The organism is Pseudomonas sp. MF6755 (genome assembly GCF_016405635.1).
In the GTDB taxonomy this organism is placed as follows: Bacteria; Pseudomonadota; Gammaproteobacteria; order Pseudomonadales; family Pseudomonadaceae; genus Aquipseudomonas; species Aquipseudomonas haemolytica.
The window spans coordinates 1-112915 of sequence record NZ_JAEKDA010000004.1 but is presented as its reverse complement, the minus strand read 5'-3'; the positions used below and the strand labels follow the sequence as shown (position 1 = coordinate 112915).

102 protein-coding genes (1 of these 102 cut by a window edge) are annotated in these 112915 nt (G+C 61.5%); 43 read left to right on the top strand and 59 right to left on the bottom strand.

What is annotated here, in order from left to right:
* From JFT66_RS06155 to JFT66_RS06145, 3 genes are all read left to right on the top strand, one after another.
* Positions 1 to 3276, top strand: the 3' portion of a protein-coding gene (locus JFT66_RS06155) for a transglutaminase family protein (protein ID WP_198858980.1). Its footprint begins 15 nt before the window's first position; the window shows 3276 of its 3291 coding nt (coding positions 16-3291); its start codon lies off the left edge, out of view; the stop codon is at positions 3274 to 3276.
* 172 nt (positions 3277 to 3448) lie between these two features.
* Positions 3449 to 5935 carry a circularly permuted type 2 ATP-grasp protein gene (locus JFT66_RS06150; protein ID WP_034117459.1) on the top strand — a complete coding sequence of 829 codons (2487 nt, stop codon included), beginning with the start codon at positions 3449 to 3451 and terminating at the stop codon, positions 5933 to 5935.
* Entirely contained in the window at positions 5935 to 6825 is an 891-nt protein-coding gene (locus JFT66_RS06145) for a transglutaminase family protein (RefSeq protein WP_153838745.1), read from the top strand. The genes JFT66_RS06150 and JFT66_RS06145 overlap by 1 nt, the downstream gene beginning before the upstream one ends.
* Before the next feature lie 46 nt (positions 6826 to 6871).
* On the opposite strand, the gene JFT66_RS06140 is transcribed toward JFT66_RS06145, so the two are convergent.
* Positions 6872 to 7054, bottom strand: coding sequence for a hypothetical protein (locus JFT66_RS06140; RefSeq protein ID WP_034117461.1), 183 nt, complete (start codon positions 7052 to 7054; stop codon positions 6872 to 6874).
* Positions 7055 to 7387: 333 nt separating this feature from the next.
* Between JFT66_RS06140 and azu the strand changes: the two genes are divergently transcribed.
* On the top strand, positions 7388 to 7834 hold the full coding sequence (gene azu, locus JFT66_RS06135) for an azurin (RefSeq protein ID WP_034117462.1): 447 nt from the start codon (positions 7388 to 7390) through the stop codon (positions 7832 to 7834).
* Positions 7835 to 7970: 136 nt separating this feature from the next.
* Here azu and nadE read toward each other — a convergent pair whose 3' ends face one another.
* The 3 genes from nadE to JFT66_RS06120 all read right to left on the bottom strand — a co-directional run bounded on the left by nadE (position 7971) and on the right by JFT66_RS06120 (position 11113).
* Positions 7971 to 8798 (bottom strand): ammonia-dependent NAD(+) synthetase, encoded by an 828-nt coding sequence (gene nadE / locus JFT66_RS06130; protein ID WP_198858979.1) that lies wholly within the window; start codon positions 8796 to 8798, stop codon positions 7971 to 7973.
* 3 nt (positions 8799 to 8801) lie between these two features.
* A complete protein-coding gene (gene pncB / locus JFT66_RS06125) occupies positions 8802 to 10016 on the bottom strand; it encodes a nicotinate phosphoribosyltransferase (RefSeq protein WP_003188094.1) in 1215 nt (404 codons plus the stop codon).
* Positions 10017 to 10222: 206 nt separating this feature from the next.
* Complete coding sequence (locus JFT66_RS06120) at positions 10223 to 11113, bottom strand: LysR family transcriptional regulator (RefSeq protein WP_198858978.1); 891 nt, start codon at positions 11111 to 11113, stop codon at positions 10223 to 10225.
* A 155-nt stretch (positions 11114 to 11268) separates the two neighbouring features.
* On the opposite strand from JFT66_RS06120, the gene amaB reads away from it, so the two are divergent.
* The 9 genes from amaB (at position 11269) to JFT66_RS06075 (ending at position 22296) form a co-directional block, all read left to right on the top strand.
* Positions 11269 to 12759, top strand: a complete 1491-nt coding sequence (amaB, locus tag JFT66_RS06115; RefSeq protein ID WP_198858977.1) for an L-piperidine-6-carboxylate dehydrogenase — start codon at positions 11269 to 11271, stop codon at positions 12757 to 12759.
* 175 nt (positions 12760 to 12934) lie between these two features.
* Positions 12935 to 14218: an L-pipecolate oxidase gene (amaA, locus tag JFT66_RS06110; protein ID WP_198858976.1), complete on the top strand. Its 1284-nt coding sequence runs from the start codon at positions 12935 to 12937 to the stop codon at positions 14216 to 14218.
* A 374-nt stretch (positions 14219 to 14592) separates the two neighbouring features.
* A complete protein-coding gene (locus JFT66_RS06105) occupies positions 14593 to 15729 on the top strand; it encodes a branched-chain amino acid ABC transporter substrate-binding protein (protein ID WP_153871523.1) in 1137 nt (378 codons plus the stop codon).
* A gap of 201 nt (positions 15730 to 15930) precedes the next feature.
* A complete protein-coding gene (locus JFT66_RS06100; protein ID WP_003236186.1) occupies positions 15931 to 16845 on the top strand; it encodes an ABC transporter permease subunit in 915 nt (304 codons plus the stop codon).
* Between the two features lie 2 nt (positions 16846 to 16847).
* Positions 16848 to 18125 carry a high-affinity branched-chain amino acid ABC transporter permease LivM gene (livM, locus tag JFT66_RS06095; RefSeq protein ID WP_153871522.1) on the top strand — a complete coding sequence of 426 codons (1278 nt, stop codon included), beginning with the start codon at positions 16848 to 16850 and terminating at the stop codon, positions 18123 to 18125.
* Positions 18122 to 18997, top strand: coding sequence for an ABC transporter ATP-binding protein (locus tag JFT66_RS06090; protein WP_034117469.1), 876 nt, complete (start codon positions 18122 to 18124; stop codon positions 18995 to 18997). The genes livM and JFT66_RS06090 overlap by 4 nt, the downstream gene beginning before the upstream one ends.
* Entirely contained in the window at positions 18994 to 19710 is a 717-nt protein-coding gene (locus JFT66_RS06085; RefSeq protein WP_005784287.1) for an ABC transporter ATP-binding protein, read from the top strand. The genes JFT66_RS06090 and JFT66_RS06085 overlap by 4 nt, the downstream gene beginning before the upstream one ends.
* 779 nt (positions 19711 to 20489) lie before the next feature.
* Positions 20490 to 21254, top strand: coding sequence for an SDR family oxidoreductase (locus tag JFT66_RS06080; protein ID WP_034117471.1), 765 nt, complete (start codon positions 20490 to 20492; stop codon positions 21252 to 21254).
* A 136-nt stretch (positions 21255 to 21390) separates the two neighbouring features.
* Positions 21391 to 22296: a cation diffusion facilitator family transporter gene (locus JFT66_RS06075; RefSeq protein WP_034117472.1), complete on the top strand. Its 906-nt coding sequence runs from the start codon at positions 21391 to 21393 to the stop codon at positions 22294 to 22296.
* 119 nt (positions 22297 to 22415) lie between these two features.
* Here the strand turns inward: JFT66_RS06075 and JFT66_RS06070 are convergent, their stop codons facing one another.
* The 5 genes from JFT66_RS06070 to ureE form a co-directional block, all read right to left on the bottom strand.
* Positions 22416 to 23525 (bottom strand): AGE family epimerase/isomerase, encoded by a 1110-nt coding sequence (locus JFT66_RS06070; RefSeq protein WP_153838750.1) that lies wholly within the window; start codon positions 23523 to 23525, stop codon positions 22416 to 22418.
* 127 nt (positions 23526 to 23652) lie between these two features.
* Positions 23653 to 24225 (bottom strand): HupE/UreJ family protein, encoded by a 573-nt coding sequence (locus tag JFT66_RS06065; RefSeq protein WP_198858975.1) that lies wholly within the window; start codon positions 24223 to 24225, stop codon positions 23653 to 23655.
* Between the two features lie 22 nt (positions 24226 to 24247).
* Positions 24248 to 24862, bottom strand: a complete 615-nt coding sequence (ureG, locus tag JFT66_RS06060) for an urease accessory protein UreG (RefSeq protein ID WP_198858974.1) — start codon at positions 24860 to 24862, stop codon at positions 24248 to 24250.
* A gap of 24 nt (positions 24863 to 24886) precedes the next feature.
* A complete protein-coding gene (locus tag JFT66_RS06055) occupies positions 24887 to 25561 on the bottom strand; it encodes an urease accessory protein UreF (RefSeq protein WP_198858973.1) in 675 nt (224 codons plus the stop codon).
* Positions 25558 to 26058 carry an urease accessory protein UreE gene (ureE, locus tag JFT66_RS06050; RefSeq protein WP_034117476.1) on the bottom strand — a complete coding sequence of 167 codons (501 nt, stop codon included), beginning with the start codon at positions 26056 to 26058 and terminating at the stop codon, positions 25558 to 25560. The genes JFT66_RS06055 and ureE overlap by 4 nt, the downstream gene beginning before the upstream one ends.
* Before the next feature lie 340 nt (positions 26059 to 26398).
* Between ureE and JFT66_RS06045 the strand changes: the two genes are divergently transcribed.
* Complete coding sequence (locus JFT66_RS06045; RefSeq protein WP_034117477.1) at positions 26399 to 26905, top strand: C40 family peptidase; 507 nt, start codon at positions 26399 to 26401, stop codon at positions 26903 to 26905.
* A gap of 5 nt (positions 26906 to 26910) precedes the next feature.
* Here JFT66_RS06045 and JFT66_RS06040 read toward each other — a convergent pair whose 3' ends face one another.
* Both JFT66_RS06040 and JFT66_RS06035 read right to left on the bottom strand, forming a co-directional pair.
* Positions 26911 to 27543 (bottom strand): TetR family transcriptional regulator, encoded by a 633-nt coding sequence (locus JFT66_RS06040; protein ID WP_005784300.1) that lies wholly within the window; start codon positions 27541 to 27543, stop codon positions 26911 to 26913.
* Between the two features lie 151 nt (positions 27544 to 27694).
* Positions 27695 to 28015 (bottom strand): hypothetical protein, encoded by a 321-nt coding sequence (locus JFT66_RS06035; RefSeq protein ID WP_034117478.1) that lies wholly within the window; start codon positions 28013 to 28015, stop codon positions 27695 to 27697.
* A 357-nt stretch (positions 28016 to 28372) separates the two neighbouring features.
* Here JFT66_RS06035 and JFT66_RS06030 point away from each other — a divergent pair, with 357 nt between their 5' ends.
* Positions 28373 to 30439, top strand: a complete 2067-nt coding sequence (locus JFT66_RS06030; RefSeq protein WP_034117479.1) for an AsmA family protein — start codon at positions 28373 to 28375, stop codon at positions 30437 to 30439.
* 76 nt (positions 30440 to 30515) lie between these two features.
* Here the strand turns inward: JFT66_RS06030 and JFT66_RS06025 are convergent, their stop codons facing one another.
* Positions 30516 to 31046, bottom strand: coding sequence for a ferritin-like domain-containing protein (locus JFT66_RS06025; protein ID WP_034117480.1), 531 nt, complete (start codon positions 31044 to 31046; stop codon positions 30516 to 30518).
* Between the two features lie 176 nt (positions 31047 to 31222).
* On the opposite strand from JFT66_RS06025, the gene JFT66_RS06020 reads away from it, so the two are divergent.
* Entirely contained in the window at positions 31223 to 32113 is an 891-nt protein-coding gene (locus JFT66_RS06020; RefSeq protein ID WP_034117481.1) for an esterase/lipase family protein, read from the top strand.
* 113 nt (positions 32114 to 32226) lie between these two features.
* Here JFT66_RS06020 and JFT66_RS06015 read toward each other — a convergent pair whose 3' ends face one another.
* On the bottom strand, positions 32227 to 33114 hold the full coding sequence (locus tag JFT66_RS06015) for a DMT family transporter (protein WP_198858972.1): 888 nt from the start codon (positions 33112 to 33114) through the stop codon (positions 32227 to 32229).
* Between the two features lie 97 nt (positions 33115 to 33211).
* Here JFT66_RS06015 and JFT66_RS06010 point away from each other — a divergent pair, with 97 nt between their 5' ends.
* The 6 genes from JFT66_RS06010 to JFT66_RS05985 all read left to right on the top strand — a co-directional run bounded on the left by JFT66_RS06010 (position 33212) and on the right by JFT66_RS05985 (position 38218).
* Positions 33212 to 34000, top strand: coding sequence for an AraC family transcriptional regulator (locus JFT66_RS06010; RefSeq protein WP_198858971.1), 789 nt, complete (start codon positions 33212 to 33214; stop codon positions 33998 to 34000).
* A 71-nt stretch (positions 34001 to 34071) separates the two neighbouring features.
* Complete coding sequence (locus JFT66_RS06005) at positions 34072 to 34371, top strand: PsiF family protein (RefSeq protein WP_198858970.1); 300 nt, start codon at positions 34072 to 34074, stop codon at positions 34369 to 34371.
* A 209-nt stretch (positions 34372 to 34580) separates the two neighbouring features.
* Complete coding sequence (locus JFT66_RS06000; protein ID WP_034117484.1) at positions 34581 to 35594, top strand: AI-2E family transporter; 1014 nt, start codon at positions 34581 to 34583, stop codon at positions 35592 to 35594.
* 146 nt (positions 35595 to 35740) lie between these two features.
* Positions 35741 to 36931 (top strand): NAD(P)/FAD-dependent oxidoreductase, encoded by a 1191-nt coding sequence (locus JFT66_RS05995; protein WP_198858969.1) that lies wholly within the window; start codon positions 35741 to 35743, stop codon positions 36929 to 36931.
* A gap of 26 nt (positions 36932 to 36957) precedes the next feature.
* Positions 36958 to 37314, top strand: coding sequence for a DUF1641 domain-containing protein (locus JFT66_RS05990; protein ID WP_034117486.1), 357 nt, complete (start codon positions 36958 to 36960; stop codon positions 37312 to 37314).
* 79 nt (positions 37315 to 37393) lie between these two features.
* On the top strand, positions 37394 to 38218 hold the full coding sequence (locus JFT66_RS05985) for a methyltransferase domain-containing protein (protein ID WP_153838754.1): 825 nt from the start codon (positions 37394 to 37396) through the stop codon (positions 38216 to 38218).
* 97 nt (positions 38219 to 38315) lie between these two features.
* On the opposite strand, the gene JFT66_RS05980 is transcribed toward JFT66_RS05985, so the two are convergent.
* Complete coding sequence (locus tag JFT66_RS05980) at positions 38316 to 39584, bottom strand: Hsp70 family protein (protein WP_034117488.1); 1269 nt, start codon at positions 39582 to 39584, stop codon at positions 38316 to 38318.
* A gap of 239 nt (positions 39585 to 39823) precedes the next feature.
* Here JFT66_RS05980 and JFT66_RS05975 point away from each other — a divergent pair, with 239 nt between their 5' ends.
* Positions 39824 to 40762, top strand: coding sequence for a DnaJ C-terminal domain-containing protein (locus JFT66_RS05975; protein WP_034117489.1), 939 nt, complete (start codon positions 39824 to 39826; stop codon positions 40760 to 40762).
* Between the two features lie 55 nt (positions 40763 to 40817).
* Here the strand turns inward: JFT66_RS05975 and ureC are convergent, their stop codons facing one another.
* The 20 genes from ureC to cbiE all read right to left on the bottom strand — a co-directional run bounded on the left by ureC (position 40818) and on the right by cbiE (position 58989).
* Positions 40818 to 42518 (bottom strand): urease subunit alpha, encoded by a 1701-nt coding sequence (gene ureC, locus JFT66_RS05970; RefSeq protein WP_034117490.1) that lies wholly within the window; start codon positions 42516 to 42518, stop codon positions 40818 to 40820.
* Between the two features lie 119 nt (positions 42519 to 42637).
* Positions 42638 to 42943, bottom strand: coding sequence for an urease subunit beta (locus JFT66_RS05965; RefSeq protein ID WP_034117491.1), 306 nt, complete (start codon positions 42941 to 42943; stop codon positions 42638 to 42640).
* On the bottom strand, positions 42940 to 43473 hold the full coding sequence (locus JFT66_RS05960; RefSeq protein ID WP_153838756.1) for a GNAT family N-acetyltransferase: 534 nt from the start codon (positions 43471 to 43473) through the stop codon (positions 42940 to 42942). The genes JFT66_RS05965 and JFT66_RS05960 overlap by 4 nt, the downstream gene beginning before the upstream one ends.
* Positions 43474 to 43478: 5 nt before the next feature.
* On the bottom strand, positions 43479 to 43991 hold the full coding sequence (locus JFT66_RS05955) for a GNAT family N-acetyltransferase (protein WP_034117493.1): 513 nt from the start codon (positions 43989 to 43991) through the stop codon (positions 43479 to 43481).
* Positions 43992 to 44000: 9 nt separating this feature from the next.
* Positions 44001 to 44303: an urease subunit gamma gene (gene ureA / locus JFT66_RS05950; RefSeq protein ID WP_003171437.1), complete on the bottom strand. Its 303-nt coding sequence runs from the start codon at positions 44301 to 44303 to the stop codon at positions 44001 to 44003.
* Positions 44304 to 44448: 145 nt separating this feature from the next.
* Positions 44449 to 45288 (bottom strand): urease accessory protein UreD, encoded by an 840-nt coding sequence (locus tag JFT66_RS05945; RefSeq protein ID WP_034117494.1) that lies wholly within the window; start codon positions 45286 to 45288, stop codon positions 44449 to 44451.
* Between the two features lie 31 nt (positions 45289 to 45319).
* The gene (urtE, locus tag JFT66_RS05940; RefSeq protein WP_034117495.1) at positions 45320 to 46018 is read right to left on the bottom strand and encodes an urea ABC transporter ATP-binding subunit UrtE; all 699 of its coding nucleotides are present in this window, start codon (positions 46016 to 46018) and stop codon (positions 45320 to 45322) included.
* Between the two features lie 12 nt (positions 46019 to 46030).
* Entirely contained in the window at positions 46031 to 46864 is an 834-nt protein-coding gene (urtD, locus tag JFT66_RS05935) for an urea ABC transporter ATP-binding protein UrtD (RefSeq protein WP_198858968.1), read from the bottom strand.
* Positions 46861 to 47928 carry an urea ABC transporter permease subunit UrtC gene (gene urtC, locus JFT66_RS05930; RefSeq protein ID WP_198858967.1) on the bottom strand — a complete coding sequence of 356 codons (1068 nt, stop codon included), beginning with the start codon at positions 47926 to 47928 and terminating at the stop codon, positions 46861 to 46863. Before urtC ends, urtD begins: the two co-directional genes overlap by 4 nt.
* Positions 47928 to 49430 (bottom strand): urea ABC transporter permease subunit UrtB, encoded by a 1503-nt coding sequence (gene urtB, locus JFT66_RS05925; RefSeq protein ID WP_153838759.1) that lies wholly within the window; start codon positions 49428 to 49430, stop codon positions 47928 to 47930. Before urtB ends, urtC begins: the two co-directional genes overlap by 1 nt.
* A 136-nt stretch (positions 49431 to 49566) precedes the next feature.
* Complete coding sequence (urtA, locus tag JFT66_RS05920; protein ID WP_198858966.1) at positions 49567 to 50832, bottom strand: urea ABC transporter substrate-binding protein; 1266 nt, start codon at positions 50830 to 50832, stop codon at positions 49567 to 49569.
* A gap of 246 nt (positions 50833 to 51078) precedes the next feature.
* Complete coding sequence (locus tag JFT66_RS05915; protein ID WP_233097029.1) at positions 51079 to 52458, bottom strand: PepSY-associated TM helix domain-containing protein; 1380 nt, start codon at positions 52456 to 52458, stop codon at positions 51079 to 51081.
* A 139-nt stretch (positions 52459 to 52597) separates the two neighbouring features.
* On the bottom strand, positions 52598 to 54658 hold the full coding sequence (locus tag JFT66_RS05910; protein WP_198858965.1) for a TonB-dependent copper receptor: 2061 nt from the start codon (positions 54656 to 54658) through the stop codon (positions 52598 to 52600).
* A 93-nt stretch (positions 54659 to 54751) separates the two neighbouring features.
* Positions 54752 to 55144 (bottom strand): DUF2946 domain-containing protein, encoded by a 393-nt coding sequence (locus tag JFT66_RS05905; RefSeq protein WP_198858964.1) that lies wholly within the window; start codon positions 55142 to 55144, stop codon positions 54752 to 54754.
* Positions 55145 to 55153: 9 nt separating this feature from the next.
* Positions 55154 to 55636: a copper chaperone PCu(A)C gene (locus JFT66_RS05900; protein WP_034117503.1), complete on the bottom strand. Its 483-nt coding sequence runs from the start codon at positions 55634 to 55636 to the stop codon at positions 55154 to 55156.
* Positions 55637 to 55683: 47 nt separating this feature from the next.
* Positions 55684 to 56076 carry a DUF2946 domain-containing protein gene (locus tag JFT66_RS05895; RefSeq protein WP_034117504.1) on the bottom strand — a complete coding sequence of 131 codons (393 nt, stop codon included), beginning with the start codon at positions 56074 to 56076 and terminating at the stop codon, positions 55684 to 55686.
* A gap of 97 nt (positions 56077 to 56173) precedes the next feature.
* Positions 56174 to 56461 (bottom strand): addiction module antidote protein, encoded by a 288-nt coding sequence (locus tag JFT66_RS05890; protein WP_198858963.1) that lies wholly within the window; start codon positions 56459 to 56461, stop codon positions 56174 to 56176.
* On the bottom strand, positions 56458 to 56766 hold the full coding sequence (locus tag JFT66_RS05885; protein WP_198858962.1) for a type II toxin-antitoxin system RelE/ParE family toxin: 309 nt from the start codon (positions 56764 to 56766) through the stop codon (positions 56458 to 56460). Before JFT66_RS05885 ends, JFT66_RS05890 begins: the two co-directional genes overlap by 4 nt.
* Before the next feature lie 301 nt (positions 56767 to 57067).
* Complete coding sequence (locus JFT66_RS05880) at positions 57068 to 57787, bottom strand: cobalt-precorrin-6A reductase (RefSeq protein WP_198858961.1); 720 nt, start codon at positions 57785 to 57787, stop codon at positions 57068 to 57070.
* Positions 57784 to 58989 carry a precorrin-6y C5,15-methyltransferase (decarboxylating) subunit CbiE gene (cbiE, locus tag JFT66_RS05875; RefSeq protein WP_198858960.1) on the bottom strand — a complete coding sequence of 402 codons (1206 nt, stop codon included), beginning with the start codon at positions 58987 to 58989 and terminating at the stop codon, positions 57784 to 57786. The genes JFT66_RS05880 and cbiE overlap by 4 nt, the downstream gene beginning before the upstream one ends.
* A 38-nt stretch (positions 58990 to 59027) precedes the next feature.
* Here cbiE and cobG point away from each other — a divergent pair, with 38 nt between their 5' ends.
* The 5 genes from cobG (at position 59028) to JFT66_RS05850 (ending at position 64378) form a co-directional block, all read left to right on the top strand.
* Complete coding sequence (gene cobG, locus JFT66_RS05870) at positions 59028 to 60374, top strand: precorrin-3B synthase (protein ID WP_198858959.1); 1347 nt, start codon at positions 59028 to 59030, stop codon at positions 60372 to 60374.
* A complete protein-coding gene (locus JFT66_RS05865; RefSeq protein ID WP_034117510.1) occupies positions 60367 to 60993 on the top strand; it encodes a precorrin-8X methylmutase in 627 nt (208 codons plus the stop codon). Before cobG ends, JFT66_RS05865 begins: the two co-directional genes overlap by 8 nt.
* Positions 60993 to 61724 carry a precorrin-2 C(20)-methyltransferase gene (locus JFT66_RS05860; RefSeq protein ID WP_153871499.1) on the top strand — a complete coding sequence of 244 codons (732 nt, stop codon included), beginning with the start codon at positions 60993 to 60995 and terminating at the stop codon, positions 61722 to 61724. Before JFT66_RS05865 ends, JFT66_RS05860 begins: the two co-directional genes overlap by 1 nt.
* Entirely contained in the window at positions 61724 to 63361 is a 1638-nt protein-coding gene (cobJ, locus tag JFT66_RS05855) for a precorrin-3B C(17)-methyltransferase (protein WP_198858958.1), read from the top strand. The genes JFT66_RS05860 and cobJ overlap by 1 nt, the downstream gene beginning before the upstream one ends.
* A gap of 237 nt (positions 63362 to 63598) precedes the next feature.
* Positions 63599 to 64378: a hypothetical protein gene (locus JFT66_RS05850; protein WP_034117513.1), complete on the top strand. Its 780-nt coding sequence runs from the start codon at positions 63599 to 63601 to the stop codon at positions 64376 to 64378.
* Here JFT66_RS05850 and JFT66_RS05845 read toward each other — a convergent pair.
* From JFT66_RS05845 to JFT66_RS05785, 13 genes are all read right to left on the bottom strand, one after another.
* Positions 64375 to 64971 (bottom strand): MarC family protein, encoded by a 597-nt coding sequence (locus JFT66_RS05845; RefSeq protein ID WP_034117514.1) that lies wholly within the window; start codon positions 64969 to 64971, stop codon positions 64375 to 64377. The genes JFT66_RS05850 and JFT66_RS05845 overlap by 4 nt on opposite strands.
* 81 nt (positions 64972 to 65052) lie before the next feature.
* On the bottom strand, positions 65053 to 67824 hold the full coding sequence (locus JFT66_RS05840) for a hybrid sensor histidine kinase/response regulator (RefSeq protein WP_198858957.1): 2772 nt from the start codon (positions 67822 to 67824) through the stop codon (positions 65053 to 65055).
* Positions 67825 to 67940: 116 nt separating this feature from the next.
* Entirely contained in the window at positions 67941 to 69233 is a 1293-nt protein-coding gene (gene purD, locus JFT66_RS05835) for a phosphoribosylamine--glycine ligase (protein ID WP_153838766.1), read from the bottom strand.
* Positions 69234 to 69329: 96 nt separating this feature from the next.
* On the bottom strand, positions 69330 to 70937 hold the full coding sequence (gene purH, locus JFT66_RS05830; RefSeq protein WP_034117517.1) for a bifunctional phosphoribosylaminoimidazolecarboxamide formyltransferase/IMP cyclohydrolase: 1608 nt from the start codon (positions 70935 to 70937) through the stop codon (positions 69330 to 69332).
* Positions 70938 to 71018: 81 nt separating this feature from the next.
* Positions 71019 to 71339, bottom strand: a complete 321-nt coding sequence (gene fis / locus JFT66_RS05825; protein ID WP_002555375.1) for a DNA-binding transcriptional regulator Fis — start codon at positions 71337 to 71339, stop codon at positions 71019 to 71021.
* Positions 71336 to 72349: a tRNA dihydrouridine synthase DusB gene (dusB, locus tag JFT66_RS05820; protein ID WP_034117518.1), complete on the bottom strand. Its 1014-nt coding sequence runs from the start codon at positions 72347 to 72349 to the stop codon at positions 71336 to 71338. Before dusB ends, fis begins: the two co-directional genes overlap by 4 nt.
* A 185-nt stretch (positions 72350 to 72534) precedes the next feature.
* Positions 72535 to 73800 carry a DUF3426 domain-containing protein gene (locus JFT66_RS05815; protein ID WP_198858956.1) on the bottom strand — a complete coding sequence of 422 codons (1266 nt, stop codon included), beginning with the start codon at positions 73798 to 73800 and terminating at the stop codon, positions 72535 to 72537.
* Positions 73801 to 73830: 30 nt separating this feature from the next.
* Entirely contained in the window at positions 73831 to 74709 is an 879-nt protein-coding gene (prmA, locus tag JFT66_RS05810) for a 50S ribosomal protein L11 methyltransferase (protein ID WP_034117520.1), read from the bottom strand.
* A 277-nt stretch (positions 74710 to 74986) separates the two neighbouring features.
* The gene (gene accC / locus JFT66_RS05805; protein WP_003188188.1) at positions 74987 to 76348 is read right to left on the bottom strand and encodes an acetyl-CoA carboxylase biotin carboxylase subunit; all 1362 of its coding nucleotides are present in this window, start codon (positions 76346 to 76348) and stop codon (positions 74987 to 74989) included.
* A gap of 17 nt (positions 76349 to 76365) precedes the next feature.
* The gene (gene accB / locus JFT66_RS05800) at positions 76366 to 76827 is read right to left on the bottom strand and encodes an acetyl-CoA carboxylase biotin carboxyl carrier protein (protein ID WP_034117521.1); all 462 of its coding nucleotides are present in this window, start codon (positions 76825 to 76827) and stop codon (positions 76366 to 76368) included.
* Between the two features lie 24 nt (positions 76828 to 76851).
* The gene (aroQ, locus tag JFT66_RS05795; protein ID WP_034117522.1) at positions 76852 to 77307 is read right to left on the bottom strand and encodes a type II 3-dehydroquinate dehydratase; all 456 of its coding nucleotides are present in this window, start codon (positions 77305 to 77307) and stop codon (positions 76852 to 76854) included.
* A gap of 296 nt (positions 77308 to 77603) precedes the next feature.
* Positions 77604 to 79565 (bottom strand): methyl-accepting chemotaxis protein, encoded by a 1962-nt coding sequence (locus JFT66_RS05790; protein WP_198858955.1) that lies wholly within the window; start codon positions 79563 to 79565, stop codon positions 77604 to 77606.
* 53 nt (positions 79566 to 79618) lie between these two features.
* On the bottom strand, positions 79619 to 81289 hold the full coding sequence (locus tag JFT66_RS05785; RefSeq protein WP_034117524.1) for a response regulator: 1671 nt from the start codon (positions 81287 to 81289) through the stop codon (positions 79619 to 79621).
* A 298-nt stretch (positions 81290 to 81587) separates the two neighbouring features.
* Here JFT66_RS05785 and JFT66_RS05780 point away from each other — a divergent pair, with 298 nt between their 5' ends.
* From JFT66_RS05780 to speA, 4 genes are all read left to right on the top strand, one after another.
* On the top strand, positions 81588 to 82655 hold the full coding sequence (locus JFT66_RS05780; protein WP_198858954.1) for a DUF2333 family protein: 1068 nt from the start codon (positions 81588 to 81590) through the stop codon (positions 82653 to 82655).
* Between the two features lie 2 nt (positions 82656 to 82657).
* A complete protein-coding gene (locus JFT66_RS05775) occupies positions 82658 to 83194 on the top strand; it encodes an NUDIX hydrolase (RefSeq protein WP_198858953.1) in 537 nt (178 codons plus the stop codon).
* Between the two features lie 183 nt (positions 83195 to 83377).
* A complete protein-coding gene (locus JFT66_RS05770) occupies positions 83378 to 83749 on the top strand; it encodes a translation initiation factor Sui1 (protein ID WP_034117527.1) in 372 nt (123 codons plus the stop codon).
* Positions 83750 to 83891: 142 nt separating this feature from the next.
* Complete coding sequence (speA, locus tag JFT66_RS05765; RefSeq protein WP_034117528.1) at positions 83892 to 85805, top strand: arginine decarboxylase; 1914 nt, start codon at positions 83892 to 83894, stop codon at positions 85803 to 85805.
* A gap of 48 nt (positions 85806 to 85853) precedes the next feature.
* Here the strand turns inward: speA and JFT66_RS05760 are convergent, their stop codons facing one another.
* Complete coding sequence (locus JFT66_RS05760; RefSeq protein WP_198858952.1) at positions 85854 to 87197, bottom strand: MATE family efflux transporter; 1344 nt, start codon at positions 87195 to 87197, stop codon at positions 85854 to 85856.
* Positions 87198 to 87478: 281 nt separating this feature from the next.
* On the opposite strand from JFT66_RS05760, the gene JFT66_RS05755 reads away from it, so the two are divergent.
* Positions 87479 to 92377: an alpha-2-macroglobulin family protein gene (locus JFT66_RS05755; RefSeq protein ID WP_198858951.1), complete on the top strand. Its 4899-nt coding sequence runs from the start codon at positions 87479 to 87481 to the stop codon at positions 92375 to 92377.
* A 56-nt stretch (positions 92378 to 92433) separates the two neighbouring features.
* Here the strand turns inward: JFT66_RS05755 and JFT66_RS05750 are convergent, their stop codons facing one another.
* On the bottom strand, positions 92434 to 92724 hold the full coding sequence (locus tag JFT66_RS05750) for a hypothetical protein (RefSeq protein ID WP_034117531.1): 291 nt from the start codon (positions 92722 to 92724) through the stop codon (positions 92434 to 92436).
* Positions 92725 to 92822: 98 nt separating this feature from the next.
* Between JFT66_RS05750 and pbpC the strand changes: the two genes are divergently transcribed.
* The 6 genes from pbpC to JFT66_RS05720 all read left to right on the top strand — a co-directional run bounded on the left by pbpC (position 92823) and on the right by JFT66_RS05720 (position 99596).
* On the top strand, positions 92823 to 95153 hold the full coding sequence (pbpC, locus tag JFT66_RS05745; RefSeq protein ID WP_080752907.1) for a peptidoglycan glycosyltransferase PbpC: 2331 nt from the start codon (positions 92823 to 92825) through the stop codon (positions 95151 to 95153).
* Between the two features lie 107 nt (positions 95154 to 95260).
* The gene (locus tag JFT66_RS05740) at positions 95261 to 95569 is read left to right on the top strand and encodes a MazG-like family protein (RefSeq protein ID WP_034117532.1); all 309 of its coding nucleotides are present in this window, start codon (positions 95261 to 95263) and stop codon (positions 95567 to 95569) included.
* Entirely contained in the window at positions 95562 to 96311 is a 750-nt protein-coding gene (locus JFT66_RS05735) for a methyltransferase (RefSeq protein WP_034117533.1), read from the top strand. The genes JFT66_RS05740 and JFT66_RS05735 overlap by 8 nt, the downstream gene beginning before the upstream one ends.
* Before the next feature lie 24 nt (positions 96312 to 96335).
* A complete protein-coding gene (locus JFT66_RS05730) occupies positions 96336 to 96938 on the top strand; it encodes a DUF4136 domain-containing protein (protein ID WP_034117534.1) in 603 nt (200 codons plus the stop codon).
* A gap of 45 nt (positions 96939 to 96983) precedes the next feature.
* Positions 96984 to 97541, top strand: a complete 558-nt coding sequence (locus JFT66_RS05725) for a DUF4136 domain-containing protein (RefSeq protein ID WP_034117535.1) — start codon at positions 96984 to 96986, stop codon at positions 97539 to 97541.
* Between the two features lie 111 nt (positions 97542 to 97652).
* A complete protein-coding gene (locus JFT66_RS05720; protein WP_034117536.1) occupies positions 97653 to 99596 on the top strand; it encodes a pilus assembly protein TadG-related protein in 1944 nt (647 codons plus the stop codon).
* Here JFT66_RS05720 and JFT66_RS05715 read toward each other — a convergent pair.
* Both JFT66_RS05715 and JFT66_RS05710 read right to left on the bottom strand, forming a co-directional pair.
* Complete coding sequence (locus JFT66_RS05715; protein ID WP_198858950.1) at positions 99593 to 102325, bottom strand: ATP-binding protein; 2733 nt, start codon at positions 102323 to 102325, stop codon at positions 99593 to 99595. The genes JFT66_RS05720 and JFT66_RS05715 overlap by 4 nt on opposite strands.
* Positions 102322 to 102762, bottom strand: a complete 441-nt coding sequence (locus JFT66_RS05710; RefSeq protein WP_034117538.1) for a TadE/TadG family type IV pilus assembly protein — start codon at positions 102760 to 102762, stop codon at positions 102322 to 102324. The genes JFT66_RS05715 and JFT66_RS05710 overlap by 4 nt, the downstream gene beginning before the upstream one ends.
* 70 nt (positions 102763 to 102832) lie before the next feature.
* On the opposite strand from JFT66_RS05710, the gene JFT66_RS05705 reads away from it, so the two are divergent.
* Both JFT66_RS05705 and JFT66_RS05700 read left to right on the top strand, forming a co-directional pair.
* Entirely contained in the window at positions 102833 to 103282 is a 450-nt protein-coding gene (locus JFT66_RS05705) for a prepilin peptidase (RefSeq protein WP_198858949.1), read from the top strand.
* A gap of 125 nt (positions 103283 to 103407) precedes the next feature.
* Positions 103408 to 104193, top strand: a complete 786-nt coding sequence (locus JFT66_RS05700) for a response regulator transcription factor (protein ID WP_198858948.1) — start codon at positions 103408 to 103410, stop codon at positions 104191 to 104193.
* A 55-nt stretch (positions 104194 to 104248) separates the two neighbouring features.
* On the opposite strand, the gene JFT66_RS05695 is transcribed toward JFT66_RS05700, so the two are convergent.
* Genes JFT66_RS05695 through cpaB form a run of 8 tightly spaced genes read right to left on the bottom strand, consistent with a single transcriptional unit; the run spans position 104249 to position 111672 of the window.
* Entirely contained in the window at positions 104249 to 104521 is a 273-nt protein-coding gene (locus tag JFT66_RS05695) for a DUF3613 domain-containing protein (RefSeq protein ID WP_034117541.1), read from the bottom strand.
* 10 nt (positions 104522 to 104531) lie between these two features.
* A complete protein-coding gene (locus JFT66_RS05690) occupies positions 104532 to 105257 on the bottom strand; it encodes a tetratricopeptide repeat protein (protein ID WP_034117542.1) in 726 nt (241 codons plus the stop codon).
* A gap of 10 nt (positions 105258 to 105267) precedes the next feature.
* Positions 105268 to 106155: a type II secretion system F family protein gene (locus tag JFT66_RS05685; protein WP_153838774.1), complete on the bottom strand. Its 888-nt coding sequence runs from the start codon at positions 106153 to 106155 to the stop codon at positions 105268 to 105270.
* Between the two features lies 1 nt (position 106156).
* Positions 106157 to 107038 carry a type II secretion system F family protein gene (locus tag JFT66_RS05680; protein ID WP_153838775.1) on the bottom strand — a complete coding sequence of 294 codons (882 nt, stop codon included), beginning with the start codon at positions 107036 to 107038 and terminating at the stop codon, positions 106157 to 106159.
* Positions 107039 to 107047: 9 nt separating this feature from the next.
* Complete coding sequence (locus JFT66_RS05675) at positions 107048 to 108319, bottom strand: CpaF family protein (RefSeq protein WP_153838776.1); 1272 nt, start codon at positions 108317 to 108319, stop codon at positions 107048 to 107050.
* Positions 108316 to 109509, bottom strand: a complete 1194-nt coding sequence (locus JFT66_RS05670) for an AAA family ATPase (protein WP_034117546.1) — start codon at positions 109507 to 109509, stop codon at positions 108316 to 108318. The genes JFT66_RS05675 and JFT66_RS05670 overlap by 4 nt, the downstream gene beginning before the upstream one ends.
* Positions 109506 to 110711, bottom strand: coding sequence for a type II and III secretion system protein family protein (locus JFT66_RS05665; protein WP_034117547.1), 1206 nt, complete (start codon positions 110709 to 110711; stop codon positions 109506 to 109508). Before JFT66_RS05665 ends, JFT66_RS05670 begins: the two co-directional genes overlap by 4 nt.
* A gap of 19 nt (positions 110712 to 110730) precedes the next feature.
* Positions 110731 to 111672, bottom strand: coding sequence for a Flp pilus assembly protein CpaB (cpaB, locus tag JFT66_RS05660; protein ID WP_034117548.1), 942 nt, complete (start codon positions 111670 to 111672; stop codon positions 110731 to 110733).
* Between the two features lie 332 nt (positions 111673 to 112004).
* Between cpaB and JFT66_RS05655 the strand changes: the two genes are divergently transcribed.
* Both JFT66_RS05655 and JFT66_RS05650 read left to right on the top strand, forming a co-directional pair.
* Entirely contained in the window at positions 112005 to 112202 is a 198-nt protein-coding gene (locus JFT66_RS05655; protein ID WP_003188231.1) for a Flp family type IVb pilin, read from the top strand.
* 53 nt (positions 112203 to 112255) lie between these two features.
* Positions 112256 to 112660, top strand: a complete 405-nt coding sequence (locus JFT66_RS05650; RefSeq protein WP_034117549.1) for a response regulator — start codon at positions 112256 to 112258, stop codon at positions 112658 to 112660.
* Positions 112661 to 112915 lie beyond the last annotated feature (255 nt).

Sequence of the window (112915 nt, the reverse complement as noted above, 5' to 3'; positions counted from 1 at the left end):
GCGTTGCACCACGTTACGCATTACCGCTACGACCGCGCTGTCGAACTCGGCCCACAGATTGTGCGTCTGCGCCCGGCGGCTCATAGCCGCACGCGGATTTTGTCTTATGCGCTGAAGGTGCTGCCCGAGCAGCATTTCATTAATTGGCAGCAAGACTCGCAGGGCAATTACCTGGCGCGCCTGGTGTTTCCGGAAAAGACCGACGAACTGCGCATCGAAGTCGACTTGGTCGCCGAGATGGCGGTGTTCAACCCGTTCGACTTTTTCCTCGAGCCGTATGCCGAAAAAATCCCGTTCAGCTACGCCGCCGATGAGCAACGCGAGCTGGCGCCGTACCTAGAAACTTTGCCGCTGACGCCAAGATTTACCGCGTACCTGGCCGGTATCGATCGAACGCCATTGCCTGCGGTGGATTTCCTGGTGGGGCTGAACCAGCGTCTGGCCGCCGATATCGGCTACCTGATCCGCATGGAACCGGGCGTGCAAACCCCGGAGTTCACCCTGGAAAACGCCTCCGGTTCCTGCCGCGATTCTGCCTGGCTGCTGGTGCAATTGCTGCGCAACCTGGGCTTGGCGGCGCGTTTTGTCTCTGGTTACCTGATTCAGCTAGCCGCCGACGTCAAGGCCCTCGACGGCCCGTCGGGCACCGAAGTGGACTTCACCGACCTGCACGCCTGGTGCGAAGTGTATTTGCCCGGCGCCGGCTGGATCGGCCTCGACGCGACTTCCGGGCTGTTCGCCGGTGAAGGGCATATCCCGTTGGCCTGTAGCCCCGATCCATCTTCTGCCGCGCCGATCAGCGGGTTGGTGGAGCCGTGCGAGTGCGAATTTACCCACGAGATGTCGGTAGAGCGCATTTGGGAAGCGCCGCGGGTGACCAAGCCCTACACCGAAGAACAATGGCTGGCGATCCAGGCCCTGGGCCGGCAGATCGATGCTGACCTGCTCAAGCACGACGTGCGCCTGACCATGGGTGGCGAGCCGACCTTCGTTTCGATCGACGACCCCGACGGCGCCGAGTGGAACACCGCCGCCCTGGGGCCGGACAAGCGTCGCCTGTCCGCCGAGCTGTTCCAACGCCTGCGCCAGCACTATGCGCCCAAGGGCCTGGTGCATTTCGGCCAGGGCAAGTGGTACCCCGGCGAGCAACTGCCGCGTTGGTCGCTCAATTGCTATTGGCGTCGCGATGGGGTGCCGATCTGGCACAACAGTGCGTTGATCGCCGATGAACAACAAGACTATGGGGCTGACGGCGCGATGGCGGGGCGCTTCCTGGCCAGCGTCGCTGAACGCCTGAAACTGCCGGCGCGCTTTGTGTTCCCGGCGTTCGAAGACAACTTCTACTACCTGTGGCGCGAAGGCGCGTTGCCGCAAAACGTCAGCGCCCAGGACCCGCGCTTGAGTGACGAGCTGGAGCGCGAACGCCTGCGCAAAGTCTTCAGCCAGGGCCTGGATAAAGTCATCGGCCAAGTGCTGCCGCTGGCGCGCACGGCGGCCAATGATCGCTGGCAGAGTGGGCGCTGGTACCTGCGTGACAACCACTGCCGCCTGGTGCCGGGCGATTCGCCGCTGGGTTATCGGCTGCCCTTGGCTTCCCAGCCGTGGGTGACGGCGGCGGAGTATCCGTTCGTGCATCCGACCGACCCGAATCAGGATCAGCCGCAGTTGCCGACCGCCGCGCAACTGCACAGCCACGGCGAGCCGGCCCCGAGCGATGAGCGTGTGCCGAAGGTCGACGAATCCGCCGACTGGCTGACCCGCACCGCGCTGTGCGCCGAGGCACGGGAAGGGCGCCTGTACCTGTTTATGCCGCCGCTGGAGCGCGTCGAGGATTACCTGGAACTGGTAGCGGCCATCGAGGCCACAGCCCAAGAGCTGCATTGCCCGGTGTTGCTGGAAGGTTACGAGCCGCCCGCGGACACACGCTTGAGCAATTTCAGGGTGACGCCAGACCCCGGTGTGATCGAGGTCAACGTACAGCCGTCCGCCACCTGGGATGAGTTGGTGGAACGCACCGAATTCCTCTACGAAGAGGCCCGGCAAACTCGCCTGACCACCGAGAAATTCATGATCGACGGGCGCCACACCGGCACCGGCGGCGGTAACCACTTCGTGCTGGGCGGCGCGACGCCCAAGGACTCACCGTTCCTGCGCCGCCCTGACCTGCTACGCAGCCTGATCAGCTACTGGCATAACCACCCGTCGCTGTCCTACCTGTTCTCCGGCCTGTTTATCGGCCCGACCTCCCAGGCGCCACGGGTGGACGAGGCACGCAACGATGTGCTGTATGAACTGGAAATCGCCTTCGCGCAGATGCCAGCCCCTGGCGAGGAATGCCCGCCGTGGTTGGTGGATCGCCTGTTGCGCAACCTGCTGATCGACGTGACCGGCAATACCCACCGCGCCGAATTCTGTATCGACAAACTCTATTCACCCGACGGCGCCACCGGCCGCCTGGGCCTGCTGGAACTGCGCGCCTTTGAAATGCCGCCCCATGCGCGCATGAGCCTGACCCAGCAATTGCTGCTGCGGGCGTTGGTCGCACGGTTCTGGCGCGAGCCTTACGCACCGCCGAAACTGGCGCGCTGGGGCACCGAGTTGCATGACCGCTTCCTGTTGCCGCACTTTATCGAGCAGGACTTTGCCGACGTGATCGTCGAGCTGAATGCTGCCGGCTACCCGCTGCGCGCCGAATGGTTTGCGGCGCATCTGGAATTCCGCTTCCCCAAGGTGGGCGACTACGCCGTCAGCGGTATCGAACTGGAACTGCGCCAGGCATTGGAGCCTTGGCATGTGCTGGGTGAAGAGGGCGCGGTGGGCGGCACGGTACGCTACGTGGATTCGTCCCTGGAGCGCCTGCAAGTGAAGTTGAGCGGCCTGCCAGCGCAGCGCTACCTGCTGACCTGCAATGGCGTCCCGGTGCCGCTGCAACCGACCGGCCGAGTCGGAGAGTTTGTCGCTGGCGTGCGTTATCGCGCCTGGCAACCGGCCAACTGCCTGCAACCGACCATCGCGGTGCACGCGCCGTTAGTGTTTGACCTGCTCGACACCTGGATGCAGCGCTCGTTGGGCGGCTGCCAATACCATGTGGCGCACCCGGGCGGGCGCAATTACGACAGCTTGCCGGTGAATGCCAATGAGGCCGAGAGTCGGCGGATGGCGCGGTTTTTCCGCTTGGGGCATAGCCCAGGCAAGCTCCCTGTGCCGACTGTAGTGGTGAGCGATGAATTGCCAATGACCTTGGATTTGCGCCGTTTCCCCAATAAAGATGATTGAATGCGATCCAAATGTGGGAGGGGCGGTGCGACGATTCGACTTGCTCCCGATTGCGGTACATCAGTCACCTGATACTTGGCTGAACACCGCCATCGGGAGCAAGCCCCCTCCCACAAGGGATTTGCATTGTTTGTTAGGTTAATCTGAGCCCCTTGCCCCTGCCGAGCGTTCCATGTCCGACTTGCTCGACCGTTACCCGCTGACCGCGGGCACCTATCACGAACTGCTGGATGCCAGCGGCGCAGTGCGTGCCCATTGGCAGCGTTTGCTCGATCACCTGCAACGCAGCACGCCTGCACAACTGGCCCAGCGCCAGGCGCTGCTGACGCGCCAGATCCAGGAAAACGGCGTGACTTACAACGTCTACGCCGACCCCAAGGGCGCTGATCGCCCCTGGGAACTGGACCTGCTGCCCCATGTGCTGGCTGCGGATGAGTGGCAGCAATTGTCGGCGGGTATCGCCCAGCGTGCGCGCTTGCTCAATGCGGTGCTGGCCGATCTTTATGGGCCGCAGCGCCTGATCAAGGAAGGCCTGCTGCCGGCAGAGCTGGTGTTCGGCCATAACAATTTCCTGTGGCCTTGCCAGGGCATCCAGCCGCCCGACGGCGCGTTCCTGCACTTATACGCAGTGGACCTGGCGCGCACGCCGGATGGCCGTTGGTGGGTCACCGCTGACCGCACCCAAGCCCCGTCGGGCGCTGGCTACGCCCTGGAAAACCGTACCATCGTGTCCCGCGCCTTCCCGGACTTGTACCGTGATTTGCAGGTGCAGCACCTCACCGGTTTCTTCCGTACACTTCAGGAAACCCTGGCGCGCCAGGCTCCCGGCGATGACCAGCCGCCGCTGATCGTGCTGCTCACACCGGGCCGTTTCAACGAGAGCTATTTCGAACACTTGTACCTGGCGCGCCAACTCGGTTACCCGCTGGTCGAAGGCGGCGACCTCACCGTGCGCGACAGCACGGTGTTCCTCAAGACCCTCAGCGGGCTGCGTCGGGTCCACGCGATCATGCGTCGCCTGGATGACGATTTCTGCGATCCGCTGGAGCTGCGTACCGACTCGGCGCTCGGCGTGCCCGGCCTGCTCGACGCCGTGCGCCAAGGCAATGTGCTGGTGGCCAATGCCCTGGGCAGCGGTGTGCTGGAGTCTCCCGGTTTGCTCGGCTTCTTGCCCAGGATCAACCAATTCCTGTTTGGTGAGGAGCTGATCCTGCCATCCATCGCCACCTGGTGGTGCGGTGAAGCACCGGTGCTGGCCGAGGCCCTGGAAAAGCTTCCCGAACTGCTGATCAAGCCGGCCTTTCCTTCGCAAAGTTTCGCCCCGGTGTTTGGTCGTGACCTGAATGACGAGCAACGCCAGGCCCTGGCCGAGCGTATGCGCGCACGGCCTTACGCCTATGTCGCCCAGGAGCTGGCGCAATTGTCCCAGGCGCCGGTGTGGCACACCGAAGAGGACCATCTGCAACACCGCGCCATCGGCATGCGCGTGTACGCCGTGGCCAGCGATGAAGGCTATCGCGTGCTGCCCGGCGGCCTCACCCGTGTGGCCGCCGAGGCCGATGCCGAAGTGGTCTCGATGCAGCGCGGCGGTGCGAGCAAGGACACTTGGGTGCTCGGCGAACGCGCCAGTGCCGGTGAACAATGGCGAGCCCAGCGCGCGATTGGTGCCCACGATCTGGTGCGCCGCGACCCTTACCTGCCTTCGCGGGTAGTGGAAAACCTGTTCTGGTTTGGCCGCTATTGCGAGCGCTGCGATGACAGTGCGCGCTGGCTGCGTGTCGTGCTGGCGCGCTATGTCGATGGCGATGATCCATTGGCGTTGCAGGCGGCGGTCGAGCTGGGTGAGAGCCTGCGCCTGCTGCCGGAGGAAGGTGAGTTGCCAGAGCGCCTGCTCGCAGCCTTGCTTGGTGATGACTGGCCTTCGAGCCTGCGCGCCAACCTGCAGCGCTTACAGTGGGCGGCTTCCCAGGTACGCGGCAAGTTGTCCCGGGAAAACTGGCAGGCCCTGGTGGAGTTGCAACGCGAAGCCATGGAGCTGGAAAGCGAAACGCCGGACTTTGGCGAACTGCTGGATTTCCTCAACCGCTTGGTGATGTCTCTCGCAGCACTGTCCGGGTTTGCCCTGGACGACATGACCCGCGATGAGGGCTGGCGCTTCTTGATGATGGGCCGGCGTATCGAGCGCCTGCAATTTCTCAGTACTAGCCTGGCGGCGTTCCTGCGCGGTGTGGCGGTGTTCGATCAGGCTGGGCTGGAGTGGTTGCTGGAACTGGGCAACAGCAGCATCACCTATCGCTCGCGCTACCTGGCGGTGCCGCAGTTGATCCCGGTGCTCGACCTGTTGTTGCTCGATGAGCAGAACCCTCACGCGGTGCTGTTTCAGTTGAAACTGGTGAGCCGCACCTTGCGTCGCCTCAACGATGACTTTGGTGTACCGAGGGAAACCGGGCTGGCGCCGTTGGTGGAAAGCCTGGCGCGTTTCGACCTGGGCTGCCTGGAAAACCCGTTGTTTGGAGAATCCAGCGTGCGTGCCGCGCTGGACGGCCTGGCCGACCTGCTGCAAGCGGTCGCCGATGAGAGTGGGCAAGTGTCGGATCGACTGGCGTTGCGCCATTTTGCCCATGTGGATGATGTCAGCCAGCAGACGGTGTCGGTGTGATGAGTGCGCGCTACCAGATTTTCCACGATACCCATTACCACTACGACAGCCCGGTGTCCCTGGCCCAGCAACTGGCGCACTTATGGCCGCGGCCGTGTGCCTGGCAGCGCTGTACCTGGCAACAGCTGGATATCAGCCCGCAGCCGTCTTCGCGTCGCGATGAGCTGGACGTGTTCGGCAACCCGATCACCCGCCTGGCGTTCGAGCGGCCCCATGATGAATTACTGGTGAACGCGGCGCTGACCGTGGAAGTGCTGGCGCGGCCTGTGCTGGACTTCCAGCAATCGCCGGCCTGGGACCACACCCGTGACAGCCTGACCTACAGCAGCCAGCCTCTGACCGCGCAGATGATCGAAGCCTGTCGTTATCGCTTCGAGTCGCCCTATGTGCATCTAAAAAAAACCTTCGTCGAGTTCTCTGAAAGCTGTTTCCCGCCTGGTGAGCCCTTGCTGTTGGGCACGCAGGCGTTGATGCAGAAGATTTTCAGCGAGTTCACCTTCGATGCCGAAGCCACCCAGGTCGCCACGCCGCTGGTGGAAGTGTTGGAGCGCCGTCGCGGGGTGTGCCAGGACTTCGCCCATCTGATGCTCGCCTGCCTGCGCTCGCGGGGGCTGGCCGCGCGCTATATCAGTGGCTACCTGCTGACCCAGCCACCGCCCGGCCAGCCACGGCTGATCGGCGCCGATGCGTCCCATGCCTGGGTCTCGGTGTTTTGCCCGGTGTCGGGCTGGGTGGATTTTGATCCGACCAACAATGTGCAGCCGGCACTGGAGCACATCACCCTGGCCTGGGGCCGGGATTTCTCTGATGTGTCGCCGTTGCGTGGGGTGATTCTGGGGGGAGGGAGCCATGACCCGGAGGTACGGGTGACGGTCATGCCGCTGGAGTAGCGGTGGGTTGTGGTGAGCAGGAAGGGCCTGCTCACCCCAACAAAATTTATTCCGCCGGGTCTTTCGGAGTTTCGGTCTCGTCAGTCGCCACTTCACCTTCGGCATCCGGGTTCAGTGCGCCTGCTTCTTCGTCTGCAGCGGCTTTCTTGCGTTGCAGCTTTTCCTCTTTCTTCTGTTCCTTGGCCAAGTCTCTCTGACGTTTGGCGAAGGAGTAATTAGGTTTGGCCATGGGCGATCCTCTAGGGTCGAAGGTGAGGGTGGGCGGCGCGCAGCTGCCTTGGGTCGTCATGGTAGCAGCTTCAAGGTGCCTTTCGCCTTCACTTACCGCAGGCGTACGCGGCCAGCAGGCCGTTGAACAGGTGGTTAAGGTGCATGGTGCGCACTCCAGTGGGGAATGAGCCGATCATAGGCAGCCTGCGGCACTTTGGCTGGTTGATTGTGTTGATCAAGCCGATAGCCTAAAGTTGTATACAATCTGTTGATTCAGATCATAAGAATTTAAGCCTGCTTGAGGCACCCTTGTCGCAATAAGCGTTTTCTAAACCCTGCCTTGGAGATTCACATGTTTGCCAAACTCGTTGCTGTTTCCCTGCTGACTCTGGCGAGCGGCCAGTTGCTTGCTGCAGAGTGCAAGGTCACCGTCGACTCCACCGACCAGATGTCCTTTGATACCAAAGAAATCACCATCGACAAGAGCTGCAAGCAGTTCACCGTTGAGCTGAAGCACTCTGGCAACCTGCCCAAAAACGTCATGGGGCATAACTGGGTGCTGACCACCAAGGCCGACATGGCTGGCGTTGCCACCGATGGCATGGCTGCAGGCATCGACAAGAACTACCTGAAAGAAGGCGACACCCGCGTCATCGCCCACACCAAGATCATTGGCGCTGGTGAGACAGATTCGGTGACCTTCGATGTGTCCAAGCTGGCAGCGGGCACTGATTACGAGTTCTTCTGCTCGTTCCCTGGCCATAACTCGATGATGAAAGGCGCTGTGGTCCTGAAGTAACACCGCGTTATCGTTCTTCGCGAGCAAGCCCGCTCCCACACTTGACCGAGTTCCAACATGAGAATGCGGTCGAATGTGGGAGCGGGCTTGCTCGCGAAAGCGGTCTGGCAATCAATGCAAAACTATCAGGCTGACCTCACGGCGCGAATGGCATGACCCGTTTGTGCTCAGTCTTGCGATACGTCTCGCAGATAATCCTGAACGCTTCCTCACGCACCGGCTCACCGTGCAGAAACGCATCAATCTCTGCATAGGTCACGCCATGTGACGCTTCGTCCGGCTTGCCCGGCGACAAGTCTTCCAGGTCCGCCGTCGGGATCTTCTCCACCAGCGATTCGGGCGCACCAAAGTGCCGGGCAATCGCACGCACCTGGTTCTTCACCAGCCCGCTCAATGGCGCCAGATCACAGGCACCATCACCGAACTTGGTGAAGAAACCCATCACCGCTTCCGCCGCGTGGTCGGTACCGATCACCAGGCCACCGGCTGCGCCCGCGATGGTGTATTGCGCCACCATGCGCATACGCGCCTTGGTGTTGCCCAGCACGAAGTCGCGGGACACGGCCGCCTTGCCCTCAAACGCGGCCACTTCATCAGCCAGGGCTTTGACCGCCGGGCCGATGTTGACGGTGTGGCGCTCGTCCGGCTCGATAAAGTCCACCGAGGCCTGGGCGTCGTGTTCGTCGAACTGGGTTTCGTAGGGCAGGCGCACGGCGATAAAGCGGTAAGCCTCGTCGCCGGTGCTGGCGCGCAGTTCCTGCATCGCGCGCTGGGCCAGCAGGCCGGCGGTCAGGGAGTCGACGCCGCCGCTGATGCCCAGCACCAGGGCCTTGAGCCCGGAATTTCGCAGGCAGTCCTGGATAAAGCTCACGCGTCGGGCGATCTCGGCTTCAAGGCTGGCCTGGTCGTTGAACGGCGCTTGGACCTTGAGCTGCTGCGCAATCTCACGCTGTACGGCTTGCATGATTCACTCCTTGCTGGAAAGGGCAGGTACTTTGAAAACGTGACGCAAATAAGCGACAAAATTCGGGTCGGTGCAATGGGTCTTGCCCGCTTCATCGGAGATCTTGGCGACGGGCTGGCCGTTGCACGCGGTCATTTTAAGCACGATGCTCATCGGTTCCACCCCCGGAATGTCGCAGGTCAGGTTGGTGCCGATGCCAAAGCTCACATTGATCCGACCCCGCAGTGCGCGGAAAATCTCCAGGGCCTTGGGCAGCGTCAGGCTGTCGGAGAACACCAGGGTCTTGCTCATCGGTTCGATGCCCAGCTTGTGGTAGTGGGCAATGGCTTTTTCCGCCCACTGGATCGGGTCGCCGGAGTCGTGACGCAGGCCATCGAACAGCTTGGCGAAGTACAAGTCGAAGTCACCGAGGAAGGCGTCAGTGGTGATGCAGTCGGTCAGGGCGATGCCCAGCAGGCCACGGTACTCGCGTACCCAGCAATCCAGGGCGGCGATCTGGCTGTCGATCAGGCGTGGGCCGAGTTGCTGGTGGGCCATGATCCATTCGTGGGCCATGGTGCCCAACGGCTTCATATCGAACTCGCGGGCCAGGTGCACGTTGCTGGTGCCGACAAAGCGCCCGGGAAAGTCATGTTTGAGCACGCTGACCACTTCTTCCTGTACGCGATAGGAAAAGCGTCGGCGCGTACCGAAGTCTGCCACTTGCAGCTCCGAGAGTTCATCGCTGCTGGCATTCGCCGTCAGCCAATCGAACTTGCGGTACAGCTGCTCGCGCGCCTGTTCGAGGATCACGGTCTGGTAGCGGTAGCGGTTCCGCACTTCGCTGACGATGGCCAGCATCGGCACTTCAAACAGGATCACATGCAGCCACGGCCCACGCAGGCGGATAAACAGCTCGCCGTTCTCGATGCCGGTCTGCACGTAGCGCAGGTTGAAGCGGAACAGCCCGAGAAAGCGCAGGAAGTCTGGCTTCATAAAGCTGATGCGTTCCAGGAAACCCAGCTGGTCCGGGCTCAGGCTCAACTCGGCGAGGCGCTCGATCTGGTAGCGGATCTCTGCCAGGTACGGGCGCAGGTCTTCGCTGTTGCGGCAACGGAACTCCCATTCAACTTCCACATTCGGGTAGTTGTGCAGCACCGCCTGCATCATGGTCAGCTTGTAGAAGTCGGTGTCGAGCAGGTTCTGCACGATGCGATCGGCAAACACACTCTCGCTCATAACGGGAATCTCCAGACGGGTCGGCGATGGGCGCCGGCCTTTACGCACAATTAAGGAAGGGAGCTAGTGGCGCATAGACCTGTGGGGTTTTGCCAGTGATTTTTTCAGTGAGGCCACCGGCCTCATCGGGACCAAGCCCCCTCCCACATTTGAAACGCATTCCAACTGTGGGAGGGGGCTTGCTCCCGATGGCGGTAAACCAGGCACTAAATAACCTGCTCCAGCATCCATTTCACAAATTCGCGCACCTTGGGCACTTCCGCCGAATGTTCCGGATAAGCCAGATAGTAAGCATCCTGGCTCGGCATTGCATGCTGCCAGGGGATCACCAGCTTGCCCTCGGCCAATTCCTCTTCCACCAGAAAGCGCGGCAACAGCGCCACGCCACAGCCCACCTGCGCTGCGCGAATGCACATGTAAAACGTGTCGAACCGCGGCCCGTGGTAGCTGTGTTCGGTATGGAAGCCCTGGCTGGCAAACCAGTCATGCCAGCCCTGGGGCCGCGAGGCGTTTTGCAGCAGCACCAGGTCGCTCAGTTGTGTGGGGTCGGTGAAGGGCAGGGCGGGCAAGCTATCGGGTGAACATACAGGCACCAGCTCTTCACCGAACAGCTTCAGGCTCTCGGTGCCCGGGCGTGCGCCCTGGCCGAAATAGAACGCCAGGTCGGCCTTGCCTTGCAGCAGCTCGTCCGGCTCCTGCTCGTTGCACAGGTCCAGGTGGATCTGCGGGTGGCGCAGGCGCCAGCCTTTCAAGCGCGGCACCAGCCAGCGTGCGCCGAAAGTGTAGGGCGTGGACACGCGCAGCACTTCGGTCTCGCCGCCGTAGGAGCGCAGGTAATGGGTGGACATCTCCACCTGCGTGAGGATCTTGCGCACTTCCACCAGGTACAGATCGCCCGCCGGAGTCATCTGCAACCGGCGGCGCACCCGGCGAAACAGCAGGTGTTGCAGCAGCTCTTCCAACTGCGCCACCTGTTTGCTCACCGCGCTTTGCGTGAGGTTCAGTTCCTCGGCGGCGCGGGTGAAGCTCAGGTGGCGGGTGGCGGCTTCGAAACACTGCAGGGCGGTGATCGAGGGCAAATGTCTTTTATTCAGCACGGCATGCCTCTTTTTATTGTTTGCATGAATAAACGGAATGATATCTCGCCTAATCGTCGTTTGTTGGCAAGTCTTGGGCCAGCTACAAATGAGGCCTGGATCGCCGTGCGGGCCGCGGCGCACATTTTGTTGTTGGTGGATTGAAGGAGTGACCCATGGTTGCCGCATTGCTTGATCGTCTCGGGGTAAACCCAGCGCTGTATCAGGCGGGGAAACAACCCGTGCATACGCCGATTGATGGCAGCCGTATCGCCAGTGTGCACTGGGAAGGCGCCGCCGAGGTGGAGCAGCAGGTCAGTCGCGCCGAGCATGCATTCGAGGCCTGGCGCAAGGTACCGGCCCCGCGGCGCGGCGAGCTGGTGCGCCAGTTTGGCGATGTACTGCGCGAATACAAGGCCGACCTGGGTGAGCTGGTGTCGTGGGAAGCCGGCAAGATCACCCAGGAAGGCTTGGGTGAAGTGCAGGAAATGATCGACATCTGCGACTTCGCCGTCGGCCTGTCGCGTCAGCTTTACGGCTTGACCATCGCTTCCGAGCGCCCAGGCCACCACATGCGTGAAACCTGGCACCCGCTGGGCGTGGTCGGTGTGATCAGCGCCTTCAACTTCCCGGTGGCCGTGTGGGCGTGGAACACCACCCTGGCCCTGGTGTGCGGTAACGCGGTGATCTGGAAGCCGTCGGAAAAGACCCCGCTCACCGCACTGGCCTGCCAGGCGTTGTTCGAGCGCGTGCTGAAAAAATTCGACGGTGCCCCCGAGTACCTCAGCCAAGTGGTCATCGGCGGTCGCGACGCCGGCGCCGCGCTGGTGGAAGACCCGCGTGTCGCCCTGATCAGCGCCACCGGCAGCACCCGCATGGGCCGCGAAGTGGCGCCGAAAGTCGCCGCACGCTTCGCTCGCAGCATCCTCGAGCTGGGCGGCAACAACGCCATGATCCTCGGCCCGAGCGCCGACCTGGACATGGCCGTGCGCGCCATCCTGTTCAGCGCCGTCGGCACCGCCGGCCAACGCTGCACCACCCTGCGCCGGTTGATCGCCCATGAGTCGGTCAAGGAAGACATCGTCACTCGCCTCAAGGCCGCCTATTCCAAGGTGCGCATCGGCCACCCGCTGGAAGGCAACCTGATCGGCCCGCTGATCGACAAGCAGGGCTTTGACAACATGCAGGACGCCCTGGAGCAAGCCTTGAGCGAAGGCGGCAAGGTGTTCGGCGGCAAGCGCCAACTGCAAGACAAATTCCCTGACGCCTACTACGTATCGCCGGCGATTGTGGAAATGCCCGAGCAAAGCGATGTGGTGTGTACCGAGACCTTCGCGCCGATTCTCTACGTGGTCGGCTACACCGACTTCGCCGAAGCCTTGCGCCTGAACAACGCCGTGCCTCAGGGCCTGTCGTCGTGCATCTTCACCACCGATGTGCGTGAAGCCGAGCAATTCATGTCGGCCGTGGGCAGCGACTGCGGCATCGCCAACGTCAACATCGGCCCGAGCGGCGCGGAGATTGGTGGCGCGTTTGGTGGTGAGAAAGAGACCGGCGGTGGGCGTGAGTCGGGGTCGGATGCGTGGCGTGGGTACATGCGCCGGCAGACCAATACCGTCAATTACTCGCTGGAATTGCCGCTGGCACAGGGCATCACTTTCGACTGATCCCTCAAGTCGAAGTGAGGTCAAAATGTGGGAGGGGGCTTGCTCCCGATGGCGGCGTGTCAGTCAGCAGATGTACAACTGATCCACCGCTATCGGGAGCAAGCCCCCTCCCACATGTGATTGGGTTCACAACTTAAAAAATAGCTGTTTGTTAGGTCCTCTACGGAGTCTGGCAATGCCTTTACGCGAAACATGTTTATGGGAACAGCTCACCCCAGGCCGCCCGGATCGCGCTGCGCTCAAGGGCGCGATCAAGGTGGATGTGTGCGTGATCGGCGCCGGCATTACCGGCCTGTCGGCGGCCATTCACCTGCTGGAGCAGGGTAAAAGCGTTGCCGTGCTGGAGGCCCATCGCACCGGCCATGGCGGTTCGGGGCGTAACGTCGGGTTGGTCAATGCCGGCATGTGGATCCCGCCAGACGAGATCGAAGCCGGGTTTGGCACGGCGGTTGGCAGCCAGCTCAACCGCATGTTGGGCGCGGCGCCGTCTCTGGTGTTCAGCCTGATCGACAAATACAACATCGATTGCCAGTTACGCCGCGAGGGCACCTTGCATATGGCCCACAACGCCCGTGGCGAAGCGGACTTGCGCAGCCGTGAGGAGCAATGGAAGCGCCGTGGCGCGCCGGTTGAGTTACTGACCGGCCAGGCGTGCGAGCAAGCCACAGGCACCAGGAAAATCGCCGCCGCATTGCTGGATCGACGTGCCGGCACCTTGAACCCCATGGCCTACACCACGGGCTTGGCAAATGCCGCCGCAGGGTTGGGCGGGCAGTTGTTCGACCATTCCCCGGTCACCCAGCTTGAGCGCCAAGGTGCCGACTGGTCGGTACAGACCGCCGAGGGCGCGGTGCAGGCCGCGCAGGTGGTGATCGCCTCCAATGCCTACACCGAAGGCGAATGGACCGAGCTGCGGCGTAACTTCTTTCCCGGCTATTACTACCAGGTGGCGTCGGCGCCAATGACTGATGCAGCCGCCGGGCAGATCCTCCCCGGCGGCCAGGGCTCGTGGGATACGCGTCAGGTACTGAGCAGCATCCGTCGTGATGCCGATGGCCGCCTGTTGCTGGGTAGCCTGGGCAACGGCAACCAGAAACCGGCCTGGTTTCTCAAGGCGTGGGCCGATCGGGTGCAACAGCACTACTTCCCCTACCTCAAATCGGTGCAATGGGAATGCACCTGGACCGGCTGCATCGCGTTTACCCCCGACCACCTGATGCGCCTGTTCGAGCCGGCCCCTGGCCTGGTGGCGGTCACCGGCTATAACGGGCGTGGCGTGACCACCGGCAGCGTGGTGGGCAAGGCGTTTGCCGACTATCTGTGTCACCAGGACCCCCAGGCGCTGCCGATCCCCTTTGCCCCCATGCAACCGTTGGTCGGGGCGGGCATGCGCAGTTGCCTGTATGAAGCCGGGTTCTCGCTGTATCACGCCGGGCAATGCCTGAGGATCGTGATCTGATCAGCGAAATACCTGTCAGAAGCCTGCATTTTCTTAGCAGGCTACCCATCTGTATTGGTGCAAGTTGTAGCAATCACGCACTGTAAATGTGCAGTTCCGTTACGCACATTGTTACAGGTGTAGGAACTGTCGTTTATCCCTCCGGTTGCAGGTGCGACCCGCCAGGGTTGTACTTTTTTGATCCGCTGGTTGCACCCACACACGCTAGACGGTTGCACGTCCTGGCAAAAGGCGTCGAAACGCCTGTAATAACAATGACACCGTGTCTTTTTGAAGAATAAAAACGTAATGGCACGCGGCTTGCTCTGAGCTTTCGGTGAAAGGTTTGAATGCAAGTTGTCGTGCCAAAAATCAAAAATATCGGAGCACCACTCATGTCCCAGACGTTTTACAAGAAAGGTTTTCTGGCCCTCGCCGTTGCAGCGGCGCTGGGTGTTTCAACGTTTGTTCAAGCTGATGTGAAGATTGGTGTGGCGGGCCCGATGACGGGCGCCAACGCCGCTTTCGGTGAGCAGTACATGAAGGGTGCCCAGGCGGCAGCCGACGTTATCAACAAGGCCGGTGGCATCAACGGCGAGCAGATCAAGCTGGTCGCCGGCGATGACGCCTGCGAACCCAAGCAAGCCGTGGCCGTGGCCAACCGCCTGGCGGACCAGGACAAAGTGATCGGTGTGGTCGGGCACTTCTGCTCGTCGAACACCATCCCGGCGTCTGAGGTCTACGACGAAGCCGGCATCATCGCCATCACCCCAGGCTCCACCAACCCACAAGTGACCGAACGCGGCCTGGGCGCGATGTTCCGCATGTGCGGGCGTGACGACCAGCAAGGCATCGTCGCTGGCGACTACATCGTCGACGTGCTCAAGGGCAAGAAAGTCGCAGTCATCAACGACAAGGACACCTACGGCAAAGGCTTGGCCGACGCCACCGCTGCCCAGTTGACCAAGCGCGGCGTCAAGCCGGTGCTGGAAGAAGGCCTGACCCGCGGCGAGAAAGACTTCAGCGCGCTGGTCACCAAGATCCGCTCCCTGGGCGCCGACGTCGTGTACTTCGGCGGCTTGCATCCGGAAGCCGGCCCGTTGGTGCGCCAGATCCGTGAAGCCGGTTTGAAAGACGTCAAGTTCATGTCCGATGACGGCGTGGTGACCGACGAACTGGTGGCAACTGCCGGTGGTGCGCAGTACGTGGATGGCGTGTACATGACCTTCGGCGCCGACCCGCGCCTGCTGCCCGACAGCAAGGCGGTGGTGGAGCAATTCCGCAAAGCCGGCGTAGAGCCTGAAGGCTACACGTTGTACGCCTACGCCTCGATCCAGGCCCTGGCCGCTGGCTTCAACGGTGCCAAGTCCAACAAGGGCGAAGACGCTGCCAAGTGGCTCAAAGCCAACCCTGTCCAGACGGTGATGGGCAAGAAGGAATGGGACGGTAAGGGCGACCTGAAAGTCTCCGACTACGTGGTTTACCAGTGGGACAAGGACGGTAAGTACCACCAGCTGGAAAAACAGAAGTAAGGCTGAGCACCACAGTTTCCATGTGGGAGGGGGCTTGCTCCCGATAGCGCAGTGTCAGCCAACACATGCATGACTGACCCACCGCAATCGGGAGCAAGCCCCCTCCCACAGGGGAGTGGTGTTGTTATTGAGATCTGTTTTTTCCTCCAGAAGCGCCGCACACCGACAGGTGTGCAGGTGCTCACCGCGTGAGATTGCGTTATGGATGGTATTTTCCTGCAGCAACTGGTCAACGGCCTGACCCTCGGGTCGGTCTACGGCCTGATCGCCATCGGCTACACAATGGTCTATGGCATCATCGGCATGATCAACTTCGCCCACGGCGAGGTTTATATGATTTCCGCTTACCTCGCGGCGATCAGTCTGGCACTGCTGGCTTACTTCGGCATCGAATCCTTCCCGCTGCTCATTCTCGGCACCTTGATCTTCACCGTGGTCGTCACCGGCGTTTACGGGTGGGTCATTGAGCGTGTCGCCTACAAACCACTGCGCAACTCCACCCGACTGGCACCGCTGATCAGCGCCATCGGTATTTCCCTGATCCTGCAGAACTATGCGCAGATCGCCCAGGGCGCAAAACAACAAGGCATTCCAACCCTGCTGGCTGGCGCCTGGCGCGTCGATATCGGCAGCGGTTTCGTGCAGCTCACGTACACCAAGGTGTTCATTCTGGTCGCCGCCTTCGCGGGCATGGCCTTGCTGACCTACATCATCAAATACACCAAGCTGGGCCGCATGTGCCGTGCCACCCAGCAAGACCGCAAGATGGCCTCGATCCTGGGCATCAACACCGACCGCGTGATCTCCTACGTGTTCGTCATCGGTGCTGCCATGGCTGCCCTGGCCGGCGTGCTCATTACCCTCAACTACGGCACCTTCGACTTCTATGCCGGCTTCATCATCGGCATCAAGGCATTTACCGCGGCGGTACTCGGCGGCATCGGCTCCCTGCCTGGGGCGATGCTTGGCGGGATCATCCTCGGCATCTCCGAGTCGCTGTTCTCGGGGTTGATCAACTCTGACTACAAAGACGTGTTCAGTTTCTCCCTGCTCGTGGTGATTCTGATTTTCCGTCCCCAGGGCCTGCTTGGTCGCCCACTTGTGGCGAAGGTGTAAACATGTCTGCTGCCAAATCTATCGATATCAAGAAAAGTGTGGTCGATACGGTCCTCGCCGGGCTGATTTCGCTGATCGTGTTCGGCCCCATCGTCGGCGTGGTACTCGACGGCTACAGCTTCAACCTGGAACCGGCCCGTGTGGCTACGTTAGTCGCCATTGTGATGGCCGGCCGCTTTGCCCTCAGCCTGTTCCTGCAAACCCCCAAGGGCGTGAAGATCCTGCAGGGTTTCGAAAGCAGCGGCTCCGGCGTGCACGTGCTGCCACCGGACTACAAGTCGCGGCTGCGCTGGATCATCCCCGCGTTGATCGTGATCGCCATTGTGTTCCCGATCTTCGCCAACAAGTACCTGCTCACTGTGGTCATCCTCGGGCTGATCTACGTGTTGCTGGGCCTGGGGCTGAACATCGTGGTGGGCCTGGCGGGGCTGCTCGACCTGGGCTACGTGGCGTTCTACGCCATCGGTGCCTACGGCCTGGCGCTGGGTTATCAATACCTCGGCCTGGGCTTCTGGACGGTGCTGCCACTGGCGGCCATCGCGGCGGCGTTGGCGGGGTGCATACTCGGCTTCCCGGTGCTACGAATGCACGGTGACTACCTGGCCATCGTGACCCTGGGGTTTGGTGAAATCATTCGACTGGTGCTCAACAACTGGCTGTCGTTCACCGGCGGCCCGAACGGTATGCCGGTGCCGTCGCCGACTTTCCTCGGCCTGGAGTTCGGGCGTAAAGCCAAGGAAGGTGGGGTTCCGTTCCACGAATTCTTCGGCCTCGATTACAACCCCAACATCAAATTCATGTTCATCTACATCGTGCTGTTCCTGGTGGTGCTGGCGGTGCTCTACATCAAGCACCGGCTCACGCGCATGCCAGTTGGCCGTGCCTGGGAAGCCTTGCGCGAAGATGAGATCGCCTGCCGCTCCATGGGCCTGAACCACGTACTGGTCAAGCTCTCGGCGTTCACCATCGGTGCGTCCACCGCGGGTTTGGCCGGGGTGTTTTTTGCCAGCTACCAGGGCTTCGTCAACCCGTCGTCGTTTACCTTCTTCGAGTCGGCGTTGATCCTGGCCATCGTGGTGTTGGGCGGCATGGGCTCGACGGTCGGCGTGGTGATCGCGGCGTTCGTACTGACTGTTGCCCCTGAACTGCTGCGCAGCTTCTCCGAATACCGCGTGCTCCTGTTTGGCGTGTTGATGGTGGTGATGATGATCTGGCGACCGCGTGGCTTGATTCGGATCAGCCGAACCGGTGTGACGCCACGCAAGGGGGTCGCGCCATGAGCAAGGAAATTGTCCTCAGCGTGGAACACCTGATGATGCACTTCGGTGGCATCAAGGCCTTGAGCGATGTGAGCCTCAAGGTCGAACGCAACTCGATCTTCGCCCTGATCGGCCCCAACGGCGCCGGCAAGACCACGGTGTTCAACTGCCTCACTGGCTTCTACAAAGCCAGCGGCGGCAAGATCGAACTCAACGTGCGGGGCGAGCAGACCAACGTGATCCAGCTGTTGGGAGAGCGCTTCAAGGCGGTCGACTTCGTGTCGCCGAAAAGCTTCCTCAGCCGCGTGTACTACAAGATGTTCGGCGGTACTCACCTGGTGAACCGCGCCGGCCTGGCACGGACCTTCCAGAACATCCGCCTGTTCAAGGAAATGTCGGTGCTGGAAAACCTGCTGGTGGCCCAACACATGTGGGTCAACCGCAACATGCTCGCCGGCATCCTCAACACCAAGGGTTACCGCAAGGCCGAAAGCGATGCCCTCGACCATGCTTTCTACTGGTTGGAAGTGGTCGACCTGGTGGACTGCGCCAACCGCCTGGCCGGCGAGCTCTCCTACGGCCAGCAGCGCCGCCTGGAAATTGCCCGCGCCATGTGCACCCGGCCGCAGATCATCTGCCTGGACGAACCCGCGGCGGGCCTCAACCCGCAGGAAACCGAAGCCCTCAGCGCGATGATTCGCCTGCTGCGCGACGAACACGACCTTACGGTAGTGCTGATCGAACACGACATGGGCATGGTGATGAGCATTTCCGACCACATCGTGGTGCTGGACCACGGCAACGTGATCGCCGAAGGCGGCCCCGAAGCGATCCGCAACGACCCGAAAGTCATTGCTGCCTACCTGGGCGCGGACGAAGAGGAGTTGGTATGAGTGCACCTATCCTCGAAATGAAGGACCTGGACGTGTTCTACGGCCCGATCCAGGCCCTGAAAAAAGTCTCGCTGCACATCAACGAAGGCGAAACCGTCAGCCTGATCGGCTCCAACGGCGCGGGTAAATCCACGCTGCTGATGTCGATCTTCGGCCAGCCTCGGGCCGAGTCGGGGCAGATCCTCTACAACGGCGTCGACATTACCCACAAGTCGTCTCACTACATCGCCTCCAACGGCATCGCGCAGTCGCCGGAAGGGCGGCGGGTATTCCCCGACATGACCGTCGAGGAAAACCTGCTGATGGGCACCATCCCCATTGGCGACAAGTTCGCCAGCGAGGACATGCAGCGTATGTTCGAGCTGTTCCCACGGCTCAAGGAGCGGCGCAACCAGCGGGCCATGACCATGTCTGGCGGCGAGCAGCAAATGCTCGCCATCGCCCGTGCGCTGATGAGCCGGCCCAAGCTGTTGCTGCTGGACGAGCCGAGCCTGGGCTTGGCGCCGATTGTGGTGAAGCAGATCTTCTCCACCCTGCGCGAGCTGGCGTCCACCGGGATGACTATCTTCTTGGTGGAGCAGAATGCCAACCATGCGCTGCGCTTGTCGGATCGGGCGTACGTGATGGTCAACGGCGAGATTCGCCTGACGGGTACCGGCAAGGAGTTGCTGGTGAACGAGGAAGTGCGCAACGCCTATCTTGGCGGTCACTAACTAGTACTCAGTACCCTGTGGGAGGGGGCTTGCTCCCGATAGCGATTTGTCAGTCAGCACTTCTGAAACTGACACACCGCTATCGTGAGCAAGCCCCCTCCCACATTTGTTTTGTGTGATCCACAAGCGCGTTCTTCAAATTGTGGAAAACAAATCCAGCCACCCTCCAAAGCGCGACATATAGCCGCCGCAAATCCCTGTTTTGTCACAGTTTTGACTTGTCCCCATCCACTGTGGAACCGGCTGTGGGTAACGTGGGAGTAGCTGGCTGTAAGCCTTTAAATACGTGGCTTACAGCGTGGGGGTTGTTTTTTGACCAGCAGCTTTTTCGCGACCCTTCGAGGGGTTTGTCAACCTGTTTAAAGACACAGGTATATGACGGGAATATGTACGCTTAACCTGTGGATAAGTCTGTGACTAAACTCTGGAAAGACCCTCGTAGAGGCCGGAATGACTGGCCTGGAGCCATCGTTGTGTTTTTCCGAATTTGTCAGGGGCTACATATGGCCCTGCCCAGGTCAAGCAAAAAACTTTCTAAAACCGCCTGAAAGCCTTGTACACAGCGGCTCAGAGCTATTTGCACTTGCCCCCAAAGACTGTGGGCGCAGCTGTGGATAACCTGCGCGCATATGGCTGCAAGCCACGGTGTATAAGGCTTTGCCAGGTTTGGTTAAAAATTGATCAGTGAGGCGTGAAGGTGTGTGCATAGCGGTTGCCGCAGAGGCGGCGTAAGGGCATTCTGCTGGCAACTTTTTCCCGATGCCCGCAAGGAGACCACCATGTCCGACACGCTATTTATCACTGGCGCCACTTCAGGTTTCGGCGAAGCCTGTGCCCGTCGTTTTGCCGAAGCCGGTTGGAAACTGGTGCTCACGGGGCGTCGTGCCGAGCGCTTGAACGCCCTGGTCGAAGAGCTTTCCAAGCAGACCGAAGTGCATGGCCTGGTGGTGGACGTGCGGGACCGCAAGGGTATGGAAGAGGCTATCGCCAACCTGCCACCGTCGTTCGCCAAGCTACGTGGCCTCATCAACAATGCCGGCCTGGCCGTGGGCACTGACCCTGCGCCCAAGTGCAACCTCGACGATTGGGAAACCATGGTCGACACCAACATCAAGGGCCTGCTGACCACCACCAACCTGCTGCTGCCGCGCCTGATCGCCCATGGCCGCGGCGCCGGCATCATCAACCTGGGTTCCATCGCTGGTAACTACCCGTACCCGGGCAGCCATGTGTATGGCGGCTCCAAGGCGTTCGTGAAGCAGTTCTCGTTGAACCTGCGCTGCGACCTGCAAGGCACTGGCGTGCGTGTGACCAACATTGAGCCGGGCCTGTGTGAGAGCGAGTTCTCGCTGGTGCGCTTCGGCGGTGATCAGGCGCGTTACGACGCTACTTATGCCGGGGCCGAGCCGATCCAGCCGCAGGACATCGCTGACACGATTTTCTGGGTGATGAATACGCCGGCGCACGTCAATATCAACCGGTTGGAGCTGATGCCGGTGAGTCAAACCTGGGCCGGGTTTGCGATTGAGCGTGGGGCCAAGTAAGGCTTAACACCGCGGCGCAGCCATCGAGGGCAAGCTCCCGATGGCTGCAAATCGGCCAAAAAACAGGCCATAAGGTACACTCCGCTCCTGAAACCCCACCGCACTGTGCGGTTTAAAGGTTTTGACGGGAGGAAATGTGAGTAACCGAGGTGAGCAGGCACTGCTCAAACAATCGACAATCCTGATGTTCGCTGTGGCGATCGCAGGGATTGTCACGGGTGTGATATCTGGCGCCCAATCCATTCTGTTCGACGGCTTTTTCTCGCTGATCGCCACCGCCATCAAGGTGTTGATGCTGATCACGGCCAAGCTGATCGCCAAGAAAAGCAACGAGCGTTTCCAGTTCGGCTATTGGCACCTGGAGCCGATGGTGCTACTGATCGAAGGCAGTTTCCTGTTGCTGATCGCCATCTACGCGTTCCTCAATGGCGTGTTCGGCATTATCAATGGCGGGCGCGAGATCGAGTTGGGGTTGGTGATCATTTATGCGGCGGTGTTTACTGTCGTTGAGTTCGCCTACTTCTTCTATGTGCGCTACCGCAACCGCACGCTCAAGTCGTCGCTGATCCAATTCGACAACATCAGCTGGCTGGTGGACGCGATGCTGTCGGTGGGCCTGTTGATCAGCTTTCTGGCCGCGCTGTTGCTCAAGTCCCAGGGCTATGGCGAGTGGGCGGTGTATGTCGACCCCTTGATCCTGATCCTGCTGGCCCTGAGCATGCTGGCGCCGGCGTTCAAGATCCTGCGCCCGGCGTTGCGCGAAGTATTGGGCATCGCCCCGGACCACTTGGACGACAAGGTGCGCGAAGTGATGGACGCAGCGCAGGCCAAGCATGGTTTCGACGACTACGTCTCCTACGTGCAGAAACACGGGCGGGCGCGGTTTATCGAAATTCATGTGGTGTTGCCTGCGGACTACCCGGTGGATAAGGTCGCCACCCTCGACGGGCTGCGCGAAGAAATATCCACAGGGCTGGGCACGCCGGATGCGGCGCGTTGGTTGACGATCAGTTTTACTGGGGATCGCAAGTGGATTGCGTGAGGCCAAGTAGACCGAGGTGACGCCTTCGCGAGCAAGCCCGCTCCCACATTTAACCGCGTTCTAACTTTGAAATGCGGTCGAATGTGGGAGCGGGCTTGCTCGCGAAGAGGCCTTGAGGGTCACCCAAGATGCTTGATCAAACCCTGATAGCAGGTCGCCAAGTGATACGGCGTAGTCGATGGCATGTCCCGTCGACTCACCGTGCCCTGGGTATCCAGGCATTCATGCCAACCCTTTGCATGCAGGAAGTGCTGTTGCAACGCCAGCAACTGGCGCTGCAACGCCGCTTCACTGCCCGGCCGCAAGGTCAGCGCTCGCAGGTACTCGGCCTGGGCCCAGATGCGTTGGGTGCCGTCGCGCACCGTGCCATCCAGTGCGAGCATGCCGCTGACCGCACCGCTCAACTTATCCACACCCGTTTGTTCGGCATAGGCAAATGCCCGCGTCAGCGATGCATGCAGCGGTGTGCCGCGCAGTACATCTGACGATTCCAGCAAAAAGAACCATTCGAACTGGTGCCCCGGCTCAAACCAGTTATCCACAGCGCCCACGGGTTTTTCCATCATCACGCCATGCTCGCGGTCGATGAAGCGTTGCTGCATGGCCGTCGCCAATGCCAGCAGGGCCGCCTGTACGTCGGCATCTTCACGCACCGCAAGGGTGGCAAGGAAACCTTCGGCCAGGTGCATCAACGGGTTTTGCAACGGCCCGGAATCCAGAGAGGTCCAGTTACGCTCCAGCACGGCTTCATAAAGGTCATCGCCCGTGGCAAAGCGCTGGGCGACGACTTCCAAGGCGGCATTGAGCACCGATTCCACCAACGGTTCACGCACCTTGGCCCAGTAATGGGCACAGGCAAAGATGATGAAGGCGTGGGTGTAGAGGTCTTTGCGTTTGTCCAGCGGTTGGCCGGTGGGGTCGACGCTGTAGAACCAGCCACCGTGCTCGGCATCGTGGAAGTGCCGTTGCAGGGAACGGAACAGCGCCGCCGCGCGTTCTTCGGCAAAGGCCGCGCCGGGCTCACCGATCAGGCTGGCGAACAGGTACAACTGCCGGGCGCAGGCCATGGCGCGATAGCGTTGCGGGGGGAGTGGCTGGTGGTCGGCGTCCAGTGCCTCGAAGGGCAGTGCCAGGTCGGCATTCCAGCCTGGGCCTTGCCAGAGGGGCACGATCAGGTCGTGGAAGTGCGTGAGCACGGTGTTCAAAGCGGGCTGAGAAGCGATGGGCATTGGCTGGCGTCGTCACGGCAGGGGTGTAGGCGCGCATGGTAGCAGATGAGGGCAGCTCTAAGTTTTCAGCTGCAAGCGGCAAGTAAAAGCCGAGCTGCCCTTACTTGTCGCTTGCAGCTTGTCACTTTTAGCTGGCGAGCAACCAAACCCCAGTCGCCGCCGAAGCCGCCCCAGCCACCCGCACCAACGGCGCCGCAGCAACCGGCAGAAAGCGCACCACCGCATAACCGGCGGCATGCAATACCGCGGTCGCACCGACAAACCCAGCGGCATACGCCCAAGGGCTGGACATGTCTGGCAGTTCCAAACCATGGGCAACACCATGGAACAACGCAAACAACGCCGTGGCACCCACGGCCAGGAACAGTGGCGGACGCACCGCCAGTGCCACCGCCAGGCCCAGCGCCAGCACCGACGCGGCAATCCCGCTCTCCAGCGCCGGTAATTGCAGCCCTTCAAAACCGAGCATGCCGCCGATCAGCATGGTGCCGACAAAGGTGCACGGCAGGGCCCAGCGCGCGGCGCCGTTCTGTTGGGCAGCCCAGAGGCCGACCGCAACCATGGCCAGCAAGTGATCGAGACCGCCCAGCGGGTGGCTGATACCGGCCACCAGGCCATTGTCGCCGTGGCCCGGATGGGCGAACGCCAGGGCGGGGGCGAGCAGCAGCGCGGCGGCGGCGAGAAGTTTGTTGAGGCTCATGGACAGGTTCCTTATGGGTTGATCAGGCGGCGTTCAGCAAGCCCTGGCGTTCGATGAACGCGACGATGTCATCCAGGCCGACCCCGGTTTTCTGGTTGCTGAACACAAAAGGTTTGCCGTTGCGCATGCGTTGGGTGTCGCTGTTCATCAGTTCCAGCGAAGCGCCCACCAGTGGGGCCAGGTCGATCTTGTTGATCACCAGCAGGTCGGATTTGCAAATTCCGGGCCCGCCCTTGCGTGGCAGCTTGTCGCCGGCGGAGACATCGATCACATAGATGGTCAGGTCCGACAGCTCCGGGCTGAAGGTGGCCGACAGGTTGTCACCGCCGGACTCCACCAGGATCAGGTCCAGGCCAGGGAAGCGGCGGTTGAGTTGGTCAACGGCCTCCAGGTTGATCGAGGCATCTTCGCGAATCGCCGTGTGCGGGCAGCCGCCGGTCTCCACGCCGATGATGCGCTCCGGCGCCAGGGCCTGGTTGCGCACCAGGAAATCGGCATCTTCGCGGGTATAGATATCGTTGGTAACGACCGCCAGGTTGTAGCGATCGCGCAGGGCCAGGCACAGGGCCAGGGTCAGGGCGGTCTTGCCAGAGCCCACCGGGCCGCCGATTCCAACGCGCAGGGGTTGAGTGTTCATGTGTTTCTCCAAAATTAAGTGCTCCTAGGAGCGGAACAGGCGGCTGTACTGGCGCTCGTGGGCCATGCACGCCAGGGACAGGCCGAAGGCGGCGCTGCCCAAATGCTGGGGGGCGATGCGGCCGGCGTCCTGCTGGGCTTGTTGCAGCAGCGGTTGCAGTTCGCTGGTCAGGCGCTGGGCGGCTTGCTGGCCCAGTGGCAGGGTTTTCATCAATACCGCGAGTTGGTTTTCCAGCCAGCTCCAGAGCCATGCGGCGAGGGCGTCGTCGGGACTGATGTGCCAGGCTCGAGCGGCCAGCGCCCAGCCAAGAGCCAGGTGCGGTTCGCCGCGCTGTTCAAGAAACTCACGGGCGGCGCTGTCCAGTTCCGGCAAGCCATTGAGCAGTTGTTGCAGGGAATAGCCCATCTGCCGGCTCTCCTGATGCAGCTCGCGGGTCTCACGGCTGGCGCGGTGTTCTTCGCACAGCTGCGCCAGTTGCACCCAATCCTGGTCGACGGCGGCGCGGCAATGGGCGAGCAGCAGCGGCGCTTCGAAACGCGCAAGGTTGAGCAGCAACTGATCACTGATCCAGCGCCGGGCACTCGGCGCATCCTGCACGCGGCCGTTCTCCACGGCCATTTCCAGACCTTGGGAATAGCTGTAGCCGCCAATCGGCAGTTGCGGACTGGCCAGGCGCAACAGCGCCCAGGCTGGGTTCATATACGCACGCCGAACTGATGCAGCTTGGGCGGGTAGTTGAAGTCTTCGTCACCCTGGCGCGAATGATGATGGCCACCGCCGTAGGCGCCGTGTTCCGGTTGGAACGGCGCCTCGATGGTCTGCGCATCGGCGCCCAACTGTTCAAGCATGGCCTTGAGCACATAGTCATCGAGCAGGCGCAGCCAGCCGTCGCCGACCTGCAGCGCTACATGGCGGTTGCCGAGGTGATAGGCGGCGCGGGTCAGCTCAAACGCGTTGCGGCAAGTGACGTGAAGCAGTTGTTCAGGTCGGGCACGAACACGTACGACACGTCCGTCTTCTGCTTGTAGGAATTCGCCATCGTGTAGTGGCGGCTGCCCACGCTCCAGAAATAGGCCGACGTCTTCACCGTCGGCACTGAAACAGCGCAGGCGGCTTTTGCTGCGCGCTTCAAAATTCAGCAGCAATTCGGCGGCCCAGAGGGCTTGGGGGGCGATTCGGCGGTGGATCACCAGCATCAGAGAGCTTCCAGCTGTGAGCGATGAAAGACCTAGAGCAAGGGTCTTGCCAATCACGGGATTGAGTAGGAATTCCCTGACGGGATGTACAGGAATGCTACCCAAGAGGGCATCAGATAATTCTCTATGCGTATCAATTTGGTGCGTTGCGGAATTTATAGCACTGGAGCGGGGCGTTTTTCGTTGAGGGATGCTCTTGGTATGATGAAATTTCTTTCATCATTTTCTTGTTGATGCTTTTTCGGATTTGTCCTACGCGCGATCAGGATTTGGCGTTCATGAAACTACCTGAAGTTTATTTAGGCTGTGCGCCCTGTTTAATTCCACCGCGACGTTCATTATGTTTCGATCAATTTTTTGTATATGCCTTGTCAGCCTGACCTTCTTTATTTCGTCGGCATCGGCCAACTTTCAGCCCCGCGCAACCCTCGGAACTTCACTGCAAGGCATCAAGCCTGCTTCCATCGACGACGTTATCGATCGCGCCCATGAGTTGCTGGGTACACCTTACAAATGGGGTGGCACGTCAGCGGAGCAGGGCTTTGATTGCAGCAGTTTCCTTGTTTACCTGTTCAAGACCGAAGCCAACCTGCTGATTCCCCGCACGACAGCGGCCATGCACCGCTCTACGGCGGCAACTATTAAGCGCAGCGCGTTGAAGCCCGGAGATGCAGTGTTTTTCAAAGGCAACGGGCGCGGCCAAGTCAGCCATGTCGGCTTGTATATCGGCAAAGGCCAATTCATCCATTCGCCGCGTACAGGCAAAAGTATCCGTATCGATTCATTGAGCAACAGCTACTGGAACAAGCACTACACGACCGCCAAGCGCTTCCATACGGCGGGTTGAGCGGCTTATTCGGTGCTGCCAAGGCCTTGCCAATGCTTGAGGCCGATAAAGATAAAGCGCAGTTGTTGGGTGATTTTCGCCTGGGGCGTGAGGTGGGCCGGCAGGGCATGGGCCGGTGGGTCGATGATATCGGGCAGGGTGGCGAACACGCTTTTGACGATCAGGTCGGCCATCACATGCAAGCCTTCCGCGTCCAGGTGCTGCAGTTTTGGCATCAGCGTCAGGTCGGCCGCCAGGTCGCGGGTGATGTCTTCGCGCAGGGCGCCGATGGCTTGGCGTACGGCCAGGCAACCGCCGTACTGCTCACGGGCCAGGAACAGGAATTGCGAGCGGTTGGCCGAGACCACATCGAGGAAGATGCGCACGGACGCATCAATAATGCCGCCCATTACAAACTCGTTGTGGCGCACCAGGCGAATCGTAGCGCGGAAGGTCTGGCCGACTTCGCTGACCAATACCAGCCCGAGCTGGTCCATGTCGGCAAAATGGCGATAGAAACCGGTGGGCACGATACCTGCCGTCTTCGCCACTTCGCGCAGGCTCAGGCTGCCAAACCCACGGCCACACTCCATCAGATGGCGGGCTGCGTCCATCAAGGCGAGGCGAGTCTGTTGCTTCTGTTCGGCGCGGGGCAGCATGAGCGGATGGGCTTTGTCAGCGAGTACAGCGACGCACTCTAGCAAAAGCGCTTTGCCGGCGTCGAACTTGACAGGGGCGAGGCGTGACGCGGTCTATATAAAAGCAAAAGCCCGATCGACAGATCGGGCTTTTTTCTGGGCCACCACGGGCTTAGCTCTGGGCTTGATGCAGTTCTTGCAGACGGTCGGCACCGCCTTCAGCAACGCCTTCGGTGTAAGCGCGTTTGTTGGCTTGTTCAGCACCGCCTTCTACCAAGCCTTTCTCTTGCAGGCGGTTGAAGCCATTTTCAGCCACGGCACCTTTGGCATAGTCACGGTTTTCGTCTTCTTGCGAACCGCTGCGAGCCACGGTCTGGCTAATTTGTACGGCTTGGGCTTTATTCTGTGGGGTGGCCTGTTCGGCGGCTGGCAGGGCAAAAGCGCTGGAAGCCAGGACGGATAACAGGACGGTAGCGAGTAATTGGCGTTTCATGATGGTTGCTCCTTGGGAGGGCGATAAAGTGGGTACAGGGCTAATGCTACTCTTGATAAGTCGATATAAAAGTTCATAAACACAATGGTAATAATCAACAGAATTGATTGTTCCCTCCGGAGGCTCTAGAACGAGCCTCTCAAGCACGCGGTTTTGCACCGGGGTGGGTATTTTCGACACGAACCTGGGTAACAATGGTGCGCCGTTGATGATCAGAAGCTGTCTGTTCGATCAGGAAAGTGGCTTTTTGCGACTAAATCGGCCATCGGGTTAAACCCCCGGGCGGTTTGCCAGTCGTAGTTTTATAGGCTGCTCTTTAGGGGTAGCTCAGCCAGTCGTATTCAGGAGTCCTGTGCAATGACGCGCACTCGTAAAATCGTCGCTTGGAGCTGCGCCAGCTTCGTTCTGTTAATCGCCATCGTGGTACTGGTCCTGTTCTTCTTCGACTGGAACCGCATCAAGCCGCCACTCAATGCCAAAGTCTCCGAAGAGCTGCACCGCCCGTTCGCCATCAACGGCAACCTTGCGGTGGTGTGGCAGCGTGAACCGGATGAAGGCGGCTGGCGCGCCTGGGTGCCGTGGCCCCATGTGATCGCCGAAGACCTGACCCTGGGCAACCCCGACTGGTCGAAGCAACCGCAAATGGTCACGCTTAAAAAGGTCGAGCTGCGTATTTCACCCCTGGCCTTGCTGGTACAACGCGTGGTGATCCCGCGGATCGACCTCACTGAACCGAGTGCCCAGTTGCAGCGCCTGGCCGATGGCCGCGCCAACTGGACCTTCAAGTTCGACCCCAAAGACCCCGACGCCGAACCCTCCAACTGGGTGGTGGACATCGGCGCCATCGGTTTCGACAAGGGCCATGTGACCCTCGACGATCAAACCCTCAAGACTCAACTCGATGTGATCATCGACCCGCTGGGCAAACCGATCCCGTTCGGCGAAATCGTCGGCGACGCCGATGCCAGGAAAGCCCTGGAAAAAGGCTCGGCGCCCCAGGACTACGCGTTCGGCCTTAAGGTCAAAGGCCAATACCACGGCCAGAAACTCGCCGGCACCGGCAAGATTGGCGGCCTGCTTGCCTTGCAGGACGCGGCCAAGCCGTTCCCGCTGCAAGCCCAAGTGAAAGTCGCCGACACCAGCATCGCCCTGGCCGGCACCCTGACTGACCCGCTGAACCTCGGCGCCCTGGACCTGCGCCTGAAACTCTCGGGCAGCAGCCTGGGTAACCTGTACCCGCTGACCGGCGTCACCTTGCCGGACTCGCCGGCCTACTCCACCGATGGTCATCTGATCGCCAAGCTGCATGAAGCCAGCGGCGCCTCATTCCGCTACGAAAACTTCAACGGCAAGATCGGCAACAGTGATATCCACGGCGACCTGGCCTATGTCGCCAGCCAGCCACGGCCCAAGCTCAGCGGCGCGCTGGTGTCCAACCAACTGCTGATGACTGACCTGGCGCCGTTGATCGGTGCCGACTCCAACGCCAAGCAAAAAGCCCGGGGCGGTGAAAGCAAACAGCCAGCGACCAAAGTGCTGCCGGTTGAAGAGTTCCGCACCGAGCGCTGGCGCGAAATGGATGCCGACGTGGAGTTCACCGGCAAGCGCATCGTGCACAGTGCCGACTTGCCCTTCACCGACCTTTACACCCACTTGGTACTCAACGACGGCCAACTGAGCCTCGAACCCCTGCGCTTCGGCGTGGCCGGCGGCAAGCTCGATGCGCAGATTCGCTTGAACGGCCGCACTACGCCGATGGAAGGCCGCGCCAAACTGACGGCGCGCAACTTCAAGCTCAAGCAGTTGTTCCCGACCTTTGAACCGATGAAAACCAGCTTTGGTGAACTCAACGGCGACGCCGATATTTCCGGGCGCGGCAATTCCGTCGCAGCGCTGCTCGGCACTTCCAATGGTGACCTGAAGATGCTGATCAACGACGGCGCCATCAGCCGTGGCCTGATGGAAATCGCCGGGCTCAACGTCGGCAACTACGTGGTGGGCCGCCTGTTCGGCGACAAGGAAGTGAAGATCAACTGCGCGGCGGCGGATTTCGGCATCAAGACGGGCCTGGCGACCACGCGGTTGTTTGTGTTCGATACCGAGAACGCCATCATCTACATCGACGGCACCGCGAACATGGCCACGGAGCAGTTGGACCTGACCATCACGCCCGAGTCCAAGGGCTTTCGCTTGTTTTCGCTGCGCTCGCCGCTGTACGTCAATGGGCCGTTTATCAAACCCAATGCTGGCGTGAAGGCCATCCCGCTGGCACTGCGTGGCGCTGGCATGGTTGCCCTGGGCATTATCGCCGGCCCGGCTGCCGGCCTCCTGGCGCTGGTGGCACCGAGCGGCGATGAGCCGAATCAGTGCGCACCCTTGCTGCAACAGATGAAGGAAGGCAAGGCGCCTAAGACCGTCAAGTAACTAACTGACTGCGCCTGAAAGCAAATGTGGGAGGGGGCTGCTGCCCCCTCCCACATGGGTATTGCAGTGTTGCGGGTTACAGATCTTGCAGAATATCCGCCATATCATCGGCGTGTTCTTCTTCCTGGGCCAGGATGTCTTCAAAGATGCGACGGGTAGTCGGATCTTTATCACCGATGTACTGGATGATTTCACGGTAGCTGTCCACCGCGATACGCTCGGCCACCAGATCCTCGTAGACCATTTCTTTGAGCGTGTTGCCTGCGACGTATTGGGCGTGGGAGTTCTTCGACAGCAGGTCGGGGTTGAACTCCGGCTCGCCGCCCAGTTGCACGATGCGCTCGGCCAGTTTGTCGGCATGCTCGGCTTCCTGGGTGGCATGCTCAAGGAACTCATCAGCGGCGACGCTGGCTTTGAGACCGCTGGCCATGAAGTAGTGGCGCTTGTAGCGCAACACGCAGACCAGTTCTGTGGCCAGCGACTCGTTGAGCAGACGGATGATTTCTTCGCGGTCGGCGTCGTAGCCTTCCGTCACGGCACCGTTTTCGACATTCTGGCGGGCGCGGCTGCGCAGGGTCGCAATGTCAGTCAAGTGTGCTTCAGTCATTTCAATCTCCTGGGGCTAATCCGGTTTTACGCCACGCTCTGCCGGCGTGATCGCTATCAGTTGTGAGTCTTGGGCGGGACAAAAAGTTTTATTGGATTTGCCTGGGAGTGTCATCTTCGCGTCGCTGGATTGGGCTAGTCTGCCTTCATCCTCTCATGATCAAGGACGTTCGACTCATGTCGCAGTCGTTAGCCACGCGTTACCCCCTGGTGCTGGTGCCTGGCATGCTTGGCTTCGTACGCGTGGGGTTTTTCCCCTACTGGTACGGGATCGTTCCAGCGCTGCGAGCCGGTGGGGCGCGGGTGTTTCCTGTCCAAGTAGCGCCGTTGGACTCCAACGAAGTACGCGGTGAGCAGTTGCTGGCGCAGATCGAGCGGGTTCTTCGGGAGTCCGGCGCTGAGAAGGTCAACCTGATCGGCCATAGCCAGGGCTCGCTCACCGCCCGTTATGCGGCGGCCAAGTGCCCGGAGTGGGTGGCGTCGGTTACCTCGGTGGCCGGGCCCAACCATGGCTCGGAACTGGCCGATCATATCCACACCCATTACCCCGCCGACAGCGTCAAAGGGCGCCTGATGAGCGCAGTGTTTCATCTGGTTGCCTGGGTAATGGGGTTGCTGGAAACCGGCTATCGCGGGCCGCGCTTCAAGGCCGACCTGCAGGCTTCGCACCATTCCCTGACCAGCGCGGGCGTGGCGCTTTTCAATCGCCAATATCCCCAGGGGTTGCCCCAGGAATGGGGCGGGCAGGGCATTGAGGAGGTTAACGGCGTGCGCTACTACTCATGGTCCGGCACCTTGCAGCCGGGCAAGACCGATCGCGGGCGCAACCTGCTGGACGGCACCCACCGTAGCTGTCGCTTGTTCGCCCGCAGCTTTGTGCGGGAGAAGGGCCAATGCGACGGTATGGTCGGGCGTTACAGCTCACACTTGGGCACGGTGATCGGCGATGACTACGCCCTGGACCATTTCGATATCGTCAACCAATCCATGGGGCTGGTGGGCAAGGGGGCCGAGCCGATTCGTCTGTTTGTCGAGCATGCCCGGCGGCTCAAGGCGGCCGGGGTTTAGCGGGTACACCGCGTTATCGTTCTTCGCGAGCAAGCCCGCTCCCACACTAGACCGCATTCCAAAGATGGATCTCGGTCAAATGTGGGAGCGGGCTTGCTCGCGAAGGCGATATGTCAGGCAACACTGACCCTACGGCCAACCGGCGTCGTCCAGCGCTCCGACAAAATCACCCCGCCCAACGTCAGCAAACCGCCCACCAAGTGATACAGCGCCAGCTCTTCCTTCAACACCACCGCCGCAATCAACGCGGTAATCAATGGCAGCAGGTTGAAAAACAGCGTGGTCCGGCTTGGCCCCAGGGTCTTCACCGAATGCATCCAGGCCAATGGCGCGAGCATCGAAGCCAACAGGCACGCATACAGCACCAGCGGAATATTTGCCCAGCCCAACCCAGCCTTGGCCGAGAACAGATACAGCGGGAACAACACCACCACCGCTACCAGCACTTGCAGATACAGCAGTACCAACGGCGGCAGGCGCAGTTGCCATTTTTTCAGCAGGGTGCTGTAGACCGCGTACGCCAGTGTGGCAATGAGCATCATGCCGTCGCCCAGGTTGACCCCATGTTGCAGCAGCGCGCCCAGGCTGCCGGCCGACACCACCACCACCACGCCGGCAAACGACAGCACCGCACCGGTCAGCGCGCCAAAGGTCAGGCGTTGGCCCAGGCTGACAATGGCGGCGGTCAGGGTCATCAGCGGCATCAGCGAGAGGATGATGCCCATGTTGGTGGCGCTGGTCAGCGTTGCCGCGTAATAAGCCAGGCTTTGATACACCGCCATGCCCAGCACGCCGAGGATAAAAATCTTGCCGAGGTTCGGGCGGATGAGCGCCCAGTTGGCGATTACCGGCTTGAGCATGAACGGGGTAAACAGCAGCGCCGCCAGCAGCCAGCGGTAAAAGCCGATTTCAGCCGGAAAGATCGAACCCACGGCCAGTTTGTTGACCACGGTGTTGCCGGCCCAGATAAAGATGGCCAGCAGCGGATACGCGTATTGCATCGAAAGAAACCCAGTGTGTTGACGAGGCGGGATTATCCCCTGTCTGGATCGAAGCCTATACTGCGATCCAGACAACTGACCTCTGAATCCAGACAACATGGCCAGACATACCGTACGCCTCGCGGATTTTTCCAGCCTGCCGGGCCCTGTGTACTTCCGCTACTCCGATTTCGCCCCTGACACCGAGTGCACCCCGCACCGGCATGGCTGGGGCTCGCTGGACTATTCGGCCAGTGGCGTGATGCGCATGGAGGTGGCCGGTAATCGCTTTATGTCGCCGCCGCAGTACGCGGTATGGATCCCGCCCAATACCGAGCACAGCTCCTACAACGCCCAGGCGATTGTGTATCGCTCGGTGGGCTTGGCGCCGACGCTCTGCGAGCAGCTGCCCCAAGCGCCGTGCACCCTGGCGATCAGTGACATTCTCAAGGCTATCCTCAGCGATTTCGCCCAGCGTGACGTGAATATCCCGCAGACCGAGGCCGATATTCGCCTGGCCCAAGTGCTGGTGGACCAGCTCAGGCAGGCGCCGATTCACGATGGCTTCCTGCCCTACGCCCGCCACCCCGGGTTGCTGGGAGTACTAGAGGGCATGCAGGCTGAGCCCGGCGACAATCGCCCGTTGCTGCAATGGGCTGAGCAGGTGCATGTGAGCGAACGCACCCTGGCGCGCCAGTTTGTACGCGAACTGGGCATGAGTTTTGGCGAATGGCGCCAGCGCCTGCGCTACCTGGCGGCCATCGAAGCCCTGGACAGCGAGCGCAGCGTGCAACATGTGGCGTTTGATTTGGGCTACAGCACCGCCTCGGCGTTTATCGCCATGTTCCAGCGCCACGCCGGCTGCACGCCGGAGCAGTACCGGCGGTCGAATATACGTAGTCGCTGAAGTTGTAACAGGTTTTGACTACACTGCGAGGTAGGCCGTGCCCTTCGGCACGGTAACAGGGAGAAAACTCCATGAAGATGCTGCGTATTCCGTTGTTGATGATGGGCCTGCTGCTGTGTTCCCAGGGTTTTGCCGCCACGGCCCAACAGAACAAAATGACCACCTGCAATGCCGAAGCGACTACCAAGACCCTTAAAGGCGATGACCGCAAGACCTTCATGAAGACCTGCCTGTCGGCGCCTGCCGCCAACGATGCCAAGACCCTGACGCCACAACAGCAGAAGATGAAAGACTGCAATGCGTCGGCAAAAACCAAGGCGTTGACCGGTGATGCGCGCAAGACATTCATGAGCACCTGCCTCAAAGGTTAATCACGATTTCGCAGGCGCTGCAGATCAAATGTGGGAGGGGGCTTGCTCCCGATAGCGCCGTGTCAGTCAACCGATTCATTGGCTGATCCACCGCAATCGGGAGCAAGCCCCCTCCCACACTTGATCGCATTCACAGTCGTCCCCCCTCGCTTGATGCCTGCAACGCTGGCAGACTGCCCATCCTTTTACGCCGTTTGTTTTGAGGCTGTATGCCAACGTTTTCTCAGCGTCATGTGTTGTTGCTGGCCAGCTACATCATCATTTTCGGCGGGTTGCTGCTGGTGCTGCCGCTGAAATTGCTGCCCAGCCTGCTGGCCGGCCTGTTGGTCTATGAACTGGTCAACATGCTCACCCCCCAACTTCAACGCCTGATCGAAGGTCGGCGCGCGCGCTGGTTGGCGGTGGCTTTGCTGGGCACGCTGATCGTCAGCGTGCTCACATTGATTTTCGCCGGCGCTATCAGCTTCCTGCTCCACGAAGCGGAAAACCCCGGGGCTTCCCTCGACAAATTCATGGGCGTGGTCGACCGCGCACGCGGCCAGTTACCGCCGTTCATCGACGCCTACCTGCCCGCCAGTGCCGCCGAATTCCGCGTGGCCATCGGCGATTGGCTGAGCAAGCACCTGAGCGAACTGCAACTGGTCGGCAAAGACGCCGCGCACATGTTCGTCACCCTGCTGATCGGCATGGTGCTGGGTGCGATCATCGCCCTGCAGCGCGTGCCGGACCTGACCAAACGCAAGCCCCTGGCCGCCGCCCTGTTCGACCGCCTGCACCTGCTGGTCCAGGCCTTTCGCAACATCGTCTTCGCCCAGATCAAGATCGCCGCGCTCAACACTGCCTTCACTGCGATCTTCCTCGCCGTGGTGCTGCCGCTGTGTGGTATCCACCTGCCGTTGACCAAAACCCTCATCGTGTTGACCTTCCTGCTCGGCCTGTTGCCGGTGATCGGCAACCTGATGTCCAACACTTTGATCACCATCGTCGCGCTCTCGCTGTCGATCTGGGTGGCGGTGGCGGCGCTGGGGTATTTGATCGTGATCCACAAGGTCGAGTACTTCCTCAACGCACGCATCGTCGGCGGGCAGATCAGTGCCAAGTCGTGGGAGTTGCTGTTGGCGATGCTGGTGTTTGAAGCGGCGTTCGGTTTGCCGGGAGTGGTGGCGGGGCCGATTTATTATGCGTACCTCAAGAGTGAGTTGAAGCTTGGGGGAATGGTTTAAGGTCAACCGCTCCCGACAAATAGCCGATTGCGATAAGCATTATTCGCAAGTCGTCTTGGCTACTGTGATTTTTTACAGTGGCGCTTCGCACAGATTTGGTTGAGGCTAACCCCGAAGGAGTTAGTCTTGACCAAGGAGGGCGAGGCGTGAGCAAGCATATAGTCATTGTCGGTGGTGGGGTTGGCGGCACGATGCTCGCCAATCAGTTGGTCACCAAGCTCTATCCGGAAATCCTGCGTGGCGAGGTATGCATTACCCTGCTGTCGAACTCGCCTGATCATTTCTATAAACCTGCATTCATGTACGTGGCCTTCAACCAGTTCTTCGAGGAAGAGTTGAAACGCCCCGAGCGTTCATTACTGCGCCCGGAAATTGACTTTCGAGTGGACGAGGTCACGCGCTTCGACTTTGCCAGCCAGCACCTGCATACCCGCAGTGGCAAGCGCCACGGATTCGATTTCCTGGTGATCGCCACCGGTTGCGTGCCCGCGCCTGAACGTATCGAGGGCCTCAAGGAGGCGGGTGACCATTTCTACCAATACGCGGCGGCCCGGCAATTGGCTGAGCGGCTCCATACGATTGAACGGGGTCGGATTTTCATCAGTGTGTCTTTTCCCAAGACGCCAAACGTACCTCACCAGTGCGGCATCGCCCCGGTGGAAACCACGCTGATGCTGGACGATTTGCTGCGACGTCGAGGTGTACGGGACAAGGTCGAAATCATCTACACCTACCCCAGCGTCGCCCAACTATTGCGTAATTGCCTGTTCATGCAGCGTCCGGTCGGAGAGGCCCTGTCGAGTATTTTCGAGCAGAGGAATATCCGCTTCCAGCGCGACTTCACCTTGGGAAGGGTCGACCCCGAGCGGCGCATTGCCTATTCCGAAGAAGGTGAGGAGCAGCCGTTCGACATCTTGATGGCGACCCCGCCGATTCGTGCCGTGGATGTGGTGATCGAGAGTGGCATTTCCCTGGCTGCAAATGACGAAGGCTGGCTGCCGACTAATCATGAAACGCTGCAGGTATATGGGTTGCAGGGGGTGTATGTCATCGGTGACACGGTCGACCTGCCTATCAGCAAGGCCGGAGGCGCCTGCCATAACCAGGCGCCGGTGATCGCCAATAACATCACCGCCGAAATTCGCTTGGGTGCCCCCAATGCGGTGTACGACGGGCGCGTGCAGGCGGTGGCACAGATGGGTCTGAATGCCGGGATGCCGCTGTGGTACGACTACGCCCACGACGTTCTGCCAACCCCGCCGAGCAAGCTTGGCGGCCTGCTGCGCACCGGCTTCAATCGAGGCCTGTACTGGGCTGTAGCGCGTGGAATGCTTTGACCTGACACACGGAGGCGTTAATCGTCATGGATGTTACGGATAAGTTGCCCGAGCAGGATGCCGGGCTTGAGGCCTTGCTCACCAAGTTGCAACCGCTGCTGGACAAGGGGCGCATGGACAATGTCGTTGATGTGCTGGCGTTGGTTTCCGATCTGGTGGACATGCTCGATGGTCCTATGGTGGAGAAACTGGCACTGTTGTTTGAACAGGCCACGGCCGTGTCCTGGAGCGTGGGCAACGCGGCGCGCATGGCCATGGCGCAGACCCAGGCTGAAGAGACGCCTCCCAGCCTCTATGGGCTACTGTCATTGCTGCGCGAGCCGTACACCCGGCGCGGTCTGGCGCTGGCACTCAGGACATTGAACGTAATCGGGCGGCAATAGTGAGCTGACGCAGGTCAACCTTCCTGCCTGAGCCTTATGCGCCTAACCGCGAAGCGACCCTGACCTAAAGGATTAAGTCATGATCAGCAAACCCGAGCCGTCAACGGCAGGGCCTGCCACAACTCAGTGGGATCCCCAGGCCTATCTCCAATTTGCCCGCCTGCGCGAGCGCCCCGTACTGGACCTGCTGGACCGCATGGCTTTCCTGCAGCCCCAACGCATCTATGACCTGGGGTGCGGCACTGGCATTGCCACCCAGTTGTTGGCCAAGCGTTGGCCCGAGGCGGAGTTGATCGGCGTCGACAGCTCCGCGCAAATGCTCAGCGAGGCCACTTACCTGCCGATCAAGGCGCTCTGGCACAGGTGCGATGTGCAGCATTGGCAGACTGAGCAGCCTGCGGACCTGCTGTTCGCGGCTGCCGTGCTGCACTTTGTCAACGGGCATGAAATCTTGTTGCCGCGCTTGTTGGCGCAATTGCGCCCCGGCGGTTGCCTGGCGGCCCACATGCCTGATTGGCGGGATGCGCCTTGGTACGCGTTGATGCTCGAAACGCTTGAGCACGGTGGGCTGGATAACGCGCCACTGGGTACGCCGCGACTTCGGCAATTCATGGCCGAGCGCCCGGTGCTGTCGCTGGAGCGCTACTACCGCTTGCTGGCGCCACTGACCACGGGCCTGGATATCTGGGAGACCGAGCATCTGCAGGTGGTCGAGGGCCAGTCGCCGATTTTTGACTGGGTCAAGGTCTCGGCGCTGCGGCCTGTGCTATTGGCATTGAATGAGTGGGAGCGGAAACGGTTTCTGGAACAATACCTGGAGCGAGTGCACCAACGTTACCCGCCAGAGAGGGACGGGCATACGCTGTTTCCGTTCAAGCGGATCTTTATTCTTGCGACGGTATAGGAAGTATCACCGCTCAAAACTGTGGGAGGGAGCACGTCGAAACGACGCACCGCTCTTCCCACATTAGAATGTGCAGTGTTGGTGAGATCGAGGCGGGTCAGCAGCCGTAACGCTTGCTGGCCTCAATCGCCAAACCACTACCGATACTGCCAAAGATATTGCCTTCCACGTGCCGCGCATTCGGCAGCATGGCCGAGATGCTGTGGCGCAGTGCCGGAATACCGCTGGAACCACCGGTGAAGAACACCGTGTCCACCTGGGCAACATCCACCGAAGCATCGGTCAGCAATTGGGTCACGCTGTTGCGCACGCGTTCCAGCAGGCCATCAATGGCGGACTCGAACAACGTACGGCTCAAATCCACGCTCAACCCCGGCTCAACCCGATCCAGCAGCACATGGCGGTTGTCTTCGTGGGTCAGCTGGATCTTGGTTTCTTCCACTTCCATCGCCAGCCAGTGCCCGGCGCGCTGTTCGATCAACTTGAACAGCCGGTCGATGCCACCGGTGTCTTCGATGTCGTAGCGCATGCTGCCCAGCGCTAGCTGGGATTTCTGCGAGTACACCGAGTTGATGGTGTGCCAGGTGGCCAGGTTCATGTGGTGGCTGGTGGGCATGTAGGCGCCGCTTTTCATGCGGCTGCCGTAGCCGAACAGCGGCATCATGCCGGCGAGGGACAGCTGTTTGTCGAAGTCGGTACCGCCGATGTGCACGCCGCCGGTGGCGAGGATGTCGCTCTGGCGGTTGTCGTTGTGACGGCGGTCCGGAGACAGGCGCACCAGGGAGAAGTCGGACGTACCACCGCCGATGTCGACGATCAGCACCAGCTCTTCTTTCTCGATAGTAGACTCATAGTCGAACGCCGCCGCAATCGGTTCGTACTGGAACGAGATGTCCTTGAAGCCGATCTTGCGTGCCACGTCCACCAGGGTGTTCTCGGCTTCCTGGTCGGCCATCGGGTCGTCATCGACGAAGAACACCGGGCGGCCCAGCACCACTTCCTCGAATTCACGCCCTGCGGTTGCCTCGGCGCGGCTCTTGAGCTGGCCGATAAACAGCGCCAACAGGTCGGTGAACGGCATGGCCGTGCCCAAGACGCTGGTGTCGTGCTTGATCAGCTTGGAACCCAGCAGGCTCTTGAGCGAGCGCATCAGCCGGCCTTCGTAGTTTTCCAGGTACTCGTGCAGGGCCAGGCGGCCGTACACCGGGCGGCGCTCCTCGAAGTTGAAGAACACCACCGACGGCAAGGTGATCTTGTCGTCCTCCAGCGCGATAAGCGTCTCCTCGCCGGGGCGGATCCAGCCGACGGTGGAGTTGGACGTGCCGAAGTCGATACCGCAGGCACGGGCTGGGGATGGGTTTTTCATGTCTATCGGGTTCCGGTTGAAAAACGGCCGCGCAGTGTATGCCAGTCGCAGGCGCTTGCGTAGGCCAACCATCCGTTAAATCGCGCTTGAAAGTACGGGATTTGCCCCCACATCTGTTGCATACGGCTGATGCCGATAACACTTTGACGTACCCCCCAGGCCACAACCCTCAACAGGTGCAAACCAGCGCACGTTGTGCCCCGGGCAGTGCGATCTCGATAAAGGATGGTGAACCGCCGATGGATTTCAAAGATTACTACAAGATTCTGGGTGTCGAGCCGACGGCCGATGACAAGGAAATCAAGGCAGCCTATCGCAAGCTCGCGCGCAAATATCACCCCGATGTCAGCAAGGAAAAAGACGCCGAAGAGAAATTCAAGGACGCGTCCGAAGCCTATGAGGCGCTTAAAAGCGCCGATAAGCGAGCCGAGTACGACGAACTGCGCAAATACGGCCAGCACGGCCAGCCGTTCCAGGGCCCACCTGGCTGGCAGAGTCGTGGTGGGTATGGTGGCGGCGCGGGCACCGAGGACTTCTCCGACTTTTTCAGCTCGATCTTCGGTGGTCGCGGCGATGCCTTCGGTGGCGGCCAGCGCCGCTCCACGGGGCGCAAGGGCCAGGACGTGGAGATGCAACTGACGGTGCACCTTGAAGAGACACTGTCTACCGAGTCCAAGCAGATCAACTTCCAGGTGCCGCAATACGACGCTTCGGGCCGGCACGTCAGCAACACCACCAAGAGCCTGAACGTGAAGATCCCCGCCGGCGTGGCCGACGGCGAGCGCATCCGCCTCAAAGGGCAGGGCGCACCGGGCATCGGTGGCGGCGCCAATGGCGACCTGTACCTGATCATCAAGTTTGCGCCCCACCCCAAGTTCGAAGTGGATGGCGAAAACCTGATCATCAACCTGCCCCTGGCGCCGTGGGAGCTGGCGTTGGGCGCGGAAGTGGCCGTGCCGACCCTCACCGGCAAGATCAACCTCAAGGTGCCTGCCGGCAGCCAGAACGGCCAGCGCATGCGCGCCAAGGGTCATGGCTTGCTGAACAAGGCCGGGCAGCGCGGTTATCTGTTTGTGCAGCTCAAGGTGGTGATGCCTAAAAGTAGCGATGAGGAGGTCAAGGCGTTGTGGCAGGCGCTGGCTGATAAGGCGGCGTTCAACCCGCGTGAGCATTTCTGAGCCGGGTAACTGTTGCGCAATTGTTGGCCGCGCCCGGCACTCAGTATGGGTTGCACTAAAACAAAAAGTAGCGCTGCGCCATCGGCAGCACATCTGCCGGCTCACACCACAGCAACACGCCGTCGGCCTTGACCTGATAGGTCTGCGGGTCCACCTCGATATCCGGCAGGTAATCGTTATGGATCAAGTCGGTTTTCTGCACGTTGCGGCACCCCTTGACCACCGCGATCTGCTTCTTCAACCCCAGGGCCTCGGGCAAGCCGGCGTCCTGGGCAGCCTGGCTGATAAAGGTCAGGCTGGTGGCGTGCAACGAGCTGCCGAAGCTGGCGAACATCGGGCGGTAGTGCACCGGTTGTGGCGTCGGGATCGACGCGTTGGCGTCGCCCATCAGGCTTGAGGCAATTGCGCCGCCCTTGAGGATCAAGGTCGGTTTGATGCCGAAGAACGCCGGGCGCCACAGCACCAGGTCGGCCCACTTGCCCACTTCGATAGAGCCGACGATATGGCTGACACCATGGGTGATCGCCGGGTTGATGGTGTACTTGGCGATATAGCGTTTGGCGCGGAAGTTGTCATTGCCCGGGCCGTCGCCGGGCAGGGCGCCACGTTGTTTTTTCATCTTGTCGGCGGTCTGCCAGGTGCGCGTGATCACTTCACCGACGCGGCCCATGGCCTGGCTGTCGGAGCTGATCATCGAGAACGCGCCCAGGTCATGCAGGATGTCTTCAGCAGCAATGGTCTCGCGGCGGATGCGGCTTTCGGCGAAGGCCACGTCTTCGGCAATGCTTGGGTCCAGGTGATGGCAGACCATCAGCATGTCCAGGTGCTCGTCGATGGTGTTGCGGGTGAACGGCCGGGTCGGGTTGGTGGAACTGGGCAGCACGTTGGGGAAACCGCAGGCCTTGATGATGTCCGGCGCATGGCCGCCACCGGCGCCTTCGGTGTGGTAGGTGTGGATGGTGCGGCCCTTGAGGGCGGCGAGGGTGGTTTCGACGAAGCCAGACTCGTTGAGGGTGTCGCTGTGGATCGCCACCTGCACGTCGTATTGGTCGGCAACGCTCAGGCAGTTGTCGATACTTGCGGGCGTGGTGCCCCAGTCTTCATGCAGCTTCAAACCGATGGCGCCGGCCTTGACCTGTTCGATCAGCGGCTCGGGCAGACTGGCGTTGCCCTTGCCGGTGAAACCGATGTTCATCGGGAATGAATCGCTGGCCTGCAGCATGCGCGCCAAGTGCCACGGGCCGGACGTGCAGGTGGTAGCGTTGGTTCCGGTGGCCGGCCCGGTGCCGCCGCCGATCATGGTGGTGACGCCGCTGGTCAGCGCTTCTTCGATCTGCTGCGGGCAGATGAAATGCACGTGGGAGTCGATGCCGCCTGCCGTGAGGATCATGCCTTCGCCGGCGATCACTTCAGTGCTGGCGCCGATGGCCATGGTCACGCCGGGCTGGATATCCGGGTTGCCGGCTTTGCCGATCGCATGGATGCGGCCATTCTTCAAGCCGACGTCGGCCTTGACGATGCCCCAGTGGTCGATGATCAGCGCGTTGGTGATCAGGGTGTCCACCACTTCATGGGCGAGCAGTTGGCTCTGGCCCTGGCCGTCGCGGATGACCTTGCCGCCGCCGAATTTCACTTCTTCGCCATAGACAGTGAAGTCCTGTTCGACTTCGACGAACAGTTCGGTGTCGGCCAGGCGGACCTTGTCACCGACGGTGGGGCCGTACATGTCGGCGTAGGCTTGGCGGCTGATTTTCATGTGTGGTTGCCCTGATAAAGATATGTTGAATGTGAGACCGCTATCGGGAGCAAGCCCGCTCCCACCTTTGATTTGTGAATACCTTCAAATGTGGGAGGGGGCTTGCTCCCGATGAGGCCCTAAAGGTCACCCATAATTCGCCCGGCAAACCCGAATACCCGCCGCCCACCGCCCAGATCCACCAGCTCCACCTCCCGCCGCTGCCCCGGCTCAAACCGCACTGCCGTCCCAGCCGGAATATTCAGGCGCATGCCACGGCTTGCTGCACGGTCAAACTCCAGCGCGTCATTGGTCTCGAAAAAATGGTAGTGCGAGCCCACCTGAATCGGCCGGTCGCCGCTGTTGGCCACGCCGAGGGTGACGGTGCGCCGGCCGACATTCAGTTCGATGTCGCCAGGCTGGATCTGATATTCACCAGGAATCATGCAGGTTGCCCCAGAGTCTTGAAGTAGATGGCGGTCGGGCTGTAGCGCCCGTCCGGGCTTTGGCAGTAGTCGGGCAGTTCACCGATCTTGGTGTAGTGCAGCGACTGGTAGAAGGCTTCGGCACCGGAGCCGGCCTCGGTGTCCAGATAGAGCAAGCCGCGCTTGTGCTGGCGTGCGGCGAGTTCCAGGGCGTTCATCAATTGCTGGCCCAGGCCATGACGGCGGGCGCTGCTGTGCACTAGCAGCTTTTGCACTTCGGCGCGGTTGAGGCCGTTGGCTTTCTGGCACAGCGCCAATTGCACGCTGGCGATCACTTGCTCGTCACGCACCACCACCCACAGCAACAGGCTGGCGTCCTCGACACTGGCTTGCACCCCCTGCAGATAGGCGCGGGCCTGGGCTTCATCGAAGTCGGCCATGAAGCCCACCGAAGCGCCATGCTGCACCGCGTCCAGCAACAGCTCAATCAAACCCAAGCGGTAATGGGCAAAACTTTCAGCATTCACTCGACGCAATTGTGCAGCGCTCATCGATCTCACTCCTTGGGCGGCTCGACGCCCGGATTCAATGTCAGTTGCATGAAAGTCAGGTCCAGCCAGCGGCCGAACTTGATACCCACTTGGGGCATCTGCCCGGTGGTAATGAAACCCAGGCGCTCATGCAGGCGGATGGACGCCAGGTTGCCGCTTTCAATGGCCGCGACCATCACGTGTTTGCCGCAGCTGCGGGCACGCTCGATCAGCGCTTGCATCAGGCGTGGGCCAAGGCCCTTGCCGCGTTGATCGTTGCGCACGTACACCGAGTGTTCGACGCTGTAGCGAAAGCCCTCGAAGGGGCGCCAGTCGCCGAATGAGGCGTAGCCTGTGACTTCATCGTTTTCCACCGCCACCAGGATCGGGTATTGCTGCGCCTGGCGTGCGCTGAACCAGGCTTGGCGGTTGGCCAGGTCTACCGGTTGTTCGTTCCAGATCGCCGTGGTGTTGAGCACCGCGTCGTTGTAGATAGCGCGGATCGCCGGCAGGTCGTGTTCGGTTGCATCACGAATCATCGCAGTGCCTCACGCAATGGGCTGGTGGACAGTCACCAGCTTGGTGCCGTCGGGGAACGTGGCTTCCACCTGGATGTCCGGGATCATCTCCGGGATGCCTTCCATCACTTGCTCACGGCTGAGCAGCGTGGTGCCGTAGTGCATCAGGTCGGCCACGGTGCGGCCATCGCGGGCGCCTTCCATCAGGGCGGCAGAGATGTAGGCGATGGTTTCCGGGTAGTTGAGTTTCACCCCGCGTGCCAGGCGGCGTTCGGCGACGAGGCCTGCGGTGAAGATCAACAGTTTGTCTTTTTCCCGTGGGGTCAGGTCCATGGTTCAGTCCGTCGTGAAATACATTCGTAAAAACACTGCAGATCCCCTGTGGGAGGGGGCTTGCTCCCGATGGCTGAGTGTCAGGCAATGCACCTGTGCCTGATACACCGCCATCGGGAGCAAGCCCCCTCCCACATTTTGATCTTCATGTGCTCCAGATTCGTGGTGAAACGGCTTCGCGGCCCAGTACGGCTGGGCGCAGCAATCGCCATAAATCAATCAACCAACCCCGCGCCAATAACGCTTCCTCAGCCAGGCAACGCGCCACCAGCAGCCCGGGCAATTGGGTCAAATCGCCGCGCACCGCGTGGGGCAGTGAGCGGCATTGTTCAAGCAATTCAGGGTCTATCTCGCCGGTCACCAGCAACGTGGCAAACACCGGTTGCCCATCCAGCCCGATAGGCGAATCCAGCAACCCATCGGCGCCCACAATGCGCTGGCGCTCATGCCAGAGCAACTGCCCGTCGCGGCGAATATCCAGGTGCGATTGAAAGTGGCCGAGGTCAAAGCGCTCGCCACTGGCGGGGCGGCCGAGGGCGACCACATCCCAGTAGAACAGCCTGGCATCGCCTTGCAGGTCAATACGTGTGGTGAGTTCGGCCTGGGCAGCGCTGAACACGATGGTTTCCTGGGGCAGCCACTCCAGTGTCGCGCCGGCTTCTACCGTCAGTTCAAGTTGCGCAAAGGCCGGGCCGCTGGCGCGATACCACTTGGCTGCACCAGGACTGGTCAATTGCGCCCAGGCCCCCGCGCCGACATGGGCACTGATGTCCAGGCGGTCACCGCCGGCAATCCCGCCGGGCGGGTGCACGATGATGTGCTGGCACACCTCGGGGCCTTCTGCATACAGATGCTTTTGCACCCGCAGCGGGCCAAGGTGGCGGCGTAGCACCGGGCGTGTGATGTCACCGAAACGCGCGTAGCCGAGTTCCAGCTCGGCGTGCCAGCTGGGGGTGAACAGGGCAGGGGAAACGGGCAGGTTCATGTTTTAGGGCTTATTGTTAGGACGCTACAGATTAGATGGTAACCAACCCGCGCACACCTTCACTGTGCATATTTTCACCTCGGCCTTGCTGGACGATCTCACCGCGTGACATCACCAGGTATTGGTCGGCCAGCTCGGCGGCGAAGTCGTAGAACTGCTCCACCAACAGGATCGCCATATCGCCACGCGCCGCGAGTTTCTTGATCACTGCGCCGATTTCCTTGATCACCGACGGCTGGATACCTTCGGTGGGCTCATCGAGAATCAACAGGCGCGGGCGGCTGGCCAGGGCGCGACCAATCGCCAGCTGCTGTTGCTGGCCGCCGGACAGATCGCCGCCGCGCCGATGCTTCATTTGCAGCAGCACCGGGAACAATTCGTAGATGAAGGCGGGCACTTCCTTGGCCTCTGAGCCAGGGAAACGCGACAGGCCCATCAGCAGGTTTTCTTCCACCGTCAACCGGCCAAAAATCTCCCGGCCCTGGGGCACGTAGGCGATGCCCGCATGCACGCGCTGGTGCGGCTTGAAACCGGTGATGGCTTTGCCTTCCCAATTCACCACGCCTTCTTTGGCGGGCAGCAAACCCATCAGGCACTTAAGCAGCGTGGTCTTGCCCACGCCATTACGCCCGAGCAGGCAGGTGACTTCGCCGATCTTCACGTCGAAGGAGAGCCCGCGCAGGATGTGGCTACCGCCGTAGTATTGGTGCAGCTTGTCGACTTGCAGCATGTTCACTTCTCCTTAGCGACCGAGGTAAACCTCGATCACTCGCTCATTTTCCTGCACCTGTTCCAGCGACCCCTCGGCCAACACACTGCCCTGGTGCAACACGGTGACGTGGTCGGCAATCGAGCCGACAAAGCCCATGTCGTGCTCCACCACCATCAACGAGTGCTTGCCCGCCAGGCGCTTGAACAATTCGGCGGTGAATTCGGTTTCGGCGTCGGTCATGCCCGCCACCGGTTCATCCAGTAGCAACAGTTGCGGGTCTTGCATCAGCAGCATGCCGATTTCCAGGAACTGCTTCTGACCGTGGGACAACAACCCAGCCGGGCGCTGCCCCGAGGCCGTGAGGCGGATGGTGTCGAGCACTTCATCAATTCGATCTTTCTGCTCGCCGCTCAGCCGCGCGCGCAGGCTGGCCCACACCGACTTGTCGGTTTTCTGCGCCAGCTCCAGGTTTTCGAACACGCTCAGGGCTTCGAACACCGTGGGTTTCTGGAACTTGCGCCCGATACCGGCCTGGGCGATTTGCACTTCGCTCATGCTGGTCAGGTCCAGGGTTTCGCCGAACCAGGCCTTGCCGTGGCTGGGCCGGGTCTTGCCGGTGATCACGTCCATCAGCGTGGTCTTGCCCGCGCCGTTGGGGCCGATGATGCAGCGCAATTCGCCGACACCGATATACAGGTTCAGGTCGTTGAGCGCCTTGAAACCATCGAAGCTGACGCTGATATCTTCCAGGGTCAGGATGGTGCCGTGGCGGGTGTTGAGCCCTTTGCCCGCCGCCTGGCCGATACCAATCGCATCGCGGCCGCTGCCCGCATCGAAAATAGGTTCAAGCATGACGTTCCTCATTTCTTCAGCAGGCCGATAACGCCCTTGGGCAGGTACAGGGTGACGATGATGAACAACGCCCCGAGGAAGAACAGCCAGTACTCCGGGAAGGCCACGGTGAACCAGCTCTTCATGCCGTTGACCACGCCGGCGCCGAGCAACGGCCCGATCAGCGTGCCGCGCCCGCCCAACGCCACCCACACAGCGGCTTCGATGGAATTGGTCGGTGACATTTCGCTGGGGTTGATGATGCCCACCTGCGGCACATACAGCGCGCCGGCAAGGCCGCACAGCACCGCGCTCAGCACCCACACGAACAGCTTGAAGCCGCGTGGGTCGTAGCCGCAGAACATCAGACGGTTCTCGGCGTCCCGCAATGCAGTCAGCACCCGGCCGAACTTGCTCTGCGCCAGGCGCCAGCCGATGTACAGGCTCGCCACCAGCAACAGCACCGTGGCCACGAACAGCACCGCCCGCGTGCCCGGTTCAGTAATGCCGAAACCAAGGATGCTGCGGAAATTGGTAAAGCCGTTATTGCCGCCGAAGCCGGTCTCGTTGCGAAAGAACAACAGCATCCCGGCAAAGGTCAGGGCCTGGGTCATGATCGAGAAATACACGCCCTTGATCCGCGAGCGGAAGGCGAAGAAACCGAACACCAGCGCCAACAGTCCAGGCGCCAAGACCACCAGGCACAAGGCCCAGAGGAAGTTGTCGGTGCCGGCCCAGTACCAGGGCAACTCGGTCCAGGACAAAAAGGTCATGAACGCTGGCAACTCATCGCCGGACGCCTGGCGCATCAGGTACATGCCCATGGCGTAGCCGCCCAGGGCGAAGAACAGGCCGTGACCGAGGGACAGCATGCCGGCGTAGCCCCATACCAGATCAAGCGCGAGGGCGACGATGGCGTAGCAGAGGATCTTGCCCACCAGCGTCAGGGTGTAGGCCGACGCATGAAAGGCGTTGTCGGGCGGCAACAGCGACAGCAGGGGCAACGCCAGCAGCACGGCGAGGATCACCACGCCGACGGCAATGGTCACCTTGGGGCCGGCCTTTTGCGTGGCCGTAAGCATCAATGGCTGGTTCATCAGTCGATCACCCGTCCTTTCAGTGCGAAGAGTCCTTGCGGGCGTTTCTGGATAAACAGAATGATCAGCGCGAGGATCAGGATCTTGCCGAGCACGGCGCCGATCTGTGGCTCAAGAATCTTGTTGGCAATACCCAGGCCGAACGCGGCCATGACGCTACCGGCCAACTGGCCGACGCCGCCGAGCACCACCACCAGGAACGAGTCGATGATGTAGCTCTGGCCCAGGTCCGGGCCGACGTTGCCGATCTGGCTCAGCGCTACGCCGCCAAGGCCGGCGATGCCGGAGCCGAGGCCAAAGGCGAGCATGTCTACGCGCCCGGTAGGCACGCCGCAGCAGGCGGCCATGTTGCGGTTCTGGGTGACGGCACGCACGTTGAGGCCCAGGCGTGTCTTGTTCAGCAGCAGCCAGGTGAGCACCACCACGAACAGCGCGAAGGCAATGATCACGATGCGGTTGTACGGCAGCACCAGGTTGGGCAGCACTTGGATGCCGCCGGACAACCAGGCGGGGTTGGATACTTCGACGTTCTGCGCACCGAACACCAGGCGCACCAGTTGGATCAGCATCAGGCTGATGCCCCAGGTGGCGAGCAGGGTTTCCAGCGGCCGGCCATAGAGGTGGCGAATCACCGTGCGCTCCAGCGCCATGCCGATGGCCGCGGTGACGAAGAACGCCACCGGCAGCGCGATCAACGGGTAGAACTCGATGGCCTGGGGTACATAGCGCTGCATCATCAGTTGCACCACATAGGTGGAGTAGGCGCCGAGCATCAGCATCTCGCCGTGGGCCATGTTGATCACGCCGAGCAGGCCGAAGGTGATCGCCAAGCCCAAGGCCGCGAGCAGCAGGATCGAGCCTAACGACATGCCGCTGAAGGCCTGGCCGAGGATCTCGCCGAACATCAATTTACGTTTGACCTGAGCCAGGCTGGTCTCGGCGGCGGTGTGCACGGCGGCGTCGGCCTCAACGCCCGGCGCCAGCAGCGCTTCAAGGCGCGTGCGCGCCAGCGGGTCGCCGGTGCTGCCGAGCAAGCGCACGGCAGCGAGGCGCACGGCCGGGTCGCTGTCCACCAGTTGCAGGTTGGCCAGGGCCAGGCTGAGGGCGGTGTGTACGTCCTCGTCGGTCTCGGCGGCTACCTGCTGGTCGAGGAATTTCAGCTGTGCAGGCACAGCGCTTTTTTGCAGGGTACGCGCTGCCGCCAGACGCACCTTGGGGTCAGCGGCGAGCAATTGCTGACTGGCCTGGACGTTATTGATCAAGCCGCGCAGGCGATTGTTCAGGCGCACGGTCTTGGTTTCGCCGTTGAGCGTGAGCTGGCCTTGTTGCAGCGCGTCCACCAGCTCGATGCGTGCCGGGTCGGGCTGTGCGGCCCAGTCCTGGAGGAGCTTGGCTTGTTGTGTCGGGTTGGCGCTGAGGAAGTCCTCGGCGTCGCTGGCGTGTGCGGCCAAGGGCAGTAACAGCAGCAAGGCCAGGGTCAAGCGGTAGAGGGCAGCGGGCATACAAAAATGTCCTGATTATGCGGGGACAGTGTGGGAGGGGGCTTGCTCCCGATAGCAGCGTGTCAGGCAAAGCATCTGTCACAGACCCACCGCTATCGGGAGCAAGCCCCCTCCCACATTTAGACCGAGCCGGGCTTTAGTTGCTCTTCACGGCGTAATCCGGCTTTTTGTCATTGCCCGGAATGTAAGGGCTCCACGGCTGCGCGCGAATCGGCGCTTCGGTTTGCCACACCACCGAGAACTGCCCGTCCGATTGGATCTCACCGATCATCACCGGCTTGTGCAGGTGATGGTTGGTCTTGTCCATGGTCAGGGTGAAACCCGACGGCGCGGCGAAGGTCTGGCCGCCCAGGGCTTCACGTACTTTGTCGACGTCGGTGGACTTGGCTTTCTCGGCCGCCTGCGCCCACATATGGATGCCCACGTAGGTGGCCTCCATCGGATCGTTGGTCACGGCTTTGTCCGCGCCCGGCAGGTTGTGCTTCTTGGCGTAGGCTTTCCAATCGGCGACGAACTTCTGGTTCGCCGGGTTCTCCACCGACTGGAAGTAGTTCCAGGCGGCGAGGTTGCCCACCAGCGGCTTGGTGTCGATGCCGCGCAGTTCTTCTTCACCCACCGAGAACGCCACCACCGGTACATCGGTGGCCTTCAGGCCCTGGTTGGCCAGCTCCTTGTAGAACGGCACGTTGGAGTCGCCATTGACGGTGGAGACCACTGCGGTCTTGCCGCCGGCGGAGAATTTCTTGATGTTGGCGACGATGGTCTGGTAATCGGCGTGGCCGAACGGGGTGTAGACCTCTTCGATATCTTTGTCTGCCACGCCTTTGGAATGCAGGAACGAACGCAGGATTTTGTTGGTGGTGCGTGGGTACACGTAGTCGGTGCCGAGCAGGAAGAAGCGCTTGGCACTGCCGCCTTCTTCGCTCATCAAGTATTCCACCGCCGGGATCGCCTGCTGGTTCGGCGCTGCACCGGTGTAGAACACGTTCGGCGACATCTCTTCACCTTCGTATTGCACTGGGTAGAACAGCAGGCCGTTGAGTTCTTCAAACACCGGCAATACCGATTTACGCGACACTGAGGTCCAGCAACCGAACACCACGGCGACCTTGTCCTGGGTCAGCAGCTGCCGGCCTTTTTCCGCGAACAGCGGCCAGTTGGAGGCTGGGTCCACCACCACCGGTTCGAGCATCTTGCCGTTCACACCGCCCTTGGCGTTGATTTCGTCGATGGTCATCAACGCCATGTCTTTGAGCGAGGTTTCGGAAATCGCCATGGTTCCGGACAACGAATGCAGGATGCCAACCTTGATGGTCTCGGCGGCCTGCACGGTCCAGGTCAGGCCCATGGCAACAATGGATGCCGACAAAGTTAAAGCCTTGATCAAGCTACGACGCTGCATGGTGTGATCTCCGTGAACTCAGCACTGTTATGAGGGGCAAGTTGAGGAGGTGATTGCAAGCGCTGTGCCGAGTCGGAAAAAGGCATGAAATGGTCGCTCCGCCCGCGGCTGTAAGGGGGCGGCGCACCAGGAAAAGGCAGGTCGAGGTGCCAGGTGCGTGGCTGTGCGCTACAACGGGGCGCGCTTAAGGCTTGCGCATCAGGCCGATAAAAACAGCCCGCCAATCGCTCAGCACGCGCGTACTGCTTATTCCCCGCAGTACGGCGCTGCTCTTTTGTTGCGCCAGAATGACCAAGCGCCATCCAGGCAACCGACCACAATCAAGGAGGCCCCCACCAACGGGAAAATAATCGCCAACCCCAGCATGATCACCATTGCGGTTTTCCACTTCGGCACGTCATGGCGCAGCGGCGGCACACCCAGCCCACCCTGTGGCCGACGCATCCACCAGATCACCACGCCGCTGACCGCACTGAGCAGGATCATCAAGCAGATCAGCAGCACGGTCAGTTGGTTGACCCAGCCGAACATCTTGCCCTCATGCAACATCACTCCGGTTTCGGTGGCGCGGGCGACGGCGTTGTAGTGTTCCCAGCGCACATCGGCGAGAACCTTGCCGGTGTACTGGTCCACATGCAGGGTGGCGTCGTTGCGGGGGTCATTGGCGAACACGGCAACGGTGAACACGCCGGTGGCGGTGGTGGGGAAGGTGATGCTGTAGCCGGGCTCGACCTTGCGTGCGTGGGCCAGGTCGACCACCTGTTGCAGGCGCACGGTCGGCGAGGCAGGGCCCGCGTGCATGGCGCCATGGTTCATGTGTTCGGCATGGTCACCGGACATCGGCATCGGCGTGTTTTCCAGAGCCCAGGGCACGGTTTGCTGGCTGGCCGTATTGAGCATGCGCGCCTGCTGGTCGGACTGCGGCACGTTGGTCCACATCGCTGCCGGAAAGGTGTTCCACAGCTCGGCGTATTGCTTGCCCCAGAAGCCGGTCCAGGTCATGCCGCTGAGCAGCATCACCAGCAAAAAGGCCGCGCCCCAGAAACCGGCGACGGCATGCAAGTCGCGCCAGAACAGCCGGCCACGGCTATTCAAACGCGGCCACAGCACACCCGCCGATGACTTGCCACGCGGCCACCACAGGTACAGCCCAGACACCACCAGCATCACGCCCCAGCCGGCGGCGAGTTCGATCAGGCGATCACCCAGGGTGCCGATCATCAGCTCTCCATGCAGGGCGCGGACGATGGCTTGCAGGTTGTATTTCGCGTCCTGTTCGCCGAGCACGGTGCCGCGATAGGGGTCGACGAATAGTGTGACTTCGCGCCCGTCCTTTTGCATGACGAACTGTGCGCTGCTGGTGGCGTCGACCGGGGGCAGGTATTTGCTGATCGCGGCCTGGGGGTAAGCGGCCTTGGCCCGTTGCAGTTGCTCGTCGGCGCTCAGCGCGTGCTCGGCGGCGGGCACCGTGAGCAGGTCGGCGTACATCAACGGGTCGAGCTGGGGTTTGAACAGGTAGATGATGCCGGTCAGGGCCAGCATCACCATGAACGGTGCGACGAAGAGCCCGGCGTAGAAGTGCCAGCGCCAGGCCAGGTTGTAGAAGGAAACTTTTTGAGTAGTCATCAGGTGCTCCGCAAGGCTTTAGTTTTTCTGGACCAGTTACACCGCCATCGGGAGCAAGCCCCCTCCCACATTGAATGTGTTCACACATCAAAATATGTGAACCCGATCAAATGTGGGAGGGGGCTTGCTCCCGATGCTTTTAGAAGCTCATATCGACTTTGGTCCAGAGGGTTCGACCGGGCTCCTTGATGGCCTGCGGGTCATTGGCCGGGTAGCCGAACCCGGCGTTACCGGCCAGGTTCAAGTGTTCGGCGTAGGCCTTGCCGAACAGGTTGTCGACGCCAGTGCTGACCTTGAAGTTTTTATTGATGCGGTACGCTGCGTTCAGCGAGAACACGCCGAAGCCACCGCTCTTGTCGTAGTCTTTGCCGACCACGTTGCCCTTGTTCGGGTCGATGCGGTGCTGCGCCGCCACCACGCGCCACAAGGCGCCGGCACTCCAATCGTCTTCGCTGTAGGTCAGGCCGAAACGTGCATCCAGCGGCGGCATCTGCGGCAGGGCCTTGCCATCGCTGCTGTTCTTGCCCCAGGCGTAGGCGAGGCTGGCATCGGCTTTCCAGTTCTGTGTCAGCTTGTAGGCCGCGCCCAATTCGCCGCCCATGATGCGTGCGTCGACATTGCGCGCCTGGGAGGTGGTGCCCATCATGCCGGGCCTGTAGTCAAACAGGATGAAGTCGCGCACCTGGCCGATGTACCCCGAAGCCCAGGCTTCCAGGTCGGCCGATTTGTATTGCGCGCCAAAGTCGAGCTGGGTGGTTTTCTCAGGCTTCACGCCGTCGAAGGCGTTCACCGAGCCGACTGCGCCGGTGTTGGGGGAAAACAGTTCCCAGTAATCCGGGAAACGTTCCGCGTGGCCCAGGCCCGCATAGAGGGTGGTGGGCGTGTCTGCCAGGTCGTGCTCGTAGCGCACAAAGCCCGAGGGCAAGGTGTCGGCGCGGGTATTGTCGGCGGTCGGGTTCGGGCGGGACATCATTCCCGAGCCCGTGCGTTGGCGGAAGTCCTTGGCCGAGGCGCGGTCCAGGCGCGCCCCGGTGATCAGGCGGTCATTGTCGGCGGCGTACCAGGTCAATTCGCCAAACACACCGTAGTTGTGGAAGTTGGCGTCCTTGTTGCGCGGCAGGTCCTTGTAGGTGTCGATGCCCATGCTGCTGCGTGCACGGTGTTCGTTGGTCTGTGCATCCACGCCGCCGATCAGTTGCACATCGGCCCAGCGCCAGGTTGCCTTGATGCGTGCGCCGAGGGTGCGGCGGTCGACATTGGAAGCCATCGGGCCGGCCATCATGCCGGTGCCCGAGGGGACGCGCAGGCTGTAGTTGTCCATCACATGGTCGGCGTAGTTGTAGTAGACCTGGGCTTCGACCTTGTCCAACACCTCGCCGATATTGGACTTCTCGAAACGCAGGCCCAGGCTTTCGCGCAGGAACTGCGAGCCGTCCATACCGCGCCCGGCGTAGCGTGCTTCGCCATCGCCACGGCCTGCGGTGAGTTCCAGCAGGGTGTCGGCGTCGGGGGTGAAGCCTACGGCGACATCGCCGTTCCATTTGTCGTAGCGCGAGGCGACCGTCTTGTTGTTGCCGTCCTTGTAGTCGTCGGCATGAGCCTGGTTACCGATCACCCGCACGTAGCCCAATGGCCCACCGGCAGCGGCGTCGATGACCTTGTCGAAGCGCCCGTTGGAGCCGGCCAATACACTGGCGTTGACCCGCGTGCCCAACTCGCCGAACTGCTCGGGTTCACGGTCGAACAGGATGGTGCCGGCTGACGCACCCGGGCCCCAGAGCACGGTTTGCGGGCCTTTGATCACGGTCAGCTTGTCGTAGGTTTCCGGCGAGATGTACGAGGTGGGCGCATCCATCCGTCCCGGGCAAGCGCCGAGCATCATGCTGCCGTTGGTGAGGATATTCAGGCGTGAGCCGAACATGCCGCGCAGCACCGGGTCGCCATTGGTGCCGCCGTTGCGCACCAGGGCGAAGCCGGGGATGGTTTTGAGGTAGTCACCGCCATCGCTGGCGGGCACCGGTTGGCGTGGGTCTTTGGGGTTGGTGATGACCGTCAGCGGTGAGCTGGGGGCAATCGCGGTGATCACCGTGGGGCTCAATTCGTGATCCTCAGCCTGCGCGTGGGGCGCCAACAAGGCACCACACAGAACGGCGAGCACGGGGGTACAGCCCAAACGGGTGTCAGCAGAAAACCTGGACATGAAAAATTCCATCAATCAATCGTAAACAACACGGCCAGCAGCCTGCGGCTGTCTGTCTAAAGTCGGCCGGGGTGAAGTAAAGGTGTGGGGTGCTTACGAAGCGATGGGTGGTGCACGGCTGCGGGCGCCAGGGAAGATGCTCTGCCGGGCATGCCCCAGGCGGGTGGCGGGTGTGAGGGCATTGGCCGGCGGCGGGGTGCCGAGGCTGACGTAGGACACGCTGCCGGGCAGTGCGGGGCAACTGAAGAGCAGGCTGCAATAACCGCATTTTTCCCAGAGCACGTGGTGCTCGTCGGGAGCTTTGCTGTGTTGCGTTTGTTCACCATGGCAGCTGGGCATGTCCATGAACATACCGGCGTGGTGATCCATCGGCATCGCTTGGGAAATCAGCGGACCGATAAAAATCATCAGCATGGCGAACAGGCTGATCCAACTGCCGCGCATCAGGCGACGGTGCGGAGACAACCTGGCGCGAGGGGCGCCCATCGGTTTGGCTTACTGGGCGTGCATATGCTCGTGGCCGGCCGTCGGCGGCGCTTTCTGCACCGATACTTCTACGTCGACCTTGCCGGCTTTCTCGAAGGTCAGGGTCAGTGGGAACTGCTTGCCATCAGCCAACAGACTGCGGTCTTTAAGGCCCAGCAGCATCACGTGATAAGCCATCGGTGCGAAGGTCAGGTCACCCTTGGCGGGTACGGCCACGCTCGGCACTTGCTGCATCTTCATCAGGTCGCCCTGCATCACATGCTCATGCAGCTCGGCCTTGTCTGCCACCGGCGTCTCGACACTCAGCAGGCGATCCGGGGTAGCCCCAGTGTTATGAATCACGAAGTACGCCGCGACGGTCGGCGCATTCGGCGGCAACTCCTGGGACCAGGGGTTGCTCACCAGCAAGTCGCCGGCCTTGTAGTCATCGGCATTGGCAGCACTGAACACCGGCAGCAACAACGCAGCCAGAAGCAGGGAAGATTTAAGCATGGCAGTTCTCCAGAACGGTTCTAAACGCAGTTCGCTTGCGAAGAAGATCAGACCGTCGGAGAGGCGCGCGGGTTAAGGCTCGGCCATTGCTGGCGCGGGGTGGGATTTTGCAATGAAGGGGCAGGCAGGCTTTGCACCGCATCGAACCGCGTCACATACAACTGCGGCACATGCCCCGGCAGCGCCACCAACGGCGCCGAGCCCGAGCAACACCAGCAATGCTGCATGGCCGAGTGATCGTCTTGCGGTGCCGGAATATCCAGCTTGCCCAAGGCAATGGCTTTCAGGCTGGCGCCATTGGAAGAACAGAAACTGCCCCACAGCAATTGCTGCACCGGGTCCTGGGATTGCTGCATCGCACTGGCCAACGGCATGGCAAACGCATTGAACAACACTGCAAGGCAGGCGATCCAGGCAATTGCAAAGCGTTGACGGGCCATGGCGGATAATCCGTAGGGTTAATCGATCAGGTGGGTATTTAGCCTGATCGGGGGGGAGAAGTAAAAAGGGGCGGTGTGGTTTGGTGTCGCAGTGATATCAGATCGATGTGGCATGAAGCTTAAGGCCCAAAGCTTTCATCACTTTCATGATAGTCCCGAATTCGGGATTGCCAGTTCTGGAGAGGGCTTTGTACAAGCTTTCACGTCCAAGGCCGGCATCGCGGGCTACTTGGGTCATACCTTGGGCACGGGCGATGTTGTTTAGGGCTGAGCGAATAAGCAATCCGTCACCTGAGTCTTCTTCGAAAGAAGCTTCAAGATACTCTGCCATGTCCTCCGGGGTTTTGAGGTGCTCGGCTATGTCGAAATCTTTAAATTCAGTCATGGCTCACTCCGTTTTCCAAATTCATCTGCAATTTGTTTTGCGCGGCGGATATCGCGCTTCTGCGTCGACTTTTCTCCCCCTATTAACAACAGGTAAACCACCTCATCTATACGCGTGAAATACACTCGGTATCCGAGACCATGATGGATGCGCATTTCCGAGATGCCATTACCTACTGGTTCACAGTCGCCGAAGTTGCCCCTCGTTGCGTTATCCAATCTTGTCAACACACGACCACGGGCAGGTTTGCCGCGTGGCGAATCAAGCCATTCCTGAAAATGGTCGGATCTCTTGAATCGAATCATCGTCGATCGTATTCCTTGGGATACAGAATGGCAATGGAATGCGCTGTAAAAACAGTTCTTCCCTATTGCGGGTGCTGAGGCAAAACCAGGAGAGGTAAGATTAGGACCGGGGCTTTTGGCTGAACCAGCCAGATGGTTCGGAAGGGTTTGTAAGATGGGTCGCCTTCTGAGGGCGCAGGCAAGCAATTAGGGTTCGGCTAGCTATTGGTATGTGCAGAAATTTCCGACAGGGCTTTGAGGTCGGCCTAGGAACCTCAATCCCTAGTCTCCATACACTGCTCCCACATGGGATAACTGGTGTCTAGAGAATAGTGATTGCCTGTAGCACCGCTGACACTGCTGTGAACTCCCGATCCACCGCCGCCAGCACCGGCCGCTTCAACACCAACACCGGCACCCCACGCTCACGCGCCACTTCCAGCTTAGGTTCGGTGGCGGTGCTGCCGCTGTTCTTGCTGATCAGCACATCAATCCCGCGCCGTTCGAATAACGCCCGCTCGTCCTCGATCAGAAACGGCCCACGCGCGCCTATCACTTCACACCGCTCATTCCCCGGATAAACGTCCAGTGCACGCAAGGTCCAGAACTGCTCGGCGGGGATCTCATCGAGATGCTGCAAGGGTTCGCGGCCCAAGGTGAACAAGGGACGCTTGAAGGGTTTGAGCGCTTCGATCAACTCGGCCCAGTCAGACACTTCCCGCCAATCATCGCGCACCTGCGGCTGCCACGCCGGGCGCCGCAACGCCCAGCACGGTACGCCGCATAGTCGTGCGGCCTGGGCGGCGTTATGGCTGATCTGTGCCGCATACGGGTGCGTGGCATCCAGGATAAGGCTGATACGTTCATGGCGAACAAACTGCGCCAATCCTTCAGCGCCACCATAACCGCCGACACGTACTTGGCACGTGAGATCAGTAGGCACACGACCCACACCCGCCAAACTGTAGATATGCTCCGGCCCCAAGGTTCGGGCAATCGCCAGCGCTTCGGTCACGCCACCCAGCAGCAGAATTCTCTTCATAGCGGCTTGATTACTTCCAGCAGCGTGATCGGCAACGCCTGTCGCCAAGTATCAAACTCGCCCAACGGTTGCGCCTGCGCCACATGGATACGCGTCAGTTCGCCGCCATGCTCGGCGCGCCAGTTCATCAAGGTCATTTCGCTTTGCAGGGTCACGGCGTTGGCGACGAGGCGGCCGCCGGGGCGCAGGTGTTGCCAGCAGGTGTCGAGTACGCCTTCACGGGTGACGCCGCCGCCGATGAAGATGGCGTCTGGGGCTTCGAGCCCGTTCAAGGCTTGCGGGGCGGTGCCGCGAATCAATTGCAGGCCGGGCACGCCGAGGGCGTCGCGGTTGTGTTCGATCAGGCTTTGGCGGCCTGGGTCGGCTTCAATCGCCAGGGCGCGACAACTCGGATGAGTACGCATCCATTCGATGCCGATGGAACCGCTGCCCGCACCCACGTCCCATAGCAATTGGCCTGGCATCGGTGCGAGGCGAGCGAGGGTCATGGCGCGCACATCGCGCTTGGTCAGTTGGCCGTCGTGCTTGAAGGCCGAGTCGGGCAGGCCGGCGAGGCGCGACAGACGTGGTGTATCGGTATCCGCCACGCAGTCGATGGCGATGAGGTTCAAATCGGCCACCGAAGCGTGTTCCCACGACTGCGCCAGCCCGTCGATACGCCGTTCGTATCCGCCACCCAAGTGTTCAAACACGGTCAACCGGCTGGGTCCAAACCCGGACTCAACCAATAGCGAGGCAATCGAAGCCGGGCTGCTGCCGTCATTACTCAACACCAGCAAACGCACACCACTGGCCAGATGCGCATTGATCGCCGCCAATGGTCGGGCCACCACTGATAAGGTCACCACCTCCTGCAACGGCCAGCCCAAGCGCGCCGCCGCCAACGACACCGACGAAGGCGCGGGCAAGATCAACAGTTCTTGCGCCGCCACCTGCCGCGCCAGGCTGGCGCCCACGCCATAGAACATCGGGTCGCCGCTGGCCAGCACGCACACCGGCTCCCCACGCCGGGACAACACCGGCTCCAGGGAAAACGGGCTCGGCCACACCTGGCGCTCGCCACGAATACACACCGGCAACAGGTCCAACTGGCGCTGCCCGCCTATAATCCGCGAGGCGCGCAGCAGGGCATGCCGGGCATTCCTGCCCAGGCCCTTGAAGCCGTCTTCACCAATGCCTACAACCGTCAGCCAGGGCGACATATGAATTCCTTGAACGACATCCGACGGGCAGGCTTTTCATGCCGCCGGACAAAGCAGGCATAATACCGCGCCTTTACCCGTCAACCGGTAGCCCCGTGAACCCAACGCCCGCTGTGAATACCTTGCGCCCCTCGGCTTGTCCGGGGTTGCTGCGTATTGTCCAGGCGTTGGACGGCGGCATTTGCCGGATCAAATTGGCCGGTGGCTCGATCAGCGCCGCCCAGGCCCATGCCGTGGCAGACGCGGCCCAGGCCTACGCAGGCGGGGTGATCGAGGCGACCAACCGCGCCAACCTGCAGATCCGCGGGATCGGCGCCGAGCAGGAGGCTTTGATCGCCATACTGCTGGCCGCGGGCCTTGGCCCGAGCAACGCTGCCGGTGACGACGTACGCAACCTGATGCTCAGCCCCAGCGCCGGTATCGACCCACAGATGGGGTTCGACACCCGCCCGCTGGCCGCGCAGATTCTCGCCACCTTGCAAAACCATACGCGGTTCCACGAACTGTCGGCCAAGTTCGCGATACAGCTGGATGGCGGTGAAGCCCTGGCGATGCTTGAGCATCACCATGACCTGTGGCTGTCGGCGTTTATACGCAATGGCCAGACGCTGTTGGCATTCGGCCTGGCCGGCTGCCCGGGGCTGGATGCGCCCGTGGCAGCAGTGCCGTTGGAGCACGGCCATGCACTGGTGGTGGCGGTGCTGGAAGCCTTTCTCGACCTGGCGACGCCCGAGCAAACGCGCATGCGCCATCTGGCTGTGGATAACTTACTGAGCCGCCTCAGCCTGCCGCTGCTGCCGGTGGAGGGTTTCCAACGCCCGGCCAGCGGCGCGTTGCTGCACCTGGGAAGTTATCCACAACCGCAGAAAAATCAGTTCTACGTCGCGGCAGTCGCGCCATTGGGCCGCCTGGATCCGCTGATGCTCAAGGGTGCCGCGCAACTGGCCAGCGAGTACGGCGACGGGACATTACGCTTCACGCCCTGGCAGGGCGTACTGCTGCCCAATATTGAACGCCCTGGCACCGTGACCGAACGCTTGGCGCAATTGGGCTTTCTCTGCTCAATCGACCAACCCCTGGCCCGTATGATCGCCTGCACTGGCTCCAGTGGCTGCGGCAAAGGCCTGGCCGATACCAAGGCCGACGCGGTGCAACTGGCCGCCCTGCAACCTGGTGTTGAAGTGCACCTGTCCGGCTGCCCGCGCTCCTGCGCCGCTGCGCACACCGCACCGGCCACCTTGCTGGCGGTAAGCCCCGGCCACTACGACCTCTATTTTCGCGACGCAGCCCAACCAGGTTTCGGCCGGCTGCACGCGCGCACTCTTTCCATTGAAGCGGCGGGCGCCTTGCTGCGCGCTCGCCCACGGAGCAACACCGATGATTGATTACATCCGCGACGGTCAGGAGATCTATCGCAACTCCTTTGCCATTATTCGCGCGGAAGCCAAGTTGGAGCGCATTCCGGCTGACCTGGAAAAACTCGCGGTACGGGTGATTCATGCGTGCGGCATGGTCGAGGCCATCGATGGCCTGCAATTCTCCGCAGGCGCGGGCAAGGCCGGGCGTGACGCATTGGCCGCAGGCGCACCGATTTTGTGTGATGCGCGGATGGTCTCCGAAGGCGTGACCCGTGCGCGCCTGCCGGCCAATAACCCCGTGATCTGCACCCTGCGCGATGACAGCGTGCCGGAGCTGGCGCGTACGCTTGGCAACACCCGTTCCGCCGCCGCCCTGGAACTGTGGCGCCCGCATCTGGAAGGCAGTGTGGTGGTGATCGGCAACGCGCCGACCGCCTTGTTCTACCTGTTGGAAATGCTTGATGCCGGCGCGCCGAAACCGGCGTTGATCCTCGGTTTCCCAGTAGGGTTTGTCGGCGCCGCCGAGTCCAAGGCGATGCTGGCGGCGGATAGCCGTGGGGTGCCGTTCGTGATCATGCAAGGGCGCCTGGGCGGCAGTGCCATGGCCGCCGCCGCCGTCAACGCCTTGGCCACGGAGGTCGAATAATGCAAGCACGCGGACGTTTGATCGGCCTGGGCGTCGGCCCCGGCGACCCGGAACTGATTACCCTCAAGGCCCTGCGCCTGCTGCGTGAGTCGCCGGTGGTGGCGTACTTCGTGGCCAAGGGCAAGAAGGGCAACGCCTTCGGCATCATCGAAGATCACCTGGTGGCGCAGCAAACCCTGATGCCGCTGGTGTACCCAGTGACTACCGAAGTACTGCCGGCGCCGCTGTCCTATGAACAAGTGATCAGTGACTTTTACGACAACGCCAGCCTCGATGTGGCGGCGCACCTGGATGCGGGCCGCGATGTGGCGGTGATCTGCGAAGGTGATCCGTTCTTCTACGGTTCCTACATGTACCTGCATGACCGCCTCGCCGAGCGCTACGAGGCCCAGGTGATTCCGGGTGTGTGCTCGATGCTCGGAGGCGCTTCGGTACTCGGCGCGCCGCTGGTATATCGCAACCAGAGCTTGTCGGTGCTCTCGGGCGTATTGCCCCATGACGACCTCAAGCGCCGCCTGGCGGATGCCGACGCTGCTGTGATCATGAAGCTGGGGCGCAACTTCCCGAAGGTGCGCCAGGTGTTGGAAGAGCTGGGCCTGGCCGAGCGTGCGTTGTATGTGGAGCGTGCCACCATGGCCAACCAGAAGATCGTGCCGTTGGATCAGGTTGATCCGGCGTCTTCGCCGTATTTCTCGCTGATCATCGTGCCCGGTGAAAGGTGGCAAGGTTGATGACCCCGGCGATTGTGATTCTGGGCCAAGGCAGCCTGGCAACGGCGCGCAAGATCCAGCAGGTTTACCCCGGCGCACTGATCCACGGCCTGGCCGCACGGGTTGAAGGTGCCGACCAGAGCTACAGCGAATTCGGCGCGACGCTGCGCCAGCTCTACCAGCAAGGCTCCCCGCTGATTGCCCTCTGCGCTGCCGGCATTGTGATCCGCACCCTGGCACCGCTGCTGCTGGAAAAGGGTGAGGAACCCGCCGTGCTGGCCGTGGCTGAAGACGGCAGCGCCGTGGTGCCGCTGCTTGGTGGCCTGGGCGGTGTGAATGTGATGGCGCGGGACATCGCTGCGGCACTGGGCGTGGCCGCCGCCATCACCACCAGTGGCGAGTTGCGCTTCGGCACTTGCCTGCTCAACCCGCCGGCGGGTTATCAACTGGCAGACATTGAGTTGGGCAAGCGCTTTGTCTCGGACCTGCTGGCGGGTGAAAGCGTGCGCATCGAAGGTGCCGCGCCATGGCTGGACCAGGCCAATCTGCCACAGGATCAACAGGCGCGCCTGGCGATTCATGTGGGCAGTGCCGAGCGCACACCTGCAGCCAATGAACTGCTGATATATCCGCAGAACGTCTACGTCACCTGCAAGCCCGGTGCGCAGTTGGCCGAACGTGTGCGTACGGCGTTACATGAAGCGGGTATCGCCGTGCAAGCCTTGGCCTGCCTGTTGGCCAGCGACCTGCAGATGGCCGATGCTTCATTGCATGAGGCCGCGTTGGCGTTGGGTGTACCGCTGCGTTTTGCTCAGGTTTCGCCCATTGCGGACGTCAGCATTACCGTGGCCGAGCAACCCTTGGACCTGTCACTGGTTGGCCGCCGCCGTGGCCGTCTCGCGGTGATCGGCCTGGGCCCAGGCGCCGCCGAGTTGATGGTGCCGGCGGTCAAGGCAGAACTGGCGCGTTGCACGGACGTACTGGGTTACGAAACCTACGTGCGCATGGCGGGGCCGTTCCGTGACGATCAAGTGCAACACTGCACCGACAACCGCGAAGAAATGCAGCGTGCTCGCCATGCCTTCGAGCTGGCCTCGCAAGGGCGTTCGGTGGTGGTGGTGTCGTCCGGCGACCCGGGCGTCTTCGCCATGGCTGCCGCAGTGATCGAGGCGTTGCACGAGTCCAGCGACCCGGCCTGGCATCAGGTCGACCTGGAAATCCTCCCGGGGGTTTCCGCCTCCCTGGCCACTGCCGCTCAGGCTGGTGCACCGCTGGGGCATGACTTCTGTGTGATGTCGCTGTCGGATAACCTCAAGCCCTGGTCGATCATCGAAAAGCGCCTGGACCTTGCCTCCCAGGCCGACCTGGCCCTGGCGTTCTATAACCCGATCTCCCGTTCGCGGCCTTGGCAACTGGGGCGCGCCCTAGAGATTGTCGCGCTGCATCGCACGCCCGAGACGCCGGTGGTGTTGGGCCGCGATATCGGTCGCCCGGGCCAGACGCTGCGTGTCACTACCTTGGGGCAACTCACGCCCTCGCAAGTGGACATGCGCACCATGGTGTTGATCGGCTCGTCCACCACCTGCACATTCCCCCGTGCCGGTGGCGGTGAGTGGGTGTATACGCCGCGCTGGTACGGCGACAAACCCGCCAGCTGAAAACGGCCCATCAGGCTGCAAGAAAGCTCCGAATGACCCAGGGATTCAACTGGCGTTGTTCGGGGCTTTTTCTTTTTTATACGCTGAAAAACGCGCGCCCCTTGGCCGTGCCTTGTCATTGCTGGGCGGTGGTTTTGTGTGGGGGCGGCCAAGGGATGTTTGTCGCATGGAAAACCCTCCCTGCACTGGACTAGGGTGGTAGCAAGCCCCATGTGGGGTGCTTGTGGAGAACTGGAAATGGAGCGACATCACAGAAGGATCAACAGTACCAAGAGGCGCAAGTTGATTGCCGCCTACAAATTGCCAGGCGCACCCGGAAAGCAGGCGGCTTTACCGCTGGACTCCGACGACGATTGCAATGCGGCCGTGGTCAACAACGGTGTGATTTCATTTGCCGAAGGGTTGTCTGCGTTGAATCGGGAGTACATCCGCAAAAGTTACCTGCTGGCCAGCAGTTATGTGAGTGATGTGCTGAAGGTCCAGCGGGGCAGCGAGGCTTGGTACGACGAATTTATCAAGGTCATGATCAGCCTTGGCTGGTTTCCGGTGCGTAGCCGCTTTGAGCGGATCTCGCGTGCAGGCAAGGGTCTGACGGTGCAACTGGCGGCCCTGAATATCATCGCCGCGATGTTGGCGACGACGGCGCTGTCTGGGCCATTGCTCACCGCGCTGCCCAAGTTGGCCGCTGATGCGCTGGAGGCATTGAAGCGGCAACCGGCGTCTTTCGACCTGTTCAAACGTAACTGCACGGTGCATGAGGGCGGCGATTTCGGCCTGGCCTCCTGCGCGGAAAACGACGGTGAATTGATGATGGTGCTGGTGACCTACAGCACCCACGGCGTGGACAAACATCTGGGCTTGCCCTTCCTGGAGTGGGACAGCTCTTCGTTCGAGGCTTTCAGCGGGCAGACCTGCCTGGTGTTGAATACCTCGGTGGTCAATGAAAAAACCATCCAAATGATGCGCGAAAGCGCCGGTGACAAAGTGCAGTTGGCCATTGCCAAATACCGGATCTAAGGCACCAGATAGCCGCGCACGCCGGTAAAGATGATTTGCGCGGCCAGGGCGCAGACGAACAGCCCCATCAGCCGGCTGACAATCTGCAAGCCCTGGTCGCCGAGAATGCGTTCGATACGGTTGGACAGGTACAGCACCACGCCCACGGTGAGGCTGGCCAGGGTAATGCTGAGGATAGCGGTGAGCTTGTCATCCCAGTGTGGTTGGCTCACGCCCATCACCAGCAATGCGCCGATGGTACCGGGGCCCACGGTAAGAGGGATGGTCAGCGGCACGATGGTCACGTCCTGCTGTACGTTGTCGGTCTGCACCGCCGACTTGCCCTGGGCCATGCCCAGGGCGGAGATAAACAACACACTGCCGGCGCCGATGCGGAACGCGTCCACGGTAATGCCGAACACGCTGAAAATCACCCGGCCGAACAGGTAGAGCAACACGCTCGATACCAGGGTCGCCAGGGCGACTTTCCAGGCCAGGCGCCGGCGCTCTTTGCTGGAATAACCACGGGTCAGGCTGATAAAGCAGGACAGCACAAAGAACGGGCTGTAGAGCACCAGCATCTTCAGGTAAACGCTGAATAACACATGGAGCATGGGCGCGGCTCGCGGGCGGGAAAGTGTGGAGAGTCTATCAGGCGACGCGAATCAAATGTGTGTGTGGGCTTGTATTCCAAGTCAGGAAGGCGCGTGCTCCGGGCGTTGTTGGCGCTGCGCCACCCAATAGTCCACCAGCTCACGCAACTGCGACAACTCCACCGGCTTGGCCATATGCCCGTCCATGCCGGCCTGGCGTGCGCGTTCTTTATGTTCCGAGAGAATGTGCGCCGTGAGCGCTACCACCGGCGTACGCACGCGTTGGTGACTGACTTCCCACGCCCGCAGCTGCTGGGTGGCGGAGAAACCATCGAGGATCGGCATCTCACAGTCCATCAATACCAGGTCATAGCGCTGGGCTTTCATCGCTTCCAACGCTTCTTCGCCATTGCTGGCGGTGTCCGGGTTGAGATTGAGTTTGCCGAGCATGCCGCGAATCACTTTGGTGGAGATGCTGTTGTCTTCGGCTACCAGGATGCGGAAATCGCTGGGCACGCTCACGGCTGCCGGTGCGCTGGGTGCCGGGCGTGCAATGGCGGCGCCTTTGTTGCGCTGCGCCAGTTCATCGGCCAGGGTGGTCTTGAGGGTATAGCCGGCCACCGGTTTGGCGAGGATGCGCTTGATCCCGCAGTTGCGCGCAATGATCTTGCTTGGCGCGTTGCTGATACCGGTGAGCATGATCAGCAGGATGTCGTGGTTAAGGCTCGGGTCTTCCTTGATCTTGGCGGCCAGTTGCATGCCAGTCATGCCGGGCATGTTCTGGTCGAGCAGTACCACGTCGAAGTAATCACGCAAGTGCGCCTTGGTTCGCAGCAGGGCCAGGGCTTCCTTGCCGGAAGGCACGGCGCTGACGTTCAGGCCCCAGGCCGTGCATTGCTGTACCAGCACTTTGCGGCAGGTGTCGTTATCGTCCACTACCAACACGCGAGCATCCTTGAGCGGGCCGTCGAGGTCGGACGTAGGATGTTCCAGGCGTTCCGGGTCCAGCGGCAGGGTCAGCCACAGGGTGCTGCCCTGATGGCTGCCGCTCTTTATACCGAATTCGCCGTTCATCAACAGGATCAACTGGCGGGCGATGACCAGGCCCAGGTGGCCGCTCAAGCGCGTCGCCGACAGGAAGTTCTTGCTGTGCAGTTCACTGTGCAGCAGGGCGTCGCGCTCGGCGGCTTCCATGGGCAGGCCGCTGTCTTGCACGGCAATGCGCAGGCGCGGCTTGCTGCTGCGCTCGTCGAGTGCGACGACGATCAGCACTTCGCCCTCATCGGTTTTATGCAGGGCATTTTCCAACAGGCTCAGCAGCGCCTGGCGCAGGCGCGTCGGATCGCCACTGATCACCCGCGGCACCTGAGGCTGGATAAAGCTGATCAGTTCGACATTCTGCTGCTCGGCCTTGGCGCGGAAGATGCTCAGGCAGTCGTCGATCAACGCGTTGAGGTCGAACTGCACATCATCCAGTTCGATCTGGCCGGATTCGAGCTTGGAGATGTCGAGGATTTCGTTGATCAGGGTGAGCAACTCGTTACCGGCGCTGTGGATGGTCTGCACATAGTCTCGTTGCTTCACCGACAGCGGCGTGCCCAGCAGCAATTCGGTCATGCCCAGTACGCCGTTCATGGGCGTGCGAATTTCGTGGCTGATCTTCGCCAGGAACTCGGCCTTGGCGGCGATTTCGGCATTGCTGGCCGCCAGGTCGCGGCTCAGGCTGAAGCGGGTTTCGACAATCGCGCGCTGGCGCTCGCCGAGGGCCAGGCTCATCAGCAGGCCGCTGAGGCAGATAAAACCCAGCAAGGTGACGATCAAGCCTTGCGGCGCCAACAGTGTCAGGCCGAGCAGGGCGGGGAGGATGATCAGGGTGCCGATGTTGAACACCACCATCGCCGCCACGAACAAGCGCGCCGGGCGGTAGCCTTTTTGCCAGTGGTAGGCCGACACAAACAACATGCTCAGGCCGGCCAGCGCCACCAGGGCATAGGTGATGATGTTCAGCGGCAGGGTATTGACGAACAACAGCAGCAAGCCGCACAGCACGATCAGCAGGATGTCGGCCATCAACACTTTGTTCAGCGGGTGCGGGCCCAGTGGCATGAAGAAACGATAGGCATACATCAGCCCGCAGGGGGCGGTCAGTAGCAGGGCGAGGTACGCGCCTGGCGTCTGGATCGCGTGCCAGTTCGGCAGCCACGGCCCCACCAGGTTAAGCAATAACGCCAGGCTGAGCATCAACAGAAATTCGCAGGCGGCCAGCCACAGGCTGCTGCGTGAGCGGTGGTAGGCGAAGCGCGTAAGGTTGTGCAGGATCAGCATCAGCAGCACGCCAAACAGCAGGCCGTAGATCAGCGTCTGGTTCTGGTTGGCGGCGGCCAGTACCGCGGGTTCCAGGGTGATGTAGGGGCGCAGCTCGTGTTCCGAGACCAGGCGCAGATACACCTCAAGGGGCCGTTGGCTCTGGGGCATCGGCAGCATGAAGTCGCTGCTGGGCAGCGGGCGTTCAGCCTGGGGTTGGCGTGTGCCGGTGGTTTGCTGCTCGACCAGGGTGTCACCGTCCAGTACATACAGGCTCAGGCTGGACAGGTCCGGGGCGAATACCCGCAGCACTTGTTCGTGCTTGCCGGGCTGCAATCTGAAGCGCACCCACAACGCACCGTCCGGCTGCGCGGCAGTGATCCGGTCCAGTTCGATGGGGCTGAATTGATTGGTATAGCGGGCGGAACGGATGTCGCTCAGTTGCAGGTCGGCCTGTTCATCAAGCAATACTGCCCAACCAATGCCTTGCGCGGCGGCCTGGGCCGGGAGCAAGCAGAGCAGGGTCAGTAGACTGACAGTAAAACCTATGGCGATCCTGAGCCAGCGCACGGCGAAATCCCTTCGTAGGTTGATGCACGGGTTAACTATGCGCGGGGCGATATGTGTACGGCAAGGGCCAAAGGCCCTTACCTAACCGAACGGATAGCTACTTGGAGTGTAGCCGCTCAGCTGTTCTCACCACGTTCACGGGCAATGGCGCGATAGCCGATGTCAGTGCGGTAGAAGCAACCTTTCCAGTCGATTTTCGCAGCCAGCGTGTACGCCTGCTGTTGTGCGGCATCGACACTGGCACCCATTGCGGTGGCGCACAACACGCGGCCACCTGCGGTTACAACTTTGCCATCCTTGAGTGCGGTGCCTGCATGGAACACCTTGCCTTCCAGCGCGGCGGCCGCGTCCAGGCCTTCGATCTCATCGCCCTTGGCGTAGTCGGCAGGGTAACCACCGGCCGCCAGCACAATGCCGACGCTCGGACGTGGGTCCCACTGCGCTTCGACCTTGTCCAGCGCCTGGGCCAGGGCAGCTTCCACCAGCAGGACCAGGCTCGACTGCAGACGCAGCATCACCGGTTGGGTTTCCGGATCGCCAAAGCGGCAGTTGAACTCGATGACTTTCGGGTTGCCGGCTTTGTCGATCATCAGGCCGGCGTAGAGGAAGCCGGTGTAGACGTTGCCTTCGTCGGCCATGCCCCGCACCGTTGGCCAGATCACCAGGTCCATGACGCGCTGGTGCACCTCGCTGGTCACTACCGGTGCCGGCGAGTAGGCACCCATGCCGCCGGTGTTCGGGCCGCTGTCGCCGTTGCCGACACGCTTGTGGTCCTGGCTGGTGGCCATGGGCAGCACGTTCTTGCCGTCGACCATCACGATAAAGCTGGCTTCTTCGCCGTCGAGGAATTCCTCGATGACCACACGGGAACCGGCGTCACCAAAGGCGTTGCCGGCGAGCATGTCGCGCACGGCGTCTTCGGCTTCCTGCAGGGTCATGGCGACGATCACGCCTTTACCGGCAGCCAGGCCATCGGCCTTGATTACGATCGGTGCACCTTTTTCACGCAGGTAAGCCAGGGCTGGCTCGATCTCGGTGAAGTTCTGGTAGTCGGCAGTCGGGATCTTGTGGCGCGCCAGGAAGTCCTTGGTGAAGGCTTTCGAGCCTTCCAACTGGGCGGCGCCAGCGGTCGGGCCGAAGCAATCCAGGCCACGGCTGCGGAACAGGTCAACGACGCCGGCCACCAATGGCACTTCCGGCCCGACGATGGTCAGGGAGACGTTCTGCTCGGCAAAATCTGCCAACTGTTCCAGGGCCAATACGTCGATGGCGATGTTTTCGCACTTGGCTTCAATGGCAGTACCGGCGTTGCCGGGTGCTACGAAAACTTTCTGGACGCGTGGGTCCTGGGCAACTTTCCAGGCCAGGGCGTGTTCACGGCCACCGCTGCCAATGATCAAAACATTCATTTCAAAAACCTCGGATGAAGCAAATTCTGTGAGGCGCCGCAAGTGCGCTTTATGTGGGAGGGAGCAAGCCCCCTCCCACATTTCGATCGAGTTGGATCAGTGGCGGAAGTGGCGCATACCGGTGAAGACCATGGCGATGCCGGCTTCATCAGCCGCTGCAATCACTTCGGCATCACGCATCGAGCCACCCGGCTGGATCACGGCGGTCACGCCCGCTTTCGCGGCATTGTCCAAACCATCACGGAACGGGAAGAACGCATCGGAAGCCATCACCGAACCCACTACCTGCAAACCGGCGTGCTCAGCCTTGATCGCGGCGATACGCGCCGAGTTCACGCGGCTCATCTGGCCCGCGCCGACGCCGATGGTCTGGCGGTTCTTGGCGTAGACGATGGCGTTGGACTTGACGTACTTGGCCACTTTCCAGGCGAAGATCAGGTCGTTGATCTCTTGCTCGGTCGGGGCGCGCTGGGTCACCACTTTCAGGTCCTGGCTGCCGATCATGCCGATGTCGCGGCTCTGTACCAGCAGGCCGCCATTGACGCGCTTGTAGTCCCAGGCAGCGGCACGCTCAGCCGACCATTCGCCGCAGGCCAGCAGGCGCACGTTGGCCTTGGCAGCGACGATGGCGCGGGCTTCTTCACTGACGCTTGGGGCAATGATCACTTCGACGAACTGACGCTCGACGATGGCCTTGGCGGTCTCGGCATCCAGTTCGCGGTTGAAGGCGATGATGCCGCCGAACGCCGATTCGGTGTCGGTGGCGTAGGCCAGTTCGTAGGCCTGGCGGATGCCGCCTTCTGCATCCGGGCTGACGGCCACACCGCACGGGTTGGCGTGCTTGACGATTACGCAGGCTGGTTTGACGAAGCTCTTCACGCATTCCAGCGCGGCATCGGTGTCGGCCACGTTGTTGTAGGAAAGTTCTTTGCCTTGCAGCTGGGTAGCGGTGGCGATGCCCACTTCGGCAGGCTTGGCTTCCACGTAGAACGCCGCGCTCTGGTGCGGGTTCTCGCCGTAGCGCATTTCCTGGGCCTTGATGAACTGGCTGTTGAAGGTGCGCGGGAACTGGCTGCGGCCTTCAGTGCTCAGGGTGTCGGCTGCCTGGTTCACGGTGCCCATGTAGTTGGCGATCATGCCGTCGTAGGCCGCGGTGTGTTCGAACGCCTTGAGCATCAGGTCAAAGCGCTGGGCGTAAGTCAGGCCACCGGCTTTCAGGCTTTCCAGCACCTGGTCGTAGTCGCTGGCGTTAACCACGATGGCCACGTCTTTATGGTTCTTGGCGGCCGAGCGGACCATGGTCGGACCGCCGATATCGATATTTTCGATGGCGGTCGGCAGGTCGCAGCCTGGCTTGTTGATGGTGGCTTCGAAGGGGTAGAGGTTAACGGCCACCAGGTCGATCGGCTTGATACCGTGCTCGTTCATGATGGCGTCGTCGATACCGCGACGGCCGAGGATACCGCCGTGGATTTTCGGGTGCAGGGTCTTGACGCGACCGTCCATCATTTCTGCGAAACCGGTGTAGTCCGCCACTTCTACTGCGGCCACGCCGTTGTCCTGCAGCAGTTTGAAGGTCCCGCCCGTGGAGAGGATTTCCACACCCAGGGCTTCCAGCTCCCGGGCAAATTCGAGGATCCCGGTCTTGTCGGAAACACTGATCAAGGCACGGCGGATCGGCAGGCGGGTAGTCTGGTCGGTCATTTCAATTTCCATCAAAAGCAAAGGAGTCAGCAAAAAAGGCGACCGTTTTTACGCGGGCGCCTTTCTGGTTTGATTGAATGCTTACAGCAAATCGTACTGCTTGAGCTTTTTACGCAAGGTGCCACGGTTGAGGCCCAGCAGCTCACTGGCTTTGGTCTGGTTGCCCTTGACGTAGTTCATCACGCTTTCGAGCAAGGGCGCCTCGACTTCGGAGAGCACCAGGTTGTACACGTCCGTGACGGAAGCACCCTCAAGGTGGGCGAAATAATTGTGCAGCGCCTTCTCGACACTCCCGCGAAGGGTCTGGCCTTCTTCACTGGGCGTGTTGAGGTGCTGTTTCAAATTGACGTTGTCGCTCACGGGTGTTGTTCCACTCACTAAAGTCTCGGTCATCATCGTCATGCGGCCACCCCTTCTCCATCCCCTGTTCCCAGGCTCTTGTCACGTTCGGCGAAGAACTCACGAACGGTGGCGACCTGTGCCTGCGTTTCATCCAAACGATTGAACTGAGCGCGGAATTCCTTGGCGCCCGGCAAGGTGGCGAGATACCAGCCGACATGCTTGCGAGCAATGCGTACACCCATCACGTCCCCATAGAAGGCGTGCAGGGCGGCCAGATGCTCTAGCAGAATACGTTCCACCTCGACCAACTCCGGTGCCGGCAAGACTTCGCCGGTACGCAGGAAGTGCTCGATCTCACGAAAAATCCACGGTCGCCCCTGGGCGGCCCGGCCAATCAACAAGCCATCGGCACCGGTTGCGTGCAGCACGCGCCGGGCTTTCTCGGCTGAGTCGATGTCGCCATTGGCAAACACCGGCATCGACACGGCCTGCTTGATCGCGGCAATGGTGTCGTACTCGGCTTCACCGGTATAAAGGTCGGCGCGGGTACGGCCATGTACCGCCAGCGCTGTAATCCCGGCCTGTTCAGCGATCTTCGCCACCGTCAGGCCATTCTTGTTGTCCCGGTCCCAGCCGGTACGAATCTTCAGGGTCACCGGCACATCCACTGCGCCAACGACGGCCTGCAGGATCTCGGCAACCAACTGCTCATCTTTCAACAAGGCGGAACCGGCAGCCTTGTTGCAGACCTTCTTGGCCGGGCAGCCCATGTTGATATCAATGATCTGTGCACCCAACTCCACATTGGCCCGGGCTGCATCCGCCAGCATCTGTGCATCACCACCGGCGATCTGTACCGAGCGTGGCTCGGGATCACCTTCGTGGATCATGCGCATCCGCGACTTGCGGGTGTTCCACAAACTCATGTCGCTGGTAACCATTTCAGAGACTACTAGACCCGCGCCCAAACGCTTGCACAACTGACGAAAGGGCTGGTCGGTGACGCCCGCCATCGGGGCGAGGATCAAGCCGTTCTGCAATGTGTATGGGCCGATGCGTACCGCCGACATAGGACTTCCCTGTTGTGGGGCCGGATCATTAGAGTTCGAAAAAGGGTTGGCATGATACCCGCTCTCGATGACTGGTTAAAGGCTGAATTGGATAAAATCTGAACAGTTGCTTTTTTATCGCCATCGGTTTGGTCGACGGCGGCAAAGTCAATAATCCACCGTCAAACCTCGGTATGTGCGTTGCTTCACTCTGGCGAATGGAAGCTTAGGCTGTAGTTCACGGCCTTGTTGCCTGGATCAAGGATGTCCAGGGAGATGTGGATCGGCGTCTGCGAGGGCATTTCGCTGACGCCGGCCAACTCGCCACTGAGATACTCGGCAGGTTTGAAGCGACGACTGGCAATCAGGCTGCCATTCAAATCCGCAAAGCGCAGCTCCAGCAGTGGGAAGGGCTGGGAGAAGGTCGCGCGGTTATAGAGGATCGCATCCACCACCAGCGCGCCGGCGAATTCGGGGTGGCTGCGCACCACCAGATTGCTGCTCTTGATATGGGCGACATCGACCCGCGATGGCACGGTACAACCCAGTTTCGGGCACAGCTCCTGGAACCATGGGCGGTAGGCGTCCTGGCGGGCCAGGTCATCGAATTGGTAAGCGATGTACTGGCCTGCCAGGCCGGCAGCCGCGAGTACGATGAGCGTGATCCAGATCAACCGGCGGCCCCAGCCTGACGGACGTTTCTGCGCATACAGGTGCAGAGGGTCGTCTTCCAGGTCGTGGAGCAGGTCGTCGTGCACTCCGGCTTCCGCGCGCGGGCGCTTGCGGCGTGACTGCAGGGGCTCTTCGGGTTCGGGCATATCCCGCGCGTCGGTGACAGGTGTCAGCGGCGGGTCGAGGTCGTCATCGCCAGGGGCAGAACGCAGCGGTGGTTCGTCATCGAGTTCGTCGGTGTGGGCCGACATGGACGGTTCGGTGCGCTGTTTGGACGCAGGTGTCTTGGCCGGCTCGGGCAGGTCCTCAGGGGGCTGCGCGCGCTCCTCTGGAGGGGCACTGAACAGGCTGGCAGCCCACTTTTCTTCCTCGGCCTTGGCCGTATCGCGGCTTGCGCTGAGGGAGTCTTCCTTTTGCCGGCGATCAGCACCCGGGTGGCGACGTTCCGCGCCTGGCGGCTGGGTGTGCTGAATCTCACGACGTTCCAGCTTGGCCAGTTCTTTGTCCAGGTCCAGGTTATCCAGGTCCAGCTCTTCGGCTGTCCATTGCTTCTGGCTGATTGCCCGCGGTGGTTGTGCAGTTGCTTCGCCAGCCGGTTTGACGGCTGGCTCGACGATAGCCGGCCGCTCAGGTTGCGGCGCAGGCGTGTGGTTGCGTTGCTCCAACAACTGGCGAGCGGCGTTGAACACTTGCAGGCACGAGCCGCAGCGCACCACGCCACGGGCCACGTTCAACTGGGCGTGGTTGACGCGAAAGCGAGCTTGGCAATGCGGGCACTGGGTGACGAAACTGTCGGTCATGCGGCCATCCGATTCAGGCAAGCGCTCATTCTAGCGCCGACGACCACTGATGCGTACCCAGCCATCACGGTTGGCGATCGGGTCCAGTTCGAAGTCCTGGGCGTAGGCTGCGGCGACGTCTTCACCTTGTTCGGCGAGAATGCCCGACAGCGCCAGGCGCCCCCCCGGCTTGACCAGGCTCGACAGCTGCGGCGCCAAGGCAACCAGCGGCCCGGCGAGGATGTTGGCAACGAGTACATCGGCCTTCACCTGGGGCAATTGCTCCGGCAGGTACAGCGGGAATTTGCCTTCAGGGATGTGGTTGCGCCCGGCGTTGTCGCGGGAGGCTTCCAGAGCCTGCACGTCGATATCGGTGCCCACGGCCTCCTTGGCGCCCAGCAGCAGGGCGGCAATCGCCAGGATCCCCGAGCCGCAGCCGAAGTCCAGCACGTTGCAGTCGGTCAGGTCCTGGCCGTCCAGCCATTCCAGGCACAGGGCGGTGGTGGGGTGGGTACCGGTGCCGAACGCCAGGCCCGGGTCCAGCAGCAGGTTGACCGCGTCTGGTTCCGGTGCGGCGTGCCAGCTCGGCACGATCCACAGGCGCTGGCCGAAACGCATGGGCTGGAAGTTATCCATCCAGCTGCGTTCCCAGTCCTGGTCTTCGATGACTTCGCTGTGATGCTCGGGCAGCGGGCTGCCGGTGAGCAATTGCATATGGGCCAGCACGGCAGCGGCATCGGTGCCGTCTTCGAACAGGGCCAGCAAGTGGGTGTGGGACCACAGCGGCGTGGTATTGAGTTCCGGTTCGAAGATGGGCTGGTCTTCGGCGTCCATGAAGGTCACCGACACGGCGCCTACTTCAAGGAAAGCGTCTTCGTAGGTTTCGGCTTGTTCTGGGCTGATGGCGAGACGGACTTGCAGCCAAGGCATGGCGGGCACCTTTGAAAAAAATGAATGTGCAGCGGGTAGGCCGCGAAAGCGCGCAAGTTTACGCGAGCGAACCGCAGAAGACGACTGTACTGACTGAACACGGATCAAATGTGGGAGGGGGCTTGCTCCCGATAGCAGTGTGTCAGCCTCATCATCTGTAACTGATCCACCGCTATCGGGAGCAAGCCCCCTCCCACATTTGCACTGTGTACATCTTCAAAATAGAGGGCCCACAAACAACAAAGCCGCCCGAAGGCGGCTTTGTTGGGTGGAGCACTTACTGGTTGGCCAGCTTATGTTCCAGGTAGTGAATGTTCACACCACCTTCGCAGAAGCCTTCATCACGAACCAGGTCCCGATGCAGTGGGATGTTGGTCTTGATGCCGTCTACCACGATTTCATCCAGGGCGTTGCGCATACGGGCCATGGCCTCGTCGCGAGTGGCGCCCCAGGTGATCAGCTTGCCGATCAGCGAGTCGTAGTTGGACGGAACCTTGTAGCCGCTGTACAGGTGCGAATCGACGCGAACGCCGTTGCCGCCTGGCGCATGGAAATGCTTGACCAGGCCTGGACTCGGAATAAAGGTTTTCGGGTCTTCGGCGTTGATCCGGCACTCCAGGGAGTGACCGTGCATCTTCACGTCGTCCTGGGTGAAGGACAGCACGTTACCGGCGGCGATGCTGAGCATCTCCTTGACGATGTCGATACCGGTGACCATCTCCGAAACTGGGTGCTCTACCTGCACACGAGTGTTCATCTCGATGAAGTAGAAACGACCGTTCTCGTAGAGGAACTCAAAGGTACCGGCGCCACGGTAGTTGATGTCGATGCACGCCTTGACGCAGCGAGCCAGCACTTCCTGGCGAGCTTTTTCGTCGAGGCCCGGTGCCGGTGCTTCTTCCAGTACCTTCTGGTGACGACGTTGCAGCGAGCAGTCGCGGTCGCCCAGGTGGATGGCGTGGCCCTGGCCGTCGGACAGCACCTGGACTTCCACGTGACGTGGGTTGGTCAGGTACTTCTCCAGGTAGACCATCGGGTTGCCGAACCAGGCGCCCGCTTCGGAGCGAGTCTGCTTGGCGGCTTCGATCAGGTCTTCTTCCTTGTGCACCACGCGCATGCCGCGACCACCACCGCCACCGGCGGCCTTGATGATCACCGGGTAACCGACTTCGCGACCAATGCGCAGGGCGGTTTCCTCGTCTTCAGGCAGTGGGCCGTCGGAACCTGGAACGGTTGGCACGCCGGCTGCGATCATGGCGTCCTTGGCTGAAACCTTGTCGCCCATCAGGCGAATGGTTTCGGCTTTCGGGCCGATGAAGGCGAACCCGGATTTTTCCACCTGTTCGGCGAAATCGGCGTTTTCCGCGAGGAAGCCGTAGCCCGGGTGGATGCCATCAGCGCCGGTCACTTCTGCCGCAGCGATGATGTTCGAGACTTTCAGGTAGGAGTTCGTGGCCAGTGGCGGGCCAATGCAGATGCTTTCGTCCGCCAGTTTCACGTGCATCAATTCGGTATCGGCCGTCGAGTAAACAGCGACGGTCTTGATGCCCTCTTCCTTACAGGCGCGCAGGATACGCAGCGCGATCTCGCCGCGGTTGGCGATCAGGACTTTTTGCAGTTTCTTCGCAGGTTTCAACATCGAAGGCGCTCCGCGGTTCAAACGATGGTGAACAGCGGCTGGTCGTACTCAACCGGCTGACCGTTTTCTACCAGGATGGATTCGATGACGCCGGCTTTTTCGGCCGTGATGTGGTTCATCATCTTCATCGCTTCAACGATGCAGATGGTGTCGCCCACTTTCACGGTCTTGCCCACTTCAACGAAGGCTGGCGAGGTCGGTGCCGGGGTGCGGTAGAAGGTACCGACCATTGGCGACTTGACCACGAAGCCGTTCAGCACAGGGGCGGCTGGAGCGGCAGGCGCTGCGGCTGCTGGTGCTGCGGCAGGGGCGGCCGCGGCTGGAGCCGGTGCTTGCATCTGTGGTGCGTAGAACTGTTGGGCCGGGGTCTTGCTGTGACGGCTGATCCGTACGGATTCTTCGCCTTCCTTGATTTCCAGCTCGTCGATACCGGATTCTTCCAGCAGTTCGATCAGTTTCTTAACTTTACGGATATCCATGAATCATCAACTCCCAAGGGTCGGTCAGGGGCGCTTGGCCTGTTCTTCAAGCTGTTCCAGGGCGGCCTCCAGGGCCAGTCGGTAACCGCTGGCGCCAAGGCCGCAGATCACTCCTACCGCTACGTCGGAGAAGTAAGAGTGATGGCGGAAAGGTTCGCGTTTGTACACGTTGGACAAATGCACTTCGATGAATGGGATGCTCACCGCCAGCAACGCGTCACGTAATGCAACGCTTGTATGCGTAAAAGCGGCGGGATTGATCAGGATAAAGTCCACGCCTTCAACACGGGCGGCATGGATGCGATCAATCAATTCGTACTCGGCATTGCTTTGCAGGTAGAGCAAATGGTGGCCGGCTTCACGTGCCCGTTTTTCCAGATCGAGGTTGATCTGGTCGAGGGTCACTGCCCCATAGACGCCCGGTTCGCGGGTGCCGAGCAGGTTCAGGTTGGGTCCGTGAAGAACCAGTAAGGTCGCCATCGGCTGTTCCTTGTTATTGGTGTGGATGCGGCATAACCCGGCGACTATGCCGCAAAGCCTTTGTGACTGTCCAGTTCTATGCAGTAGGCAGCACGATTAGCGAGGATTGCGCGAAATTTGTGACTGTGGCCCGGAATCCGGTCATGCCGAACACGGTCTTGAATCCACTGAAGATCAAATGTGGGAGGGGGCTTGCTCCCGATAGCGGTGGATCAGCTACAGGTATTGAGACTGACACACTGTAATCGGGAGCAAGCCCCCTCCCACATTTGATCTCCATAGGGCGGGAGAGCGGGTCAGACGCGGAAGGCTTGTACGGCAGTGTTGAGCTGCCCGCCCAGCACCAGCAAGTGCTCGCCCTGGCTACGGCCCTGGCCGATACGCAGCAAGTTATCCTCACCCAGTTGGTGAATCCGCTCACTGTTATCGCGAATCTCACTCACAGCCCCACTCTGCTGCGCGGTCACGTCGGCAATGCGTACCGCCGTCTCGGAAATCGTCTGGATCGCCCCGACGATTTCATCCAGCGCGCCATCCGCGGCCTGGGCTTGCTGGGCAGTGGCTTCGGCGTGTTCGACCTGGGCGCGCATGCCTTGGACCGACTGGTGCGCGGCGGTTTGCAAGCCAGCGATCAGGCCCTGGATTTCGGCGGTGGCGCCGGCAGTGCGTTGGGCCAGGGAGCGAACCTCGTCGGCAACCACGGCAAAACCACGCCCGGCCTCACCGGCGCGGGCAGCTTCAATGGCGGCGTTGAGGGCCAGCAGGTTGGTCTGGTCAGCAATCGAGCGAATCACTGTGAGTACGCCGCCGATGGTGGCGGATTCCTCCGCGAGTTTCTCGATCATCTGCGCATTTTGCTGCACTTCGCCTACCAGGGCGTGCAACCCTGTCAGGCTCAGGCCGATCACCCGCTGGCCCTGCTCCACGGCAAAGCCTGCACTGCGACTGGCACCGGCGGCCTGGCTGGCATCACCCGCCACTTGCTGGATGGTGGCTTCCAGTTCGCCCAGGGAGTCACGGATCTGCGCGGTGTCGCCGGCCTGGCGCTGGGCACCGTCGTGCAAGCCGCTGCTCAGGTCGGCGAGGGCGCGGCTGCTGCCGGCAACTTCTTCGGCATTGCCGCGAATGGTGCCCACCAAGTCCACCAGGTAGGCGCGCAGACGGTTCAGGGACGCTTCGATAGCGTGCAGCTCACGGTTGGTCTTGCCTAGGGCAATCGGCTGACTGAAGTCGCCGTCGGCCCAGGTGGACAAGGCCGGTGCGAGGTTGGTCAGCACTCGCGCCAGGCGGCGTTGCAGGGTGTCGATCAGTAGCGCGATCAGCAGGATCAGGCCGATCATCACGCCCTGCATCACGCGCACTTCGCCCTGGATAGTGGCGTGTTGCGCGCGTACCACTGGCTCAAGGCCGGCAATGGCTTGCTGCACACTGGCGATTTTCAGCTGGGTGCTGGCGGCAAGGTCGGCGCGTTGCTGGATCTGCTCGCGAGTGCGCTGAAGTTCGGCGGGATAGCGGGTCAACAGGCTATTGAGCTCGCGCTTGAGGTCGACGCCAGTGTCTTGGGCTTCGGTTTTTTCGGTGTTTTCCAGGCCCATCAGCGCGGAGAAATCGTCGGTGTTGGATTCAGCGCTGGCCTTGACCCCAAGCAACGGCAATTGCGCCAGCAGGTCAGCCTGGGTGCGGATGTTGGCGATCTCGCGCTCGACCTCATCGGCCAACTCGGCGCGGCCGCTGCCCATCAGCTTATCGCGGGCCAGGGACAGTTTGCCCAGGTGTTGCGAGGCGGCGAGCAGCGGCGGCAGGTAGCGCGCGGCGTCCGTGGAATTGACAGCGCTGGCGTATTGGCTCAGTTGCTCGAGGTTCGCCCCCAGTTCGCGTTCGGCTTGCAGCAACAGCGCTTGCGGGTCGCCGGCCAGTTTGCCGGCGGCCAGCAGGGCCGTCTTACTGAAGGTCTCCAGGTCCGCCAGGCTGGGGCGCAGGTTTTGCGCCAGCCCGGCCGGCAGTTCGTCGAGCTGCTTCAACAGGCTCTTCAGGCTCTGGCTGGCGCTGCTCAGGCGCAGGGCGTCGCCGCTGGCCAGGTAGTCGTCGATATTACGGGCCGCCTGGTTTTGAAAGACCTGGGACAGGCCCAGGTAACGCTCCATCAACAAGTACGGACGCTCCAGCGCCCGTTGCGACCACCATAGCGTCGCCCCGAGGGCCAGGCACACGGCCACCAGCAGGAGGGTATTGAGATTGGTCAGCAGCTTCAGGCGCATGCGGGGATTCAACCGACGACAAAAGATAAGTGCCTGAAGTTATTGCGTTTGCGTTACAGAGTTATGACCGAATCGGTGGATTCTGGTGAAAAGATGGCACTTTGCTTTGACGTGCGAGCGGCCTGTACGCGGTTACGTCCTGCATCCTTGGCGCGGTACAGCGCTTCGTCGGCCTGGGCGGCCATCATCAGGCTGTCGGAGCCGTCGCACAGCTCCACCAGGCCGGCGCTGAAGGTGCACCACAAATCCTGGGGTTGGGCGGGGTAGTGGATTTCTGCAAAGCGCCCGCGAATTTCGTCCAGCACCTTGCAGGCCGATTCCAGGTCGGTGTCGGGCATGACGATGGCGAACTCTTCGCCGCCGTAGCGGCCGATGTAGTCGGTCTTGCGCAAACGCTGCTTGAGAAACAGCGCCAGGCTCTTGATCACCCGGTCGCCCATGGGATGGCCGTGGCTGTCGTTGACGCGCTTGAAGTGGTCGATATCCAGCATGGCAAAGCTCAATGGCTTGTTCTCGCGGCGGGCGCGGAAGCTGCAGTCTTCGAGCAATTGCAGGATATGCGTGTGGTTGTACAGCCCGGTCAGGCTGTCGCGCACCATCCGCGCCTTCAGGTTGCGTGCCCGCGCTGCGCGGTTGCGCACGGTGGTGATCAGATGGCGCGGCTTGATCGGCTTGGTGAGGAAGTCGTCGCCACCTTCGCTCATTGCGTCCAACTGCTTATCCAGGTCGTCCTCGGCCGACAGGTAGATGATCGGCACGCTGACATAACGGTCGTTATGGCGAATTACCTTGGCCAGCTCGGTGCCGGTACAGGCAGGCATATACATGTCGAGGATGATCAGGTCAGGCTGGAAATCCGCCAGCTCGGCCATGGCCTGGATCGGTTCGATCAAGGTGCGCGTGACAATGCCGGCGCTGTTGAGCAGACGTTCGGTGTGCAGCGCCTGGGCCCGCGAGTCGTCAATGATCAGCACTTTGTACGGCTCGTACTGGGCGACGCAGGTCAGCACTTCGATCTTTTCCAGCAGGCTGGAGGCTTCCAGGGTGCCGGTGAGGAATTCCTCGCCGCCAGCGCGCACGGCGGCCAGGCGCGTTGGCGTATCGGTTTCGTGCAGGCTGAAAAACAACAGCGGCAGCTTTTGTTCCAGGCCCTCCTGGGCTTGCGCGGCGAGCTTGAGGCCCAGACCGGTGCCGCAGAAGTCCACGTCCATCACAATCGCCGACGGCAGGCGCTCTGCCATGGAAGCGTGAAAGGCGGCGACGCTGTCCAGGGACTGGGCGCTCATGCCAAAGAATTCCAGCTGCTTGGCCAGCCGTTCGGCGCGGTCATGGTCGGCCAGCATCACGTAGATCGGCTTGCGCATTGGCGGCAGGAAGGTTTGCTCAAGCTGATCGCCCTGGCGCAAGCCGGTGCGGGACAGGCGTTGCATCAAGCGGTTGAGTTCCGTGATCAGTTGGCTGCTCAGGCGGCCGCGGTTTTCGTCCACGGCCTGCAGGGATTCACCGATATGCCGGGCCAGTTGACTGTGTTCCGGCTGTTCGAAACGCTCGGCAAAGCGCAGCAGGCGCAGATTGGCTTCGCTGAGTTCGGAAAAATCGGCGTTCGACCATTCGCTGCGTTGCAGGCGCTGCCAGATCTCAAGAATTTGACGTGCCTGATGAATTACCCGCTGGGCAAAATGCTGCTTGAGACGCTCGCGGCTGGGGTCTTCTGGCTCGGTCATATCCTGACTACTGTGAGGGTGCATGCTGAGGTCGACTGATGGCTCTATGCTAGCACCTCTTTTCTATTGCATGAGTGTCATACGTCAATTAAGTCCGTGTGCCCGGCATTCAGTTGCTGACCTATTGGTCGTGCAGCGTAAAAAGCGTGCATCCTTTATAGTCGAACCGCTCTTGTGTGCCAATTTCACGCAAAAGCCCCGCACCGATGGGCACGATGGGTTAGGGTTGTGGTCGGAGTGTCTGAACGCACCCGGACAATTGACGTGCATGAACTCAAGTGATTGAAAGGATATCGCCATGCTGGACTGGAAAAACCGTGCAGGCAGTGCCAAAGGCCCCGCCCCTGAGCCCAAGTCGGCCAACCGCAGCTATTTTCGCAACCTGCTGATGAGCCGAGCCTTGCTCAGCGTGATCTGCCTGTACCTGCTGGTCACCGGTGGCCTGGGTTGGTACTGGAGCCAGGAGCCGGCGCTGTTCCCGGTCCAGCAAAACGCCCAGCTTGCCGCCGAGAAGGAAGGCAAGCAGATGGTGGTGGGCTATACCACCGTCGAAACCCTCAAGAGCGTGGTCGGCACCTTGCTGAACAAGCCTGGCGGCTACATCTCCAACGACCGTTTCCCGCCTGGCCTGTGGATGGACAACATGCCGAGCTGGGAATATGGCGTGCTGGTGCAGGTACGTGACCTGACCCGCGCCCTGCGTAAAGATTTCGCCCGCTCCCAGTCGCAGTCGGCTGAAGGTGCTGATTTGGCCAAGGCCGAGCCGCGTTTCAACTTCGATAACAAGAGCTGGGTGCTGCCCTCCAGCGAGTCGGAATACCAGGAAGGCATCAATTCCCTGAGCCGCTACGAGGCGCGCCTGTCCGACCCGAACCAGCGCGGCGCGCTGTTTTATGCGCGTGCCGATAACCTGAACAATTGGCTGGGCGATGTCGCTACCCGTTTGGGCTCGTTGTCCCAGCGTCTGTCGGCCAGCGTGGGCCGGGTCAAGCTCAATACCGCGTTGAAAACCGAGGCGCTGGCGCCGGGCGAAGTGCCGCAGGTCGATGAAGAAGTGGTGGAAACCCCATGGATGCAGATCGACAACGTGTTCTACGAGGCCCGTGGCCAGGCGTGGGCCCTGTCTCACCTGCTGCGCGCCATCGAAGTCGACTTTGCCGATGTGCTGGCCAAGAAAAATGCCACCGTCAGCGTGCGCCAGATCATTCGTGAGCTGGAAGCCTCGCAGGAACCGGTCTGGAGCCCTATGATTCTTAACGGCAGTGGCTTTGGTGTACTGGCGAACCATTCGCTGGTAATGGCCAATTACATTTCCCGGGCAAACGCTGCAGTGATCGACTTGCGTCAGCTCCTCAACCAGGGTTGATGATGGACGCTTCCTCCAGGGAGGTCGCACACCGTGCGGCCTCCGACGCCGAACTGATCTGCTGGGTCGACGAGCAGGACAACCTGCTCGGCCACCGCGTCAGGTCTGACCTTCGCCAGCGCGGTCTGATCGGCCGTTGCACCTTTATCTTCCTGTTCAATTCCCAAGGCGAGCTGTGTGTGCATCGACGCACCCTCAGCAAGGCGCTGTATCCCGGGTTTTGGGACACGGCGGCGGGCGGGATGGTCGCGGCCGGTGAATCCTATGCGCAATCGGCAGCCCGCGAGCTGGAGGAAGAGCTGGGTGTCAGCGGTGTGCCATTGACCGAGCATGACCATTTCTATTTCGAAGATGGCGACAGCCGGCTTTGGTGCAAATCTTACTCCGCCGTGTGGGATGGCCCCCTGCGCCTGCAGCCCGAGGAAGTGATGGAAGCACGGTTTTTGGCCATCGAAACCATCCAGCAGGAGGCTGCACAAAAGCCTTACTGTCCGGACGCCCAAGAGGGCCTGCGGCGCTATCTGGCCTCACGTCGCTAAAGTTGCATAAATTGGCGCCATTTGGCTCTTAGCAACTTTGCTTTTTGCCGTTACACTGCGCGCCTTTTCACCCGAACCACCTTGGCGGTTCGGTAGCGCTGCCCCTGCCTGAGTGGGGCTTCGCGGTCGGTCTAGCCCCATGGCGCAGGCCGATCAGTCTTCATCCTCCCAAGAGGATTGCCGGTGGCCAAAAAAGCCGCATCCTTCGCCGCCCTTGGTGGCCTGGTATTTTCCACCGACGCAGGTCGACACTGCCCGGACTGTCGTCAGCCCGTGGATTCGTGCACCTGCAGACAGACCCTGATCCCTGAAGGCGACGGCATTGCCCGCGTGCGCCGCGAGAGCAAGGGCCGTGGCGGCAAGACGGTGACCACCATCACCGGCGTGCCCCTGGCCGAAGAGGCGCTCAAGGAACTGGCCACCACGCTGAAAAAGCGCTGTGGCACCGGTGGCGCTTTGAAAGACGGGGTCATCGAGATCCAGGGCGATCACGTCCAATTGCTGTTGGCCGAGCTGATCAAGCTCGGGTACAAGGCCAAGAAGTCCGGTGGCTGAAAGCCTCTTCCCAACCTGTGGCTAAACTCTGTCCTGCGAGTGGGGTCTACCTCCCTTGCAGGCAAATCGTCATTTTCATTCTTTAGACTGCGCCAGCCCTGAACCGGGGCGGTGTCTTCGACTTCATTTATAGGGGACTTCGATGTCCGTACGACGCACACGCAAAGACGATGGCAGCCAATGGACAGTTGCGGACAGCCGCAGTGTTTACGGGATTCGCCATTGGGGGGCCGGTTATTTCGCGATCAATGAAGCCGGTCGCGTAGAAGTCCGTCCGAACGGCCCGAACAGCACACCTGTCGACCTCTACGAGCAAGTCGATGAACTGCGCAAGAGCGGCCTGTCGCTGCCGCTGCTGGTGCGCTTTCCCGACATTCTGCAAGACCGCGTGCGCCAGTTGACCGGTGCTTTCGATTCGAACATCGAGCGCCTGGAATACCAGAGCAAGTACACCGCTTTGTACCCGATCAAGGTGAACCAGCAGGAAGCGGTGATCGAGAACATCATCGCCACCCAGAATGTCTCCATTGGCCTGGAAGCCGGCTCCAAGCCTGAGCTGCTGGCGGTGCTGGCCCTGGCGCCGAAGGGCGGCACCATCGTCTGCAACGGGTACAAAGACCGCGAGTTCATTCGCCTGGCGCTGATGGGTCAGAAGCTCGGCCACAATGTGTTCATCGTGATCGAGAAAGAATCCGAAGTTGAGCTGGTGATCGAAGAGGCGGCGAGCCTCAAGGTCAAGCCACAGGTCGGCCTGCGTGTGCGTTTGTCGTCCCTGGCATCGAGCAAGTGGGCGGACACCGGTGGCGAGAAGTCCAAGTTCGGTCTGTCGGCAGCGCAGTTGCTGTCGGTTGTCGAGCGCTTCCGCGCGGCCGGCCTGGACCAGGGCATTCGCCTGTTGCACTTCCACATGGGCTCGCAGATCGCCAACCTGGCCGACTACCAGCACGGGTTCAAGGAAGCCATTCGTTACTACGGCGAACTGCGCAACCTCGGCCTGCCGGTGGACCACATCGACGTCGGCGGTGGCCTGGGCGTGGACTACGACGGTACCCACTCGCGTAACGCCAGCTCGATCAACTACGACATGGACGACTACGCCGGCGTGGTGGTGGGCATGCTCAAGGAATTCTGCGATGCGCAGAGCCTGCCGCACCCGAACATCTTCTCCGAAAGCGGCCGTTCCCTGACCGCCCACCACGCCATGCTGGTGGTGCAGGTGACTGACGTCGAGAAGCACAACGACGAAATCCCGCTCATCGAGAACAAGGAAAGCCTGCCGGAAACCGTGCAGTGGCTGGTGGACCTGCTGGGCCCGACCGACATCGAGATGGTCACCGAAACCTACTGGCGTGCCACCCACTACATGAGCGACGTGGCCACCCAGTACGCCGACGGCAAACTGACCCTGGCGGAAAAAGCCCTGGCCGAACAGTGCTACTTCGCCGTGTGCCGCCGCCTGCACAACTCGTTGAAAGCCCGCCAGCGCTCGCACCGCCAGGTGCTGGACGAACTCAACGACAAGCTGGCCGACAAGTACATCTGCAACTTCTCGGTATTCCAGAGCCTGCCGGATACCTGGGCCATCGGCCAGGTATTGCCGATCCTGCCGCTGCACCGTCTGGACGAAGAGCCACTGCGCCGCGCCGTGCTGCAAGACCTGACCTGCGACTCCGACGGCAAGATCAAGCAATACGTCGACGAGCAGAGCATCGAGACCAGCCTGCCGGTTCATGGCTTGAACGAAGGTGAGGACTACCTGCTGGGCATCTTCCTGGTGGGTGCCTACCAGGAAATCCTGGGTGACATGCACAACCTGTTCGGTGACACCGACTCGGTGAACATCTACCAGCGCGAAGACGGTTCGGTGTACAGCGCCGGGATCGAGACCCACGACACCATCGAAGACATGCTGCGCTATGTGCACTTGTCGCCGGAGGAGTTGATGACTCACTACCGTGACAAGTGTGCCAGCGCGAAGATCTCCGCGTCTGAGCGCACCCAGTTCCTGGATGCGTTGCGCCTTGGTTTGACTCGTTCTTCCTACCTGTCCTCGTAAAAAAATGTGGGAGGGGGCTGCCCCCTCCCACATTTGGATCTCACTGCATCAGTTCCCGCCCAGCCAAAGCCCCTGCCGATTCAGCCGCCAGGCAATCGCCCACAGCGTCAGGCTGCGCACCGCCATAAACAGCAGGAAGGTGATCCACAGCCCGTGGTTACCCAGCCCTTGCAGCGCCCAGGCAACCGGCAGCACTATTATCACTGTCAGCAACATCCCATTGCGCATTTCCCGCGCCCGCGTCGCGCCGATAAACAGGCCATCGAGCAAATAACTCCACACAGCAATCAACGGCAATACCGCCAGGTAAGGCAGGAAGATATCGGCCGTTTCGCGCACGCTGGGAATATCGGTTTGCATGGCGATAAACAGGTGGCCGCCGAAGGTGAACAACAGGGCGAAACCGATGCTGGCGATCAGTGACCAACCGCAGGCAACCACCAACGAGCGGCGCAGCGCCTGGCGGTCATGGGCGCCGATGGCGTGGCCGCACAGGGCTTCGACTGCATGGGCCAGACCGTCCAGAGCATGCGCCGTCAGCAACAGCCCATTGAGCAGCAAGGCATTGGCTGCAACCGTGGCATCGCCCAGGCGTGCGCCTTGCACCGTGATCATGAAAAACACCGACTGCAAGGCCAGGCTGCGGATAAAGATGTCGCGGTTGACCGCCAGTAACGGGCGCCAGCTTTGCCATAGTTTCAGCGCGGCCCAGGCGATATGGCCGGGGTAGGCGCGCAGGGCTTTTTGCGTGAGCGCCAGGCCGAGCAGGGCGCCGGTCCACTCAGCGATCACCGAGGCGCGTGCAGAGCCGACCACGCCCCAGTCCAGTCCGAGGACGAACCACAAGTTAAGCGCAATGTTCACAAGGTTGGTGGTCAGCAAAATCGCCAACGGCGCCCGGGCATTCTGCGTGCCGAGGAACCAGCCAACCAATGCATAGCTGGCGAGTGCGGCGGGCAGACCAAACAGGCGGGTGTGGAAGAAGTCGCGGGTCAGCTGATTGAGTTCGGGGGACGGCTGCATCCACTCCAGGGCCAGATGGCTCAGCGGAATGCCCACAGTGCCCAGCACCATCGCCAGGCCCAGCGCCAGCAGCAGGCCCTGCAACAGGATTTGCCGCAGCGCCGCACCATCGTTGCGCCCGGCGGCCTGGGCGGCGAACCCGGTGGAGCCCATGCGCAGGAAGCCCATGGCCCACGCCAGGAAGGTATACAGGCTGGCGCCGACGGCCACGGCGCCCAGTTGATGGGCGTGGGGCAGGTGGCCGATGACCATGCTGTCGACCAGGGCCACCAGCGGCACGGAGATATTCGACAGGATCATCGGCGCTGCCAAGGCCCAGACGCGGCGGTGGGTGGGGCGGTGGCGCCAGTCGGCGAGCATGGCGGTCATGAGGGCTCCTTGGTGGAGCGGCATTGTACCCAGAACCAATGTGGGAGGGGGCTTGCCCCCGATAGCGGTAGGTCAGTCAAAATATTAGTGACTGACACACCGCCATCGGGGGCAAGCCCCCTCCCACATTTTGTGTCTGCATTGTTTGTGGGATTTGGTTTGGCCTGGATGGCGGCCAGAACCAAACTGCCCTCCGTCGGTCAATGTGACCAGCGCCACAGCGGCTTGGCCGGCGCTGATATATAGTTCACCCCTCGGTTCCCTCTGACTACGAGTGCCCCATGTTTTACAAAGGACTGTTCCTCGCTTGCGCGCTGGCCCTGCTGAGCGCCTGTGATTCTTCCGATAAACCGGCTGCACCGACGGCTCCCGCCGCGGCAAGCGTAGCGCCCAAACCCGCCAAGGCGGCGGTGGACGTGGCGGCGTTGAAGCAGCGTTATGCCGGGCGTGAGTTAAGCGTGGTAGACGTGTCCGAGGTGCAGTTGGATGGGGCCAGCACCTTGTCGGTGAGTTTTTCCATTCCCTTGGACCCGGATCAGAAGTTCGCCGACAAGCTGCACCTGGTGGACAGCAAGTCCGGCAAGGTGGATGGCGCCTGGGAGCTTTCCGATAACCTGATGGAACTGCGCCTGCGCCACCTCGAACCGCAGCGCAAGCTGGTGCTGACGGTCGACGCTGGGGTCAAGGCGGTCAATGACAACACACTCGCCGCCGAATACACCGCTCGCCTGGAAACCCGCGACCTGCAAGCCACCGTCGGCTTCGCTAGCCGTGGCACGTTGCTGCCGACACGCCTGGCCGAGGGCCTGCCGGTGATCGCGCTGAATGTCGACAAGATCGACGTGGAATTCTTCCGTATCAAACCTGAATCCCTGCCGTCGTTCCTGGCCCAGTGGGGGCGCAATACCAGTCTGCAAAGCTATGAGTCCCGTGAACTGCTGCCGATGGCGGATCTGGTCTACGGCGGGCGTTTCGACCTGAACCCGGCGCGCAACACCCGCGAAACCCTGCTGCTGCCGATTGCCGGCCTCAAGCAATTGCAGCAGCCGGGTGTGTACCTGGCGGTGATGCGTGCTTCGGGCACCTACAACTATTCGCAACCGGCCACGCTGTTTACCTTGAGTGATATCGGCCTGTCGGTGCATCGCTATGCCAATCGCCTGGACGTGTTTACCCAGGCGTTGGAAGGCGGCAAGGCGCTTAACGGCGTAGAGCTTGAAATCCTCGATGCCGAAGGCCGCGTGCTCGGCCAGGGCAAGACCGAAGACGGTGGGCACGCCGAGTTGCCGCTGCCGAAAAAGGCCCAGGTATTGCTGGCCAAGCAGGGTGAACAAACCAGCCTGTTGCGCTTGGACAGCGCCGCGCTGGATCTGGCTGAGTTCGATATCGGCGGCCAGCCGTCCCACCCGTTGCAGTTCTTTGTGTTCGGCCCGCGGGACCTGTATCGCCCCGGCGAAACGGTGTTGCTCAACGCGCTGTTGCGCGACAAGGATGGCAACGCGGTCAAGCCGCAGCCGGTGAGCGTTGAAGTGCGCCGCCCGGATGAGCAAGTGAGCCGCAAGTTCGTGTGGGAGGCCGATGCCTCCGGCCTGTATCAATACCCGCTGCAACTGACCGGCGAAGCGCCGACCGGGCGCTGGCAGTTGGTGTTCGACCTCGGCGATGGCAAGCCACAACTGTATGAGTTCCTCGTCGAAGACTTCCTGCCCGAGCGCCTGGCGCTGGAACTCAAGGGCAGTGACACGGCACTGAGCCCGGCGGATAACCCGGTCATCCAGGTCAACGGGCGTTATCTGTATGGCGCGCCGGCATCCGGTAATCGGGTCAGCGGCCAGGTCTACGTGCGCCCGCTGCGTGAAGCAGTCAAATCCCTGCCGGGCTACCAGTTTGGTTCCGTCACCGAAGAAGAGCTGAGCCAGGATTTCGAGCTGGACGAAAGCGTGCTCGACGCCAATGGCGAGCAAGCGCTGACCCTGGAAAGCAAGTGGGCCGAGGCCAAATCGCCGTTGCAATTGATTGTGCAAGCCAGCCTGCAAGAGTCTGGCGGGCGGCCGATCACTCGGCGCCTGGTGCAGCCGATCTGGCCGGCCGAGCAACTGCCAGGCCTGCGCGGGTTGTTTGACGGCAAGGAAACCAACGGCGATGGCCCGGTGGAATTCGAAGTGCTGGTGGCCAACCAGGACGGGCAGAAACTGGCCGCGCAAAACCTCAAGGTACGCCTGGTGCGCGAGCGCCGTGACTACTACTGGAACTACTCGGAGAATGACGGCTGGAGCTATCACTTCAACGAGAAATTCCTCAACCTCGACGAGCAGACCCTGAACATCAAGGCCGGCGACACCGCCAAGGTCAGCTTCCAGGTGGAGTGGGGTCCTTACCGCGTCGAGGTTGAAGACCCGCAGACCGGGCTGGTCAGCAGTGTGCGTTTCTGGGCCGGCTACCAGGCCCAGGACAACACCGAAGGCGGCGCCGTGCGCCCCGACCAGGTCAAGTTGGCACTGGATAAACCCGCCTATGGCGACGGCGATACCGCCAACGTCACCGTCACCCCGCCGGCTGCCGGTAAAGGCTACCTGCTGGTGGAGTCCGCTGAAGGCCCGCTGTGGTGGCAGGAAATCGACGTGCCGGCCGAAGGCAAAAGCTTTGCGGTGAAGCTCGACCCTAAATGGTCGCGCCACGATCTGTACGTGAGCGCCCTGGTGATCCGCCCCGGCGAGCGCAAAGCCAATATCACGCCAAAACGCGCCGTAGGCCTGCTGCACCTGCCGCTGGATCGCACCCAGCGCAAACTTGGCCTGACCCTCACCGCGCCGGAAAAAATGCGCCCCAAACAACCGCTGACGGTGAAGATCGCCGCCAAGAACGCCGATGGCAGCGTGCCGAAACAGGTGCATGTGCTGCTGGCGGCGGTGGACGTGGGCATCCTCAATATCACCGAATACCCCACGCCTGATCCGTATGCCAGCCTGTTTGGTCGCAAAGCCTATGGCGTCGACCAGTTCGACATCTACGGCCAGTTGATCGAAGCTGGCCAGGGGCGCCTGGCCAGCCTGGCATTTGGTGGCGACGCAGCGTTGGCCAAGGGCGGCAAGCGCCCGGACACCAGCGTGACCATCGTCGCCCTGCAAAGCGCGCCGGTGGCCTTGAACGAGAATGGCGAGGGCGAAGTCAGCGTCAATATCCCCGACTTCAATGGCGAGCTGCGCCTGATGGCCCAGGCCTGGAGCGATGATCGCTACGGCATGGCCGAAGGCAAGACCGTGATCGCCGCGCCGTTGATTGCCGAATTGTCGGCACCGCGCTTCCTGGCGGGAGGCGACCAGACCACCTTGGCCCTGGACCTCTCCAACCTGTCGGGCAAGGCGCAGAAGCTCGATGTGCAACTGACGACTGAAGGGCAGGTGGAACTGGTCAACAGTGGTACGCAATCGGTTGAACTCAAGCAAGGCCAGCGCACCACCTTGCGCATCCCAGTGAAAGCTTGGGGTGGATTGGGCCAGGGTAAGGTCAAGGTCACCGTTAACGGATTGGACCTGCCGGGTGAAAACCTGCCGCCGTTCAGCCGCGAATGGACCTTGGGCGTGCGCCCGGCGTACCCGGCACTGCTCAAGCAGTACCGCGCAGTGCTCAAGGACCAGCCATGGAGCTTGCCATCGGGCGCGCTGGATCAGTTCGATGCCTCGGGGCGCCAGGCGCTGTTGAGCCTGTCGAGTCGGCCACCGTTGAACCTTGGCGCGCAGATCAGTGCGCTCAAGGCGTACCCCTATGGTTGCCTGGAACAAACCGCCAGTGGCCTTTATCCGTCGCTGTATGCCGATGACGCGCTGCTCAAGCGCCTGAGCATCAAGGGCGAGCCGGATGCCGAGCGCAAGCGCAAGATCGAGTTGGGCATCGAACGCCTGTTGGGCATGCAGCGCTACAACGGCAGCTTTGGTTTATGGGGCGCCGACGGCGAGGAAGAATATTGGCTGACCGCGTATGTCACCGACTTCCTGCTGCGCGCCCGTGACCAGGGCTTTGCCGTACCGCCTGAAGCCTTGAAGAAGGCCAGCGAGCGCCTGCTGCGGTATGTGCAGGAGCGCAACCTGATCGAAGTCGACTACAGCGACAACGCCGAGCACACGCGCTTTGCCGTGCAGGCTTACGCCGGCATGGTGTTGGCACGCAGTCAGCAGGCACCGTTGGGGGCGTTGCGTAGCCTGTTCGAGCGGCGCAGTGATGCGCGCTCCGGGTTGCCGCTGGTGCAGTTGGCCATCGCCCTGCAAAAAATGGGCGATCAACCGCGTGCGGATCAGGCGCTGTTGGCCGGCTTGGCGGCGCAGCGCGATAGCAAGGCGTGGTTGGCCGACTACGGCAGCCCGTTGCGTGACCAGGCGATGATCCTGGCATTGCTGGAAGAAAATGACTTGGCCAAGGGCCAGCGTGAAGAGCGTTTGTTCACCCTGTCGGACCAGTTGGCTGCCAGCCCGTACCTGTCGACCCAGGAGCGTAATTCGCTGTTCCTGGCCGGGCGTCTTGGGTTTGCCAAGCCAGAAGCGAGCTGGCAGGTGTCGCTCACCGGCAGCGGCGGGTTGCATGAGTTGAATAATCAGCAATCGACGCTGGAGTTGGAAGGCAAACTGCTGTCCAGCGACCTGGCCTTGAGCAATCAGGGTGACGCACCGGTGTACCAGCAGTTGACGATCTCGGGTTATCCACAAATGCCGCCAGCGGCCGGTGGTGAAAACCTGAGTATCCGCCGCGAATACCTGGGCATGGACGGCCAGCCGTTGAACCTGCGCAACCTCAACAGCGGCGATCTGGTGCTGGTGCACTTGGCCGTCAGCGCCAAGCAGCGCGTGCCAGATGCCCTGGTGGTAGACCTGCTGCCCGCCGGCCTGGAACTGGAAAACCAGAACCTGGCACAAAGCGCGGCCAGCCTGGAAAACGCCAGCAGCCAAGTGAAGCAATGGCGCGAGTCAATGCAGAACGCATCGCTCAAGCATCAGGAGTTCAGGGATGATCGCTATGTGGCGGCGATGAATCTGGACGGCTACGGCACCACGCACTTGCTGTACTTGGCGCGGGCGGTGACGCCGGGGACCTATCGCGTGCCGCCGCCGCAGGTGGAGTCGATGTATCGGCCCAATTGGCAGGCGGTGGGTGAGACGCCGGTGGATATGGTGATCAAGGGCCGCTGACAGCTCAATTTGGAATGGGGTTGAATGTGGGAGGGCTCAAGCCCTCCCACAGCAGATCAGTGCACAACCCAGCTGAGCAACCACAGGCCCAGCATCAGCCAGATGATCCCCACGATGATCGAGGCGCGCATAAAGGCGCGTACTGCCGAGTAAAGGAAGAGCAGGCCGACGATCAGGGTAATGATGCTGATGATCGAGGTGTCCATGCCTAGCGCTCGAGACATCCCATCGACAAAGTTGCCGCCGGCGTTGGATAGCATATTGAACAGCCCACTGAAGAACTCGATGATGTAGTGGATGATCAAGCCGAGTGTGTTACCCAGCCATCCAAAAAAGTCTGCTTGCATAGGTGTGTCTCGATGAATAAGTGGACGAAAATGCCAGCACTGAGCCTTTTGTCGCGATGGGGCGTGGCTAGTTCCCTGAAGCATAGAGGTTTAGCCGTTTGAATTTGCGTTTTGTTGCCCGCTGGACCCTGGCGAGCTTGCTGTTGGTGATGACCTTGTTGTGGCTGGCGGATCGGATCTGGCCATTGCCCCTGCCTCAGGACGACCTGGCCCGGGTGGTGCTGGCCGAGGATGGCACGCCGCTGTGGCGATTTGCCGATGCCAATGGGGTGTGGCGCTACCCAGTGCACACCAGCGAGGTGTCGCCGTATTACCTCGACGCGCTGCTCACTTACGAAGACCGGTGGTTTTACCAGCATCCTGGGGTAAACCCGCTGGCGCTGGTGCGGGCGACGTGGCAAAACCTGAGCGGCGCACGGGTGGTATCCGGTGGCAGCACCTTGTCGATGCAAGTAGCGCGCTTGCTCGACCCGCATTCACGCACCCTGCATGGCAAGTTGCGCCAGCTGTGGCGTACCGCGCAGTTGGAATGGCACCTGTCCAAGGACGAAATCCTCAACCTGTACCTGAACCGTGCACCTTTCGGCGGCACGTTGCAGGGCGTGGCAGCGGCGAGTTGGGCGTATCTGGGCAAGTCACCGTCACAACTGACGCACGCTGAAGCCGCCTTGCTCGCGGTATTGCCCCAGGCGCCCAGTCGTTTGCGTCCGGACCGTCACCCGCAGCGCGCCCAAGAGGCCCGCGACAAAGTGCTGCGCCGGCTTGCCGAGTTCAAGGTATGGCCGCAGTCGGCGGTCGATGAAGCCTTGGAAGAACCGCTGCTGCTCGCCCCGCGCCTGGAGCCGAGCCTGGCGCCGTTGCTGGCGCGCCGCCTCAACCGTCCCGACAGCCCGCCGCTGATCCGCACCACCCTGGATGCCACCTTGCAACGCCGTCTCGAAGACCTGCTGCTGGGCTGGCGGGCACGCCTGCCGGAACACACCTCGGCGGCGATCCTGGTGGTCGAGGAAGAAAGCATGGCGGTGCGCGCCTACCTGGGCTCGGTGGATATCAACGACACCAAGCGCTTTGGACATGTGGACATGATCAGCGCGCTGCGTTCGCCCGGCTCCACGTTGAAGCCCTTTCTGTATGGCATGGCCCTGGACGATGGCCTGATTCACTCCGAATCGCTGTTGCAGGACGTGCCGCGGCGTTATGGCGATTATCGCCCGGGCAACTTTTCCATGGGCTTCACCGGGGCGGTGCCAGCGAGCACGGCGTTGTCCAGCTCGTTGAACCTGCCGGCGGTGCAATTGCTGGAAGCCTACGGGCCCAAGCGCTTCGCCGCACAGATGCGCATCGGCGGCATGCCGTTGGCGTTGCCGGCGCTGGCCGAACCGAACCTGGCGCTGATCCTCGGCGGCGCAGGCAGTCGCCTGGAAGACCTGGTGAGCGGCTACAGCGCCTTGGCCCGCGACGGCAAGAGCGCCTCCCTGCGACTACAGCCGGAGGATGCGCTCAGGGAGCGGCCACTGCTGTCACCCGGGGCCGCCTGGATTGTGCGGCGCATCCTCAGCGGCCAGGCGCGGCCCGACCGCGACCCGCGTGCCGAACTGGTGCAACGCCCGGTACTGGCGTGGAAAACCGGCACCAGCTATGGCTTTCGCGATGCCTGGGCGATTGGCGTAGGGCCGCGGTATTTGATCGGGGTGTGGATCGGCCGGCCGGATGGTACGCCGGTGCCGGGGCAATTTGGCCTGGCATCGGCGGCGCCGCTGATGTTGCAGGTGCATGACGTACTGACCAACCGCGACAGCCAGCGCGGCATCAGCGCGCCGGTCAAACCGGTGCCGGCAAATATCGGCGTGGCGGCGATCTGTTGGCCGCTGGGCCAGCCCATGAGTCGCAGCGACCCCAATTGCCGGCGCCAGCGATTTGCCTGGACTCTGGACAACACCACGCCACCGACCTTGCAGGCATTGGACCAGCCATTGAGCGTGGGCTTGATGGAAAGCATCTGGGTCAACGCCAAGGGCTTGAGGGTCGACGCCCATTGCCCTGGTGCCCAGGCCAAAAATATTGCCCTGTGGCCGGCGCCGCTGGAACCCTGGTTGCCACGGATCGAACGCCGCGAAGCGCGCATCCCGGCGCCTGACCCCGATTGCCCGCCACCGGCGTTGGCCGCGTCGTCGCCGTTGTCCATCGTGGGCGTACGCGAAGGCGATCAACTGCGCCTGCCCGCCGCCAGTCAACAGGCCCTGCGCCTGAAAATCTCCGCCCTGGGCGGCAGCGGCCGACGCTGGTGGTTCCTCAATGGTGCGCCGTTGGGGGATAGCGCCAATCAGGACAGCATCAATGCCAGTTTTGAGCGGCTGGGCCGGTACCAGCTCAGTGTTCTGGATGAGGCCGGGCAAACCGCCAGGCTAGAATTCAGCGTCGTTGATTAGGGCCTCATCGGGGGCAAGCCCCCGATGGCGGTCTTGAGCACACCATTGCTATTCACTTGCCTTCAACTCTCATCCCCCTGAAGCTATACCCATTCAGGAGTCCCCGCATGAACCTCGAACACCTCACCGAACGCCTGCACCGCATCCGTGATACCAACGACTGGAAGCAGTTCCACAGCCCGAAAAACCTGGCCATGGCCGCCAGCGTGGAAATGGCCGAACTGGTGGAAATCTTCCAGTGGCTTACCGAAGACCAATCCCGCCAGCTTCCCGCCGATAAACTCGCCCATGCGGGCCAGGAAGTCGGCGATATCGTGTTGTACCTGCTGTTGCTGTGCAGTGAACTGGGGCTGGATATGAACGAAGTGGTACGCGAAAAGCTGGCCGACAGCGAACGGCGGTTTGCCCATGAGTGACCGTCATTTCGACCACTTGGCCACGCGCTTTGCCGAAAAAATCTACGGTGGCGCCAAGGGTGCGATTCGCCTGGCGGTGCTCCAGGCCGACCTGGCCGAAGCCTTGCCGCAGCGCCCGTTGCGCGTGCTGGATATCGGTGCGGGCCTGGGGCATATGTCGCTGTGGCTGGCCGAGCGCGGCCACCAGGTGACCCTGGCCGAACCCGCTGAGCCGATGCTCGAAGGTGCGCGCCAACGCTTCGCCGACGCCGGCCAGACCGCGACGTTCATTCATGCACCTTGGCAAGACTTGCTCGGCCAACTCACCGAGCCTTACGATCTGGTGCTGTGCCACGCGGTGCTGGAGTGGCTGGCCGAACCCCATGCCATCCTGCCGGTGCTGCACCAGTTGACCCTGCCCGGTGGCTGGCTATCGCTGGCGTTCTACAACCGTGATGCGTTGATTTACCGCAACCTGCTCAAAGGCCACTTCCGCAAAATGCGCAAGAACGACATGGCCGGCGAAAAGCAGAGCCTCACGCCGCAACAACCCCTCGACCCACGGGAGTTGGCGGCGCAACTCGAAGGGTTGTGGCAGGTCGAAAGCCAAAGTGGCGTGCGGGTGTTCCACGACTATATGCCGGTGGAATTCCAGGCTCGCGCCGATTTGCAGGATTTGTTGGAGATGGAGCTCGCTCACCGTCGTCACCCAAGCTTTGCCGGACTTGGGCGTTATTTGCACTGGGTCTGCCGTCCGGTTTAAGCGGCCCAGCCTGCGGAGGTCGAAATGCGTCGTCTCTGTTTAATCCTGTTATCCCTCGGTCTGGGGGCGTGCTCCAGCCCCAACCCTTACGTCGCTGCTTCGGCGCCGATGCCGCCGGCTCCTGCCCAGGCGGCCACTACTTTTGATGCCAGCGCCTACCCGGCGCCTGTGCGCGATTATGGCGCCTACCGCAGTTGGGGCTGGCTCAACGGCCAACTGCCGGCGGGTACGGCCTGGGCCGATTCGGCGCAGGTCGCCGAGGCGGTCAGCGGCGCCCTCGACCAGCGCGGCCTGCGCCCCTTGCATGACAACCGCGCACCCGACCTGCTGGTGAGCGCCGACGTACGCCTGGAAAAGCGCCTGCGTCAGGTCCAGGACGACTATGGCTACGGCTACGGCGGCTATAACCGCTACGGCAACGGCTATGGCATGTACAACAGCGTGCCTGTGGTGCGTACCTATGAAGTGACGGTGGCAGTGGCGCGTATCAGCCTGTTCGACGCCCGCACTCGCCAGCCGGTGTGGAGCACCAGCGCGGAAACCACCAGCCAGGGCAGCTTGAGCGAGCGCGCCGATAGCTTGCGCAAGGCGATGCAGAAGGCAATGGCTGCCTATCCGCCCAGTTAGCAGCTATTCTCATTTCAGGCTCACGTCGTCTTTTGGAGAAACGCCATGTTTCGTCGCATCGCTGCACTTGCTGTCGTTGTGTTGCTGGGCGGTTGCCAGAGCAACCAGGTCAACCATGATTTCGACGCCAGCCGAGACTTCGGCGCCTACCGCAACTGGGCCTGGAAAGACCCTGCGTTGCAGTACCGCCCGGATGATCCGCGGATCAAGAGCGACCTCACCGAGCAACGCATCCGCCAGGCCGTGGGCGAACAGCTTGACCAGCGCGGCCTGCGCCCGGCAGCGGCAGGCACCAAGGCCGACCTGAATGTGCAGGCTTACCTGATCGTCGAAGACCGCCAGCAACAAGTCACCACCAACTACGGCGGCGCCTGGGGCGGCCCCTGGAATGGCTACTGGGGCGCGCCGATGTACAACGAAACGCGCAACATCACCTACAAAGTGGCGACCATCCAGATCGACCTGCTCGACGGCAAGGACGGCAAACTGGTGTGGCGCGGCAGTGACGAGCAAATGATGGCCAGCACGCCTAATCCAGAAGATCGCAGCAAGGCTATTCGCAGCACGGTGACCAAGATCCTTTCCAACTATCCACCGCACTGATTAACCCCGGCTAACCTCCGCCAGTCGCCAATATGGCGAGTTGCCAGCAAGCTGCAAAAGCCTTGTCTACACTCCAGTGCAACACCGGAGAGTTAGCGCAGGAGTGCTTCGATGTCTCCCCGATTCGGTTCCAGGCAGCGTGGTGCAATTGGCTTGATGGCGGCAGGCACCTTGGCGCTCGCCTTGGTGTTTACGTTGCTGGCGGTCGACAGCGGGCGCTTGTACCTGGAAAAACGCAGGCTGCAGTCCATCGCCGATACATCGGCGCTGGAAGCGGCCGGCCTCGGTGGCCAGTGCGGCAGCAATACCACTGCCAATGCCTATGCCACGCAAAACGCCGCGCGCAACGGTTTTGTGGTGGGCAATGGCCGCACCTTGGCCGTGACGTGCGGCACCCTGGCGACCAACGCCGCTAACACCCGCGTATTTACCGCTGATGCCACCAAGAGCGACGCGATCCGCGTGGTGGCCTCCCACACCGTGGTGACCAGCATCGCCAACGGCCTGTGGAATCTATTCAGCGGCGCGCCGATCACCCCGCAAATCAACCTGAGCGCCACTGCCGTAGCGGCCACACCGCCGCCGGTGGCGCAGCTGTCGATCCGCAGCAGCCTGGCCAGCGTCGACTCGAGCAAATCCCCGTTGCTAAACCTGGTCATCGGCAATTTGCTGGGTGGCAACCTGTCGCTCACTGCTGCAGGGTGGAACGGCCTTCTGCAGACCAACGTCAACCTGCTCAGTTACCTGGACCAGTTGGCGATCAACCTGAACGTAAAGGCTGGCGACTACGATGCCTTACTCAGTACGGCGGTTTCCGCCACCCAACTGATCGACGCTGCGGTCAAGGTCTTGCAGAAAAACGGCGCGGCGGTCACCGCGGTCATCAATGATGTGATTTCGATTGAGGCGATTGCGCCGAACACCAAGCTGTTGACGGTGGGGGACCTGATCGACATTGCCACCGGTACCCCGACGGCGGCGCTGAACACCAATGTGCAACTGTTTCAGCTGCTCGAAGCGGTGGCGCAATTGTCCAGTAGCAAGAATGCGGTGAGTGCGGCGGCGCAGATCGCTATTCCGCTGGTGGGCAATGTGTCGATCCAGACCAAAGTCATCGAGCCGCCGCAGTTGTCGGCCATCGGCAATCCTGCGTTGGCGAAGAAGGGCTTGTTGAATAACCCACCGACCGATCAGATTTTTGTGCGAACTGCGCAAGTGCGCACTTTGGTGACGGTGCAGGCACCGATCATCAAGGCTGTGTCTGGCGTGGCCTCGATCTTGACGGGGTTGGGCACACCGGTGTCGCAGGTGGTCAAGGGTTTGTTGAACCTCAACTTGCCGGCGGTGGTGGGCGGCGTGCTGTGCCTGGTGGCGTGCAATGTGGCCGACGTGGATGTCACGCAGACGCTGTCCATCTACATCGAAGCTGGCAGCGCGCAAAGCAACGTCATTGATTTCAATTGTGCTTCACCGGCTTCCAAGTCGTTGACCGTGACGACCACCACGTCCCTCGCCACCCTGGCGGTCGGTACGGTCGATCCGGTGGCGGCGTTTTCCTCTTCCGCTGCGGTCAATGTGCAGCCGGTGAGGCTGATCGATTTTGGTCAGCGCTACTGCGTCGTGCTGACGCTGCTGTGCAGCCCTACGCGTACGCCCAATGTCGGGGGCGGCTTGCTGTTGAAGGCCAACTCCACCATTGGTGCGCAGACCAACAACATCCTGTTTGCGCCGGTGGCTGAGATGAATGCGCCGCCGACCTACAAGAGTGCGCCGGGCACCGCCAACATCGTTGGCAGCCTGGCGGCCACCTTGAACGGCTTGCAGGTGACTTACGTGCCGCCCAGCGGTAGCGTTTCCAATGGTGCGTTGGCGGGAGTGGCCGGCTTGCTGGCGACGATCACTACGGCGGTGGTTGGGCTGATCCAGAACGTGCTGTCGCCGATCCTTGACCCTATCGTCAACACGTTGCTCAGTGCCTTGGGTATTAATCTGGGCAATGCTGAAGTCGGTGCCAACCTTACCTGCCATATGGGCCGGGCTTACCTGGTGATTTAGGCTTGCACGATGGGCAACTCAACGCAAAATTTCGCGCCTGCCTCGCCATTGCTGACGCTCAGGCGTCCGCCCATGTTTTCCACAATCCCATAGCTCACCGAGAGCCCTAGCCCGGTGCCCACGCCGATGGGTTTGGTGGTGAAGAACGGCTCGAAAATCCGCTCCAGCAAGCGCGGGTCAATCCCGCCTGCGTTGTCTTCGACCCAGATTCTTACGTGGCGGCTGTCGTGCTCGCTGTGCAGCGCAATCCAGGGGCGCAGCGCGGGGTTCTTTTCGCGCTGGCTGAGCAGCGCGTCGCGGGCATTGACCATCAGGTTGATCAGCACCTGTTCCAACTGGTCGACGTAGCCTTTGACCTGCACCGAAAAGTCCGCCGGGCTGATGCGCACTTCCACGCCCTTGCCGCGCAGGCCTTCGCTGAGCAGAGACAGGGTGCCTTCCAGCGCCTGCGCCGGGTCGAAGGGTTGCTGTTCGATTTCCGAGCGGCGGCCGAATACGCGCATGTGGTCGACCACTCGTGCTGCGCGCTGCACCTGGGCGTCGATGCGCTGGAGTTTTTCCGTGAGGTAGTCGATTTGTACCTCGCCCCTTTCCAGGCGTTTGAGCACGTTGACGACGGCCATGTGCATCACGTTCAGCGGCTGGTTGATCTCGTGGGCCAGGCCGGTGGCCATTTCGCCGAGGGTGGCCATTTTTGCGCTTTGGGTCAGTTGCTGTTGGGAGCGGCGCACTTCGGTGTTGTCGCGGCCCACGGCTTGCACTTCCACCAAGGTGCCGTGTTGATCAAACACGCCACGGTCCGACCATACCCACCAGGCATGTTCACGCCCAGGCAATTGCAGGCTGATTTCGGCGGTGCTGACCGGAAATTCCGGGGTCAGTTGCGCAATGCGCTGCACAAAGGTGGCGCGTTGTTCATCTGACAGCCATTGGCCCAGGTCGATGCCCGGCAGGTGTTCGGGCAGGCATTCCAGGTAATTGGCCAGCGGCGTGTTGCCGAAGGTCAGGATCAGGTCGGGGCGGTAGCGGCAGATCATTGCCGGCGAATCTTCTACCAGGATGCGGTAGCGTTCCTCACTCTGGCGTACCTGTTCGGCGGCCAGGGTTGCCTCGGTCACGTCCAGCCACAAGCCCACGGCTTCTACCGGCAGGCCGAGGTCGTCACGCAACAGTTTGGCTTCGTCGAGCAGCCAGTGGTAATGGCCTTGTTTGTCGCGTAGCCGGTAGCGGCTGCGTACGTTGCCTTCGCGCAGCAAGTGGCGGCTGCGTTCGAAGTAGAGCTCGCGGTCGTCGGGGTGGATCAGTGCGGCCAGGGTGTCGTGGTTGCAGTCGGCCAAAGTCCAACCCAGCAGCGGCGTCAGGCTGTCGCTGAAAAACGCCGGGTGCAGCGCGCCGTTGACGTAGCGTTGCACATAGATCACTGCCGGTGAGCTGGCGATCAGGTTGTCCAGGCGCGCATGGGCGGCGGCGGCTTGCAGTTGCTGGTTCTTGATGTCGCTGATGTCGAGCATGAAGCCGATCCAGCGACGATCATTGCCGGCGCCCAGCACCTGGCCCTGAATGCGGTACCAGAGGGGCGCCTGCTCGGCCCCTGTGCGTTGCAGGCGCACGCTTGTCAGCAACGGCTTGCCCAAGGCTTGCAGGTCTTGCAGACGGCTGTTGAGGGCCTGGCGATCGGCGGGGTGGATCAGTTCCAGCCAAGTGCCGAGGGCCTGGCGGGTGGGGCCTTGCTCCAGGCTCAGGTTGCGCAGCAATTGTGGCGCCAACTGGATCTCCTGGGTGGCGGGCAACAGTTCCCACCAGCCGGTGCCGAGCAGGCCTTGCAGGGCTTCGACCCGTTCCAGTTGCTGGTGGTGACGCTGTTCACGCAGGCGGCTGAGCAGCGGCGCGGCGAGTGCCGCACACAGGTTGAGCCAGTCGCGCTCACCGGTGTGTTGCGCCTGGCCGCTGTAGAAGCCACACAGCAGCCAGGCCGCGAGGCCCTGGCTGTCGCGGTACGGCACCAGGAAACCGTCGGCATTGCCGAACACGCTGTGCAGGCGCGGGTTGTCGCTGCGGCCTTGGGCCATGTCCAGGCTCAGGGGCGTGTTGCCGTTGATGCTGTCCAGGCTGGTGCCCAGGTGCTGCCCGGTTTGCCACAGGGCCGGGGCATCATGGGCGGCGTATTGGCTGTAGATGCGCCAGCCTTGGTCCTCTTCGTCGAGCAGCGCCATCGCGACGCACGGTATGTGCCAGCGCTGGGCCACGCTGCGCAGGTGTTCGCTGAACACCTGGGGCAGGCGACTGAGGCTGCTTACACGCAGTTGTTCGCTTATCAGGCCGGTAATTTGATGATTCTGTTCGCGTTGTTGCACCAGCGCCCGGTCGGCCAGCAGGTCAGTGATATCCAGCAGGTGCAGGGCCCAGCCGTCGTCCTCTGGCTCCATCCAGCCGCGAGTATGCAGGACCTGGCCGGCGGCGCCCTGGAAGTCGAGGTCCAGGCCGTGGCGTTGCCACTGCGCCGGCGCGCCTTCGACACTCAACGCGCTGTTGGCGCACAGCAGGGTGTGCAGCGGCGTGTTGACCGGGTGCTGGGCAAGCAGGGGTCTTAAGGTGCCCGTGATGCTCAACACATGGCCAAGGTGGTCCAGTTGCAGGTGCAGGCCCAGCGCGGGCATGGCTGGCGCGTCCAGGGCCAACACGCTGTTGCGCCCGCGCAGGCGTGCGAACAATTTATCCCCCGCCGTCAAAACTGCAGGCTCGAGGTGGCGGTGAGGTTGGTGGGTAGGTTCGGTACGGTGCCAACCCCAGGCAATACCAGAGCCGGCAATACCGCTTTGATATTGGCGGAAGGGTAAGTGATCTTCACCGTCAGCAAGTTATTGTTGGTGTAGGTGGCGGTGATATAGCCGGGCAAAAACTTCAACGAGCCGGGGATCCAGTTCAACTGGGCCTGCGCTGCGTCTTTGGCGCGCTGCACGACCAAGGCCGAATAGCCTGGAGTGGTTGGGTCCAGTGACACACTGCGGCGCACGCCTTCTGCCGCGGCCTGGTGAAACGACTGCATTAACAGCAGCGGCAAGCTGTAGCTGAGCATGCCGTAGAACACCGCAAAAAAAACCACGAAGACCAAGGCAAATTCGATTGCCGCAGCACCTTTTTGCTTTCTCGGGAGGCCTGATTTCATGACTGCGTCTACCCTGAGGCGAGTACCTGATATCAGCATAGAATCATTGAGCAAAAAGGGATGGTTTTTCGTGATCCAGAATGTAGTGATCGTGCTGTGGTTGGGTGTGTGTGCGGTGCAGGATATTCGCCAGCGCCAGATTGCCAATGAGCTGACCCTGGGCGTCGGTTTGCTGGCGTTGATCTATCTGCTTTGGGTGGGTTCGACGTGGCTCGGCGCGCCTCGCAGCGACGGCGGCCTGGCCTTGGTGTTGGCGCTGGTGCTGACCCTTCCGGGTTATGCACTGGGCCGCTTTGGCGCAGGGGATGTAAAGCTGCTGGCAGCCCTGGGGCTGGCCTCCAATACCGAGTATCTGCTGGGGTCGCTGATCGGCGCTGGGATCGCTATGTTGGCCTGGACACTTATACATCAAGGGCTTGGCTCGGGCCGTGCTGAGCGGGCAGAAAAGGCGTCAACAAAACAGCCTTTTGCGCCCTTCGTTTTGATCGGTTTTGCCGGCTGCTGGCTTTGGATGCGTTAGTCGTGCGAGTTGATTAATGCTATGTACATAGTCAGAAAGTACGTCTACGTTTAATGAGTAGTTGTATAGGATTTTCCGTCAAAAGGGATACGTCATCTTTTGGCTTGCCAGGCATGGAGTAGCGCGTGAACAAGCTTATCTCTGCAGTAAAAGTGCTCGTGGTCGACGATCAACCTTTGATCGTGGAGGAGCTCTGTGAATTTCTCGAAAGCAGCGGGTATCGCTGTGTCCCGTGTGAGTCCAGCCAGCAAGCTATCCAGCGCTTCGGCGAAGACCCGCTCATTGGCTTGGTGCTGTGTGACCTGCATATGCCGGACATGGATGGCATCGAGTTGGTGCAGGCGCTGCAACGGGTCGCCGGCAAACATCGTGCGTTCGAGGCGATCATGCTCACCGGGCGTGCCGACAAGCAGGATGTGATCAAGGCCCTACGCGCGGGGATCGCCGATTATTACCAGAAGCCGATCAACCTTGATGAACTGCTCGAAGGCCTCAAGCGCCAGGAAGCGGCATTGGAGGAGCGGCAAAAAGACCTGCAACTGGGTACGCTTAACCAGAAGTTGCAGTACCTGTCCGAATCCATCAATGACTTGTATATGGACCTGGACAAGGTGCGCTGCAACCCGGCGCCCAAGGTCAGTGACGGCGAACCACTGGCCGATGAAGCCGGGTCGGTGGAGATCCCGGCGATCTTCAATCAGTTGTCACCCCGCCAGCTGGATGTGGCACGCCTGGTGGGCAAGGGCCAGACCAACTACCAGATTGCCTGTGAGCTGGGGATCACCGAGAACACGGTCAAGCTGTACGTGTCCCAGGTGTTGCGACTGACCCATATGCACAACCGCACGCAGCTGGCGCTGGCGTTGTCACCGAGCAATTCGGCGATGCGCCAGCGTGTGACGGCGCACTGATAACCCGCTGCAGCAGCGAGCTTGTTCGCTGCTGCAGCGGGTTTTAAATATCTGGTTATTTGCTCCCGCCCTGCGCAGACCCTCCGACCTTCTGATCAAAGAACTCCGGGATGGGGTGCTTGTTGCTGTCCAACCAGCGCTTCAGCGCCTGCTCGCGTTCTGCCGGCGTGGTCTTCTGCGGGTTGGCCGAGGCCGCGCGCCCGCTCAGTTGCAGCGCCATCCAGTTTTCCGTTTCCGTCTGCTGCGGGGACGACGGCCCGGCTTCGATGGCCGATGCCACGAGGGGCATTGCCAGCCATGCGAGGCCGGCGAGGTAATGGAATTTCATCATCGACTCCCTATTTCACAGGCGCCGGCAGCGTTTCGCTGACCGTCGCTACCTGGTCTTTGGCTGAACGCACCGGTGCCGTGCGTGAACCCTTGAGTTGTTGCGCCCGGGCCTGGGCTTCGGTGACCTGCTCGGGGCTCAGCCCGAGTTGACCGACCACTTTTGCGGCCTGGCTCCAGTTGTCCTGATAGATCAGCAAGGTCACCAGGTTCACCGCCGCCAATTGATCGCTCTGCTTGAGCTCGATGGCGGTCATGAATTCAAAGCGGGCGTCTTCCAGGCGCAGTTGATCGAGGTACACCACGCCCAAGTCATTGCGGATTTTTTCGTCGGTAGGCGCCAGCCGTGCCGCACGTTGCAGGTGCGCCATGGCCTGGCCGTTGTCGCCCTTGGCCGAGGCCAGTTGCCCCAGGCCGTGTTCGCCATCGGCGGCCAGGCAGGTGCCCAGCAGGCTGCGGTACAAAGGTTCAGCCTCAGTGCGGCCCAGCAAGCGATAGGCGCGGGCTTTGCGTTGGCGAACCTGGGGCAGGGCGTCGGGCAGGTTCTGCAGGTTGGCCAGACTGGCGTGCAGCTTGCCTTCGTTGGCCATGTCATCGGCCAGGTTCAAGGACAGCTCCTGGTCCGAACTGGGTTTGGGGCAACTGCCGGGCTCCAGCAGCCCGGCCCATGGAACCTGGCCATTGCTGGCACAGCCGCCCAGCATCAGCAGGCTCAAGGCGACAATCAGTGGTTTCATAGCAGGCTCCTCAAAAGTTATTCAGGGCTCGGGAGATGGCGATCATGGCCGGCCCCCCGAGCACAATCAGCAAGGCCGGAAACAGGAACACCATCATCACCACGGACATCTTCGCCGACATCTTCGAGATGTATTCCTGCAGGCGGGTCAGGCGGCGGTCATCGAGCAATTGCTTGAGTGCCAGCAGTGACTTCATGGCGCCGCCGCCTTGCTGGATCAATTGCTGGAGAATGATGCAGGTGTCGGTGAATTCATCCACGGCCAGCAAGCGCGCGGTCTTACCCAGCTCTTCTGACAGTTCCAGGCCCGAGTCGACCCGCGCCAGGATCAGGCGCAGTTCGTGGGTCAGGTCCGGGAGCAGGCGCTGGGCCTCGGTGCTCAACACCCGCAGCGATTGCTCAACCGCCATGCCCGATTCGAACAGGATGCGCAGCAGTGGAATGAACGTGGAGATTTCCCGTGCGATGCGCTCTTGGCGATATTTCGCGCTGAGGGCCAGCACGCGCTTGGGCAACAGGTAGCCGATACCCAGGGCAATCGCCGGGGCGATCCACGGCGAGCCGGCATGGGGAAACAGCAGCTCCTGGCCGAGCACGGTCAAGCCCAGCAACACGATGGGCACGCCGACCTGGCAGGCGGCGAACATGGAGCGTTGGTTGGCCTTGCGCCAGCCGACGCGGTTGAGCAGGGTCTGGGTTTCGTTGTCCAGGCTGACCGAGCGTTGCGCCATCGAGCTGGCGCCCAGTTGGCGCATCAGGCTGCCGAGTTTGTCCTCGCGGGTCAGTTGGCCTTGCAGGCGTTGGTTGACCATGCGCTGGCGGCGTCGTTGCTCCAGCAGGTTGCCGGCGATCAAGACGACGGCGGCGAGTAGCAGCAGGAGGCTGATCAGGAGGGCCATCTCAAATACTCCGCAACATGCGCCACATGACGAAAGTGCCCGATATGTCGAGCGCCACCGCGGCCAGCAACAAGTAGCGCCCGGTTCCATCATTCCACATGCTCATCAGGTAGCCCGGGTTGACCATCAGGAAGTAGCCGACCATGACGATGGGCAAGCCCGCCAGCACGTACGCGGTCATGCGCGTCTCACCGGTCATGGCCTTGAGTTGGCGCGCGCCCTGTTCACGCTCGCGGATCATCTTGATCAGGTTTTCCAGCAACTCGCTGGCGTTGCCGCCGTAGCGGTGGTTGACCTTCAAGCCCAGGGCAAACAGGCGAAATTCATCGCGCTCGTAGAACTCGGCAAAGTCGCTGGCGGACTCCGGCAGGCTCACGCCCATTTGCACGTTGCGCTGGATGCGGCTCATGGCCTGCTTGAGGGGCGGCTCGGTGCTGTCGATTGCGCCCAGCACGGCATCGGCCAGGGTGCGTCCGGATTTGAGGCTGCGCACGCTGTGGTCAAGCAATTGAGGCAATTGTTCGATCATGCGCTGCACCCGCCGCTGATAACGCCAGGCGATGTACAGGCGCAGCAGCAACGGCGGCAATACCAGCATGGCGAGCAAGCCTAGCCAGTCGGCCAGCAGGTAGCCCAGCAACAAGCCTGTGGCCCAGCAGCTCAACCACAACCCAAGGCGGTCGGTGGGTTTGCCCAGGCCGGCGCGCTGGAACATCCGCTCCATTGCGATCCAGGTACCGTTCGGTTCCTGTGGCAAGGGCTGGCCGTCGGCGAGGCGTTCCAGCACGCGGGCCGTGCCGGCCTGGCGCAGGCCGCGTTGGAACAGCCAGATGGACAGGCTGATGAGCAGGACACAGATGAGCAGCAAGATAAGTCCGGTCATGGTGCCTCGCTACAGTGGCAATGCCGATTCGCGCCGCAGTTTGTCGCCGGCCGGGTGCAGCGCTTCGCGCACGAAACCAACGCCGGTACGGCGGTCGAAGCGGAACAGGGTATTGGTGACATACACGTCATCGCGCACCCCGACCACTTCCACCACCTCGCTGACACAGCGGCGCCCATCGGGCAGGCGCGTCAGCTGGATCACCACATCCAGTGCCGCACAGATCATTTGGCGCAGGGTTTTTTCCGCCACCACGCGGCCGGTCAGGCCCACCAGGGTTTCCAGGCGCAGCAGCGCGTCCTGGGCATTGTTGGCGTGCACGGTGCTCATGGAGCCGTCGTGGCCGGTGTTCATGGCGGTCATCACGTCGAGCACTTCGACGCCGCGAATCTCGCCGAGGATGATGCGGTCCGGGCGCATTCGCAGGGCGTTGCGGATCAGGTCGCTGGCCTTCACCTCGCCATGCCCTTCGGCATTGGGCGGGCGGGTTTCCAGGCGTACGACGTGGGGGTGGCCCAGTTGCAGTTCGGCCACATCCTCAATGGTGACAAGACGTTCATGGGGGTTGATCAATTGACTGAGGATATTCAGCAGCGTGGTCTTGCCGGTACCGGTACCGCCACTGATGAGGATATTGCAGCGCTTGCCCACCGCCTCCTGGAAAAACTCGAAGATGCTTTGGTCGATGGTCCGCATCGCCACCAGGTCGCTGCTCTTGAGCATGTCCTTGCGAAACTTACGGATCGACAGGCAGGGGCCGTCCAGGGCAATCGGCGGGATGATCGCATTGACCCGGCTGCCATCCGGCAGGCGCGCATCGACCATCGGCGACGACTCATCCAGGCGCCGCCCGAGGGGCGCGAGGATACGCTGCATCACTCGCTCCACATGGTGGGCATCGATAAAGCGCAGGTCGCTCTGGTACAGCACACCGTCACGTTCGATAAACACTCGGTGCGGGCCATTGACCAGGATCTCGGTGACCGACACATCGCGCAGCAGTACTTCCAGCGGGCCGAACCCGGTCAGCTCGTCGACGATTTCTTCGGCCAGGCGCTCCATCTCATAACGCGAGATCGCCAGGTGCATGCGCGTGATGTACTCGGCCACTTTGTCGATGACAAATTGCGCCAGGGATTGGCGCGAGCCTTCCAGCAGGTTCTGCCCCGTCTCTTCGATGGCGTCGATGATGTAGCGATGCAATACCAGTTTCAGGCCGTCGTGGTCATTGTGCCCGGCGGCTCCCCGAGCCGGCGCGCCGAAGAGTTTCTCGCCGTTCATCGACCGCTCCCCAGCAGGCGTTCGAACCAGCGTGTCGAGGGTTTTGCCAACCCCTCTGAACGTTTCGCCAGGCGCTCACCCAGTTGGCGCAGGGCCTGGGTCAAGGCTTCGCGCGGGGCCAGGGTGAACAGGCTTTGCCCTTGGTTCTTGGCGTTCAGGCGCACTTCGGGGCTCAGGGGCAACACGGCGATGCACTCCAGGCCGAAGCTTTTTTCCAGGGCTTCGGTGTCGGGGGCGCAGCCTTTGATGTAGCGGTCGACGAGCAGCTTGGCGTGGTCGAGCTTCATGCCTTTTTCGCGCCACAGGTTCAGTACCGCGAGGTTGCGCCGGCAGTCGAGCACGCCTTGGTCGGTGCACCACAGCAGCTTGTCGCAGTGGCTGACAAAGGTGCGCAAGGCTTCGCTGTCGGCTTGGCCGGTGAGGTTTACGACGATGTGTTGGAAGTGCTGGCGCAAGGCGCTGAGCAACATGTACAGCTCGGCGGCGCTGGTCACTTCCAAGGGCTCGTCGCTGGCGGCATAGGAAAGGATGCGCAAGCCCTCTTCGGTGCTGGTGAAGGCGCTATTGATCAGCGTGGTGTCGAGACGGCGCAGGTGGCGCAGGGCGTCACCGAAGTTGAAGGTACTCTCCAGGCCCAGCAGCGCCAGGCTGTCACCCCTCGGCAGGCCGAGGTCGAGCAGCAGTGTCTGTTGACCACTTTTTTGCACAACCGTCGCCAGGTGGCTGGCGAGCAGGGCGCCATCGGTATTGCCTTGGACGCCGTACAGCACCGTCAGGCCGCCCAGGTGCGCATTCGGTGCGCTGGCCGGCAAGCGCTTGCTCAGGCGTCGCACCAGCCCGGCCACTTCGCTGGAGCGCGAGCCATAGGCGACAAAGTCCCGGGCGCCGGCGCGCATAGCGTTCAGTACCAACTGGTTGTCCATGCCGTCACCCAGGGCGACCACCGCCAGCATCGGCTTGGCTTCCAGGGCCCCTTCGATCAAGGCGCTCTGGGCCACCAGGTGCTCGCGGTCCAGGCCCACGAACACCAGGTTGGCAAAGGTCACGTCCACCAGTGCCAGCAATTCATCCAGGCTGCCGCCGCCCACGCTGATCACTTGGCCAAGTGGCGCGAGCGCACCCTGCAGCCATTCCAGATCGGTGCTGTTGCGGGTGATTGCCAGGAAAGTCTGGCTCAGGCTATCGCTCATTGGGAAAGTCCACTGCGACGGTCGAAGTTGCCGTTCTCCAGGAAGAACAGGCGGAACCAGTTCGGGTCGTAGTTGCGCAGCTTTTCACCGGGCAACGACGGCAGCTGCGCGTTGGCGGCCAGTGGCCGGACCAGATGCGGCGTGACGATCATCAGCAGCTCTTTTTCTTCGCTGCGGATATTGGAGTCGCGGAAAAACGCACCAATGATCGGGATATCTCCAAGGCCCGGCAGCTTGGCGATGGTGGAACGGTTGGTGCTGCTGATCAGGCCGCTGATCACGAAACTTTCACCATCGGCCAACGACACGCTGGTGTCGGTACGCCGTACGGTCAGCGCCGGTACCTGGATGCCCTCGATCTGGATCGCGTTGTTGTAATCCAGCTCGCTGACTTCCGGGGCGACTTTCAAGGCGATACGGTTGTGGTCGATCACCGTGGGCGTCAGGGTCAGGCGAATACCGAACTCCTTGTACTCGATGGAGATGGTATCGCTGCCGGCACTGGGCACCGGGATCGGCACTTCGCCACCGGCCAGGAAGGTCGCGCTCTGGCCGCTCATGGCCACCAGGCTCGGGCGCGCCAGGGTGTACGCAAAGCCACTGCTTTCCAGGGCGTTGATCAGCGCCTTTACCCGGCCACCGCCAAAGCCGATGTTGAAGCTGTCAGCACTCACCGGCAGTTTAAAGATGCCCTCCGCAGGGGACAGCAGGTCGGGGCTACCGAGGAAAAAGTTTTTACCCATGCCGAGGATCTTGGTGCTGGCTTCCTTGAGCTTGGTGCGGCTGACTTCGACGAAGCGGATATCGGTCTGCACCTGGCTGGGCAGCGTCGGGTCTTCGGACGGTGAAAGCGATTGGCTGGTCAGCGCCGAGGTGGCCTTGCCCTTGACGAACACCATGCTCTGGCGCGGCGTGGTCGAGCAGCCGGTCCACACCATCAGGCTGGTGGCGCCGCTGCCGACGCCCGTCAACAGAAAGTTGCGGTCGCCGTTGACCCGCACATCGGCGATTTTCGGGTCACCGATGGCCAGGCGCGTAATCGCCACTGGCGACTGCAGCTCGGTTTGCAAGCCTTCGCCCACCTCGACCACAGCGGGCAGTTGGCCCAAGGCGTTGCAGTTACCCGGTGCTGCCATTGCCATGCCCACGGGCAGGCACGGCAGCATCAAGGCCAAGGCCAATTGAGCGTAGCGTTGGCTCATTCAAGGCATCCTTGTTCAATCAGGGGGTTTGTTGTGCTGCTGCGCCGCGAATCACTTCGACGCCCCGACGCTGGCCGGTGTCGGCTACCGCGGGGGCGATTTTTTTCGGCGGGCCGGTGAGGGCCAGTTGGGTGAATTGGTAGAGGTCGCGGTTGGCGCTTTGCACCTTGTCCGGCATATCGCTTTCGCCGGCCCAGTAGCGGCTGAGCAGCTGTTCGTCGGCACTGCGCACGGCCAGGCGCAGCATGCCGGCCTGGGAGGCGAGCATCAGCCGGCTCAGCAGCGGTTCGGGCACCGCCAGCACGACACTGCGCGCGGCGGTGCGACGTTGGGCGGCCTGGGCGCGTTCTTCGGCGGTGGCCGGTGGTGGCACCGCCGGTTGGCCGTCGTTGGCCAAACCGAGTTGATCGCCGACGCTGAGCAGGCGAATCGCCGGGATGACCACCTGTGCCGACTGCTCGGCATTCGCATTGTCCTGGCGCAGGAACAGCAAGATATCGACGTAATCCCCAGGGCTCAGTTGGCCGCCGGCACCGATGACTTCATCGACGGCGACAGCCAGGGCGCGTTCATTCGCACGGATCATGCGTGCCAGGGGCCCACCGGGGGTGAAGCTTTCATCATTGAGCCACGTCCCTGCACCCAGGGCGCGCAAGGGCGTGCGGCCGATGGCCTGGTCCAGGCTGGTCAGGCTGCCGACCGGGACGGTACGCAGTTTTTCCACGGCCACATCGGCAGCGGTGAGGGGGACAAATGGCGGCACTGCGTGTACCAGCACCACCACTGGCTGGCGGGTCTGGTCTTCCACGACGGCAACAGTTTTTTCAACGGAAATGACAGGTTCTGGCGCGGGAGCTGCAATGGGTGCCGGCGGACGACTCAGCACCAGGCCCCAATACCCTGCAATCAAAGCTCCAACAAGCAGCAAGCCAGCCAGGACCATGCTGATGCGACTGTTCATGACGGCTCTCCCTATCCTGTTGCACTGCTTTTTCCCGTTAATCCAAACGAGTTAATTTCGCAACTTGGCTGTGATGAACAACTAACGATTTTGCTATTTGACGGTAGCTCAGTTAGGACAAAATGCCATTACCGCGAAAAAAATTTATCTGTAGGCCAAAAACTACCCCGTAAAACCGGACTTAGGGTAGCTGCGCCCTGACTAATACTTTGTGATTAATGCGTTCTTACAGTTGTGAGTGTCCATTTTGTTGACAATGCTCTAATGGCACACAGCAATCATCGTGCGGGCCAGCTGTAACGGCGCTTTGCGGCGCATGAGGGAGAAGTCGTATGATCCTTGACCTGTTCTTGAAATTTTACATCCACGCGCAGTTGTTCCTGCGTCGCAGAGACGGTGCGTCAGCCATTGAGTATGTGATTATCGTGGCGATAGTTGCGTTGGTAATCATTGGGTTCGGCACCGGGCTTGGCGATAAGATCAAAGGCGTCTTTCAAAAGGTCTCCGATGCGCTGCCGGCAGCGACTTAACCGTTAGTACAGTAGGTTGTCGTTTTGCTGATCTTCTTTATCAGGTATTGCCCATGAGCCACCCTTCGTCACCCCGCCAACAAATCCTATTGGTGGACGACGAAGAGGACGCGTTGGTCGAGTTAGCCGAATCCCTCGAAAACGAGGGATTCGTCTGTTTTACCTCCACCTCCGTCACTTTTGCCCTGCAAGAATTGACACTTCACCCGGATATCGCCCTGGTCATTACTGACCTGCGTATGCCCGAGGAAAGTGGGATCTCCTTGATCAAGCGCCTGCGCGAACACACTTCACGCCAGCACCTGCCGGTGATTGTGATGTCGGGGCATGCGGAAATGGATGATGTCAGCGATATGCTGCGCTTGCAGGTGTTGGATCTGTTTCGTAAGCCGATCTATCTGGTGCGGTTGATCGATACCCTCAATAGTCTGTTTCCACTTTCGGGGGGCCGACGGTAGTTGGTGTGCGCCAGGATGTTGGATCAGACCGAGTACATATCCGTTATTTAGGTAACGGCCACTATTGCTTCCGCTCTTACAGCGGGTCACTTTTGGAAGGACCCAAAAGTAACCAAAAGGTCCTCGCCGGTATGACTCACCCACATGGGTTACAAATCAGTTCACGCACATAGGTAACAGTTTTTAACTGGCAGGGTCGATTTCGCGAGGATCTGACCATGCCCTGGAAAGAGCTGAAACCTATGGACCTAAAAG

What these genes read in the sequence shown, in the direction of transcription:
- JFT66_RS06150 (WP_034117459.1), top strand. Translation starts at nt 3,449, where the DNA reads ATGTCCGACTTGCTCGACCGTTACCCGCTGACCGCGGGCACCTATCAC.
- JFT66_RS06145 (WP_153838745.1), top strand. Translation starts at nt 5,935, where the DNA reads ATGAGTGCGCGCTACCAGATTTTCCACGATACCCATTACCACTACGAC.
- JFT66_RS06140 (WP_034117461.1), bottom strand. Translation starts at nt 7,054, where the DNA reads ATGGCCAAACCTAATTACTCCTTCGCCAAACGTCAGAGAGACTTGGCC.
- azu (WP_034117462.1), top strand. Translation starts at nt 7,388, where the DNA reads ATGTTTGCCAAACTCGTTGCTGTTTCCCTGCTGACTCTGGCGAGCGGC.
- nadE (WP_198858979.1), bottom strand. Translation starts at nt 8,798, where the DNA reads ATGCAAGCCGTACAGCGTGAGATTGCGCAGCAGCTCAAGGTCCAAGCG.
- pncB (WP_003188094.1), bottom strand. Translation starts at nt 10,016, where the DNA reads ATGAGCGAGAGTGTGTTTGCCGATCGCATCGTGCAGAACCTGCTCGAC.
- amaB (WP_198858977.1), top strand. Translation starts at nt 11,269, where the DNA reads ATGGTTGCCGCATTGCTTGATCGTCTCGGGGTAAACCCAGCGCTGTAT.
- amaA (WP_198858976.1), top strand. Translation starts at nt 12,935, where the DNA reads ATGCCTTTACGCGAAACATGTTTATGGGAACAGCTCACCCCAGGCCGC.
- JFT66_RS06105 (WP_153871523.1), top strand. Translation starts at nt 14,593, where the DNA reads ATGTCCCAGACGTTTTACAAGAAAGGTTTTCTGGCCCTCGCCGTTGCA.
- JFT66_RS06100 (WP_003236186.1), top strand. Translation starts at nt 15,931, where the DNA reads ATGGATGGTATTTTCCTGCAGCAACTGGTCAACGGCCTGACCCTCGGG.
- livM (WP_153871522.1), top strand. Translation starts at nt 16,848, where the DNA reads ATGTCTGCTGCCAAATCTATCGATATCAAGAAAAGTGTGGTCGATACG.
- JFT66_RS06090 (WP_034117469.1), top strand. Translation starts at nt 18,122, where the DNA reads ATGAGCAAGGAAATTGTCCTCAGCGTGGAACACCTGATGATGCACTTC.
- JFT66_RS06085 (WP_005784287.1), top strand. Translation starts at nt 18,994, where the DNA reads ATGAGTGCACCTATCCTCGAAATGAAGGACCTGGACGTGTTCTACGGC.
- JFT66_RS06080 (WP_034117471.1), top strand. Translation starts at nt 20,490, where the DNA reads ATGTCCGACACGCTATTTATCACTGGCGCCACTTCAGGTTTCGGCGAA.
- JFT66_RS06070 (WP_153838750.1), bottom strand. Translation starts at nt 23,525, where the DNA reads ATGCCCATCGCTTCTCAGCCCGCTTTGAACACCGTGCTCACGCACTTC.
- JFT66_RS06065 (WP_198858975.1), bottom strand. Translation starts at nt 24,225, where the DNA reads ATGAGCCTCAACAAACTTCTCGCCGCCGCCGCGCTGCTGCTCGCCCCC.
- ureG (WP_198858974.1), bottom strand. Translation starts at nt 24,862, where the DNA reads ATGAACACTCAACCCCTGCGCGTTGGAATCGGCGGCCCGGTGGGCTCT.
- JFT66_RS06055 (WP_198858973.1), bottom strand. Translation starts at nt 25,561, where the DNA reads ATGAACCCAGCCTGGGCGCTGTTGCGCCTGGCCAGTCCGCAACTGCCG.
- ureE (WP_034117476.1), bottom strand. Translation starts at nt 26,058, where the DNA reads ATGCTGGTGATCCACCGCCGAATCGCCCCCCAAGCCCTCTGGGCCGCC.
- JFT66_RS06045 (WP_034117477.1), top strand. Translation starts at nt 26,399, where the DNA reads ATGTTTCGATCAATTTTTTGTATATGCCTTGTCAGCCTGACCTTCTTT.
- JFT66_RS06040 (WP_005784300.1), bottom strand. Translation starts at nt 27,543, where the DNA reads ATGCTGCCCCGCGCCGAACAGAAGCAACAGACTCGCCTCGCCTTGATG.
- JFT66_RS06035 (WP_034117478.1), bottom strand. Translation starts at nt 28,015, where the DNA reads ATGAAACGCCAATTACTCGCTACCGTCCTGTTATCCGTCCTGGCTTCC.
- JFT66_RS06030 (WP_034117479.1), top strand. Translation starts at nt 28,373, where the DNA reads ATGACGCGCACTCGTAAAATCGTCGCTTGGAGCTGCGCCAGCTTCGTT.
- JFT66_RS06025 (WP_034117480.1), bottom strand. Translation starts at nt 31,046, where the DNA reads ATGACTGAAGCACACTTGACTGACATTGCGACCCTGCGCAGCCGCGCC.
- JFT66_RS06020 (WP_034117481.1), top strand. Translation starts at nt 31,223, where the DNA reads ATGTCGCAGTCGTTAGCCACGCGTTACCCCCTGGTGCTGGTGCCTGGC.
- JFT66_RS06015 (WP_198858972.1), bottom strand. Translation starts at nt 33,114, where the DNA reads ATGCAATACGCGTATCCGCTGCTGGCCATCTTTATCTGGGCCGGCAAC.
- JFT66_RS06010 (WP_198858971.1), top strand. Translation starts at nt 33,212, where the DNA reads ATGGCCAGACATACCGTACGCCTCGCGGATTTTTCCAGCCTGCCGGGC.
- JFT66_RS06005 (WP_198858970.1), top strand. Translation starts at nt 34,072, where the DNA reads ATGAAGATGCTGCGTATTCCGTTGTTGATGATGGGCCTGCTGCTGTGT.
- JFT66_RS06000 (WP_034117484.1), top strand. Translation starts at nt 34,581, where the DNA reads ATGCCAACGTTTTCTCAGCGTCATGTGTTGTTGCTGGCCAGCTACATC.
- JFT66_RS05990 (WP_034117486.1), top strand. Translation starts at nt 36,958, where the DNA reads ATGGATGTTACGGATAAGTTGCCCGAGCAGGATGCCGGGCTTGAGGCC.
- JFT66_RS05985 (WP_153838754.1), top strand. Translation starts at nt 37,394, where the DNA reads ATGATCAGCAAACCCGAGCCGTCAACGGCAGGGCCTGCCACAACTCAG.
- JFT66_RS05980 (WP_034117488.1), bottom strand. Translation starts at nt 39,584, where the DNA reads ATGAAAAACCCATCCCCAGCCCGTGCCTGCGGTATCGACTTCGGCACG.
- JFT66_RS05975 (WP_034117489.1), top strand. Translation starts at nt 39,824, where the DNA reads ATGGATTTCAAAGATTACTACAAGATTCTGGGTGTCGAGCCGACGGCC.
- ureC (WP_034117490.1), bottom strand. Translation starts at nt 42,518, where the DNA reads ATGAAAATCAGCCGCCAAGCCTACGCCGACATGTACGGCCCCACCGTC.
- JFT66_RS05965 (WP_034117491.1), bottom strand. Translation starts at nt 42,943, where the DNA reads ATGATTCCTGGTGAATATCAGATCCAGCCTGGCGACATCGAACTGAAT.
- JFT66_RS05960 (WP_153838756.1), bottom strand. Translation starts at nt 43,473, where the DNA reads ATGAGCGCTGCACAATTGCGTCGAGTGAATGCTGAAAGTTTTGCCCAT.
- JFT66_RS05955 (WP_034117493.1), bottom strand. Translation starts at nt 43,991, where the DNA reads ATGATTCGTGATGCAACCGAACACGACCTGCCGGCGATCCGCGCTATC.
- ureA (WP_003171437.1), bottom strand. Translation starts at nt 44,303, where the DNA reads ATGGACCTGACCCCACGGGAAAAAGACAAACTGTTGATCTTCACCGCA.
- JFT66_RS05945 (WP_034117494.1), bottom strand. Translation starts at nt 45,288, where the DNA reads ATGAACCTGCCCGTTTCCCCTGCCCTGTTCACCCCCAGCTGGCACGCC.
- urtE (WP_034117495.1), bottom strand. Translation starts at nt 46,018, where the DNA reads ATGCTGCAAGTCGACAAGCTGCACCAATACTACGGCGGTAGCCACATC.
- urtD (WP_198858968.1), bottom strand. Translation starts at nt 46,864, where the DNA reads ATGAGGAACGTCATGCTTGAACCTATTTTCGATGCGGGCAGCGGCCGC.
- urtC (WP_198858967.1), bottom strand. Translation starts at nt 47,928, where the DNA reads ATGAACCAGCCATTGATGCTTACGGCCACGCAAAAGGCCGGCCCCAAG.
- urtB (WP_153838759.1), bottom strand. Translation starts at nt 49,430, where the DNA reads ATGCCCGCTGCCCTCTACCGCTTGACCCTGGCCTTGCTGCTGTTACTG.
- urtA (WP_198858966.1), bottom strand. Translation starts at nt 50,832, where the DNA reads ATGCAGCGTCGTAGCTTGATCAAGGCTTTAACTTTGTCGGCATCCATT.
- JFT66_RS05915 (WP_233097029.1), bottom strand. Translation starts at nt 52,458, where the DNA reads ATGACTACTCAAAAAGTTTCCTTCTACAACCTGGCCTGGCGCTGGCAC.
- JFT66_RS05910 (WP_198858965.1), bottom strand. Translation starts at nt 54,658, where the DNA reads ATGTCCAGGTTTTCTGCTGACACCCGTTTGGGCTGTACCCCCGTGCTC.
- JFT66_RS05905 (WP_198858964.1), bottom strand. Translation starts at nt 55,144, where the DNA reads ATGGGCGCCCCTCGCGCCAGGTTGTCTCCGCACCGTCGCCTGATGCGC.
- JFT66_RS05900 (WP_034117503.1), bottom strand. Translation starts at nt 55,636, where the DNA reads ATGCTTAAATCTTCCCTGCTTCTGGCTGCGTTGTTGCTGCCGGTGTTC.
- JFT66_RS05895 (WP_034117504.1), bottom strand. Translation starts at nt 56,076, where the DNA reads ATGGCCCGTCAACGCTTTGCAATTGCCTGGATCGCCTGCCTTGCAGTG.
- JFT66_RS05890 (WP_198858963.1), bottom strand. Translation starts at nt 56,461, where the DNA reads ATGACTGAATTTAAAGATTTCGACATAGCCGAGCACCTCAAAACCCCG.
- JFT66_RS05885 (WP_198858962.1), bottom strand. Translation starts at nt 56,766, where the DNA reads ATGATTCGATTCAAGAGATCCGACCATTTTCAGGAATGGCTTGATTCG.
- JFT66_RS05880 (WP_198858961.1), bottom strand. Translation starts at nt 57,787, where the DNA reads ATGAAGAGAATTCTGCTGCTGGGTGGCGTGACCGAAGCGCTGGCGATT.
- cbiE (WP_198858960.1), bottom strand. Translation starts at nt 58,989, where the DNA reads ATGTCGCCCTGGCTGACGGTTGTAGGCATTGGTGAAGACGGCTTCAAG.
- cobG (WP_198858959.1), top strand. Translation starts at nt 59,028, where the DNA reads ATGCCGCCGGACAAAGCAGGCATAATACCGCGCCTTTACCCGTCAACC.
- JFT66_RS05865 (WP_034117510.1), top strand. Translation starts at nt 60,367, where the DNA reads ATGATTGATTACATCCGCGACGGTCAGGAGATCTATCGCAACTCCTTT.
- JFT66_RS05860 (WP_153871499.1), top strand. Translation starts at nt 60,993, where the DNA reads ATGCAAGCACGCGGACGTTTGATCGGCCTGGGCGTCGGCCCCGGCGAC.
- cobJ (WP_198858958.1), top strand. Translation starts at nt 61,724, where the DNA reads ATGACCCCGGCGATTGTGATTCTGGGCCAAGGCAGCCTGGCAACGGCG.
- JFT66_RS05850 (WP_034117513.1), top strand. Translation starts at nt 63,599, where the DNA reads ATGGAGCGACATCACAGAAGGATCAACAGTACCAAGAGGCGCAAGTTG.
- JFT66_RS05845 (WP_034117514.1), bottom strand. Translation starts at nt 64,971, where the DNA reads ATGCTCCATGTGTTATTCAGCGTTTACCTGAAGATGCTGGTGCTCTAC.
- purD (WP_153838766.1), bottom strand. Translation starts at nt 69,233, where the DNA reads ATGAATGTTTTGATCATTGGCAGCGGTGGCCGTGAACACGCCCTGGCC.
- purH (WP_034117517.1), bottom strand. Translation starts at nt 70,937, where the DNA reads ATGACCGACCAGACTACCCGCCTGCCGATCCGCCGTGCCTTGATCAGT.
- fis (WP_002555375.1), bottom strand. Translation starts at nt 71,339, where the DNA reads ATGACGATGATGACCGAGACTTTAGTGAGTGGAACAACACCCGTGAGC.
- dusB (WP_034117518.1), bottom strand. Translation starts at nt 72,349, where the DNA reads ATGTCGGCGGTACGCATCGGCCCATACACATTGCAGAACGGCTTGATC.
- JFT66_RS05815 (WP_198858956.1), bottom strand. Translation starts at nt 73,800, where the DNA reads ATGACCGACAGTTTCGTCACCCAGTGCCCGCATTGCCAAGCTCGCTTT.
- prmA (WP_034117520.1), bottom strand. Translation starts at nt 74,709, where the DNA reads ATGCCTTGGCTGCAAGTCCGTCTCGCCATCAGCCCAGAACAAGCCGAA.
- accC (WP_003188188.1), bottom strand. Translation starts at nt 76,348, where the DNA reads ATGTTGAAACCTGCGAAGAAACTGCAAAAAGTCCTGATCGCCAACCGC.
- accB (WP_034117521.1), bottom strand. Translation starts at nt 76,827, where the DNA reads ATGGATATCCGTAAAGTTAAGAAACTGATCGAACTGCTGGAAGAATCC.
- aroQ (WP_034117522.1), bottom strand. Translation starts at nt 77,307, where the DNA reads ATGGCGACCTTACTGGTTCTTCACGGACCCAACCTGAACCTGCTCGGC.
- JFT66_RS05790 (WP_198858955.1), bottom strand. Translation starts at nt 79,565, where the DNA reads ATGCGCCTGAAGCTGCTGACCAATCTCAATACCCTCCTGCTGGTGGCC.
- JFT66_RS05785 (WP_034117524.1), bottom strand. Translation starts at nt 81,289, where the DNA reads ATGACCGAGCCAGAAGACCCCAGCCGCGAGCGTCTCAAGCAGCATTTT.
- JFT66_RS05780 (WP_198858954.1), top strand. Translation starts at nt 81,588, where the DNA reads ATGCTGGACTGGAAAAACCGTGCAGGCAGTGCCAAAGGCCCCGCCCCT.
- JFT66_RS05775 (WP_198858953.1), top strand. Translation starts at nt 82,658, where the DNA reads ATGGACGCTTCCTCCAGGGAGGTCGCACACCGTGCGGCCTCCGACGCC.
- speA (WP_034117528.1), top strand. Translation starts at nt 83,892, where the DNA reads ATGTCCGTACGACGCACACGCAAAGACGATGGCAGCCAATGGACAGTT.
- JFT66_RS05760 (WP_198858952.1), bottom strand. Translation starts at nt 87,197, where the DNA reads ATGACCGCCATGCTCGCCGACTGGCGCCACCGCCCCACCCACCGCCGC.
- JFT66_RS05755 (WP_198858951.1), top strand. Translation starts at nt 87,479, where the DNA reads ATGTTTTACAAAGGACTGTTCCTCGCTTGCGCGCTGGCCCTGCTGAGC.
- JFT66_RS05750 (WP_034117531.1), bottom strand. Translation starts at nt 92,724, where the DNA reads ATGCAAGCAGACTTTTTTGGATGGCTGGGTAACACACTCGGCTTGATC.
- JFT66_RS05740 (WP_034117532.1), top strand. Translation starts at nt 95,261, where the DNA reads ATGAACCTCGAACACCTCACCGAACGCCTGCACCGCATCCGTGATACC.
- JFT66_RS05735 (WP_034117533.1), top strand. Translation starts at nt 95,562, where the DNA reads ATGAGTGACCGTCATTTCGACCACTTGGCCACGCGCTTTGCCGAAAAA.
- JFT66_RS05730 (WP_034117534.1), top strand. Translation starts at nt 96,336, where the DNA reads ATGCGTCGTCTCTGTTTAATCCTGTTATCCCTCGGTCTGGGGGCGTGC.
- JFT66_RS05725 (WP_034117535.1), top strand. Translation starts at nt 96,984, where the DNA reads ATGTTTCGTCGCATCGCTGCACTTGCTGTCGTTGTGTTGCTGGGCGGT.
- JFT66_RS05720 (WP_034117536.1), top strand. Translation starts at nt 97,653, where the DNA reads ATGTCTCCCCGATTCGGTTCCAGGCAGCGTGGTGCAATTGGCTTGATG.
- JFT66_RS05710 (WP_034117538.1), bottom strand. Translation starts at nt 102,762, where the DNA reads ATGAAATCAGGCCTCCCGAGAAAGCAAAAAGGTGCTGCGGCAATCGAA.
- JFT66_RS05695 (WP_034117541.1), bottom strand. Translation starts at nt 104,521, where the DNA reads ATGAAATTCCATTACCTCGCCGGCCTCGCATGGCTGGCAATGCCCCTC.
- JFT66_RS05690 (WP_034117542.1), bottom strand. Translation starts at nt 105,257, where the DNA reads ATGAAACCACTGATTGTCGCCTTGAGCCTGCTGATGCTGGGCGGCTGT.
- JFT66_RS05685 (WP_153838774.1), bottom strand. Translation starts at nt 106,155, where the DNA reads ATGGCCCTCCTGATCAGCCTCCTGCTGCTACTCGCCGCCGTCGTCTTG.
- JFT66_RS05680 (WP_153838775.1), bottom strand. Translation starts at nt 107,038, where the DNA reads ATGACCGGACTTATCTTGCTGCTCATCTGTGTCCTGCTCATCAGCCTG.
- JFT66_RS05675 (WP_153838776.1), bottom strand. Translation starts at nt 108,319, where the DNA reads ATGAACGGCGAGAAACTCTTCGGCGCGCCGGCTCGGGGAGCCGCCGGG.
- JFT66_RS05670 (WP_034117546.1), bottom strand. Translation starts at nt 109,509, where the DNA reads ATGAGCGATAGCCTGAGCCAGACTTTCCTGGCAATCACCCGCAACAGC.
- JFT66_RS05665 (WP_034117547.1), bottom strand. Translation starts at nt 110,711, where the DNA reads ATGAGCCAACGCTACGCTCAATTGGCCTTGGCCTTGATGCTGCCGTGC.
- cpaB (WP_034117548.1), bottom strand. Translation starts at nt 111,672, where the DNA reads ATGAACAGTCGCATCAGCATGGTCCTGGCTGGCTTGCTGCTTGTTGGA.
- JFT66_RS05655 (WP_003188231.1), top strand. Translation starts at nt 112,005, where the DNA reads ATGATCCTTGACCTGTTCTTGAAATTTTACATCCACGCGCAGTTGTTC.
- JFT66_RS05650 (WP_034117549.1), top strand. Translation starts at nt 112,256, where the DNA reads ATGAGCCACCCTTCGTCACCCCGCCAACAAATCCTATTGGTGGACGAC.